The organism is Amycolatopsis echigonensis, from assembly GCF_014174495.1.
Lineage (GTDB): Bacteria > Actinomycetota > Actinomycetes > Mycobacteriales > Pseudonocardiaceae > Amycolatopsis > Amycolatopsis echigonensis.
In genome coordinates, this window is sequence record NZ_JACJHR010000020.1 from 1 (window position 1) to 114,329 (window position 114,329).

Genomic DNA, 114,329 nt, shown 5'->3' on the forward strand with positions numbered 1-114,329 from the left:
GAGAACTAGCTGGAACTGGGCGGGATAGCGGACGACGCCTTTGGCCCGGGCGATGCGGACTTCGCCTTCTTCTAGGACGGTGCGGAGCGAGTCGAGGCGTTGGTTGCCGAATTCGCAGGCCTCGTCTAGGAAAAGGACGCCTCGGTGGGCTCGGCTGATGGCACCGGGAGCGGCCAGACCCGTGCCGCCGCCGATGAGGGCTGGCGGGCTGATCGAGTGGTGCGGCGCGACGAATGGCGGGACCGTCACCAGGGGAGACGACTTCGACAGGGAGCCGTCTACGGAGTGGATGGCGGTTACCTCCAGGGATTCGTCCGGGGAGAGGTCCGGCAACAGACCGGGGAGACGTCTGGCGAGCATGCTTTTGCCGACGCCGGGCGGGCCGGTGAGCAGGAGATGGTGGCCTCCTGCCGCGGCGACTTCCAGGGCCCAGCGGGCTTCCGGTTGACCTACTACGTCGGCTAGGTCGGGGACTGCCGCAGGCGCGACAGCTGTGGGAGCGGCGGGAGGTTCCAGGTCGCCTTCGTCTTTCAGCCAGGCGATGAGTTCGGCCAGGCGCGTGACGCCGGAGACTTCCAGGCCGTCTACGAGGGCGGCCTCAACTAAGGATTCAGTCGGTACTACGGCGCGTTCGTGACCGGCGGCTTTGGCGGCCAGCAGGCCGGGGAGGACACCGCGCACGGGGCGGATTCGGCCGTCCAGCGCGAGTTCGCCTAGCAGGATGGTGTGCAGGAGTTTCCGGCCTGGGACGGCGCCGATGGCGGCTAGGACCGCGGCCGCGATGCCCAGGTCGTAGCCGGAGCCCATTTTGGGCAGGTTGGCGGGCGACAGGGCTAGCGTGATTTTGCCGTCCGGCCAGGACTGGCCGGAATTGCGGACTGCGGAGCGGACTCGGTCTTTCGCCTCGCGGAGGCCGGCGTCAGGCAGGCCGACCAGGGTCACTCGGCTGAGGCCGCCGCCTAGGTCAGCTTCGATTTCCACTACGCGGCCTTCGATGCCGAGCAACGCGACGGACCAGGTTTTGGCGTGCGGCATCAGAAAGCCCCCACCAGATGCCGCACGACGGGCTCTTCGCCGTTTGGCGCGTAGACGGTCACGACGTCGTAGCGGATGCGGCACCAGCCGACTCGATGTTCCTTGAGCCAGCGCATGGCGGCTCGGTGGACGCGGTCGATCTTTTCCGGAGTGACCGACTCGGCCGGGGTGCCGTATTCGGTGCTGGAGCGGGTTTTGACCTCGCAGAAGATCACCCGGTCGCCTTCGGACAGGACCAGGTCGAGTTCACCCTCGCGGCAGTGCCAGTTCCGGCTGAGCAGGACCATGCCGGCGGCCTGCAGATGCCGGGCGGCGAGGTCCTCGCCCCAGCGGCCGAACGTCCGGCGCCAGTGCGTGCCGGGGTGCGGGCCGTCGTTCATGGTGGTCCCCCTCGAACAGCGTGAGCACCGCCGATCACGGTGCGTGTACTTTCACGATCGCAACGTGATCAGCGCCCGCGCCAGGGGGATTCCGCGCAGCTGTGGATAACCCGGGGGTTGTGGATCGCGGCTGGTCTCAAAGGACAGGAAGCGACGGAATTGTCGGTGCGGTGTGCGGGCCGGCCGGAGAACGACGAAGGCCACCGGGCAGTGCCGGGTGGCCTTCGTGGCGAAAGAGCGGGTCAGCCCGAGAACGGACCGTCTTCCGGGAGCCGCAGATCGGGTTTGTCCAGTTCTTCGACGTTGACGTCCTTGAAGGTGATGACCCGGACGTGCTTGACGAACCGGGCGGGGCGGTACATGTCCCACACCCAGGCGTCCGACATGCGCACCTCGAAGTACACCTCGCCACCGCCGTCGCGGACCTGCACGTCCACCGCGTTGGCCAGGTAGAACCGCCGCTCGGTCTCCACCACGTACGAGAACTGGCCCACTATGTCGCGATACTCGCGGTACAGCGAGAGCTCCATCTCGGTCTCGTACTTCTCGAGATCCTCTGCGCTCATGAAATCCGCGCCCCTCCTCGCGTTCGTCCTGCTCCGGCGGCGGAGCGTTCATTCTTACCCACCGAGCGGTCCGGGGCACGGACCGGCCCGCCCGCATTTTCCAGGGCATTCTCCAGTGCAGCGTAGGTGAGCACGACCGGATGCGGGGCAGTGACTCCGTGTGCGAGGGCGATAGTGGCGACATTCGTGTAGGACCAGCGGTGCGCCGGGCTCGGGCCGTGCTCACTCAGCGCAGCCAAATGGTCCGCGGTGCTGTAGCCCTTGTGCACGTCGAACCCATAGGCCGGCAACTCTTCGTGCAGGCCGGCCATGATCCGGTCCCTCGTCACCTTCGCCAGGACGGACGCCGCCGCGATGCTCGCGACACTGCGGTCCCCCTTGATCACCGCGACGTTCGGCGCGGGAATGCCGGGAATCGGGAAACCGTCGGTGAGGACGTACCCGGGATGGGTGCGCAGACCGGCGACGGCGCGGCGCATGCCTTCCAGGTTCATCACCCGGATGCCGAGCAAGTCCACCTGCTCGGAGGGGATGACGATCACCGAGTAGTCGAGGGCGCGTTGCAGCACCCGGTCGTAAACCCGTTCCCGGGCCTTCGCGGTGAGCATCTTCGAATCGGTCAGCTCGGGCAGTCGCGCGCCGTCGCCGGGACGGAGCACGCACGAAGCCACCACGAGCGGACCCGCACAGGCTCCGGCACCGGCCTCGTCCACACCGGCGACCGGGCCGAGGCCGCGGCGTTCGAGTGCGCCTTGCAGACCCCAGAACAGCTCGCCGCGCACCACAGCGCGCGGCGGGCGGAGCGGTTCTGCCGGAATACGGGGAGGAGGGAGAGTCACCGAAACACCACCCGGGAGTCGCGGACGACGGAACGCACTGCTTACCGTGTCCGGCCGGCCGCCTTGCGGAGGCCAGCCTTCACGCGGCGTCCGACGAAGAGCGTGGGCACCGCGGTGGCGAAGCCGATGCCGAGCGGCAGCCCTTCCTGCCAGGCGGGCGCGCCGAGCGCGACCGGCTGGGCGTTCTGCTGCGGATTGTGGTCCGAGATCCCGCCCCAGCGGCTCGGCGGCAGCACGATGATGCGGGCCTTGCCGATGACGTGGTCCACGGGCACCGCACCGTTGGGACCGCCGCCGCCCTGATACCGCGAATCGGCGGAGTTGTTGCGGTTGTCGCCCATCACCCAGACGGTGCCCTGCGGGACCTTCACCGGGGCGAACGACTCCTGAACGGGGTGGTTCGGGTCTTCCCAGTGGATGTAGGGCTCGTCGAGGGATTTGCCGTCGACGATCACCCGGTTGCGGTTGTCGCAGCACTGGACGGTCTGGCCGCCGGTGGCGATGACGCGTTTGACGAAGTCCCGCTCGTCCGGCGGCGCGAAGCCGACCAGCGAGCCGATGCCGCGCAGCGCTCGGACGACGATGTTGCTCGACTCCTGCGGCGCGATCTCGTTCTCGGTCCACGCGGGCGGACCCTTGAACACGATCACATCCCCCGGGGAGGGGTCGGTGAAGTCGTAAGTGACGCGGTCGACCAGGATCCGGTCGCCGGTGCAGCCGGGGCAGCCGTGCAGCGTGGACTCCATGGATCCCGAAGGGATCATGTAGACCTTGGCGAGGAACGCCTGGATCAGGATCGTGAGCACCAGCGCGATCACGATCAGGATCGGCAGTTCCTTCCAGAACGACCGCTTTTTCGAGGACTTGCCTCGCCGGTGCGACCCCCGACGCCCGCCGGACCGTTCCTGGTCCTCCTCCGGGCGTTCGGGGCCGTCCTCATCGGCGTTCCGCGACACAGGTTCGACCACGTCGCCAGGCTACCGGTAGCCGACTCGTCACTCAGGAGGCGGAGGTGGTCTCGCGGTTCTCGCGGCGCTCCTTGATCTTGGCCTTCTTGCCGCGCAGCTCGCGCAGGTAGTACAGCTTCGCCCGGCGGACGTCGCCGCGCTTGAAGACCTCGACCTGCGACAGGTTCGGCGAGTGCACCGGGAAGGTGCGCTCGACGCCGACGCCGAACGAAACCTTGCGCACGGTGAAGGTCTCCCGGATGCCGCCGCCCTGACGGCGGATCACGACGCCCTGGAAGACCTGGTTGCGCTCGCGGTTGCCCTCGATGACGCGGACGTGCACCTTGAGCGTGTCGCCGGGGCGGAAGTCCGGGATGTCGGAACGCAGTGACTGCGCGTCCAGCGCGTCCAGGGTGTTCATCGGTGGTCCGTCCTCGTATTCGTGTGGCTTACGTACAGCTTGAGCGCGCAGTGGAGTTCACTGCGACTAGCCCGGGGCTGATGGCATTCACGGTTGGCCTCGCGGTCCTTTACTCCGGCCACTGGCCCTAGTAAAAACTCGCACGTCACGCCAACTGATTCATTATGGCAGAGGCCCCCGGAGACCTCGCACGGGGCCTATCCGGGCTGGTCGTCCAGCCCTTCGAGCACCTCGCGGTCCCGTTTGTCCAGGCTGCCCTCCGGCAGCTGGGCCAGCAGGTCCGGCCGCCGCCGCGCGGTGCGCTCGAGCGCCTGGTCGCGCCGCCAGCGGTCGATCAGCGCGTGGTTGCCCGAGCGCAGCACGTCCGGCACCGCCAGGTCGCGCCACACCTCCGGGCGGGTGTAGCTGGGGCCTTCGAGCAGGCCGTCGGAGAACGAGTCCTCGGCCGCCGACCGCGCGTTGCCGAGCACGCCCGGCAGCAGCCGGACCACGGCCTCGACGATCACCAGCACCGCTGCCTCGCCGCCGACCAGCACGTAGTCGCCGATCGAGACCTCGTCGACCGGCATCCGGCGGGCGGCGTCGTCGACGACCCGCTGGTCGATGCCCTCGTAGCGGCCGCAGGCGAACACCAGGTGCTTTTCCTCCGCGTACGCGTGTGCCAACTCCTGGGTGAACGGCTTTCCCGCGGGGGTCGGGACCACGAGCCGGGTCTCCTCGCCGCACACGTCGTCCAGGGCCGGGCCCCAGATCTGCGGCTTCATGACCATGCCGGGACCGCCGCCGTACGGCGCGTCGTCGACCGCGCGGTGCACGTCGTGGGTCCAGTCGCGCAGGTCGTGCACACCGACCTCGATCAGGCCGCGGTCGATCGCCCGGCCCAGCAGCGCGGCGCGCAGCGGGTCGAGGTACTCGGGGAAAATGGTGACGACGTCGATGCGCAAGCGGTTACCAGTTCCAGTACTCGGTGGCCTCGGCGTGCCACGGGCTCGGGACGTCCTGGTCGATCGCGAAGGCCATGCCGAGCCCCTTCGCGATCTTGATGCTGCGGTGCAGGGTCTCCCGCATCGGCGACCCGGCGGGCAGCCCGTTGTCGTCCGACCACGTCTCGGTCTGCGTAATGCAGGTTCGCGCACCGAAACGGGCGTTCGAGCACGGAGCGGGCGCGCCCCACGTCTGCAGGTGTTCGAAGTGGACGACCTTGCCCGAGCTCTGCCTGGTGATCGTGCCGCGCGCGACGAGCCGGTAGTCGGTGGACGGCACGGTCCAGCGCACGTAGTGCTGGCGGCCGCCGTCGGACGGGATCGCCGTGCATTGGGCCCCGTCGCATGCGGACTCTTCGGTGACCCGCTGCGAGTAGTAGGTGCCGTTGCCGTCCCAGCCGTCGAGCAGCACCCAGTCGCCCGAGCGGACGAAGTGCTCAGCGGTCGCCGGCGGCCACGTGACCGGGTCACCCCAGGTGATCTGCGATTCGGTGGCCGACTGCGGCGACCACGCCCACTGGAACGCCTTCTCCCCCGGCGGGGCGTACTGGCCAGCGCTGCGCTGGAACATCAGCGAAAAATCGCCGTACACCGGCGAAGCGGCCTGCGCGGGCGGCGCGGCGAAAGCGGTGGCCAGAACAGCCGCGAAGCCGGCCTTCATCCAGAACTTCACGAGCTCCCCCTCACTCGGCGTCGAGGAGGCCCTCGGGCGGATCGAGCACGACCCGGCCCCCCGCGACGTCCACCACCGGGACGATGGCGCGGACGAACGGTACCAACACCGAGCGCCCGTCGTGATCGAGTTCGAGCAGTTCCCCGGCCGGCGAGTGGACCACCTCGACGACCTTGCCCACGACGGTCCCGTCGAGCAGTTCGGCGCGCAGGCCGGCCAGCTCGTGGTCGTAGAACTCGTCCGGGTCGCCGGTGGGCGGCAGCGCGTCGGTGTCCGCCAGCAGCAGGGCGCCGCGCAGGGTTTCCGCGACGTCGCGCGTGAGCACTTCCTCGAAACGCACCAGCAGCCGCCCGCTATGTTCGCGGGCGGCTGCGATGGTGAGTTCTCTCGTGCTGCCGTCGCGCAGCTTCGTCGTGACGACCGCACCGATCGCGAACCGCTCCTGCGGCGAATCCGTGCGCACGTCGACCGCGAGCTCGCCGCGGATGCCGTGCGCCTTCGCGATACGGCCGACTACGACGTCCATACCTGACCGTTTCCGAGAATCCGGATCAGCGATCGGTGTCGACGACGTCCACCCGGACGCCGCGGCCGCCGATGCCGCCCATCACGGTGCGCAGAGCGGTCGCGGTGCGCCCGCCCCGGCCGATCACCTTGCCGAGATCGTCGGGGTGGACGTGCACCTCGAGCGTGCGGCCACGACGCGTGGTCAGCAGCTCGACCCGGACCTCGTCCGGGTTGTCGACGATCCCGCGCACCAGGTGCTCGAGGGAGTCGGCGAGGAAGCTCACTCGGACTTCTCGCCCTCAGCAGCTTCGGCCTTCTCGGCCTCGGCCTTCTTCGGGGCCGACTTCTTCTTCGGCGTGACGGCCTCGGTGGAGGGCTCCTCGCCGGCCGCGGCCAGGGCCGCGTTGAACAGGTCCTGCTTGGACGGCTTCGGCTCGGCCACCTTCAGGGTGCCCTCGGCGCCCGGCAGGCCCTTGAACTTCTGCCAGTCGCCGGTGATCTCGAGGATGCGCTGGACCGGCTCGGTCGGCTGCGCGCCGACGCCCAGCCAGTACTGCGCCCGCTCGGTGTCGACCTCGATGAAGCTCGGCTCTTCCTTCGGGTGGTACTTGCCGATCGTCTCGATGGCCTTGCCGTCCCGGCGGGTGCGCGCGTCGGCGATGATGATGCGGTAGTACGGCGCACGGATCTTGCCGAGGCGCTGCAGCTTGATCTTGACGGCCACGGGTGTGGGTACTCCTCAGTGCTGTGTGGTGCAGGGCGCGCGCGGAGCCCGTGGGGACAGGCTCGCGGTGCCCGGAGGTCAGGAGCTTCCACACGGCGAGAGGGTCCGGCGGAAGCGGGCAAGCAAACATTCTGCCAGATGCGTCGTTGTGCCTGCGCAGGGGCTCCCGCGCAGGCCCCGCCGGGCCTCAGAACGACGCGAGGCCGAGCGCGCCGAGCAGGATCGCGACCGCGGGCAGGAAGTTGTTGACCGCGTGCGCGACGATGCTGCCGGCCAGCCGTCCGGTGGACAGCCGGGCCAGCCCGATCGGGATCGAGATCACCAGCAGCAGCGTGGTGCGCAGCGGTTCCAGGTGGCTGGCCGCGAAGACCGCGGTGGACAGCAGGAACGCGGCGATCCGGCCCCAGCGCTCGCTGCGCCATTGCAGCCGCTCGACCGCTCCCCAGAGCAGGCCGCGGTAGATGATCTCCTCGCAGATCGGCCCGAGCAGCCACAGGTAGCCGAACATCACCGCGGCGGCGGGCACGGACATCTTGCGGTCGTCGACCAGCGCGCTGATCGCCGACGTCGCGTCCGCCGTGCCGACCAGCTGGGTCCACACGTAGGCGCTCAGCGAGGTGAGCACGAGGCCGAGCATGCCGAATTTGAGGCCGGTCCAGACGTCCGCCCAGCGCCATTCGAGCCGCAGGTCGAGCTTCGGCCCGTTGCCGCGGACGACGGTGATCAGCACCGCGACGCCGGCGGCGATCATGGTGGGCAGCATCGTGCCGAGCAGCACCGTGCTGATCGGCAGCGGCCTGCCCGGAGCCGTCGGCCCGGACAGTGCGCCGATGAACGCGGCCGACGCCAGCAGCACCGCCTCGACCAGCAGGAACGCCCCGAATCCCCAGCGATGCGCCGGGAACGCGGTCGGTTCGGCCACGAAGTCCTCCGGGGAGAGCGCGCGAGAGAGGGGTTCACCGGGCTGTGATGTGGTCACGCCCGCCTCCCCGTGCTCGCTCTGCTCACCGGTCGAGCCTAGCGGCCGAAATGATTTCGCACAGTACTCGGCTGGTCACCGGCTTCCGCATCGCCCGCCTGCCCTCAGTGCCCGGTGAAGAGGAGGACGGCGGGCGGCAGGTTGTTGGCCGCGTGCGCGAGCACGCTCGCCGACGTCCGGCCCGAATACTGCCGCGCCAGCCCGAGGACCAGACCCTGGCCGAACAGCGCGATCGTGCGCGTGGTCTCGCCGTGCAGCAGCGCGAACATCAACGAGGTGAGGACGAGCACCACCCACGGCGGGATCTTGTAGTGCAGCAGGGCGTTCCACAGCACCCCGCGCAGAAGCAGTTCCTCGGTGAGCGGGACGGCGATCACCAGCACCAGTGCGGTCGTGACGAGCCAGAGCGTGCTGCCGCCGGACACGTCGGGCAGGTCGGTGAGCGGGCTGTCGGACACCTCGTCGCCGCCGAAGACGGCGATTTCGGCGGCGTTCAGCACGAAGCCGACGACGAGCGCGAGCAACCCGCAGGCGAGACCGATCCGGAGGTCGCGGCCCCGGACGCGGAGCCCGAAGTCGCGTTCGAGGCCGGAGCCGTACCGCAGCGAGGCGATCGCCGGGCCGAGGCCGAGCACCAGGTTCGGCAGGAAAGCCAGCAGCAGCAACGGTCCCGCGTACGCCTCGACCGGGTCGTCGTCGCCGACGTGCCGGTTGAACGCGGCCGAGGTGAGGAGGGTGACGAGGTAGTAGCCGGCTACGCCGAAGAAGAACGCGGCGAAGGCCCAATGGGCACCCAGAATTCGCTTTCCCCCACGGTCTTCGGCCACGGGTTCACGCTATGTGCCTGTGCTGTGGCACATCGAGGCGGGGTCAGTGGAAGACGGTGCCGCCCAAGACGATGTGGGTCGGGTGGTGCAGGGCGGCGAGGTCGGCGCGCGGGTCGTCGGCGTAAACGATCAGGTCCGCCGGGGCACCGTGCTCGATGCCGGGGTGGCCCAGCCATTCGCGCGCTTCCCAGGACGCGCTCGCGAGAGCCTGCGTACGCGACATGCCCGCACGATGAAGCGCTTCGACCTCGTCGGCGATACGGCCGTGCGCGACCATGCCGCCCGCGTCCGTGCCCGCGAAGACGCGTACGCCCGCTTCAACCGCCGAAGAGACCATGTCGGCGACACCGGTGTGCAGCGCGCGCATGTGGGCCGCGTACGTCGGGTACTTGCCTGCCTTGTCCGCGATGCCCGGGAAGTTCTCGATGTTGATGAGCGTCGGCACCAACGCGACGTCGCGGCGCGCGAGTTCGGCGAGCTGGTCTGGCGACAGCGCGGTGCCGTGTTCGAGACAGTCGATGCCCGCGCCGATCAGGCCCGGCAACGCGGCTTCGCCGAACACGTGCGCGGTGACGCGTGCGCCGAGGTCGTGGGCGATGCGGATGGCTTCGGCCAGCACGTCGTCCGGCCACAGCGGTGCGAGGTCGCCTTGGCCGCGGTCGATCCAGTCGCCGACGAGCTTGACCCAGCCGTCGCCGTCGCGGGCCTGTTCGGCGACCGCTTCGGGCAGCAGCGGCGGGTCGTCCAGTTCGATCGCGAAGCCGGGAATGTACCGCTTCGGCAGCGCCAGGTGGCGTCCGCAGCGGATGATCGTCGGCAGGTCGGCGCGCGATTGCAGCGGCCGGACGTCCAGGGGCAGGCCGCAGTCGCGGATCAGCAGGGTGCCCGCGTCGCGGTCGGTCGCCGCCTGGTCCGCCGCCTCCTCGACCGACAGTCCGCCGTGCGGGCCGAGGCCCGGGTGGCAGTGCGCGTCGACGAGTCCCGGGACCACGAATCCGCCGGTGGACAGCGTTTCCGCGCCGGGAATCGGCTCGAACGACAGCTTTCCGTCCTGAATCCAGAGGTCACGCGGTTCGCCGTCAGGCAGGACGGTGCCGTGCAGGTGCAGCGGGCTCAATTGCTCTTCGGGTCCTTCGGCAGCTTGAACTTGGACGGGTCGAAGCCGGGCACGTCGTTCATGCCGCCGAGCTGGGACAGGTCCGGCATCCCGCCGCCGCCCATGCCGCCCGGGGGAAGCATCGGCATGCCACCGGGCATCCCGCCGCGCATCTTCGGCTGCGTGGGGCCGCGCCCCTTGCCCTTCTTCCCCTTCTTGCCCTTGCGGTTCTTGCTCCCGCCGCCTCCGCCGCCGAAGCCGAACCGGCCGGCCATCTGCGCCATCATCTTGCGCGCCTCGAAGAAGCGGTTGACCAGGTCGTTGACCTCGCGGACGGTGACGCCGGAGCCGTTCGCGATGCGCAGCCGGCGCGAGCCGTTGATGATCTTCGGGTCGGCGCGCTCGGCGGGGGTCATGCCGCGGATGATCGCCTGGAGCCGGTCGAGCTGCTTGTCGTCGACCGCGGCGAGCTGGTCTTTCATCTGGCCCGCGCCGGGCAGCATGCCGAGCAGGTTGCCGATCGGGCCCATCTTGCGCACCGCGAGCATCTGCTCGAGGAAGTCCTCCAGCGTGAGCTGGCCGCTGGTGAGCTTTTGCGCGGCCTGTTCGGCCTGCTCCTGGTCGAAGTGCTGTTCGGCCTGCTCGATCAGGGTCAGCACGTCGCCCATGCCCAGGATGCGCGAGGCCATCCGGTCCGGGTGGAACGTGTCGAAGTCCTCGAGCTTTTCGCCGTTGGACGCGAAGAGGATCGGCTGGCCGGTGACCTCGCGGACGGACAGCGCGGCACCACCGCGGGCGTCGCCGTCGAGCTTCGTGAGCACCACGCCGGTGAAGCCGACACCATCGCGGAACGCCTCGGCCGTGGTGACCGCGTCCTGACCGATCATGGCGTCGACCACGAACAGGACTTCGTCCGGCTGCACGGCCTCGCGGATGTCCGCGGCCTGCTTCATCAGCTCTTCGTCGACACCCAGGCGGCCCGCGGTGTCGACGACCACGATGTCGTGCTGCGCGTGCTTGGCCTCTTCGATCGCGCGGCGGGCGACGTCGACCGGGTCGCCGACGCCGTTGCCCGGCTCCGGCGCGAACGTGGTGACGCCCGCCCGCTCGCCGACGACCTGCAGCTGGGTGACCGCGTTCGGCCGCTGGAGGTCACAGGCGACCAGCATCGGCGCGTGGCCCTGTTTCTTCAGCCACATCGCCAGCTTGCCGGCCAGCGTCGTCTTGCCAGCACCCTGGAGACCGGCGAGCATGATCACCGACGGCGGGTTCTTGGCCAGGTTCAGCCGCCGCGTCTCGCCGCCGAGGATGCCGACGAGCTCCTCGTTGACGATCTTGACGACCTGCTGCGCCGGGTTCAGCGCCTGGGAGACCTCGGCGCCCTTCGCCCGGTCCTTGATCTTCGCGATGAACGCCTTGACCACCGGGAGCGCGACGTCCGCTTCCAGCAGCGCGATGCGGATCTCGCGCGCAGTGGCGTCGATGTCGGCGTCGGACAGCCGGCCCTTGCGCGAGAGCGACTGCAGGGCCGAGGTGAGCCGATCGGAGAGGGTGTCGAACACGGGGGTGCACGCTCCAGCTGGGTCGAAAGTTCGCGTGCCGGGCGGTGCTCGGCACCCCCGGCATCTTCCGAGGGTAGCCGCCCCGGCCACCCGGCCTTCACGGGTACGGGAAGGGTACTACGCACCCGCGTATTAATTGGCCGAGCGACAACAGGTCAACTGCGCGAAAATCGTTCGACCGGCTTCGCGGATTAAGTAAACATAGGCGTATGACATCAGCAACTGCCCGGCGTCCGACGCTCGCCGAACCGGCAGGAGACGAGGACGAACAGGTCCCGTTCAGCCGCATCGCTGGCCTGTTCCGGCCGCACCGGGGTGCGCTGGCCGGGCTGTGCGCGCTGCTGGTCGTGCAGGCCGGGCTGGGCGTGACCTCGCCGTTCCTGCTGCGGGAGATGCTGGACGACGCGCTGCCGCACCGCGACGCCCTGCTGGTGAGCCTGCTCGCCGCCGGAATGATCGCCGCCGCGCTCGGGTCCGGAGCGCTGAGCGTGCGGACGACCGGGCTGTCCAACACCATCGGCCAGCGGGTGATGAACGAACTGCGGGTGGCGGTGTACAGCCATCTGCAGCGCATGTCGCTCGGCTTCTACACCCGGACCAAGACCGGCGAGGTGCTGTCGCGGGTGTTCAACGACATCGGCGGTGTGGACAACGTCGTGACCGGGACCGCCGCGTCGATCGTGCAGAACGGCACCACGGCGCTGGCGATCGCGGTGGCGATCCTGGTCATGAACTGGCAGCTGGCGCTGTTGTCGCTGGTCGTCGTGCCGTTGTTCCTGCTGTTCACCCTGCGGCTCGGCGGCAAGCAGCGGAAGCTCGCCCGCGGCCGGACCCGGCGGATGGCGAGGCTGACCACGATCGTCGAGGAATCGCTGTCGGTCACCGGCGTGCTGCTGGCCAAGACGATGGGCAACGCGACGCTGATGCGCGACCGGTTCGCCGAGGAGTCGCGCGAGGTCGCGGCGCTGGAGCGCAGTGCCGCGCTGGCCGGGCGGTGGCAGCGGGCGGCGCGGACGATGAGCCTCACGATCATCCCGGCGCTGGTCTATTGGGCAGCCGGGCTGGAGCTCGCCGGTGGTGCGGCCCCGATTTCGCTGGGCACCGTCGTCGCGTTCACCAGCATGTTGAACCGGCTGCTCACGCCGGCGACGGCGATGCAAACGGTGGGCCAGAACGTCGCGTCGGCGAAGGCGTTGTTCGGGCGGATCTTCGAGGTGCTCGATCTGCCGGTGGAGATCGACGACCGGCCGGGCGCGCGGACGCTGCGGCCCAGCGGCGGGGCGGTTTCGATGCGCGGGGTGTCGTTCCGCTACGACGACGATGGCCCGTGGACATTGCGCGATATCGACCTCGACGTGCCCGCGGGGACCACGACAGCGCTGGTCGGGTCGACGGGTTCGGGGAAGACGACGCTCGCCTACCTGGTCGCTCGGTTGTATGAGGTGACCGAGGGAAAGGTATGCGTGGACGGGACGGACGTCCGGGATGTCACGCTCGCGTCGCTGGCTGCCGGGGTGGGATTGGTGTCGCAGGAGACGTATCTCTTCCACGCGTCAGTGCGGGAGAACCTGCGTTTCGCGAAGCCGGACGCCACCGACGAGGAGCTGGAGAACGCCGCGAAGGCCGCGCACATCCACGACACGCTGGCCGCGCTGCCGGACGGGTACGACACCGTGGTCGGCGAGCGTGGATATCGGTTCTCCGGCGGGGAGAAGCAGCGGATGGCGATCGCGCGGATCCTGCTGCGCAATCCGCCGGTGCTGATCCTGGACGAGGCGACGAGTTCGCTGGACAACCGCACCGAACGGGCGGTGCAGGCGGAACTGGACCGGCTCGCGGCGGGCCGCACGACGATCGCGATCGCGCATCGGCTGTCCACTGTGGAGCATGCGGACCAGATCGCGGTGCTGGACGCCGGGCGGATCGTCGAACGGGGCACGCACGCGGAACTGCTGGCGCTGGACGGGCGGTATGCCGCGTTGGTCCGAGGAGAGGCCGCCTAATCTGGCCTCATGCAGACCGAACCCGCCGACGAGCTGGCGATGCTGGCCCGGGCGGTGCGCGAGGGCGTCGGCCGGCTGAACTGGCGGATGCGCTCCGAGGCGGACACGCCCGCCCCGGGACCGGCGGTGCTGGCGGTGCTGTCGCGGCTGTACCGGGGCGGCACGCATACGCCGAGCGAACTGGCCGAGGCGGAACGGATGCACCCGCAGTCGCTGACGCGGATCCTGGCCTCGCTGGCCGAACGCGGCTGGATCACGCGCACTCCCGATCCGGCGGACGGGCGGCGGTCGCTGATCGACATCACTCCCGCCGGCCTGCGGGAACTGCGCAACTATTCGATCGCGCGGGAGGCCTGGCTGGCCGCTGCTCTCGAACGGACGCTCAGCCCGACCGAGCGGGAGCTGCTCCGGCTCGCGGCGGGGCTGCTGACGCGGATCGCGGATTCCTGAAGCCTGGGAGTCCCGGGGCGGCCGCTCCCCACGGCCGTCCCCGGAACTCTGGCGGAAGAGCTCACCTCCCCGGGAGCCTTCCGCCGCAGGCACGCGGAGCGGTTCCCCCTCGACCACCCGGCGTTGGGGAGAAGTCTGCCGTCCGGGACCGGGCGCGCGGCAGCGTGAAGTCCCTCAATCGGCACTGAGTAGAACTACTCAAACGCGGGTGTCGGGCCCCGCGGAGTCGCTCGTGAACTCGAAGAGCGGTTCCGAATCGGCGAGTTCCTCGGCCGAGCAGCTCACCGCGCAGGCCGCGGCCTGGAGGACTTCGGTGAGAACCTCGACCTCCGACGGCGAGACAGCGGCGAGCGCGGGATTGCGGACGTCCATGCGGCCGGCGAGACCGGCCAGTGCGTGAGACAGCGCGTGCTGGCCCGCGACCAGCTGGGTGACCACCTCGGACAGCTCGCCGAGGGTGGCGGCCGATCCGTCGCCGCGGAGCAGGGCGGAGAGTTCTTCGGCGCAGGTGCGCAGGTGCCCGGCCACGACTGTCGGGGGCAGCGAAAGCTCGGGCAGGTTCTCGTGACCTCGCACCGCGTTCACCTCGCCCCTTGCTCGGACCTGCCATCCTGCCATCGGAACGGGGGTTGTCGCTTCCGACACCCCGAATGGGTGAGCCCGGATGGCGCAATTGCAGGTGGTGTGCCCTGCGCGGCTGCGCCGCGAGAAGACGGTTGCGAGGGGCACCCCGAAGCTGGATTGTGCTGACGGTCTGGGGGTGCTTGTCAAGGCGGGAAAGATGCCTTGACAAACACCCCCCAGACCGCAGGGAGGCTTCGTATCGGGGTGCGGGGGAGGGTCTGGGTGCCTCGATCGTCGGGTGCGCGGGTGCGGTCGGGTGGGCGGGTGGGCGGTCCGTGAAGGGCTCCTTGAGGGAATTAGATTCCCTCAAGGAGCCCTTCACGGACGGTCAGGAGACTGCGGCTAGGACGGCCTCGGTGATCACGGTTCGCCACTGTGGGGTGACGTGGCCGGAGCGGGGTGACAGGGCGAAGGAGTCGACGACGGCGCCGCCTAGGGTCGCGGCTTTTGCCCAGTGGACGTCGGCCTCGGCGCGGCGCAGGGCGCTTGCCACGCGGAACAGCAGGCCGATCCGGTCGGCGGCGCGCAGTTCCAGCACGACGGCGTCCGGGCCGCTCGTTTCGTCGTCGAACCATCGCACGACCGGCTTGACCACGGCTGGCGACGAGGTGGCGTAGTCCCGTTCCTTCGCGGCCAGCCGTTGGGTGAGCGGCATCGTTCCGGCGACCGCGCGGGCGAACTGTTCCCGCAGCAGCGCGGGATCCGGGAGCGAGCCGAACTTCGGCGACGCGGTGAACACGCCTGCCCGGCCTCGGCCGGAGTGTTCGCGCAGAACCGCGGAGTGGACCTCCAGGGAGTTCAGTGCCAGCACCCCGGCCGCGGGGGCGAGCAGTTCGCGGTCCGCGGGCACGGCCAGCAGGACCGTGACGACCTTGCCCTGTGCGGAGATCCGGATCTGCCCGGCGCCGGTCCGGGCGGCCTCGGCGACCAGTTCGCGCTGGTCGTCGTCCAGCGGCTCGGGCGGCGTGAAACCCTTGCCGTGCACCGCTTCCTCGCAGCCGCTGACGAGTTCGGCCAGCAGCCGGTCCTTCCAGTCGGTCCAGACGCCGGGTCCGGTGGCCAGCGAGTCGGCGCGGGTCAGGGCGTGCAGGAGTTCCAGCAGGACGACGTCGCGGTCCAGGGTTTTCACCACCCGCGAGATGGTCGCGGGGTCGCCGATGTCGCGTCTGGTCGCGGTGTGCGGGAGCAGCAGGTGGTGGCGGACCATGGCGGAAACCGTCGCGACGTCCTCGGGCGGCAGGCCCAGCCGTTGCGCTACCGAGGCGGAAATCTTCGCACCCAGTTCGGAGTGGTCGGCCTCGCGGCCCTTGCCGATGTCGTGCAGCAGCGCGCCGATCAGCAGCAGGTCGGGCCGCGACACGGTGGTGGTCAGCTTCGCTGCTTCGACACACGCCTGAACGAGGTGCCGGTCGACAGTCCACTGGTGCACGGGCGACCGCGGCGGCAGGTCGCGCACGGACCCCCATTCCGGGAACAGCCGGGCCCACAGGCCGGTGCGGTCCAACGCCTCGACCGCGTCGACCAGCCCTTCCCCCGCGCCCAGCAGTTCGACGAGGGCGTTGCGGGCGTCGTCCGGCCACGGCTCGCGCAGCTCGGGCGCGGACTCGGCGAGCGTGCGCAAAGTACCTGGTGAGATGGGCTTTTGTGTCCGAGCCGACGCGGCTGCCGCGCGAAGCAGGAGCGCCGGGTCTCGTGCCGGGAGCGCGTCTCGGGCCAGCGCGACTTCGTCGCCGTGCAACACGACGCCCTCAGCCAACGGACGGCGCACGGGACGTCGACCGAAAAGCGGGCGTGGTTGTTCCACAGTGGACCGAAGGGCGACATCGACGGCGTACGCGATGGTCCGGCCCGCACCGGAAAGCTTGCGCGCCAAGGCGAATCTGTCGCCCAGCTCCAGTTCGTGCGCGACGACGTCGGCGTCCGGAGCGCTGAGGATGTCCCGTTCTCGACGGGATTCGCGGCGCAGTTCCGTGCGAACGTCGAGCAGGAGTTGCTTGGCTGCCAGCAGTTCTTCGCCCGGTCGCGCGGTGAGCTGTCCGGCCGCGAGGGCTTCCAGCACGCCGAAGTCGCGGAGGCCGCCGCGGCCGTGTTTGAGGTCCGGCTCGGCGGATTGGGCGATCTCGCCGCTGCGCCGCCATCGGGTGTGGACGGATTCGGCCAGCTCCGGCAAACGTTTGCGGGCCGTCCGCCGCCACTGGTCGCGGGCGGCGGAAGCGAGGCGTTCGGTGAGAGCCGGGTCGCCGGCCAGGTGCCGGGCGTCGAGGAGACCGAGCGCGGTCCGCAGGTCCTCCGCCGCGACTTTCAGCGCCTCGCCGGGGGTGCGGACCGAATGGTCGAGGCCGACCCGCGCGTCCCACAGCGGGTACCACAGCGCGTCGGCGATCTCCCCGATCTGACTGTTTCCGTTGTGCAGCAGCACTAAATCGAGATCGGAGTACGGCACCAGCTCGCGCCGTCCCAACCCCCCTACGGCGACCAGCGCGACACCTGGGTCCGCGGTGTCGACGCCGGCCGCCGTCGCTCCTTTCCCGAGCCAGAACTCGTACAGATCGACCAGGGACGTCCGCAGGGCGGGCGCTCCGTGCCGTCCTTCGAGCAGCAGCGCAGTGGCTCGGGCGAGTTCTCCCCCGTCGGTCATCGGCTACAGCGCGTCCGTGCCGCGTTCGCCGGTGCGGACCCGGATCACCGTCTCCACCGGCGTCACCCAGACCTTCCCGTCGCCGATCTTGCCGGTGTGCGCGGCGGTGGTGACGGCGTCGAGGACCTTCTCGACCACGGCGTCGTCCGCCACGACCTCGATCTTCAGCTTGGCCACGAAGTCCACCGAGTACTCGGCCCCCCGGTAGACCTCGGTGTGCCCCTTCTGCCTGCCGTAGCCCTGGACCTCGCTCACCGTCATCCCGAGCACGCCCAGCTGCTCCAGCGAGGAGCGGACGTCGTCGAGCGTGAACGGCTTGACGATCGCGGTGATGAGCTTCATGCCTTGGTCTCCTCGAGTTTCGTGACGGGCTTGGCCGGGAACGTGCTCGAGTGGCCGAGGCCGCCCATGCCGGTGAAGTCGTAGGCGCTCTCCGCGTGCTGACCCTCGTCGATGCCGCTGACCTCGTGCTCGGTGCTCACGCGGAACCCGCCCGCCTTCTTGATCGCGAAGCCGATGATCAAGGTCATGATGAACGAGTAGCCCAGGACCGCAAGCGCGGCGACCACCTGGATGCCCAGCTGCTTGAAGCCGCCGCCGTAGAACAGGCCGTCCGCGCCCGCCGAGTTCACGCTCTTGGTGGCGAAGAGCCCGATCAGCACGGTGCCGACGAGACCGCCGACGAGGTGCACGCCGACGACGTCGAGGGAGTCGTCGAAGCCGAGGCGGAACTTGAGCGAGATGGCCAGCGCGCACAGCACCCCGGCGATGACGCCGATCGCGATCGAGCCGAGCGGGCTCACGAAACCGCAGGCGGGCGTGATCGCGACCAGCCCGGCGACCGCACCCGACGCCGCGCCGAGCGTGGTCGGCTTGCCGAACTTCAGCTGCTCGACGAGCAGCCAGCCGAGCACCGCGGCCGCGGTCGCGACGGTGGTGTTGGTGAACGCGACGCCCGCGAGGTCGTTCGCACCGAGCGCGGAACCGGCGTTGAAGCCGTACCAGCCGAACCACAGCAGCGACGCGCCGAGCAGGACGAACGGGACGTTGTGCGGACGGCCGGTGTCCTTCGGCCAGCCCTTGCGCTTGCCGAGCACCAGCGCGAGGGCGAGACCCGCGGCACCGGCGTTGATGTGCACCGCCGTGCCGCCGGCGAAGTCGAGCGCCTTGAGCTGGTTGGCGATCCAGCCGCCCACCGCGTCCTTGCCGGTGAATCCGTCGAACGAAAACACCCAGTGCGCGACCGGGAAGTACACGACGATCACCCAGATCGCCACGAAAAGCGTCCAGCCCCAGAACTTGGCGCGATCCGCGATGGCACCGGAAATCAGCGCCGGGGTGATGATCGCGAACATCAACTGGAACATGCAGAACGCGAGCAGCGGCAAGGCGTCCGGACCCGGCCACGGAACCGCGGGCGGGCCGGAGCTCGCGAGCCCGACGAGTTTGCCGAACGCGTCCGACAGGCCCGCGTAGTCGAGGTTCCCGACCAGGCCGCCGAAAGCGTCGTCGCCGAAGGACAGCGAGAACCCGAAAAGCACCCACAGCACCCCGACTATCGCGAGTGCGATGAAGTTCATCATCAACATGTTCAAAACGCTCTTCGCGCGGACCATGCCGCCGTAGAAGAACGCGAGGCCTGGGGTCATGAGCATGACCAGCGCGGCGCTGATCAGCACCCAGGCGGTATCTCCGGCGTTCAGCACAATCGTCCTCCCGTGCCGTGGGCAACTGCAGAGGAAGTGTTGGCCGCCGGTGTTTCACCAGGCTTCGGTTCACGTTTCCCTCGCGTGAACTCCGGTGCGGTGGTTGTTACGGGGACGTTTCCAGAGACCCAGGGCGAAATGTCCGGTCAGGCAACCTCATGGTCGAATAGCGCCCATGTCTTTGCCTGATCGGGTGATCGAAGCGCTGCGCTGTTCGGTGTGCGCCGAGCCGGTCTCGCTGACCGGCCGGACGCTGCGCTGCGAGCGGCGGCATGCGTTCGATCTGGCCCGGCAGGGTTACGTCAACCTGCTGCACGCGCGCATCCCGGCGGGAACGGCCGACACCGCGCCGATGGTGGACGCGCGGGCGGCGTTCTTGTCTTCCGGTGCGTACGCGCCGCTCGCCGAGGCGGTCGCCGCGGCTGGTTCTGCTCCTGGATTGATCATCGACGCCGGAGCCGGGCCTGGCTATTACCTCTCGCGAGTGCTGGACGAAGCGCCGGACGCGGTCGGGCTGGCGCTGGACGTGTCGGCGATCGCGTTGCGACGGGCCGCGCGGGCGCATGCCCGGCTGGGTGCGGCGGTGTGGAACCTGTGGGAGCCGTGGCCGGTGGCCGACGAGGTGGCTTCGGTGGTTTTGGACGTGTTCTCGCCGCGGAACGCCGCGGAGTTCCATCGGGTGCTCGCGCCGGGCGGGAAGCTGGTGGTGGCGTCGCCTTTGCCCGGGCATCTCGCGGAACTGGGCGATCTGGTGCTCGCGGTGGACTCGCGGAAGGAAGAACGGCTCGAGGACGCCCTGGGCGGGCTGTTCGTGCGGGAGTCCGCGGCGGAGGTGGTCCGGACTCAGCCGTTCAGTGCCGCGCAGGTGCGGGACGTGGTCGCGATGGGCCCCGCGGGATTCCACCTGGACCGGGATGGGCGGCGGGAGAGGCTCGAGGCCGCGGCGGGGAGGGACGTGACGCTGGCGGTTTCGGTGAGCACTTGGCGGAAACGGTGAGGGCCAGGCCGGACACCCGAGTACGAACGGCCCAACTGAGCGACGTCGAGGCGATCTGCCGCTTCGGCGAAAGGCACATCCCGCCGCACTACACCCCGCTGATCGGCGAAGCGGCGGCCCAGCGCCAAGTCCGCCAGTGGTGGAACGAATCGCACGTCTCCGCGGCGGTGGCGGACGGGCGAGTTGTCGTCGCCGAAACCGGCGGACGCATCGTCGGCGTCGGGCAGCGCGGACCGGATCACGTCGTCTACAAGCTTTACCTGCACCCGGACCACCGCGGCCACGGGCTGGGCCCACAGCTGCTCGACGCCCTCGCCAGCCAGCTGCCGGAAGACGTCGGCCAGCTGCGCATCGAGCATTTCGCCGCCAACGAGCGGGCCGCGGCGTTCTACGAACGGGAAGGCTTCGCGGTCGAGCGGATCGAACCGGACCCCGCCGGGGATCCGGCGCTCGCGGTGGTCTGGCGAGCCCGCCCGATCACTCTCCGGGAGGAATGGCCGCCGCCCCGGGCGCTGGGTTAGCGTGGCGCTCGATGAGCGAACGTACCTGGGGCTTCCGCACCCGCGCCCTGCACGCCGGCGGCACTCCCGACCCCGCGACCGGGGCTCGTGCGGTGCCGATCTACCAGACGACCAGCTTCGTGTTCGAGGACGCGGCCGACGCGGCCAACCTGTTCGCGCTGCAGAAGTACGGGAACGTCTACAGCCGGATCGGCAACCCGACCGTCGCGGCGTTCGAGGAGCGCGTCGCGAGTCTCGAGGGGGCCATCGGCGGGGTCGCGACGGCCAGCGGGCAGGCGGCGGAGTTCCTGACGTTCTCGGCGCTCGCGGAGGCCGGCGACCACATCGTGTCGGCTGCCGGACTGTACGGCGGGACGGTCACGCAGCTCACCGGAACGCTCGCGCGGTTCGGTGTCGAGACGACGTTCGTGCACGGCGACACCGAGGACTACGCCAAAGCGGTGACCGACCGCACGAAGCTGATCTACACCGAGGTGATCGGCAACCCGAGCGGTGCGATCGCGGACCTCGCCGGGCTGGCCGATCTCGCGCGTTCGCACGACATTCCTCTCGTGGTCGACGCGACGCTCGCCACGCCGTACCTCTGCCGCCCGATCGAGCACGGCGCGGACATCGTCCTGCATTCGGCCACGAAGTTCCTCGGCGGACACGGCACGACGCTCGGCGGGGTCGTCGTCGAGGCAGGAACTTTCAACTGGGGCAACGGAAAGTTCCCCCGGATGACCGAGACCGTCGACAGCTACGGCGGGCTCAAGTACTGGGAGAACTTCGGCGAGTACGCGTTCTGCACGCGGCTGCGCGCGGAGCAGTTGCGCGACATCGGCGCGGTGCTGTCGCCGCATTCGGCGTTTTTGCTGCTGCAGGGCGTGGAAACGCTGCCGCAGCGGATGGACGCACATGTCGTCAACGCGCGGGCGATCGCGGAGTACCTGAACGCCGACCCGCGGGTCGCATGGGTGTCTTACGCCGGGTTGCCGGATCACCCGCATCACGAGCGCGCCGCGCGGTATCTGCCGCAGGGGCCGGGCGCGGTGTTTTCGTTCGGGGTGAAGGGCGGACGCGCGGCGGGCGAGAAATTCGTGGAGTCGGTGGAACTGTTGTCGCACTTGGCAAACGTCGGCGACGCGCGGACGTTGGTGATCCATCCGGCTTCGACGACGCACGCGCAACTGTCCGAGGATCAGCTCGCCGCGGCGGGCGTCGGCCCGGACCTGATCCGGCTGTCGGTCGGGCTGGAGGACGTCGAGGATCTGCTGTGGGATCTCGACCAGGCTCTCGACAAGGCGGTGAACGCGTGAGTTACGACGTCGGAGCGGTCGAACGGCGGCGTCTTCTCGGGCGCACGAAGTCGGTGACGGTCGTGGGCGCGTCGGCGAATCCGGCGCGGCCGAGCTACTTCGTGGCGACGTATCTGCTGTCTTCGACGCGGTACGAGGTCAACTTCGTGAACCCGCGGCTCGACACGTTGCTGGGGCGGCCGGTGTATCCGTCGCTCGCGGACGTGCCGGGCGAGCTGGATCTGGTGAGCGTGTTCCGCAAGCACGATGACCTCCCCGGGGTAGCCGAGGAGGTCATCGAGGCAGGGGCGCGGACTCTGTGGCTCCAGCTCGGCCTGTGGCACGAACCGGTGGCGGACCGCGTCCGCGAAGCGGGGTTGGACGTGGTGATGAACCGCTGTGTGAAAATCGAACACGCGCGTTTCGCGGGCGGTTTGCATCTCGCCGGATTCAACACCGGGGTGATCAGCTCCCGGCGGCAAACGGCACCGTAAACCAGGTGCTGACCTCAGGACGGTCGGCGGGCAGCTCCACGCTTTCCTTACCGCCGAAGGGTTTCCCGTCGAATACCACGAGAGCGTCGTCAGCAGACAGTCGCCACCAGGAACTCCTCCCCCGACGTCTGCAACCCATCCGAGCGGCCCGACAGATACCGCTTGGTCAAATCGGCCGCGCTGACATGCTGGACATCCTGAAAGCCGCACTCCCGCGCGAACTCCAGCATCTCGTCCGGCGCGAAGAAGCTCACGAACGGCGTCCCGGCCGCCTTCGCTCCCTTCATCGCCGCCGCCCGCGCCTCGCGGTCGGGATCGTCCAGGTACTCCTCCGACATCTGGAACGTCATCGCCACCACGGTGCCCGGTGCGAAACCGGCGAGCGCACGCAACGTCGCGGCGTTGGCCTCGCGGGTCAGGTACATGCTGACGCCCGTGGACGCCACCACCGCGGGCTTCGCCATCTCGAAACCGTTGGCAGCCAAGCGTTCCGGCCACTGTTCGCCGGATTCGAAGTCGACCGGCACGAAGCGGTACGGCGCGGGCAGCCCGAGTTCGGCGAGCCGAGCCCGCTTCCATTCCTGCGTGCCCGGCTGGTCGATCTCGAACACCCGCACACCGAGGTCCGGCTCCCGCTGCGCGAACGTGTCCAGTCCGGCGCCGAGGAGAACGTACTGCGCGACCCCGCGTTCGCGCACCAGATCCTCGACGAACCGGCTGCGCAGCACGATTCCCGCCCGGAACCGCCGGGTGAAGCCCAGGTCCATGTCCGGCCGGGACCGCCAGTCCGGACCGGGATCCGCCAGCTGGAGACCGATCTCGTCGACCAGCGCGTGCGGCGGCGGATCCGCGAGCAGGTGCAGCGCGCGCCACAGCGCTACGCGCACCGCGGTGTGGTCCGGCTCGCTCACTTCGGCGCCCGCAGAATCCAGGCCCGGCCGTCCGGATCCCGCACGGTCATCTCGCGCGTGCCGTAGTGGGTGTCCTCGAACGGCGTGACGACGTCGAGTTCCGCGTCGACCGACTCGTCCGGGACCGCCACCACCACGCTCGTCCGCGGCTCCTGGCTTTCGGGAACCTCGGCGACGAACACGGGCACGCCGTCGCCGTTCGACAGCTGCCCGGAGTTGTGGTCAGTCTCGAAATCGAGGCTGAAACCCACACGCTGCAGGAACTTCGCGGTCTTGCCCCAGTTGTGCGTCTCCAGGAAGAGCGTCGTGATGCCCTCGCTCATGTCAGCCGTCCTCTCGTTGGTCCGGCGGGGAGCCGAGATAAGCCCGCAAGGCCTCGGTGACCAGTGCGGACAGTGACTGCTCGGTCTCGATCGCCCGGTACTTCACCTGCTTGATCAGCTCGACCGGCAGGTAGACGTTGAATTGCTTGACCTCTTCACCGGCCATTCTAGGATGCTAGCATCCTAGCCAACGGCGGACAAGGGCCGCCGACCGCCGTCATGAGAAGGTGGAGGCATGGCGAAACCCTCCGGGCTGCAGATCAGGAACATCATCGCCGCCGTCCTGATGGCTGCCGCGTTCGTGTTCAACCTGGTCACCGGCGGCCCGTGGTGGGTCACCGCGATCGTCGGCGTCGCGGCTCTGCTGTCGTCCTTCTCCGCCTACCTGAACCGGCCGAGCGCCCGCGGCTGACCGTCCGGGCAGCCCCGCCCGGACGCTCGGGCAGGAAGCCGCCCCGTTCAGCCTTCGTCCGCACGGACGTCGCCTCCGGTTCAGCCGCCGCTGCTCTACTCGGCGCGGCCCGATCGCGGCAGGCGAAGGAGTGTTGGTGGCAGGGAACGGCTTCACCGTCCACCCGGACGAGTTGCACACATTCAGCGAGTACCTCGACAAGACCACCGTGCCGACGGTGCACGACTCCGCGAAAGCGGTGGACGACGCCAACGGCGGGGACATCGACGCGTTCGGCGTCGTGCTCGCGCAGGTGCTCGCCATTCCCGCGCGGATCGCGCTGAAGGCCGTCTCCGACAATCTGCACGGCGTCGCGAACGACGTGACCCAGAGCGCGGACAAGACGCGCCAGGCCAGCGAGCAGTACAGCAAGGGCGACCAGGACCTCGCGAAGGCGTTCGACAAGTTCAAGCCGGAGCAGGTCAAATGAGCGTCGTCGAGCCCATCACCGACTCGAACAGCACCACCGGCGCGGGCGTCGCGGACAGCTGGCACAGCGTCGTCTCGTCGATCCAGGAGATCCAGCACCTGCACGGCGCGGACGCGGCCGCGGTGGGCGTCGAGATCGGCGTGTCGATCGTCGGCGCGATCGCGGACACCGCGGCGTTCGTCGTCGACCCGTTCGGCAAGCTGATCGCGGCCGGGCTCGGCTGGCTGATCGAGCACATCTCGTTCCTCAAAGAGGGCCTCGACAAACTCGCCGGCGACCCCGCGGCGATCAAGAAGATGGCCGAGGAACTGCACAAGACCGCCCAGAATCTGCGCAACGCGGCGAAGGACCTCGACGCCACGCTGCAGAAGACGGTCGTCAGCTGGGAGGGCGAGGGCGCCGAGGCGTTCAAGAAGAACATCAGCGACCGGCGCGGCCAGATCGACAGCGCCGGGCAGGCGGTCGATGTCGCGGGCTATGTCGTCGAGACGACGATGGCTCTGGTCACCGTGGTGCGCTCGCTGATCCGCGACATGATCACGACGTTTCTCGGCGACGTCATCGCGACCATGCTGATCGCGCTCGCGATGGCGGCGTTCACGTTCGGCGCGTCCATCGTCGTCGGGGTGGGCAACGTGATCCGGTCGGGGATCTCGCTGGCGCTGACGATGGCGTCCAAGATCGCCCGGCTGGTCGGCCTCGGCGGGCGGACCGCGAGCCGGCTGGCCCAACTGGCGGAGAAGGTCAAGCCCGGTCGCGGCAGCGGCGGCAGCACACACAGCGGGAACGACCACGAGATGACCGACCTTCCGCACGGCACCGGCGGGGACCACGGCGGCGGGGGCGGCGGTCAGGGCGGAGAGGGCAGTCACGGCCGAACCAACACTCCGCACGACGACACTCCCGGTGGGAACGACCACCACGAAGACACTCCCGGCGGGACCAGCCAGCACGAGGACCCGCCCGGCAACACCACGAACCACGAAGACACCCCGGGCGGCAACGACCACCACGAAGACACCCCGGGCGGAAACAACCACCACGAAGACGCGCCGCGCGGGAACAATCAGCCGCACGAGGACGACCCGTTCGACACCTGGCTGGCCGCGGACCAGCACTTCAACCCGCCGCCCGACCGCCCGCACGACTCCCCGGGTGGCAACACGCACCACGAGGACGCCCCGGGCGGCGGCAACCACGAGAACTCACCGGGCAACAACAACACCGGCCACGACAACACGCCCGGGAACAACTCGCACGAGGACGCGCCCGGGAACAACAACCACGAGGACCCGCCGGGCAACACCACGAATCACGAAGACGCACCCGGCGGGAACCCCAACCACGAGGACAACCCGGGCGGCACCAACCATCACGAGGACGACCAGGGCGGCGGAAACCACGAGAACGGCGGTGGCGGCGGGAACGAGCCGCAGTCCCCGTTCAAGCCGTACGACTTCGACTGGATGAAGAAGCACGAAGGCTGGCTGGCGAACGTCTGCGACATCCCCGCCATCCAGAAGTACACCGGCGGGAAGAACGTCTGGAAGGACATCGTCAAGGGCCCGGACGAGTACTTCAAGACGCACCCGAGGCTGTACCCGTTCCTCAAGGGCTTGGCCGACGCCAAGAGCAGCAAGAACTTCGCCGGCTGGATCGGCAAGGACGCGATCAACTTCGACAAGTCGATCACCGACATCCAGATGCAGGCCGAGGAAGCCTGGAACGCCTCGGACGAGGAGTGGCGCAAGGAGCATCCGGACCCGGCCGCCGAAGGAAGCACCGCGGAGTAACGGTGCCAGAAGCCGTGAAGGGCTCCTTGAAGGAAACAGATTCCTTCAAGGAGCCCTTCACGGACAAAGAACTCAGTCAGACGTCTCCGCGAAGCGCGCCGTCAGGGCTTCCCGGCCGCGTTTGCTCAGTTCGCCGAAGAGCCGCAGCCGGGCGAGTCCGCCGTCGGGGTAGATGTCCAGCCGGATCTCCGTCACCTCGGGGCCGTCGTCCGCCAGGGCGAAGCGGTGCCGGGTGTCGGGCTGCAACCTGGTGCGCGGCAGCAGTTCCACCCATTCGCCCTCGTCGAGGCGGCCGCTCACCGACGCCCACCCGGGTGCGTTTCCCTTGAGGTTGCTGGTGTCCAGCTCCACGAACCGGATCACGCCCGCGCCCGCCAGCGACACCGTCGCCCAGTCGTTGCCGTCGTCGCGCCGACGGGCGGTTTCCCAGCCTTCCGCCTGGTGCGCGGCGAGGCCCGGCGACAGCATGTTGTTCGGCGACGAATAGAACATGTCGCTGCATCCGGTGACGACCGCGCCGTTCTCCAGCGCTGCCAAGTCCAGCGAGCGGGGGTCGAGCAGGGCTGGGTCAGGCACTGGCGAACCGTGCACCCGCAGCCGTGCGACGCCGCCGTCGGGGTGCTGGGTGAGGCGCACGTGGGTGTAGCGACGCGGGGACGTCACCTTGTAGAAGTTCTCCGAGTCGCCGACCGCCGGTTCGTGGTCGACCAGGACGTCCCAGTCGGCCTCCTGCAGTTCGGCCGCGCTCGGGTAGCCGGGGACGGACGTCGCCGCGACCGACACGAACGGCGGGTAGTTGCCCTTGAAGAACGCCGTGTCCACCACCACGCCGGACACCACGCCGCCGAGGCCGAGGCGGACGAGGGCGTGGTCGTCGCCGGGTTCGCGGTGCCGCCGGGTCTCCCAGCCGTCGTACACCTGGCCCTTCGGGCCGAACGTTTCGGCGCGGTGCGCCGGCCGCCACGGATTGACCAGGTTTTCCTTTTCGGCGAACAGTTCGTCGCTCGCCCACATCACGGTGCCCCCGAACAGGCGCGAGGCCAGATCGGGCTGGGCAGTCCACTCCGGACGGTCGGACACGTGCTCCTCCATCTTGTCAGCAATTGCCCCGGGTCAGCAGAGTCCCCCTCGGTTCGCCGCCGGTCACCGGCTCGCCGCGCAGCCACGTGCCGCGCACGACGCCGGCCAGCGGACGCTGGTCGTACGCGCTCACCGGGTTGCGGTGCGCGAGCTTCGCGACGTCCACGACGAAGGCTTCGTCCGGCGCGAAGACGCAGAAATCGGCGTCATAGCCCGCTTCCAGTTTGCCCTTGCGCGTCATCCCCACCTGCGCCGCCGGGCCCTCAGCCATCCACCGCACCACGTCGGTCAGGCCGAAGCCGCGCTGACGCGCCTGCGTCCAGATCGCGGGCAGACCGAGCTGCAGGCTGGAAATACCGCCCCACGCGAGGCCGAAATCGCCGGTGTCGAAGCGTTTCAGCTCCGGCGTGCACGGCGAATGGTCGCTCACGATCGTTTCGATCACGCCGTCCGCCAAGCCCTGCCACAGCAATTCCCGGTTCGCCGCCTCGCGGATTGGCGGGCAGCATTTGAATTGCGTTGCCCCGTCCCGGATTTCCTCCGCGATGAACGACAGGTAGTGCGGGCAGGTTTCCACCGACAGTGCGACACCTTCGCGGCGGGCGCTGGAAATCAGCGGCAAAGCATCCGAAGAGGACAGGTGCAGGATGTGCGCGCGGGCGCCGGTGCGCCGGGCCGCTTCGATCACGTGCGTGATGGCCAGGTTTTCCGCGCCGCGCGGGCGGGAGCCGAGGAAGTCGTGGTACTTCTCGCCGTGCGGGTCGGGAGCCGCGTCGATCGCCTCGGAATCCTCGGCGTGCACGATCATCTGCGCGTCGAACGACTTCAGCTCGCGCATCGCGGATTCCAGGCCGGCCGCGTCCAGCGGCGGAAACTCGTCGACGCCGGAGTGCAGCAGGAAGCATTTGAAGCCGAAGACGCCCTCGTCGTGCAGACCGCGCAGATCGCCTTCGTTGCCCGGAATCGCGCCGCCCCAGAACCCGACGTCGACGTGCACCCGGCCGCTCGCCGCCTTGCGTTTGACCTCCAGCGCGGCGACGTCGACCGTCGGCGGCAGGCTGTTGAGCGGCATGTCCACGATCGTCGTGACGCCGCCGGCGGCGGCCGCGCGCGTGGCGGTCTCGAAGCCCTCCCATTCGGCCCGGCCGGGGTCGTTGACGTGCACGTGCGTGTCCACGAGACCGGGCAGCAGCACCTCGTCCTCAGCCAGCTCGACGACCCGCGAGCCCGGCATCTCGACGACACCGGGTTCCACCGCGACAATCCGGCCGTCCCGCACGCCGATCGTCGCCGGCCCGAGACCGGCGGGGGTCACCGCACGCGCGGCCCGCACCACGAGGTCCATCGACGGCCTCCTCCACTTCCACTTTACGGAAAGAGTCTTTCGCTCACCGAGATTAGACGCGTGCTTCCCGGCTCGTCAACGCCGTCCCTACCACGTTACGGTCACCGGGTGGAGTTGGAAGCCGAGTTCACCAGCGAGCCGTTCCGCGGCGAGGGCGCACCGCCGGAGCACGCCGTGCGCGCCCGCGACGCCGCCGACGCGGCCGGGCTCGACACCGACTTCGGCCCGCTCGGCACCCTGGCCCGCGGGACCGCCGACGAGCTGTTCGCCGCGTTGCCGTCGATCGCCCGCGCCGCCCTCGAAGGCGGGGCCACCCGGGTGACGCTGCAACTGCGCCGGACCGACGATTCCGACACCGTTCCCCCGATCGAACTCAACAGCGCCCTGGCGCGATTGATCGCCGACGTGGAACGCGAGCTCGGCTCGAAACTGCGCGATCTCGATCGGCCGGAAAAGCAGCGCGCGGTGCGCCTGCTGCGCGAGCGAGGGGCGTTCAACCTGCGGAAATCGGTTTCGGCCGTCGCCGAGGAACTGGGCGTCACGCGGTTCACGGTCTACAACTACCTCAACCGGGAAACCGACTGAAAGAGACACGGGGTCGCGATTCAACAAAGTGTTGACGCACGCTCGGCCCGGCCGTACGGTCAGCGGAACACCACCTCCCCGGAGGAGATTCCGTTGCCGCTCGCACTCGCCGAGTTCAACTCCGCATCCGCCGCCGAACTCCGGCCGACGCTCACCGCCTGCCTGGCCGTGCCGCGCTGGGTCGACACCGTGCTCGCAGGCCGCCCGTACGCCGATTTCGCCGCGCTGAGCAAGCAAGCCGACAGCGCGACTCCGTTGCGCCGCAACGAGATCCGCGAAGCGATCGCCGCGCACCCGAGAATCGGGGAACGCCCGACCAGCAAGGGCAGCGACGCGGACTGGTCCCGCTCAGAACAGTCCGGCGTGGACAACGCGGACGAATTCGCCGCCGCCAACGCCGAATACGAAGCCCGCTTCGGCCACGTGTTCCTCGTGTGCGCGAGCGGGCGCAGCGGCGAGGAACTGCTCGCGAACCTGCGGTCCCGGCTCGGCAACGACCCGGAGACCGAACTCGACGTCGCCGGCGCGGAGCTGGCCAAGATCGCACAACTGCGCCTGGCGAAAGCGGTAATCCCATGAGCGCAGCTTGCGAGCGAATCACGGCTGTTCATGCCGTCGCCTCCCAGGCAACCAGCGTGAAACTCGACAAGGAGGCGACAGCATGAGCCTTGTGACGACCCACGTCCTCGACACCGCGAGCGGGAAGCCCGCCGCCGGAATCGCCGTGCGCTTCGAGCGCCAGGACGGCTCGCTTATCGCCGACGGCACGACCGACGACGACGGCCGCATCCGCGACCTCGGCCCGGACACGCTCGAGCCCGGGGTCTACCGGCTGATCTTCGACACCGGGAGCTACCTCGGCCCGGAGGCGTTCTTCCCCGACGTCACCATCGCCTTCCGGATCGTCGACGGCACGTCGCACCACCACGTGCCGGTGCTGCTGAGCCCGTTCGCCTATTCCACCTATCGCGGGAGCTGACATGGGAATCTCGTTGGGCCCCAACCAGTACGGCAAGGCCGAGGTCCGCCTCGTCACCGTCCGGCGCACCGGCGGCGTGCACCACCTGCGCGACCTCACGGTGTCCTCGGCGCTGCGCGGCGACCTGTCGGCCACGCACCTCACCGGCGACAACTCCGCCGTGCTGGCCACCGACACGCAGAAGAACACGGTGTACGCGTTCGCCAAGCAGCAGGACGTCGGCGAGATCGAGGACTTCGCCCTCCGGCTCGGCCAGCACTTCGTCGGCACCCAGGAAAAGATCACCGGTGCGCGGATCACCATCGAAGAGCAGGAATGGGACCGCATCACCGTCGACGGCGCGCCGCACGACCATTCGTTCAGCCGCTCCGGCGGCGAACGCCGCACCACGACCGTCACCGTGCACGCCGACCGCGCCTGGGTGGTGTCCGGAGTGGACGGCCTGACCGTGCTCAAGTCCACCGGGTCCGAATTCCACGGCTACCCGAAGGACGAATACACCACGCTCGTCGAAACCGACGACCGCATTCTCGCCACCGCCGTGACCGCGCGCTGGCGCTACGAGGGATTCACCGGGATCGACTGGGCCAAGAGCCATCGGGAGATCCGGCGGACGCTCCTGGAGACGTTCGCCACCAAGCACAGTCTTTCGCTGCAGCAAACCCTGTACGCGATGGGCGAAGCCGTGCTTCAGGCACGGCCGGAAGTAGCCGAGATCCGGTTCTCCCTGCCCAACAAGCACCATTTCCTCGTCGATCTAAGCCCCTTCGGCCTCGAGAACCACAACGAGGTGTTCTACGCCGCCGACCGACCGTACGGCCTCATCGAAGGCACGGTGGTCCGCGACGAAGCCGAAGAGCCCGGCCCGGCCTGGACCGACGCCGTGCTCTAGCCCCGAGTCCCCTCCGGGAGAGCGCATGTCAGTAACACCGGAACGACCTTCTCGGCACCCCGTGGACGCGGCGCCTCCGCTGCCGCAGTTGATCCTCGGAGGAATCCAGCACGTAGCGGCCATGTACGCCGGAGTGGTGGCCCCACCGCTCGTCATCGGCGCGGCCGTCGGCCTCTCCCCCGGCCAGCTCGCACTGTTGATCAGTGCGGCGCTGTTCACCGCGGGACTGGCCACCCTGGTGCAAACCCTCGGCTTCTGGCGCTTCGGCGCGAGACTGCCGCTGGTCAACGGCGTCACTTTCGCCGCCGTAGCACCAATCCTGTCCATCGCGGCGCAGCATCGCGACAGCAACGCGTTGGGCGTCGTTTACGGCGCCACGCTCGCCGGCGGCGTGTTCGTAGTGTTCGCCGCGCCGTTTTTCTCCAAGCTGACGCGGTTTTTCCCGCCGGTGGTGACGGGGACGGTCATCACGCTCATCGGGATCTCGCTGCTGCCGGTCGCCGTGCAGTGGATCGCCGCGCAGCACAAATCGGCCAAGCCGACCGGACTCGTGCTGGCCGGGATCACGCTGGTCGCGGTGCTCGTCTTCACCCGGTTCCTGACCGGGTTCTGGAGCCGGATCGCGTTGCTCCTCGGCTTGGTCGCCGGCACCGCCGTGGCGTGGCCGATGGGCCAAGTCGACACGTCGACGCTGCGGCAGGCCCCGGTGTTCGGCATCGTGACGCCGTTCCACTTCGGCACGCCGACGTTCGACATCGCGGCGATCGTCTCGATGCTCATCGTGATGCTCGTGGTGATGGCGGAAAGCACCGCCGACCTGCTGGCACTCGGCGAAATCGTGGACCGGCCGACCACCAGCCGCGTACTGGCCGACGGCCTGCGCGCGGACGGGCTGTCCACCGCGGTCGGCACGATCTTCGGCGGGTTCGCCTGCACGGCGTTCGCGCAGAACATCGGCCTCGTGTCGCTCACCCGCATGGTGAGCCGGTACGTGGTCGCGGCCAGCGGCGTCGTGCTCGTGCTGCTGGGCGTGTTCCCGGTGACCGGCGGGATCGTCGCGCTGGTGCCGCAGCCGGTGCTCGGCGGGGCCGGGCTGGTGCTGTTCGGCAGCGTCGCGGTGAGCGGCGTCCGGACGCTCGCGAAGGCGTCGTTCGAGCATCCGGTGAACGTCGCGATCGTCGCCGCGTCGCTCGGCGTCGGGCTGATCCCGATCGCCATGCCGGACTTCTACTCCGGCTTCCCGGCGGCGCTGCAGGTCGTGCTCAACTCCGGGATCAGCGCGGGCTGCGTGACCGCGGTGGTGCTCAACCTGGTGCTCCGGCCGCGCTTGATAGAACGCTCTACCGTGAAGGAGCTATCCTCGGTGTCGTGACTGGCACCAAGGACCGCATCCTCGCCGCCGGGGCGGAACTGTTCCGCCACGGCGGCTACGCGGGCACCGGCATGAAGCAGATCGTGGAGAAGGCCGGCGCGCCCTTCGGGTCGGTGTACCACTTCTTCCCCGGCGGCAAGGAACAGCTGGGCGAAGAAGTGGTACGCACCTCGGGGATGGAGTACGCGCGGCTGTTCGAAGTCTTCATCACGCCCGCGCCGGACCTGATCACCGGCCTCGAAACGTTCTTCGGGGCCGCGGTCACCACGCTGCTCGAAACGGACTACGTCGAGGGCTGCCCGATCGCGACCGTCGCGCTCGAAGTGGCGACCACGAACGAACCCCTGCGCAAGGCCACCGCGGACGTGTTCGAGGCGTGGACCAAGGCGGGCACCAAGGGGTTCTCCGCCTTCGGGCTTCCCGAGGAGCACGCCCGCACGCTCACGCTCGCCCTGGTGACGAGCCTGGAGGGCGCGTTCGTGCTGTGCCGCTCCATGCGGACGACCGAACCGATGGCGGTCGCGGGCGCGGCGGTGGTCGACGTAGCGCGGCGGCTGCTGACCGAACTGGGAGACGACGGGAAACGACGTCCCGCGGACGGCTAAGCTGGAAGCAACATCCGGGTCCGCGGGAGGTTGCCGGTGTTCGGTCTCAGCATCGACCACATCGTGATTTTGCTGCTCGCCGGGTTGTTCATCCTCGGCCCGGAACGGCTGCCCGAGGCGGCGCAGTGGGTCGCGCAGACCTTGAAACGGGTACGCGGGTTCGCCGCGGGCACGAAGGCACAGCTCGAGGCGGAGCTCGGCCCGGAGTACCAGGAGCTGCGGAAACCGTTGCAAGAACTGCAGTCGCTGCGGCTCGGCAACCCGCGCGCGGCCGTGACGAGGTATCTGCTCGACGACACGCCCCCGGCCGCGACGCCGCCGCCGGCACCAGCACCGGCACCGGTTCCGTTGCGGGCGAACGAGCGGCCCCCGGTCGACCCGGACGCCACCTGATCACTCGGCCGCGCGCCACGCCCATCCGGCGAGCACCAGCAGTTCGACCAGTTCCAGCACCGCCATCAGCCGTTCCACGAGCCCGGTCGCGACGGTCGGCAGATGCTGCCCGAACGCGACATTAGCCGCGAACGGAATGAGAAACGGCAGAAAGAACGGCACCGCCGCCACCGCCAGAATGCGCGACCAGCGCGCATAACCCCGCCATCGCGGCGTATTCCGATGCGCCCAGCCGAGCAGCCATCCAGCTAACGGCAAACTCACACAACTGATCCCGGTCGCGCCGAGATGCACTTTGCCGATCAGCGTCACCGCATTTCCCTGCGGGTCCTTCGTGAACAACGCCACAGTGGCGAGCCCGGTGCACCAGGCGGCCATCGCGACGACCGTCAGCGCTCCGTACAGGACCTCCCGGCGGCGCAGGACCACGGCCACCACGACCGACCCCGCCGACGTCAGCAGCATCGCCGCCGCCCACATCCACCAGCCGGGAGTCCAGGCGTAGTCGCTGAGCATCGCGCTGACCGGGTCGATCGGGCCCCAGTAGCGGTCGACGTGCAGCACCACGAGGAAAGCCGTCGCGACCAGCACCGCGACCACCGCCGCGCCGAGCGCTCGTTTCGTTCCTTTCGCCGACGGGGCTGGCGCCAGCACCGGGACCGGTGCCGGGGTCAGTTCTGTCGCCACTCTGGATTCTCCGCTCGCCCGCTGGTTTCCCGAAAGCATATCCCGGCCGTGGGCCCGTCGCTTTAGGACAGTCTGGCCGAATTGCCGGGCATTCTCAGCGTCCTGCCAGAAATCAGTGGCTACCCTCGCGGCCGTTCACTGATTTCTGACGACGGGAAATCCATGCCTGCCGGGCGCGGTACGGAATTGCGGCTGCTTCTGTTCGCGGTGGGGATCGTCTGGTGTGCGTTCCTGCTCGTGGACGCGAACGCCTTGGCGCGGATCGACTCCGCGGTAGTCGGCTACGGCGCCTCGTTCACCGCGGTGGTGGCGGCAGCACACCTCGCGGTCCGGCGCTGGGCCCCGCACGCCGACCCGCTGATCCTGCCCTGCACCGCGCTGCTGAACGGGCTGGGCCTGGTGGTGATCCACCGGATCGACCTCGGGCTCGCCGAACAGGCGGGGCAGCGGGGCAAGGTGTACTCGGCCGTCGCCGGACAGCAGGTCCTGTGGACGGTCGTGGCGCTGGTGTTGTTCCTCGCGGTGCTCGGGTTCGTGCGCGATCACCGGGTGCTGACCCGGTACGGCTACCTCGCCGGACTGGCCGGGATTGTCGCGGTTCTGCTGCCCGCGCTGCTGCCCGCGTCGCTCTCGGAGGTGAACGGCGCGAAGGTGTGGATCAAGATCGGCCCGATGTCGATCCAGCCGGGCGAGTTCGCGAAGCTGCTGCTGATCGTGTTCACGGCGACCACGCTGGTGGCGAAACGGGAGCTGTTCCGGGTCGCCGGGCGGAAGGTGCTCGGCATCGAACTGCCGCGGGCACGCGACCTCGGGCCGATCATCATCGCCGCGCTCGGCTGCGTCGCGGTGCTGGCGTTCGAGAAGGAACTCGGCGCCTCGCTGCTGTTCTTCGGGATCGTCCTGGTGATGATCTACCTCGCGACCGAGCGGGCGATCTGGATCTACGCCGGGCTGACGGTGTTCGTCGGCGGCTGCGTGCTGGCCTACTTCCTGTTCAACCACGTGCGGCAGCGCGTCGCGAACTGGCTCGACCCGCTCGCGACCTACGACCAGGCAGGCGGCGGATACCAGATCGCCCAGGGCCTGTTCGGCCTCGGCACCGGCGGCATGGGCGGAACCGGCCTCGGCGCGGGCCGGCCGGACATCGTGCCCGAGTCGAACACCGACTTCATCACCGCCAGCATCGGCGAGGAACTGGGCTTCCTCGGACTGGCCGCGGTGCTGATGCTGTACCTGCTGATCGCCCTGCGCGGAATGCGGCACGCGCTCGCCGTCCGGGACAGCTTCGGCAAACTCCTCGGCGGCGGGCTGGCGTTCACCGTGGTGATGCAGATTTTCGTGGTCGTGGGCGGGGTGACGAAGCTGATTCCGGAAACCGGGATCACCGCACCGTTCCTCTCGAAGGGCGGCTCGTCGCTGCTCGCGAACTACATCCTGGTCGCACTGCTGCTGCGTATTTCGGACGCCGCGCGCCAGCCGAGCGCGACAGAACCGGTGCAGGCGGCACGGGCGCCGTTGGCTGATGCGGGAACGGTGCTGGTCAAACGGCCTCGCTGAGCCGTCAGCCGTCCCGAACACACGGCAAGCCATCGACCCGGAGCCGCGGAGGCGAGCAACGGGTCTTCCCGCGAGCACTCGCACCCGACCTCCGGACGCGGCACGCCAGCCAAGTGCGACAGAACCGGTGCAGGCAGCGCGGGCGCCGTTGGCCGACGCGGGAACGGTGCTGGTCAAACGGCCTCGATGAGCTAGATGACGGAATAGGGACGACTTGAGGACGGCGCATGTCAGCGTGTCTCCCGTCCAGTCATCTACTGCGAAAGGACTGACATGCCATCGAGGGGAATGCTGCTGCGGATCGCCGGAGCGGGCGCGGGTGCCGCGATGCTCACTGCCGCCCTGTCCGGCACCGCCTACGCGGGGGAGCAATCCGTCGCCGCCGGCGCGAACTTCAAGATCCATCGCGCGGGAACGAGCTCCTGCTTGGACAGCAACACGGGAGGGGATGTCTACACGCTCACGTGCAACGGCGGGCGAAACCAGGTATGGACCAACTACGCCCCGGGCAAGTTCCGGAACCTGGCGACCAACGCCTGCCTCGCCGCGAGCAGAACGGCCGTTTTCACCACGACCTGCTCGTCCAACACCACTGACTGGACGACTTCGTCCACGACGAACAAGTACGTCAAGAACGTTCAGACCGGGCTCTGCCTGAACAACAGCGGCGGCAGCCCCGAAGCGGTCGGGGTGCGGATCTGCCACGCGCCGACCGCGCTGTGGACCATGGAACGGGTCTGACCCTTGAAGCCGGTGGGCCGTTCGCGAGAGCGGCCCACCGGGCTACCCGTCTTCCCGCAGCCGGGCGCTCGCCTTCGCCAGCTCGCTCGCGATCGCCGACTCGTCCGCCGTCCTCAGCTGGCCTGTCTCCACCACGGTCTTCCCGCCCACGAACAGCCTCCGCAGCGGCGGCGGCGCGGCCAAGACCAACGCCGCGACCGGGTCGTCGATGCCCGCGTAGTTCAGCCCGTTCAGATCCCATACCGCCAGATCCGCGAGCTTTCCCACCTCCACCGAGCCCATGTCCTGCTCGCGGCCGAGACACCGCGCGCCGCCCATCGTGCCGAGCCACAACGCTTCCCGCGTCGTCAACCCGGTCGGCCCGCCGCGTTGCCGGGCCTGCAGCAATGCCTGGTGCAGCTCCTCCGCCAAGCCGCCGGATTCGCTTGAAGCCGCGCCGTCGACGCCCAAGCCGACCGGAGCACCGGCGTCGAGCAAGTCCCGCACCGGGGCGATTCCGCTGCCCAGACGGCCGTTCGACGTCGGGCAATGCGCGGAACCCGTCGCCGTCGCGCCGAAACGGCGGATCGCCTCCGGCGCGAGGTGCACGGTGTGCGCCAGCCAGACGTCCGACGCCAGCCAGCCCAGTTTGTCCGCGTACTCCGCGGGCGTGAGGCCGGTTTCGGCGAGGCATTGCTTTTCCTCGTCCTGGGTTTCGGCCAGGTGAGTGTGCAGCCGGACGCCCTTGCGCCGGGCCAATTCCGCCGACTCGGCCATCAGCCGCTCGGTGACGGTGAACGGCGAGCACGGGCCCGCCGCGATCCGCAGGTGCGCGTCCGGCGAGGCGTCGTGGTAGCGGTCGATCGCGGCTTCGGTGCCGAGCAGAGCGTCCTCGGCGGTCTCGACCAGGCTGTCCGGCGGCAGCCCGCCGTCCGACTCGCCGCGGTCCATCGAGCCTCGCACCAGGTGCAGCCGCAGCCCGATCCGTTCCCGCGCGGCGACGAGCGCGGCCACCTGGTCGCCGCCGTCGCGCGGGAAGACGTAGTGGTGGTCGGCGACCGTGGTGCAGCCGCTCAGGGCGAGCCGCGCCATTCCGGCGGCACCGGCGGCGTGCGTGATCTCCTCGGTCAGCTTGGCCCACACCGGATACAGCGCGACCAGCCACTCGAAGAGGGTGTGGTCGGCGGCGAGGCCGCGCGTGGCCCATTGGTAGAGGTGGTGGTGCGTGTTCACGAGGCCGGGCGTGACGAGGCAGCCAGTGGCATCGACGCGTTCGTCCACCTCGCCGGTGAAGGCGCCGTCGCCGACGGCTGCGATGCGGTCGTCCTCGAGGACGACGTGTCCGTTGCGGTACTCGGGACCGCTGACCGTCGCGATCGCGGCGTTCTCGACGACTGTCCTCATGCGACAACTCACCTCCGGGAGATCTCGTGAGTGGCTACCCCGAACCCGGGGCAGCCACTCACGAAACCCGTCACAACGCCTTGGCCGCGCGATCCGCCACCAGGTTCAGGAACCGGCTGGGGTCGCTCAGCTCGCCGCCCTCGGCGAGCAAAGCCATGCCGTGCAACAGCTCCGCCGTCTCGGCCAGCGAGGCGTCCTCCGGGTGCTCGGCGAACGCCTTGCGCAGGCCGGTCACCAGCGCGTGGTCCGGGTTCAGCTCCAGCACCCGCTTCACCGGCGGCAGTTCCTGCCCCATGGCGCGGTACATCTTCTCCAGCGTCGGCGTCAGATCGCCCGCGTCGCCGACGATGCACGACGGCGACGTCGTCAGCCGCGACGACAGCCGGACCTCCTTGACGGTGTCGGACAGCGTCGCCGACATCCACTTCAGCAGGTCCTCGTACTCGGCCTTCTTCTCCTCGGACGTCTCGTCGCCGAGGTCGACCTCGCCCTTCGCGACCGACTGGAACGTCTTGCCGTCGAAGCCGCTCACCGCGTCGGCCCACATCTCGTCGACCGGGTCGGTGAGGATCAGCACCTCGTATCCCTTGGCGCGGAACGCTTCCAGGTGCGGCGAGTTCTCGATCGTGGTGCGCGAATCGCCGGTCAGGTAGTAGATGTGCTCCTGGCCCTCCTTCATCCGCGACACGTAGTCGCGCAGCGAAGTGGGCTTCTCCGCGTGGTGCGTCGAGGCGAACGACGAGATCTCCAGGATCTGCTCCCGGTTCTCCGGGTCGTCGATCAGGCCTTCCTTCACCGCGCGGCCGAACTCGGACCAGAACGTCGCGTACTTCTCCGGCTCCTCGGTCATCATCGTCTTGACCGTCGAGAGGATCTTCTTCTCCAGCCGCCGCCGGATCGCGCGGATCTGCCGGTCCTGCTGCAGGATCTCGCGCGACACGTTCAGCGACAGGTCCTGCGCGTCGACGACCCCCTTCACGAAGCGCAGGTAGTTCGGCATCAGCGCTTCGCAGTCGTCCATGATGAACACGCGCTTGACGTAAAGCTGCACGCCGCGCTTCGCGTCCCGCATGAACAGGTCCATCGGCGCGCGCGAAGGCAGGAACAGCAGCGCCTGGTACTCGAAGGTGCCCTCGGCCTGCATCCGGACCGTCTCGAGCGGGTCGGTCCAGTCGTGGCTGATGTGCTTGTAGAACTCGTGGTACTCCTCGTCGGAGACCTCGTCCTTCGAACGCGCCCAGAGCGCCTTCATCGAGTTGACCGTCTCGAGACCGGCACTGCCCTCTTCGCCCTCGCCGGTCTTGGCCATCTGCACCGGCCAGGTGATGAAGTCGGAGTAGCGCTTGACGATCTCGCGCACCTTCCACGGCGACGTGTAGTCGTAGAGGTGGTCCTCGTCGTCGGCGGGCTTGAGGTGCAGCGTCACCGAGGTGCCCTGCGGGGCGTCGGAGAGGGACTCGATCGTGTAGGTGCCCTCGCCGGTGGATTCCCAGCGGACGCCCTCGTCGGTGCCCGCGCGCCGGGTCACCAGGGTGACCTTGTCGGCGACCATGAAGCTGGAGTAGAAGCCGACGCCGAACTGCCCGATCAGGTCCTGGCCCGCGGATTCCTTCGACTCCTTCAGCTTGCGCAGGAAGTCGGCGGTGCCGGATTTCGCGATGGTGCCGATCAGGTTGACGACGTCGTCCCGGCTCATCCCGATGCCGTTGTCGCGCACGGTGAGGGTGCGCGCGTCGGAATCGAGGAGGATCTCGATGTGCAGGTTGTCGGTATCCGCCTGCAGATCCTTGTCGCGGTACGTCTCGAGCCGGAGCTTGTCCAGCGCGTCGGAGGCGTTGGAGACCAGCTCGCGCAGGAAGATGTCCTTGTTCGAGTAGATCGAGTGGATCATCAGCTGCAGCAACTGGCGCGCCTCGGACTGGAACTCCAGCGTTTCGACCGTCCCGGTTCCCTCAGCCATGGCTTTCGTGTTTCCTTTCGCCCCTGAAAAGACCGTCGTGAAGTCTACCCAGCAGGGACGACAGAACGTGCGGAGACCGCGAAGTCCGAGTGCGGCCAGCGGTGCCAGCCGGAGCGGGTATCGAGCCGAGGCTGAGCATTTCGCCGCCGGTGGCCCCGGTTCGGCTTCTTTTGCCCCGCTGGCCCCGTATTTCGCCGAGGATGTCGTACTGCGCCAGGCCGCGAGTGCCTGCGCCGGTCAGCGCAGGCACTCGCGGCGTGGTTCAGGCTTGGCGCCGCGCGTACGCGTCGAGCCGCGCCACCTCGAAGGGCAGCTCGGACTCCGCCAGCGCACCGCAGTGGAACCCGCCGAGCAGATACCGCGCCAGCGCTTCCGCGGTGGCGGGTTCGTCCAGCACTCCCCCGGACGTGTTCGACGCGTAGTCCTGCAACCGCTTGGCCGCCGCCGGGGCGCCCTCGCGGTAGAAGGCGTACGTCGCCGCGTACCGGGTCGGCAGCTGGTGCGGATGCAGGTCCCAGCCCTGGTAGAAGCCGTTCTCCAGCGACCGCCGCACCAGGCGCAGGTGTTCCGCCCAGGCGCCCGGCAGGTCGTCGCCCACCGGAAGCCGGTTGGTCGAACCGTCGGACAGCCGCACGCCCGTTCCGGCAGCCGCGACCTGCATCAGCTGCTTCGCGAAGTCGGCGGCGGGGTGCGCCATGCTCTGGTACGCCGCGCTGATGCCGAGACCCGCGCTGTAGTCGTAGGTCCCGTAATGCAGCCCGGAGCACCGGCCGTCCGCGGCCTGGATGATCCGCGCGACCGAGACCGTGCCGTCGGTCGAGAGGATCGACTGCGCGGTCTCGATCTGCACCTCGAACCGCAGCGCGCGGTCCTCCAGTCCGTACGCGGTTTCCAGTCGCCCCAACACTTCCGCGGCGACCTCGACCTGTTCGACCGCGGTGACCTTCGGCAGCGTCACCACGAATCCGTCCGGCAGCGATCCTTCGGACAGCAGGCCCGACAGGAACAGATCGAGCGTCCGGATGCCCCGTCGCCGGGTCGCGGCTTCGAAGCTCTTGAACCGGATCCCGACAAACGGGGTGCCGCCGGTGGTCGCGAGCGTCCGCCCGGCGCTCTCCGCGGCCGCGTCCTCCGCTCCGTCGCCGGGATGGCCGTAGCCGTCCTCGAAGTCGATGCGGAGGTCCTCGATCGGCTCGGTGAGGAGCTTCTCGCGGACCCGCTCGGCCACCGCCGGGTCGAGGTTCAGCAGGTCGCCGTGCTCGACGAAGACCCGCATCGCCTGCTTGCCCCAGTCGGCGACCAAGCGCGTGCGGTACTGCGACGCCGGCACGTACACCGTGTGCACCGGACGACGGCCCGGAGACTCGCCGGGGTACTTCGCCGCCACGCGCGCGTCGGCCTCGGCCAACCGCGCGTCGGCGGCGCTGTAGACGTCCTCGGCGAGTCGTCCGCCGCCCATTACTGGATGTGCTCGTAAGCCGGCAGGGTCAGGAAGTCCGGGAAGTCGTCGGCCAGCGCGACCTGCTCGAACAGCTCGACCGCGGGCTTCAGGAGATCGTCCGGAACCTCCGCCGCGAGCTCGCCGCGGACGTCGGCGACGACGCCGCGCACCAGCTCCGCGGTGACCTTCTCGCCGTTGTCCAGCTGCGTGCCGTTCTTGACCCACTGCCACACCTGCGACCGCGAAATCTCGGCCGTGGCGGCGTCTTCCATCAGGTTGTGGATCGCCGCCGCGCCGTTGCCGCCCAGCCACGAGGCCAGGTAGCGGATGCCGACGTCGACCGCCGCGCGCAGGCCGGCCGCGGTGGCGCTGCCCGGCGTCGAGGCGACGTCCAGCAGCTGGTCGGCGGTGACGCTCACGTCGTCGCGGGTGCGCTCGAGCTGGTTCGGCTTGTCACCGAGGACCTTGTCGAACTCTTCCTTGCAGAGTGCGACCATGCCCGGGTGCGCGACCCACGAACCGTCGAAGCCGTCGCCGGCCTCCCGCGACTTGTCGGCGTGCACCTTCTCGAAGGCGCCCTTGTTGACTTCCGGGTCCTTGCTCGGGATGAACGCGGCCATGCCGCCGATCGCGAACGCGCCGCGCTTGTGGCAGGTGCGCACGAGCAGTTCGGTGTAGGCGCGCATGAACGGCGCGGTCATGGTGACCGAGTTGCGGTCCGGCAGCACGAACTTCTCGCCCGCGTCACGGAAGTACTTGATGACGCTGAACAGGTAGTCCCAGCGGCCCGCGTTGAGGCCGGAGGCGTGCTCGCGCAGTTCGTAGAGGATCTCTTCCATCTCGAACGCGGCCGGGATGGTCTCGATCAGCACGGTGGCGCGGACGGTGCCGTGCGGGATGCCGAGCGCCTTCTCCGCGTGCGTGAACACGTCGTTCCACAGCCGCGCTTCGAGGTGGCTTTCCATCTTCGGCAGGTAGAAGTACGGGCCCTTGCCGCGGTTGAGCAGCTCCTGGGCGTTGTGGAAGAAGAACAGGCCGAAGTCGACCAGCGCGCCGACGCCCTTGCGCCCGCCGAAGGTCAGGTTCCGCTCGTCGAGGTGCCAGCCGCGCGGGCGGACCACGATCGTCGCGTGCTCGACGTCGGGCTTCAGCTCGTAGTGCTTGCCGTTCTGGTCGAGCGTGATCGTGCCGCGGATCGCGTCGGACAGGTTGACCTGGCCGCCCACGACGTTCGCCCAGTGCGGCGTGTTGGCGTCCTCGAAGTCGGCGAGCCACACCTTGGCGCCGGAGTTGAGGGCGTTGATGGTCATCTTGCGGTCGGTCGGGCCGGTGATCTCCACGCGGCGGTCGCGCAGTGCCGCCGGAGCCTCGGCGACCCGCCAGTCGCCCTCGCGGATCTCCTTCGTCTCCGGGAGGAAATCGAGCCGGCCGGTGGTGCGGGCCTCCTCGCGCCGCTTGCCGCGCGCGACGAGCAGTTCGTCGCGCCGCGCGGCGTACTCGTCGTGCAAGCCCGCTACGAAAGCGAGGGCTTCCGGCGTCAGAATCTCGTCCCCACGCTCGACGGACCCGCCGAGTACCTGGACCTCAGACATGCGCAACACCCCGAGTAGTGCTTTGGATAACGTCCCTACGGTTTTTACCTGACGGACTATAGTTTCTGCATAGCGGAACATCAATCGGGTCTGTGAGGAGGACCACTGGTGGCGGCTGAGAAGAGCGGACGAGACGGCGGCGTCCAGTCCCTGCAGCGCGCGTTCGAGCTGCTGGAGCACCTGGCGGACACCGGCGGCGAGGCCAGCCTGTCGGAGCTGGCGACCCTGTCCGGGCTGCCGATGCCGACGATCCACCGGCTGATCCGCACGCTGGTGTCGCTGGGCTACGTCCGGCAGAACACCAACCGGCACTACGCGCTGGGCGCCCGGCTGATCCGGCTCGGCGAGAACGCCAGCATGCAGTTCGGCGCGTGGGCGCGGCCGCTGCTGGTGGAGCTGGTCGAGGAGGTCGGCGAAACGGCGAACCTGGCGGTGCTGGAACGCGACGAGGTGGTGTACGTCGCGCAGGTGCCGTCGAAGCACTCGATGCGGATGTTCACCGAGGTGGGGCGGCGCCTGCTGCCGCACGGCACCGGCGTGGGCAAGGCGATGCTGGCGGAACTGCCCGCCGACGAGGTCTCGGCGCTGCTGGAACGCACCGGCATGCCGGCGTACACCGAGCACACCTTCACCGACCCGGACGCGCTGGCGCTGGAGCTGAAAAAGATCGCCGGACAGGGTTACGCGCTGGACGAGGCGGAGCAGGAACTCGGGGTGCGCTGCATCGCCGTCGCGATCCCCGGCGCACCGGTGCCCGCCGCGGTGTCGGTGTCCGGTCCGTCCGGCCGGCTGACGGCGGACGCGGTCAGCCACATCGCGCCGGTGGTGCAGAAGGTGGCGGACCGGCTTTCACAGCAGCTGCCGGTTACCTGAGTTCGTTGGGCTGGCCCTTGAGTTCGCCTTTGAGGAGGTCCATCAGCAGGCCGTCGTGCCAGGTGCCGTCGAGCCCCTGCTCGTAGTCGCGCAGGATGCCGACACGGCGGAACCCGAGCTTTTCGTACACGTGGATCGCGCGGACGTTGGCCGCCGCCGGATCGATGGTGATCCGGTGGTGCCCCTGGTCGAACAGGCGCTGGGCAAGGATCCGGATCGCCTCCGCGCCGAGCCCGAGCCCGTAGTAGTCCGGGTGGACGGCGAGGTCGATCCCCGCGTGCCGGTAGCGGCGAGTGAGTTCCTCCCAGCTTTGGATGACGCCGACGGTGTGGCCTTCGTACTCGATGGCGTAGGTCTGGTCTTCCCCTTCGGCGAGGAGGCCGTCGGTTTCCTCGTCGGGATCGCCCCACCACTGCGCGACCTCCGGAGCGGACAGGATCTCGTGCACTCGCGCCCGATCGGCTTCGGTGAGAGTCCGGAGGATTACGCGGTTCACTGCATCGGCTTCTCGTCGACCTTCACGTCGTAAGTGGCCTTAGACCCGTTGACCCCGGAAAGAGTCACGGTGAGGCCGTATTTCTCACCGCCGCCGGTCAGGAAACAGCGAGCGGTCTGCCCGTTCTCCGCCTTGATCGGCCCGGGGCATGTGACCGAATCCGGCCGTCGCCCGTTGTTCGACTGCTCGAGGACGGTGGAGATGTTCTTCTCGAGATCAGCCTTGGAGATCTCGTTGCCAGCCGACACCGAGACGCTGCAAGCCGTGAGCACCAGCCCGCAGAGGACGGGCAGGCCAAGACGAATCGAACGATGCACAGCAGGTCTCCTACCTGGTCCAGACGGATGGGGGAATACGGTCTAGCAAATCGCAGCGCGCGTCGAGCGCAGCCAGCTCGAGCGGTCTCGGGGCTGCTGCCCGGACTCCGGATCGCCGACCTTGATGCCACCTTGGCCGATCCCGGCCCTTGCCACAGCAGACCCGCGGATCTGCCGAGCACATCCCCGATCGACTTCGCCGTCCGGAGCAGTTCTTCCGGGACCGCGCCGAAACCGCCCGCCATGCCCACCCCTCGTAGTCGTAGCTGCGCCGCTACCTACCGTGGCAGGCCACACTACAAGGAATGTCCGGTTTGGCCGCTATCCACCCGTCTGGGGGAATCAGCCCAGCAAAGCGTCCACGAACGCGCCCGGCTCGAACGGGGCCAGGTCGTCCGGCCCTTCGCCCAGCCCCACGAGCTTCACCGGCACTCCCAGCTCCTTCTGGACCTGGAACACGATCCCGCCCTTGGCGGTGCCGTCGAGTTTCGTCAGGACGATGCCCGTCACGTCGATGACCTCGGCGAACACCCGGGCCTGCGCGAGTCCGTTCTGTCCGGTCGTGGCGTCCAGCACGAGCAGCACCTCGTCCACCCGCGCCTGCTTTTCCACGACTCGCTTCACCTTGCCGAGTTCGTCCATCAGGCCGGTCTTCGTGTGCAGGCGGCCCGCGGTGTCGACCAGGACCGTGTCCACGCCTTCGCTGATGCCCTGCTTGACCGCGTCGAACGCGACCGCCGCCGGGTCCGCGCCTTCCTTGCCTCGCACGACTGACGCGCCCACTCGCTCGCCCCAGGTCTGCAGCTGGTCCGCGGCTGCGGCGCGGAAGGTGTCGGCCGCGCCGAGGACGACGGTTCCGCCCTGCGCGACGAGGACTCGCGCCAGTTTGCCGGTCGTCGTGGTCTTGCCGGTGCCGTTCACGCCCGCCACGAGCACGACCGCGGGCTGCTTCTTGCCGTCCACCTCGTGCGGCAGGGCTCGAACCGAGCGTTCGGCGTCCGTGGACAGCGACGCGGTCAGCACCTCGTGCAGCAGTTCGCGCGCTTCCGCCGACGTGCGCACCGCGCGCCGGTTCAGTTCGTCGCGCAGGCGGTCCACGATCTGGGTCGTCGTGGCGGCGCCGAGGTCCGCCATGAGCAGCGTGTCTTCGACGTCCTGCCAGGAATCCTCGTCCAGGTCACCGCCGCCGAGCAGGCCAAGGAGGCTCTGCCCGAACACCGAGCGGGACTTCGACAGCCGGCCGCGCAGCCGCTCAAGACGGCCAGCGGGGGACTCGATCTCCTCGATCGGCTCCACGGTCCCCGGCACGACTGCCTCCGGGGCCGCTTCTTCGACCGGCTCGGGGAGCTTGACGTCGCGCACCGTGCGCTGGTCGGAGTCGCGCGGGACCGCGGCGTCGTCGCCGACCGCGGGCTGGCCGTCGACTTCCGGCCGGTCCTCGACGGGATGTTCGACCACCGGCTCCGGCGCGGGCTCAGCAGCAGGCGAAGGTTCCGGCGAAGGCTCCGGCGGGGCCTCCGCGGTCTTCCCTCCGGGAGCCAGCGAGATACCGCCGCTCGCGGCGTACCCGCCGCCCTTCGGCTTCTCCTCGACCTCGCGCTGTTCGGCGATGCTGATTCGCCGCTTGCGCGCGATGAGCAGCCCGGACACCAGAACGGCGACCAGGACGACGACGGCGACGACAACGATCCAGAACCAGGTGCTCGACACGCCACCATCCTGTCATCCGCGTACCCGGGCCACGGGACACCCCACCTCGAAGCCAACGAGTAACGCGAACGGTTCCGATTCGGCCAAGACTCCACGACGCGTCTTGCGCCACCCCTTCCGTGTTGACTAGACCACATCGGATGACCACCCCCGCCGGCCACTGTTTCCGCGTCCTCGGGCTGCTGTCGGGCACGTCCGTGGACGGGATCGACGTCGCGGTCGCCGAAATCCGCGTCGAGGACAACACCGAAGGGACCGTCGTCCTCACCCCGCTCGGCGAACTCGACGTGCCCTACCCCGCCGGCCTCCGCGCGGATCTCCTCGACGCCCTCCCGCCGCGGCCGAGCAGCGCACGGCAGCTGACCGTCCTCGACACCCGGGTCGGCCAGGCGTTCGCCGACGCGGCCGCGCGCGGGATCGCCGCGTACGGGCCGGTGGACGTGATCGCCTCGCTCGGCCAGACCGTCTACCACTGGGTCGAAAACGGCGTCGCGCTCGGCACGCTCCAGCTCGGGCAGCCGGCGTGGATCGCGGAGCGCACCGGAGTGCCGGTGATCGCCGACCTCCGCATCCGCGACATCACCGCGGGCGGCCAGGGCGCCCCGCTGGCGAGCACGCTCGACGCGATGTGGCTGCGCGGCCTCGCCGAGCAGACCGGACGTCCGGTGGCCGCGCTCAACCTCGGCGGCATCGCCAACATCACCGTGGTCACGCACTCCGACGAGGTGCTCGCGTACGACACCGGCCCGGCCAACGCGCTGCTCGATCTCGCCGCCGCCCGCGTCAGCGACGGCGAGCTGTCCGCCGACGTCGACGGACGGCTCGCGCTCGCCGGTTCAGTCCGCGACGACCTGCTCGACCGGCTGCTCGCCGATCCCTATTTCGCCGCCGCTCCCCCGAAATCCACGGGCAAAGAGCACTTCCACGGCGGATACCTGGACGCGGCCTTGTCCGGACTGCCGCCGTTGTCGCCGGAGGACCTGCTGGCCACGCTCACCGAACTGACCGCCGCGACGGTCGCCGCGGAATGCCGGCGGCACCGCGTCGCGACCGTCGTCGTGTCCGGCGGCGGCGTCGCGAACCCCGCCACGATGGCCGCGTTGGCCCGGCATCTTCCCGGCGGCGCGCTCCGCACCAGCGACGACCTCGGCCTCCCCGGCTCCGGCAAAGAGGCCTATCTGACCGCGCTGCTCGGCTGGCTGAGCTGGTGCGGCGTCCCGGCGACGCTGCCGTCGGCCACCGGAGCGAGCGGTCCCCGCCTGCTCGGCGCGCTGACGCCGGGTGCGGCGCCCTTGAATCTCCCCGCCCCGCTGGGGGGCGCCGCGACCCGGCTCCGGGTCGCGCAATCCGGGCAACCACGGTAGGAGAACCCCATGAATCCAGTCGATCTGGTGATCGTCATCGTGTACCTCGCGGCGATGCCGGTCATCGGCGTGCTGGTCGGACGCAGACAGAAGTCCGCGAACGACTACTTCGTCGGCGAGCGCAGCATGCCGTGGTGGGCGGTGACGCTCTCGGTGGTGGCCACCGAGACGTCCACGCTCACCGTGATCTCCACGCCCGGGCTCGTGTTCGGCAGCGCCTTCCTGTTCCTGGAGGTCGCGTTCGGCTACATCGTCGGCCGGGTGATCGCCGCGTTCGTGCTGCTGCCGCGCTATTTCCGCGGCAATTACGTGAGCGCGTACGAATTCCTCGGCCGCCGCTTCGGCCGCGGGCTGCAAGGTACCGCGTCGGTCACCTTCGTGGTGACGCGGCTGCTCGCCGAGGGGCTGCGGCTGTTCGCCGGGGCGATCCCGATCAAGGCGATCCTCGGCCACTACGGCATCCACACCGAGTACTGGCACATCGTCGTGCTGCTGACCGCGCTCACCGTGGTCTACGCGTTCGTCGGCGGCATCAAGTCGGTGATCTGGGTGGACGTCATCCAGTGGTCGCTCTACATCCTCGGCGCGATCGGCGCGGTGATCTTCCTGTCCACGAAGCTGCCGTCCGGCTGGACGCAGATCGCTTCGAGCCAGGGCCGGTTCCAGCTCACCGACTTCACGGCGAACCTGCTCACCAACCCGTACGCGTTCCTCTGCGCCGTGGTCGGCGGCGCGTTCCTGTCGATGGCTTCGCACGGCGCGGACCAGCTGATCGTCGGCCGGCTGCTGTCCTGCCGGAATCTGCGGGACGGCCAGCGCGCGCTGATCGGCTCGTCCATCGTCGTGTTCATTCAGTTCGCGCTGTTCCTGCTCGTCGGCGCGATGCTGTGGGTCTACGCCGGCGGCAAGACCGGCGCGACAGCCACCGCGGTCGCGGCCGGGAAGATGTCCGGCGACGACGTGTTCTCCAATTTCATCGTCAACGACCTCCCGGTCGGGCTGGCCGGGCTGCTGATCGCCGGCATCCTCGCTTCGACCATGGGCGCGCTCGCCTCGGCGCTCAACGCGCTGTCCACCTCCACCATCGCCGACCTCTACCAGCGGTTCACGCACAAGTCGATCGAGGACGCCAAGCTGCTCCGGCATGGTCGCATGTGGACACTCATCTGGGCGGCGGTGTTCGCGGTGTTCGCGTCGATGTTCACCAACTCGAAGGACCCGGTGATCCAGCAGGGCCTCGGGATCGTCGGCTACACCTACGGTGCCTTGCTCGGCTCGTTCTTCCTCGGCCTGCTCGTGCGCAAGGCCCGCCAGTCCGACGCGGTGATCGCGTTCGCCTGTTCGGTGGTCGGGATGGCGTTCCTGATCCTCTTCGTGAAATTCGACAAGGCGACGACCGACGTGCACATCCGGTTCGGCGCGGCGACGAAGACACTCGTGCCGCTGGCGACGTACTGGTACACCTTCGCCGGCGTACTGATCACGCTGATCGTGGGCGGCCTGCTGTCGCTGCGCCGGCGCGGCGTCGACCCGAACGTCGAGCAGGTCGAGGAACCCGCGGAAACCACCGCGTAGCAAGGTCTTTTCTCTCGCCGGGTTCCCGCGGGAACCCGGCGAGAACGCGGGTTACGGCTGCGTGTAGAAGACCCGTCCGTCCTTGTCGCAGCCGACCCGGCCGCTGCCCTGCGCGCCGGTGTCGGCCATGCACCGCCAGCCGCTCACCATCAGCACGTGCGCGGTGCCCTCGGCCTTCTTCGGCGCGTCCTGGAAATACTCGGTGATCACGTCGATCGCCTCGGTGCAGCCAGGACGGCCCGCCTTGGTTTCGGTCGCGACCACGCCGACCTTGCCGTTGGGCGCGTCGACCGGGCCGCAGTCGACCGGCGGGCCAGCCGTCGCGCCGGTGTCCGCGCCGCTGCCCTGGGATGTGCTCGGGCCGGGTGTCTTGCTCGCTGGCGCCGACTCAGTGCCGTACGCCGGGCTCTCCGGCGCGGAGGTGACGGTCGGCGCGGCCAACGCCGCCGACTGGGCTGCCGGGTCGCTGCTACCGCCGCCGCAGGCCGCGGCGAGACCGCCGAAAGCGAGCATCGACGCCGTGACAACGGCTTTGGTCACCATCGTGCGCATGAAGGCTTTCCTCCCCGGGGTTGCGGCCGCCGATCAGCGGAAATCACCCTAGGCGGCCCGCGCCGGGTCGGCAGCGTGGCGGAGGAAACCCGGCGAGCGGCCTGGTTTCCCGAGAGGAAGCCGGGCCGTCACCGCACGGGAGTGGCAGAAGGACCGCGCTCACACCGCCTTGCCGTGGAACGAAAGCCCCTTGCTGCCGCAGAAGATCTGCTTGGTGCCGCCGTTTCCGCCGTCGTATCCGCAGTTCCAGCCGTCGACGTCGAGGAAATGCCCGGTGCCCTCGGCTTTGGTCGGCGCCTGGGCCAGGTAGTCGGACATCACGTTGATCGCCTCGGTGCACCCGACGGTGCCGGCCGGCATCGCCTCGGTCACCACGTCGACCTTGCCGTCGGGGCCGTCGATCGGTCCGCAGTCGGCTCCGTTGCCGAGTTTGCCCTTGCCCGGCAACCGGTCGCTGGGCTGTTGCTGGGCCGACGTCGGGTGTGGCTTGGGCTTGCTCGGGTGCGTCGGAGCCTGCGCCGGGGTGGGCGTCGCGGAAGAACTCGGCGCGGCCACCGACGACGCGGTCGGCGCGGCCGAGAGCGAACTCTGCACTGCCGCGGCCTGCCCGGCCTGGGAGCCGTCGTTGCACGCGGCGACCGCGAGCGCCACGCCGAGCATCGAACCGGAAATCAGGGTGCGGGCCACCATGCTGCGCATTGTCGAATCCCCTCCAGGATGTGTTTCTCGTGAACACCCCTGAAGACGCGCGGGCTCCGCGGCAGTTGGCCGATCGGACGAGGCCTGCCCGTTCGGGCAGGATCTCCGGAACGGCGCAACCCGCTCAGGAAGCCGGTACCGGTTCCTCTTCCGCGGTGCGCAGCCGCTGGGAGATCACCTTGGTGATGCCGTCGCCCTGCATGCTCACGCCGTACAGCGCGTCGGCGATCTCCATCGTCGGCTTCTGGTGCGTGATGATGATCAGCTGCGACGAATCGCGCAGCTGCTCCAGCAGGCCGATCAGCCGGCGCATGTTGGTGTCGTCCAGCGCCGCCTCGACCTCGTCCATCACGTAGAAGGGCGAAGGGCGGGCGCGGAAGATCGCCACCAGCATGCCGACCGCCACCAGCGACTTCTCGCCGCCGGACAGCAGCGACAGCCGCTTGACCTTCTTGCCCGGCGGGCGCGCCTCGACGTCCACGCCGGTGGCGAGCAGGTCGTTCGGCTCGGTGAGCACCATCCGGCCCTCGCCGCCGGGGAACAGCACGCTGAACACGGTCTCGAACTCGCGCGCCACGTCGGCGTAGGCCGAGGCGAAGACCTCGAGGATCTTCTCGTCGACCTGCTTGATGACGGCCTCGAGGTCCTTGCGGGTGTCCTTGAGGTCTTCCAGCTGGGTGGAGAGGAACTTGTACCGCTCCTCCAGCGCCGCGAATTCCTCCAGCGCCAGCGGGTTCACCTTGCCCAGGAGGGCCAGGTCCTTCTCCGCGCGCTTGGCGCGGCGGGCCTGGGTTTCGCGGTCGTACGGCATCGGCGGCGGCGGGGTGACGTCCTCGCCGCGCTCCTTGGCCGCCTCGTACTCGGCCATCTCGCCCGCGCTCGGCGGCACCGGCACGTTCGGGCCATACTCCTCGACCAGGTCCGTCAGCCCGATGCCGAAGTCCTCGGCGATCTTGGCTTCCAGCGTTTCCAGCCGCAGCTTCTGCTCGGCGCGCAGCACCTCGTCGCGGTGCACGGCGTCGGTCAGCTTCTCCAGCTCGCCGGACAGCTCGCGCACCTTCGCGCGCACCGCGGTGAGCGCGGTTTCGCGGGATTGGCGCTGCGCCTGGGCTTCGTCGCGCTCGGCGGCGGCGCGCTGCACGGACACCTCGATCCGCTCCAGCGCGAACTCGCCGGCGTTGACGACCGCGTTCGCGATTTCCGCGCCACGCTCCCGCGCTTCCCGCGCCTTGGCCGCGCGCTCGCGCGCCTGCTGCTCGGCGTATGCCGCACGGCGCAACGATTCCGCTCGTCCGGCGATGCTGCGCGCGCGTTCCTCGGCGGTGCGCTGCGCGAGCCGCGCTTCGACTTCTTCCTGCCGTACCACGGCAAGCTGCTCGGCGGCCTCGTCGCGCTCGGCGGTGTCCGGGTCGTCCTCGACCGGCTGTTCGGCGACCGCGGCGAGGCGTTCTTCCAGCTCCGCCAACTGTTCCAGCGCCTGCTCGCGGCTCTGCTCGACCTTCGCGCGCTGCTGGGTCAGCCGTTCGACCTCGGCCTGCGCGGAGCGCGCCGCCTGCTCCAACCGGTTGAGCCGCTCGGACGAACGCGCCTTGCGCACCTTGGCTTCGCCGAGCGCGTCCTTGGCCTGCCCGACCTCTTCGCGCCGGGCCTGCTGCTCGGCACGGGCGCCTTCCAGCTCGGCGGAGTACTGCTCCAGCGCGCGTTCGGCCGCACGCAAGCGTTCCTGCGCCTCGTCGACCGCCGCCTGGACCTCGATCACGCTCTCGCGGGCAGCGGAACCGCCGGCGATCCAGTCGGCTCCGAAAACATCGCCCTCGGCGGTGACCGCGCGCACCTCCGGATGCTGGGCCACGAGCTGACGCGCGGCGTCCAGGTCCGGCACCAGCGCGAGCCGGTCCAGCGCCTTCTCGACCGCGGGCCGCAGCTGCTCCGGCGCGCTGACGACCTCGCGGGCCCAGCGCGCGCCCTCGGGCAGCGCCGGCCACGAGCTGGTGTCCACAGTGGACCTGGCACCGGCCGGCACGATCCCGGCGCGGCCGGAATCGGTCTCCTTCAAGTACTTCAGCGCGGACAGCGCGTTCTCGCCGCCGGACACCGCGACCGCGTCGGCCACCGGCCCGAGCGCGGCGGCCAGCGCGACCTCGTGCCCCGGCTGCACGGTGAGCAACGCGGCGACCGAACCGAGCAGGCCCGGCAATTCCGCGGACGCGCCGAGCAGCGCGCCCGCGCCGTCCTTGCGCTTGAGGCCCATCGACAGCGCCTCAACCCGGGCCCGCTCCGACGCGATCTCCCGCTCGGAACCGCGCTCGGCCTTCACCAGCTCCTCGACGCGGGCCTTGGCGGCGTTGTTCGCCTCGACCGCACGGTCGTGGCGCTGCTGCAGCTCAGCGTCGTCGGAGTCTTCCGTGCCGCCGGCGGCTTTGGCTTCTTCCAGCTCCTCGACCGCGATTTCCGCGCGCTCGGCCGCTTCCTGCAGCCCGACGGTGAGCCGGTCGACTTCTTCCGCGGTCGCGCCGTTCTTGCTGCGCAACGCTTCGACCTGGCCGGTCAGCTTCGCCATGCCTTCCCGACGGTCGGCGATCGCCCGGACCGCGGCCCAGTGCGCGCGCTCCGCGGCCTGCACCCGCTGTTCGAGATCTTCCCGGCGCAGCACGGTTTCCGCGAGAAGTTCGCGGGCCTCCATGACGGCTTCGGTCAGTTCCTGCTCGCGCTCCGCGGCCTGTTCGGCCTCGGCGAGCAGTTCCTCCGGGTCGCGGCCGCCGGTGGGCGCGGAAACGTCCGAAGAAAGGTGCCGCTGCCGTTCCACGGCCAGCCGCACGGTGCCGCGCAGCCGTTCGGTGAGCGCGGACAGCTTGTACCAAGTCTCCTGCGCGGTCTGCAGCCGCGGCGCGTCCTCGGCGAGCGAGGCCTCCAGCTCGGCCTCTTCGGCGGACACGATTTCCAGCGCCTGCTCGACCTCGGCGCGGCGCTGGCGAGCGGTGCGCTCGTCCGCCTCGTCGCGGGCGATGGACTCGCGCTGGGTGACCAGGTCGTCGGCCAGCAGCCGGAGCCGGGCGTCGCGCAGGTCGGACTGCACCGACTGGGCCTTGCGGGCGATCTCGGCCTGTTTGCCCAGCGGTTTGAGCTGCCGGCGCAGTTCCGTGGTGAGGTCGGTGAGCCGGTCGAGGTTGCCCTGCATGTTGTTGAGCTTGCGCAGGGTCTGCTCTTTGCGCTTGCGGTGCTTGAGGACGCCCGCGGCCTCCTCGATGAACGCGCGCCGCTCCTCGGGCTTCGACTCCAGGATCGCCGACAGCTGCCCCTGCCCGACGATGACGTGCATCTCCCGGCCGATGCCGGAGTCCGACAGCAGTTCCTGGACGTCCATCAGCCGGCAGCGGTCGCCGTTGATCTCGTACTCGCTCGCGCCGTCGCGGAACATCCGGCGGGTGATGGACACCTCGGCGTACTCGATCGGCAGCGCGCCGTCGGCGTTGTCGATGGTGAGCGTGACCTCGGCGCGGCCGAGCGGGGCGCGGCCCGCGGTGCCGGCGAAGATGACGTCTTCCATCTTGCCGCCGCGCAGGTCCTTCGCGCCCTGGGTGCCCATGACCCAGCGCAGCGCGTCGAGGACGTTCGACTTTCCGGAGCCGTTCGGGCCGACCACGCAGGTGATGCCGGGTTCGAAGCGCAGCGTGGTCGCCGAGGCGAAGGACTTGAAGCCCTTGAGCGTCAGGCTTTTCAGGTGCACGTGCTGCCGACCCCTCTTGGCCACGGGTACTGGATGGCTACCGGTTCCCCCGGTTCGGGACAGGCTACCCGGGGGTTCCGGAGCACCGTGGGAGGCCGGGCCGCCCGGGCGCGCCTAGCACAGGATCGGCCGCCCCGGCAACCCCAGACACCCCATCAGCCGCAGCCGCCACACCGGCCTCAGCGTTCGGCGAATCCGTCCAGCCCGCCCTTGGCGGCGCTCCAGCGTTCAACGACCTGATCCACTCGTCCGGGTGAGGTTCCGGAGCGCAGCGCGGCCAGCAACTGCGCACAGTGGTCACGGCTACCCTCCGCGACGACTTCAACACGGCCGTCCGGGAGATTCCTGGCGAATCCGGTCAAGCCGAGTTCCAGTGCCCGGCTCCGGGTCCACCAGCGAAAACCGACTCCTTGCACCTGCCCGTGCACCCAGGCGGCCAGCCGGACGGGCGATTCCTGCTCGTTCACCGGTCCCATCCTGCCGCACGCGCCCGGCTGCGGACCGTGACGGCCCTGTCCCTCGGTCGCGGGTAGGGGTGCTGAGCAGTGATAATCTCCGGCCTGGCATCCGGGGTCCGGAGCCCGCTTCCCCGTGCCGCCCCTCGACTTGAGCGTTGACCCTTCTAAGGAGCCTGCATGTCCCGTCCCGACGGGCCTGAACCAAGCTCAGCGTCGCCCGAGAACGCGATCGCGGTGAGCGCTGCCCCCACCGCTCCGCCGAAGGGCGCGAGCGGGAGGCTGAGCCGCTCCGGCTACGCGATCCTGGGCGTCAGCGGCCTCGTGGTCGCCACGGCCTTCGCCGCGGTCGCCGAACTGGCCGGCCCCGGCTCGGTCACCGACACCGCGACGAACACCACGAGCGGCGGCGGCCCGGGCGGGCTGCAGGGCAGCTCGCAGGTCGTCGTGCCGGGCAACGCCGTCCCCGGCGGCCCGATGACGGTCCCCGGTTCGCCGACGCCCGGCCAGACCGCCCCGCCGACCCCGACCACGGTGGTCGCCGTCGGCCCGGACGGAAAGCCGACGACGAGCGTCATCACTCCCCCGCCGAACGCGGGCCAGCCCGCCGGTCAGCCGGGAGGTCAGCCCGGCGGCGGACAGCCGGTGCCAGGCGGCACCACGTCGCAACGCAGCGACCCGCCGCCGCCCACCAAGTCTTCTGGCGGAACCACTACGCCGCCCTCGACCCCGGTGACCACCCCGCCGGAAACCTCGACTCCGACGAACCCGCCATCGTCGGACAGTTCGGCGCCGAAGCCCCCGACGGGCAGCAGCTCGACCGGCGGCCAGCCGTCGTCCACGTCGAGCGCGTCCACTTCGGACACCAACCCGACGAGCTCCACCAGCCGCTGAAGTCCGTGAAGGGCTCCTTGAAGGAATCTGATTCCTTCAAGGAGCCCTTCACGGCGTTCCGGCCAGGGGTGTCAGGCTTCGAAGCGGTAGCCCATGCCGGGTTCAGTGAGAAGGTGGCGCGGCCGCGAAGGTTCCGGCTCCAGCTTCCGCCGCAACTGTGCCAAATACACGCGCAGGTAATGGGATTCCGTCTCGTACGACGGCCCCCACACCTCGTGCAGCAGCTGCTTCTGCGCCACCAACCGGCCGCGATTGCGCACCAGCAGTTCGAGCACGCCCCATTCGGTCTTCGTCAGGTGCACCTCGCGGCCCTCGCGCAGGACCTTCTTCGCCGCCAGGTCGATCGTGAACGAGCCGGTGTCCACTACGGCTTCCGCGCCGTCCGCGCCTGCCACCGACGAACGCCGCACCGCAGCACGCAAGCGGGCGAGCAGTTCGTCCATTCCGAAGGGTTTGGTGACGTAGTCGTCGGCGCCCGCGTCGAGCGCTTGCACCTTGTCCGCCGAATCGCCCCGCGCGGACAGGACGATGATCGGCACCGTGGTCCAGCCGCGCAGGCCCGCGATCACTTCGGTGCCGTCGAGGTCGGGCAGGCCGAGGTCGAGCACCACCACGTCGGGTTTCGTCTCGGCGACCGCTTTCAGAGCGGCGGTGCCGTCGTGTGCGGTGATCACCTTGTATCCGCGCGCGTTGAGGTTGATCCGCAGCGCCCGCACGATCTGCGGTTCGTCGTCGACGACCAGCACCGTCGCCGTTTGGTCGGCAGTCATCGCGCCGCGCCCTCCTCCGCCGATTCAGCTTCCACGAGTTCCCGGCCGGTACAGGCCGGCAGGGAGATCACCACGGTCAAGCCTCCACCAGGAGTGTCCTCGGCGCGAACCGTACCGCCCATCGCCTCGGTGAACCCCTTCGCGACGGACAAGCCGAGCCCGACGCCCGGCGTCGAGTCCCGATCGCCGCCCAGCCGCTGGAACGGCGCGAACGCGGACTCCGCGGCGCCCTTCCGCAGCCCCTTGCCGTGGTCGACGATCCGCAGCTCCACGAATTCCGAATGCGCGCTCGCCCGCGCCGAAACGTCCCCGCCGCCATGCCGGAGAGCGTTGTCCAGCACGTTCGCGATCACCCGTTCCAGCAAGCCGGGATCCGCCAGCACAGAAGGCAATCGCGGGTCCACGGACACCTGCACCTCCTGCGAGTTGTCCACAGTGGACAGGGCATGCGCGACCACCTCGTCGTAGCCGACCGGCCGCAGATGCGGGGTGACCGCACCGGTCGCCAGGCGCGACGAGTCGAGGAGGTTGTCGATCAGCCCGGCGAGCCGGTCCGCCGAAAGCTCGACCGCTTCCATCAGTTCCTCAGTGTCCTCATCGGACAGAGACAGGTCCGGCGCGCGGAGGCTGCCGATCGCGGCCTTGATGGACGTGAGCGGCGTCCGCAGGTCATGTCCGACCGCGGACAGCAGCGTCGTCCGCAGCTCGGTCGCCTCGGCCTTGCGTTCGGCGGCCGCCGCGGCCGCTGCCATCCGCTGCTGGCGCAAGGCGAGCAACGCTTGTCCCGCAACGGCTTCCAACACACGACGGTCCGCAGCGGGCAACGCACGTCCGCGCAGCGTCAGATGCACGTCCGCGGTCACCGCGATGTCCACATCGGCCTCATCCGGATCCGCGCACGGCTCGCCGCCGGACAGCGCGACCTTGTCCCATTTGCCGTTGCGTTTCTCCAGCAGCGTCACGGAAGTGAGGCCGAAATTCTCCCGCACCTTCTCCAGCAACCGCTCAATCGGATTCGGGTTGGTCAGCACCGTGCGCGCGTACGACGCCAGCAGCGACGCCTCCGTCCGGGCCCGCGCCGCCGCCACGCCGCGTCGAGCAGCGGAAGCGACGACCAGCGCCACCATCACCGCCACCACGATCATCGCGATCAGCGTCACGACATTCTGCGGGCTGTGCACATCCAGCGTGTACAGCGGCGGCGTGAAGAAGAAGTTCAACAGCCCCGCGCCGAAGATCGCGGCCAGCAAAGCCGGGCCCAGCCCGCCCACCAACGCGACGACGACGGTGGCCAGCACGTAGAGGATCACGTCGGTGGAGAACTCGACCGCGTCGCGCAGCAGCACCCCGAGACCGGTCGCGGCGACCGGCAGCAGGATGCTCAGCACCCAGCCCATCACGAGCCGCGACGGAGCCAAGGGGTTCGTGCCCAGCCGCGCCCGCAGCCGTCCGCCGGCGTAGGAGTGCGTGACCATGTGCACGTCGATCGGCCCGGACTGCTGCACCACGGTCGCGCCGATGCCCTGGTCGAAAAGCCGCGCGATCCGGGAGCGCCGCGAAGTGCCGACCACCAGCTGAGTCGCGTTGACCCCGCGCGCGAAGTCGAGCAACGCTGTCGGCACGTCGTCGCCGACCACGGCGTGGAAGGTCGCGCCGACCTCCTCGGCCAGCGTGCGGCAGCGGGCCATCGCGGTCGGCCCGAGACCGGCCAGGCCGTCGCCGCGCAGGATGTGCACGACCTGCAGTTCCGCGCCCGCCCGGGTGGCGATCCGGCTGGCGCGCCGGATCAGCGTCTCGCTTTCCGGCCCGCCGGTGATCGACACGACCACCCGTTCGCGCGTCTCCCACGTATCGGTGATCTTCTGCTCGGCGCGATAACGCTGCAGCGCGACGTCGACCTGGTCGGCCACCCACAGCAGCGCCAGTTCGCGCAGCGCGGTGAGGTTGCCGGGCCGGAAGTAGTTGCCCAGCGCGGCGTCGATGCGCTCGGCCGGGTAGACGTTGCCGTGCGCGAGCCGCCGCCGCAGCGCCTCCGGCGTGATGTCCACCAGTTCCAGCTGCTCCGCGCGGCGCACGACCTCGTCCGGCACGGTTTCCTGCTGGGTGACGCCGGTGATCCGCTCGACCACGTCGTTGAGGCTCTGCAGGTGCTGAACGTTGACCGTGGACAGCACGTCGATGCCCGCGTCGAGCAGTTCGTCGATGTCCTGCCAGCGTTTCTCGTGCCGTCCGCCGGGCACGTTCGTGTGCGCCAGCTCGTCCACGACGACGACCTCCGGCGCGCGGGCGAGCACCGCGTCGAGGTCCATCTCGGCGAACTCGTGCCCGCGATGGCTGACCGTGCGCCGCGGCACGACCTCCAGCCCGTCCAGCAGGTCCGCGGTCTTCTTGCGGCCGTGCGTTTCGACCAGGCCGACGACCACGTCGGTGCCGCGGTCGAGCCGACGGCGTGCTTCGCCGAGCATGGCGAAGGTTTTGCCGACCCCCGGAGCCGCACCGAGGTAGATCCGCAGTTCGCCTCGGCGCGGCTTCGGGGAGGTGTCAGAGGTGCTCACCGTGTCAGTGTGCTCCAGGAGCGGCCGAATGCACGGCAAGGTTGAGCCGGAGCACATTCACGCCCGGCACACCGATCCCGCTGCCGGTCGTGTTGTCCACGACCAGCTGCCGTACCTTCTCCTCGCTCAATCCGGTGTTGCGCGCCACGCGAAGCACTTGCAGCTCGGCGTAGGAGACGCTGATCGCGGGGTCGAGGCCCGAGCCCGACGCGGTCACCGCGTCCGCGGGCACCTCCGCCGGGGTGACGCCCTCGCGCTGGGCGATCAGCTGTCGCCGCTGCGCGATGGCCTTGGTGAGATCCTCGTTGTACGGGCCCTTGTTGGACGGCCCCGACGTCGACGGGTCACCCGGCCCGAGGAGGTCCTTGGAACCGGCGGAGGGCCGGTTGTGGAACCACGGGTCGTGGGCGGCGTCGGCGGGCACCGGGTCGATCCCGATCAGCGACGAGCCGACGGCTTGGCCGTTGACCGTCACCACCGAGCCCTCGGCGTTCCCCTGAAGGCCGGGGACCCGGGACACCGCCCACACGCCCAGCGGGTAGCCGATGCCGAGCAGCACGGTCATCGCGATGAGCAGGCGCAAGCCCGCCCAGGTCTGCTTGAGCAAGACGTTCATGTCAGCCAATCCCTGGAATGTGGCGCACGATCAGGTCGATCACCCAGATCCCGAGGAACGGGCTGACGATCCCGCCGAGGCCGTAGACGAGCAGGTTGCGGCGCAGCAGCGCGGAGGCCGACGAAGGCCGGTACCGCACGCCGCGCAGGGCGAGCGGGATCAGCGCGACGATGATCAGCGCGTTGAAGATGACCGCGGAGAGGATCGCCGACTTCGGCGTCGCCAGGTGCATGATGTTGAGCGCGCCGAGCTGGGCGAAAATGCTGGTGAACATCGCCGGCAGGATGGCGAAGTACTTCGCGAGGTCGTTCGCCACGCTGAACGTGGTGAGCGCGCCGCGGGTGATCAGCAGCTGTTTGCCGATCCCGACGATCTCGATCAGCTTCGTCGGGTTCGAGTCGAGGTCGACCATGTTGCCGGCCTCTTTCGCCGCCATGGTCCCGGTGTTCATCGCCACGCCGACGTCGGACTGCGCGAGCGCGGGCGCGTCGTTCGTGCCGTCGCCGGTCATCGCGACGAGCCGCCCGCCCTCCTGCTCCTTCTTGATGAGCGCCATCTTGTCCTCGGGCATGGCCTCGGCGAGATAGTCGTCGACGCCCGCATCCTGCGCGATGGCCTTCGCGGTGAGCGGGTTGTCGCCGGTGATCATCACCGTTTTGATGCCCATCGAGCGCAGTTCCTCGAAGCGCTCCTTCATGCCCGGCTTCACCACGTCCGACAGCCGGATCACGCCGCGCACGAAGGCCGTCCCGCCCGCCGATTCCGCGACCACCAGCGGGGTTCCGCCCTGCTGGCTGATCTCGTCCACGACGCGTTCGGTCTCGTCCGGCACGTCGCCGCCGCGCTCGCGGACCCATTCGCGCACCGCCGAGGCCGCGCCCTTGCGGACCTCGCGCCCGCCGACGTCGATCCCGCTCATCCGGGTCTGCGCGGTGAACGGCACGAACTCGGCGAGCTTCTCGGTGTCGTCCGCCGCGGCCGGAAGCCCGTGCCGCTCGGCGATCAGCTCGACGATGCTGCGGCCTTCCGGCGTTCCGTCGGCGAGGCTGGACAGCCGGGCCGCGCGCGCCAGATCATCCACAGTGGACTGGCCGACCGGGATCAGTTCGGTCGCGCGCCGGTTGCCGAAGGTGATCGTTCCGGTCTTGTCGAGCAACAGCGTCGACACGTCGCCCGCGGCTTCGACCGCCCGGCCGGAGGTGGCGAGGACGTTGCGCTGCACCAACCGGTCCATTCCGGCGATGCCGATCGCGCTCAGCAGCGCTCCGATCGTCGTCGGGATCAGGCAGACCAGCAGTGCGGTCAGCACGATCACCGACTGCTCGCTGCCGGAGTAGGCCGCCATCGGCTGCAGAGCCACGACGGCGAGCAGGAAGATGATGGTCAGCGTCGACAGCAGGATGGTCAGCGCGATCTCGTTCGGCGTCTTCTGCCGGGAAGCGCCTTCCACCAACGCGATCATCCGGTCCACAAAGGACTCGCCCGGCTTGGTGCTGATCCGGACCACGATCCGGTCGCTCAGCACCGTGGTGCCGCCGGTGACCGCGCTGCGGTCGCCGCCGGACTCCCGGATCACCGGGGCCGATTCGCCGGTGATGGCCGATTCGTCGACCGTGGCGATGCCTTCGACGACGTCGCCGTCACCGGGGATCACCTGCCCGGCCTCGACCACCACGCGGTCGCCTACGCGCAGGTCCACGCCGGGCACCCGCTCCTCGGAACCGTCCTCGGTGAGCCGCCGCGCGACGGTCTCCTTTTTGGTCCGCCGCAACGATTCCGCCTGCGCCTTGCCGCGTCCTTCGGCGACGGCTTCGGCCAGGTTCGCGAACACGACGGTGAACCACAGCCACACCGCGATGAGGATCGAGAACACGCTCGGATCGGTGATCGCGAAGACGGTGGTCAGGACCGAACCGGCCCACACCACGAACATCACCGGGTTTTTGAGCTGGTGACGCGGGTTCAGTTTGCGCAGCGCGTCCGGCAGCGACGACCAGAGCTGCTTCGGGCTGAAGACACCGGCTCCGACGCGTCCAGCATTCTCGACATGGTGCTGCGTCTCCTCTTCCGGAGTCCGCTCCTGAGTGATGGTCATGCCAACGCCTCCGCGATGGGACCCAGCGCGAGCGCCGGGATGAACGTGAGAGCCGCGACGAGGACGACCGTGCCGGTCAGCAACGTCCCGAACAGCGGTCCGGTGGTGGGCAGCGTGCCCGCGGTTTCGGGGACTTTCTTCTGCGACGCGAGCGAACCCGCCAGGCAGAGCACCGCGACGATCGGCACGAACCGGCCGACCAGCATGGCCACCGAAAGCGACGCCTGGAACCAGTCGCTGGTCGCGGTGAGACCGCCGAACGCGCTGCCGTTGTTGTTGCCCGCGGACGTGTAGCCGTAAAGGACTTCGGACAGCCCGTGCGGGCCCGCGTTGCCGAGCGCGTCCCGGGTGCCCGGCAGCAGCAGGGCGATGCCGGAACCGAGCAACACCACCGTGGGCATGGCCAGCATCGAAATCGCCGCGCAGGTGACCTCGCGCTTGCCGAGCTTCTTGCCCAGGTACTCCGGCGTCCGGCCGACCATGAGCCCGGCCAGGAACATCGCGATCACGGCCATGACGAGAATCCCGTACAGCCCGGTGCCGACGCCGCCCGGCGAAACCTCGCCGAAGAGCATGTTCAGCAGCGTGCCTCCGCCGCCCAGTCCGGACAGGCTGTCGTGCGCGCCGTTGACCGCGCCGGTCGACGTGCCGGTGGTGGTGTCGGCGAACAACGACGTGCCGCCGATCCCGAACCGCTGTTCCTTGCCTTCGAGATTCGCTCCCGCGGCGAGTGCCGCCGGGCTGTTCGTGCGCGCCTCGGACGTCCAGATCACCGCGAGCATCGCCGCCCACAGACCGGTCATCACCGACAGCAGGACGTAGCCCTGCTTGCGGTTGCCTACCAGCTGCCCGAAGGCGCGGGTCAGGCAGACCGGGATGACGAGGATCAGGAACATTTCGACGACATTGGTCCAGACATTCGGATTCTCGAACGGGTGCGCGGAGTTAGCGTTGAAGATGCCGCCTCCGTTCGTGCCAAGTTCCTTGATCGCTTCCTGGCCAGCAGCCGGCGCGAGCGCGATCGTGCTGTGCGAGCCGTCCGGGTTCGTCACCGCGACGCCGGACCGCAGGCTCTGCACCACGCCGAGCGCCACGAGGACGAGCGCGAACACGAACGCCATCGGCAGCAGCACGCGGATCGTGCCGCGGGTCAGGTCGACCCAGAAGTTGCCGAGCCGGTCGGTGCGCGAGCGGACGAACCCGCGCGTCACCGCGATCGCCACGGCGAGCCCGACGCCCGCGGACAGGAAGTTCTGCACGGTGAGCCCGGCCATCTGGACGAAGTGGCCCATCGTCGTCTCGGGCGTGTAGGACTGCCAGTTCGTGTTGGTCACGAAGGAAACCGCGGTGTTGAACGCGACGGCGGGCGACACCGGCCCGCGGCCGAAGTTCCACGGCAGGATCGACTGCAAGCGCTGCAGCAGGTACAGCAGGAGCACCGAGACGAACGAGAAGCCGAGCACCCCGGAGGCGTAGGTCTTCCAGTGCTGTTCGGTGTCCGGGTCGACGCGGACGATCTTGTACAGGGCCTTCTCGACCCGCAGGTGCTTCTCGGTGGAGAAGACGCGGGCGAGGTAGTCGCCGAGGGGTCGGTAGACCACCGCGAGGGCGACCAGGAGCACGCCGGCTTGCGCGAAGCCGGCCGCGACGTCACTCATCTCAGAATTTCTCCGGCCTCACGAGGGCGACGAACAGGTAGCCGAGGAGGCCAAGCGCCAGCAGCCCGCCGACGATGTTGGCCACGGTGCCCGCGCCGCTCACAGCTTCTCCAGCCCGCGCAGGACACCGGCAAGCACCGCGAAAACGCCGATGAGCAACAGGGCGTACAGCAAATCTGCCACGAGGCACCTCTCAGGAAGGGTCACCCGGCACGGGTGACCGTCGGTCGAGAGCCACTGTGCGGTGGGCGCGACGGTGCGCATCCCGCGTCTGACGGGTCCTTGACGCGGCGACCTGGGGGCGTTTACGCGATCTTGACGGCCGGTGACCCGGGCCACGACGTCAAGCGCCATCCGGGTTAGCGAGGGCGCATGACTGTCCGTAGTTGGTGGGTGACTTGCGGCACAGCAAGTAGTGGATCAAGGACAGAGAGTGCAATTCGGGCAGACATGAATTCGAGTTCGTGTTACACCTGGGTTACCGATACTTGTATCAGCTAACTAACTGGCTCAGGGAGGTCTCGTATGTGCGGAATCGCGGGCTGGGTGTCCTACGACACCGATCTCACGCAGCAGCAGGAGATCGCGGACGCGATGACCGAGACCATGGCCTGCCGGGGACCCGACGACCGCGGAACCTGGGTCCGCCGCTCGGTCGCGCTGGGCCATCGCAGGCTCGCCATCATCGATCTGCCGGGCGGACGCCAGCCGATGAGCGTGAAGACGCCGAACGGCGAAGTCGCGATGGTCTACAGCGGCGAGACGTACAACTTCGCCGAACTTCGTGAAGAACTCACCAAACTGGGCCACCGCTGGGAGACCGACAGCGACACCGAGGTCGTGCTGCACGGCTACCTGCAGTGGGGCACGGAGGTCGTGGACCACCTCAACGGCATGTACGCGTTCGCGATCTGGGACGAGCGCGACCAGAAGCTCGTGATGATCCGCGACCGGATGGGCATCAAGCCGTTCTACTACTACCCCACCCGCGACGGCGTCCTGTTCGGCTCCGAGCCGAAGGCGATCCTGGCGAACCCGTTGGCGCGCAAGGTGGTCGACAGCGACGGCCTGCGCGAGCTGATGGGCTTCACGAAGCGGCCGGGCTGGTCGCTGTGGAAGGGCATGTACGAGGTCGACCCGGCCACCGTCGTGACCGTGACCCGCGAGGGGATCAACACCCGCACCTACTGGAAGCTCGACGCGAAGCAGCACACCGACGACCAGGAGACGACGGTCGCGCGCGTGCGCGAGCTGATGACCGACATCGTCCACCGGCAGCTGATCGCCGACGTCCCGCGCTGCGTGCTGCTGTCCGGCGGCCTCGACTCGAGCGCGGTCACCGGCCTCGCCGCCGCGCGGCTGGCCGAGGAAGGCGAGCAGCTGCGCACCTTCTCGGTCGACTTTTTCGGGCAGGAGGAGAACTTCAAGCCCGACGAAATGCGCGACACCCCCGACTCGCCCTACATCCGCGATGTCGCCAAGCTCGTCGGTTCCGCGCACCAGGACGTGATGCTGAACCCGGCCGACCTGAGCAACCCCGAGGTCCGCCGCGCGGTCCTGCGCGCCCGCGACATCCCGTCCGGGCTCGGCGACATGGACACGTCGTTGTACTTGCTGTTCAAGGCGATCCGCGCGGAATCGACGGTGGCGCTGTCCGGCGAATCGGCCGACGAGGTGTTCGGCGGGTACCGCTGGTTCCACGACGAGGCCGCGGTCAACGCGGACACCTTCCCGTGGCTGGCGTTCCGCAACAGCCTGATGGAGGACCGGGGCTCGCTGCTCGACCCCGGACTCTCCGCGAAGCTGGACCTCGATTCCTACATCGCCGACCAGTACCGGACCGCGGTGTCCCAAGTGGACCTGCTGGACGGCGAGTCCGAGCGGGAGTCTCGGATGCGGGTCATCTCGAACCTGCACCTGACCCGGTTCGTGCGGCAGCTGCTCGACCGCAAGGACCGGATGTCGATGGCGGTCGGCCTGGAAGTGCGCGTGCCGTTCTGCGACCACCGGCTCGTCGAGTACGTCTACAACGCGCCGTGGTCGCTGAAGACCTTTGACGGCCGGGAAAAGAGCCTGCTGCGGCACGCGACGAAGCACGTGCTGCCCGCCTCGGTGCGGGACCGGGTGAAGAGCCCGTATCCGTCCACTCAGGACCCGGGGTACGCGGTCGCGTTGCAGCAGCAGATCAAGGAAGCCTTGGCGCAGAAGGACAACCCGGTGTTCCAGATGGTCAGCCGGGAATGGCTGCGGCAGTCGGCGGAGACGGACCCGTCGGCGATCAGCCAGGCGCAGCGGGTCGGCATGGACCGGGCGCTGGACCTGCACCACTGGTTCGACATGTACTCGCCGGAGCTGGAACTCAACTGACCCGCTGCCTCTCGGCGCTCACCGCGACGCCGCATTGGGTGCGTCTGACGCACTCAATGCGGCGTCCAACGCCGTTTTCGGGGCGCGTGCGGGCAATCGGTCAGAAGTCCAGGTGCGCGTCGATCTCCGTGCCGCGGACGTCCAGTTCCGCGCCGGTTCCGCTGAGCAGCCGCCGGGCCGCCGCATTGTCCACAGTGGTCGTCGCGACGAATTTCGCCGCGCCGCCGTCGCGGGCCGCGTCCAGCAGCACCGCGGCCACCTTGCGTCCGATCCCCCGGCCGCGGGCCGAACGGCACAGCCACACCCCGGCTTCGACCTCCAGCGCGGCCCGTCCGGACACCGGCCGCAGCCGGGCCGCCCCGCGGACCCGGCCGTCGACCTCGATGACCCAGGTCGTTTCGATGGCGGTGTCCGGATTGAGCGATCGTCGGCGGTGAAAGGCGAGAAACGCTTCGCGGCGGGCTTCGGTCCAGCCGGCGGGACCTTCCACCGGCGGCATGACCTCGGCCGGTTCGGCGTCGGCCACCGCGGCTTCCAGCAGCCGCTCAAGCCCCTGCTCGTCGAGCGGGATCAGCACGATCTCGGATTCTCCGGATCCAGGCACGCCCCGCAGCTTGGCACGCGAAGCCGCCCGGCGCTACCCGATCGGCCCAGTCGTTACCAGGGAACGGCTTGCCGAAGCGGTCGAGGAACCGCAGCCCCGGCTCGCCTGCCTGCGCTTCCAGCACCTCGACGACCGCGGGCACGCTTTCCCCGGGCAGCAACGGCCGTTTTGTAGAGCTCGTATCCAGGCTCGACGTTCATCGAGATGCTGCCCTGCTCGGACGACATCACCGCGACCGTGCCGCCCGGCGCGACCAGATCATGCAGTCCTTCGAGAACTCTCAACGGGCCCAACGCGTTAGTGATCATCACTTCGGAGAACACCTCGGCAGAAACTTCGCTGATCGGCAGATTCCCTCAGTCGATCGCCGCGTTCACGAAGAGCAGATCGAGCGGATCGTCCATTCTGCCGCGCAACGCGGCGATCTGTGCGTCGTCGGTCATCTCGAGTCGCTCGATCCGCAGCCCTTCTCGAGGCACCGCACCATCACGAGTCGTCGCGACGACCTCCCACCCGCGCCGGTCCAGTTCGGTGACCAGCGCCCGCGAAGCTCCGACCACCAGTGCCCGGCGGCAGCCATGACCTCTCTTGTTTAGACGCAACGTCACGTCTAGCCGTTAGCACGGGTAAAGTGCCCGGTATGCCCGCCGTCAATTCCCAGCCCCGCAGGGCACGCTCCGGCAACCGGCGCGACGAGGCCGCGCGCCTGGCCGTCCTCCACGCTGCCGACGACCTGCTGGTCGAACACGGCTTCAGCGCACTGACCGTCGAGGCGATCGCGCGTCGTGCCGGCGTCGCCAAGCAGACGATCTACCGCTGGTGGCCGTCCAAGGTCGAAATCCTGCTGGACACGCTGATCGAGGACAGCGAGAAACGCCTGCCGGTGCCGACGGAACTGCCGACGGCCGACAGCATCCGCACGTATCTGCGCGACTTCGCGCACTTCCTCGCCGAAGACCCGGCGGGCAAATGCCTGCTCACCCTGCTGGCCGAGGCACAGCACGACGTCGCGACCGCGGCTCGCTTCCACGAGCGTTACCTGGAACCGCGGCAGATCGCCGAACGCGAGATGCTGACGCGGGCCGCCGAGGAAGGCGAGGTTTCTCCGGCGCTGGGACCAGAAGCCACAATGGACGCTCTGGTCGGGCCGATTGTCTACTGTGCACTGACCGGGGCGGCAGTGCCGGAGGAATTGGTGGATACGTTGGTGGAGAAGCTGCTTCGCCCGCGAGCTTGACCTACCGTCGCACCTCCGCGACCCGCACCGGACGATTCTCCTTACGGGAGACCTCGCACGCCTCCGCGATGTAGAACGCCTCCAACGCATCCCCCGCCCCCGCTGGCGACGGGATCCGTCCGGCGGCCACGTCCAGGAACGCCCGCAGCTCAGCGGCATAAGCCGTCCGGAAGCGTTCCATGAAGCCTGGGTACGCCGGTCCCGGCAATGGCTCGACGCCGGGCTCCACCGACCGCAGCGGAGCCTGGTCGTCCAAGCCCACCACGGCATTCCCCGATGAACCGAGGGCCTCGAAACGCACGTCGTAGCCCGCGCCGTTGTAGCGCGTCAGCGAGACCGTCGCGAGAGTTCCGTCGTCGAGCGTCATCGCGACCGCTGCGGTGTCGACGTCTCCAGAATCGGCGAAGAACTGCTCGCCTTTGTTGCGTCCCAAGGCGAATACCTCCTCGACCTCCCGGCCGGTCACCCAGCGGATGATGTCGAAGTCGTGCACCCCGCAGTCCCGGAACAAGCCGCCGGAGTGCGCGATATAGGCGGCAGGCGGCGGGGCCGGGTCCAAAGTGGTCGCCCGCACGGTGTGCAGCCAGCCCAGTTCCCCGCTTTCCACCGCGACCCGCGCGGCCTGGTAGCCCGCGTCGAACCGGCGCTGGAAGCCGATCTGCACCGGGACGTCCGCGTCCGCGATCCGGTCGATCACCGCGAGCGTGCCGGGGATGTCCGCGGCGACCGGCTTCTCGCAGAACACCGGGACCCGCGCGTCGACCGCCTGGATGATCAATTCCGGATGCGCGTCCGTGGCCGCCGCGATGACCAGGCCGTCGAGGCCAGCGCGGAACAGCGCGTCGATTCCCTCGGCCGCCTCGACCCCGAGCCGAACGGCCACCGCTTGCGCTCGCGCGGGATCCACGTCCGCGACGACCACGGACGTGACCTCTTCGAAGCCCGCCAGCGTTTCCGCGTGCGAAGCACCGATCCGCCCGGCCCCTGCCAGTCCCAACCTCACCGCTGTGCCTCCCCTGAGTTCGGCCCCGTGGTCTGCCGCACGACCAGGGACGGATGGAGCAGATGCCGCACCGGTTCAGTGCGTTCACCGCGGACGCGCTCCAGTAACGCGTCGAAAGCCAGCCGCGCCATTTCCGCGCGCGGCTGGTCCACTGTGGTCAGTGAAATGTGCCGCAGGGCGGCCAAGGACGTGTTGTCGTAGCCGACCACCGAAACGTCCTCCGGTACCCGCAAACCGTGTTCCTCAAGCGCTGAGATCGCGCCGACCGCGTTGAAGTCGTTGCCCGCCAGCAGCGCGGTCGGCCGCGGGGAGTGCGAGGACAGCAACTCCTGCACGGCTTTCTCGCCCGCGGTGTCGGTATGTTCGCTGCGCACCACGATCGGTTCGAGCCCGTGCGCCCGCATCGCCTGCCGAAACCCTCGGCGCCGCGCCGCGGCACCGGCCGCTCCCCCGCCGTCGAGGTGCGCGATCCGGCGATGCCCCAGCTGCACCAAGTGCTCGACGGCCAACGCAGCGCCAGCTTCGCCGTCGTCGTTCACCGTATCCACAGTGGACAGCCGGGAAGTACGCGACACCAACACTACTGGACACTGCCGTGCCGCGGCTTCGATCGCCGCGGCCGGAACCACCGGCGACAACAGCACCACGCCAGCCGGACGGAACGACAGAAGACTGCGCAATGCCGCGCCTTCCCGAGAAGGCATCCGGCCGCCGGTGTTGAGGATCAAGTCGAACCCGGCCGCTTGGGCCGCCGCGTCCAGCCCTTCCACGACGTCGGCGAAGAAGGCGTTGCGCAGGTCGTTCACCATCACGCCCAGCACCGTCGACGTCCGGCTCGCGAGAGACCGCGCCATCACATGCGGCGAATAACCCAGTTCCTCGGCCGCTTTCAGCACCGCCGCGCGCCGCTGCGCCGAGACGTTCGGCGCGTTGCGCATGACGAGCGAGACCAGCGCCCGGGAGACTCCGGCTCGCTCCGCGACGTCCTCCATGGTGGGCTTCCCCATGCGGAAACCTCCCCGGAGAAACGCTTGACTCGACGGGTCGGACGCTACAAGCTTAGAGCGCTCTAATCAAGGGCACGCGCACCGCATCCATCGGAAGGCACTGTCCCCGACCGGAGAGGGATCCATGACCGCGAAGATCCGTGTCGCCGCCGCCCCGATCTCGTGGGGAGTCTGCGAGGTGCCCGGCTGGGGCCGAGTGCTCGAGGCCCCGGCAGTACTCGGCGAGATGGCCGAATTAGGCGTCACCGCAACGGAATTGGGTCCGCCCGGCTACCTGCCGCGCGAACCGGCCGCGCTGAAGAAGCTGCTGGGCAGTCACCGGCTCGAACTCGTCGGCGGCTTCCTTGCGGTGCCGCTGCACGTGAACCCGGACGCGGCGGTCGGCGAGGCGGAAGACTCAGCGGCGCTCTTTGCGGCGTGTGGCGGCGGAACACTCGTCCTCGCCGCGGCGACCGGCCTCGACGGTTACGACGAACGGCCCACCCTGACCGACGCCGAATGGTCCACTTTGGTCAACACGGCGGGCAGGATCCGCGACACAGCGGCAAAACACGGCCTTCAGACGGTCCTGCATCCGCACGTCGGCACGCACGTGGAGACCGAGGCCGAGGTCGAACGCTTTCTCGCCGACTCGGATCTCCAGCTCTGCCTGGACACCGGCCACCTGCTGATCGGCGGCACGGACCCGGTCGCGCTCGCGCAGCGGCACCCGCGGCGGATCGGGCACCTGCACCTCAAGGACGTCCGCGGCGAGCTGGCCGAGGCTGTCCGAGCAGGCCAGCTGCCGTACGCCGAAGCCGTCGGCAAGGGGCTCTACGTGCCGCTCGGCGAGGGCGACGTGGACATCGAAGCCATGGTCCGCTCCGTCGCCGAAGCGGGCTACGACGGCTGGTACGTCCTGGAGCAGGACACCGCGCTGAGCGACGACAGCCCGGTGGACCGCCCCGGCCAGGACGTCGCGACCAGCCTCTCGTATCTGCGCACAATCACCGGTTGACGTAGGAAGACAAGCGAGGAGAGACAACGATGTCCCATCGCTGGGAGCGCGTACGACGCTCCAGCCGCGCGGTGGCGGGCCTGCTGGCCGCGGGCTTGCTGCTGACGGCGTGCACCGGTCCGGCCGCCGAGCCGAAAACGACCGCGCCCGCCGCCGCGCCGACGCCGTCCGGACCGTTGAAGGTTTCGGTGATCACCCACGGCACCGCGGGCGACGCGTTCTGGAACGTGGTGAAGAACGGCGCCGAACAAGCGGGCAAGGACCTGGGCGTCCAAGTCGAATACACGTCCGACGGAGATCCGGGCGCGCAGGCGAAGCTGATCGACAACGCAGTCGCGCAGCAGACCGGCGGGCTCGTGGTGTCGATGGCCAACCCGGAGGCGCTGCGTCCGTCCATCGAAGCCGCGGTGCGCGCCGGGATCCCGGTGATCACCATCAACTCCGGCGAGGACAAGAGCGCGGAGTACGGCGCGCTCACGCACGTCGGGCAGAACGAGTCGATCGCCGGACAGGAAGCCGGGAAGAAGTTCAAAGACCTCGGCAAGCACAAGCTGTTGTGTGTGATCCACGAGGCCGGAAACGTCGGACAGGCGCAGCGCTGTGACGGTGCCAAGGCCGGGTTCGCGGGCACGGTGCAGACGCTGCAGGTGGACATCTCCAACCCGACCGACGCCGAGTCGCGCATCCGCGGCGCGGTGCAGACCGACTCGTCGATCGACGCGGTCCTGACGCTCAACTCGCAGGTCGCCGCCCGTGCGGTGAGCGCGATCAAGTCGGTGAACTCGAAGGCGCAGGTCGCCACGTTCGACCTCAACTCCGACGTGGTCGCCGCGATCAAGGCCGGGGACGTGCTGTTCGCGGTCGACCAGCAGCAGTACGAACAGGGTTATCTCCCGGTGGAGTTCCTGAAGCTGTACCGGGACAACGCGAACGTCGTCGGCGGCGGCAAACCGGTGCTCACCGGACCCGACCTGGTCGACAAATCCACAGTGGACAAGGTCGGCCAGTACGTGCAAAGGGGCACCCGATGACGACCCTCGACGAACGCCTGGCGAAGCCGCGGCTGACCGACCGGCTGGTGGTGCGCCCGGAGATCGGCGCGCTGCTCGGCGCGGTAGTGGTCTTCCTGTTCTTCACCTTCGCGTCCGACAAATTCTTCAGCGCCAGCGGAGCCGCGACCTGGCTGGACGACGCGGCGACGCTCGGCATCATGGCGGTGGCCGTCTCGCTCCTGATGGTCGGCGGCGAGTTCGACCTGTCCGCGGGCGTGATGACCGCCTCGACGTCGCTGGTCACCGCTATCCTCGCCACCCAGGCGGGCTGGAACGTGTGGCTCGCGCTGCTCGTCTCGCTGGTCTTCGCGCTGACGGTCGGCGCGTTCAACGGCTGGCTGGTGATGAAGACCGGACTGCCGAGCTTCATCGTCACCCTCGGCACTTTCCTTGCCCTGCAAGGATTGAACCTCGGCGTGACCCGGCTGGTGACCGGCACCGTCCAGGTGTCCGGCATGCGCTCGACCGACGGCTACGCGTCCGCCGGGTTCGTCTTCGCCTCCACGGTGGACATCGGCGGCACCCCGTTCCAGATCTCCATCGTCTGGTGGCTCGGCGCGATCGCGGTGGCCGCGTGGCTGCTGGTCCGGACGCGGTTCGGCAACTGGATCTTCGCGGTCGGCGGTTCGGCGGCGAGCGCACGCGCGGTCGGCGTTCCGGTGGTGCGCACGAAAATCCTGCTGTTCATGGGCACCGCGCTGGCCGGATGGCTGGTCGGCTCGATCAACATCCTGCGGTTCGCGAGCGTCCAGGCGAACCAGGGCATCGGGCTCGAATTCCAGTACATCATCGCCGCGGTGATCGGCGGCTGCCTGCTGACCGGCGGGTTCGGCTCGGCCGTCGGCGCGGCGATCGGCGCGCTGATCTTCGGCATGGCGCGCCAGGGCATCGTGTTCGCCGGCTGGGACAACGACTGGTTCATGCTGTTCCTCGGGATCATGCTGCTCGCGGCGGTCCTGGTCAACAACGCTCTGCGGCGGCGCGCGGAAAGGGTCCGGCGATGAACGCTCTCCTCGAAGTCAAGGACGTCGGCAAGCGGTACGGCACCGTGGTCGCGCTGCGCGACGTGTCCACAGTGGTCAACGCGGGCGAAGTCACCTGCGTGCTCGGCGACAACGGCGCCGGAAAGTCCACTTTGATCAAGATCCTCGCCGGGGTGCACCAGCACGACGAAGGCGAGTTCCTGGTCGAAGGCGCGCCGGTACGGTTCGCTTCGCCCCGGGAAGCGCTGGATCGCGGAATCGCCACGGTGTATCAGGATCTCGCGGTGGTGCCGTTGATGAGCGTGTGGCGCAACTTCTTCCTCGGCTCCGAGCCGACCGTCGGGTTCGGCCCGTTCCGGGCCCTGGACCGGCGGAAAGGCCGTGAGCTGACGAAGAAAGCTCTTGCCGAGATGGGCATCGACCTGCGAGACGTCGAACAGCCGGTCGGCACGCTGTCCGGCGGCGAACGGCAGTGCGTCGCGATCGCTCGAGCCATCCACTTCGGCGCGAAGGTACTGATCCTGGACGAGCCGACCGCCGCGTTGGGCGTGAAGCAGGCCGGCGTGGTGCTGAAGTACGTGGCCCAGGCCCGCGACCGGGGCCTGGGCGTCGTCCTGATCACGCACAACCCGCACCACGCGTACCCGGTGGCCGACCGCTTCCTGCTCCTCAAACGCGGCGCGGCGCTCGGGTCCTACGAGAAGACCGAAATCGACCTGCCGGAGCTGACCCGGCAGATGGCCGGCGGCGCGGAACTGGAGGCATTGGAGCACGAGCTACGGCAGGCGGAGGCGTCGTGAGTGTTCATCGCGGCTAGAACCGCGATTGCCACTCACGAGGTCACCTTCTCCAGCCACGGCCGCACCACCGGAACCACCGCGGCCGCCTGCATGGCGCTCAGGTGGTCCAGCCCGTCGAGCACCTCGACGGTCCATCCGCGCGCCTCCAGCTCGGCGCGCTCCCGCAGCAACGGACCGGCGATGTCGACGGTCACTCCGCCCCACCGTTCCCCATATTCGATCCGGTCCTCCGAACCCGCGAAACACAGCCGGGGGCACGACAGCTCGACCGCCCGGTCGTCGAAGTCCCGCAACGCCTCATACAACGTCACGAACTGCTTCGTCTGCCCGGCGGACAACGTGACGTCCACCGAATCCCAGTCCCCCGGCTCAGCCGCTGACCCCGAAAGAACAGGCCCGGCCGACGCCATCTCGTGCGTCGCCCGGGTCACCGCGAGCATCGCCGCATACGGCCCGTCCAGCGGCGGATACCCGCCCATCGCCAGCGCGTCCAGCCGATCCGTCCGCAACGCCAGCTGCAACCCGGAAAGCGCCAGCCACGAGTACCCGTAGTACGAGAACCGGTCGACCCCGACCGCGTCCGCCACCGCCAGGAAATCCGCCGCGACCGCGTCCGGCGTCAAGTCGGCCGGATGCGCCATCCGGTGTCCCTGGTAGTCGAAGGCCACCACTCGGAACCCGGCGAATCCCTCGATCAGCGAACGGCCCAGCTCCGGGTCCGCACCCCACTGCCGGGCCGCTTCGGCCTCCGGTCCTTCCGCGGGCCGGGGGTCGACCGGGAGCAGCAGCACCGGCCCGTCCCCGTGGACCTGCGCTTCGATCCGCGTTCCATCGTGCAGAGCAGCCTCAGCCATCTCATCTCTTTACGTCGTAAAGTGTCGTCGGACCCGACCGTACTATACGACGTAAAGAGATGTCGAATCAGCTGGTGACGGCGGGCGACGCCGCGTCGGAGACGAGCTTGCGCGGGGTCCCGGACCCGTCCGCGGGCACCGACCACACGGCGTTCTCGAGGCCATACAGGATCGTGTGGTCGTCCTGCCAGAGCGCCTGGTCGTCGACGCTGCGGGTCTCGGCGAGCGCGGTCTCCCGCATCGTCTTGAGGTCGAGCACGGACAGCCGCCAGACGCCCTCGCCGACCTTCTTCTTGAACGCGATCCGCGTCTCGTCCGGCGACAGCGACGGGCATTCCACGTTCTCCCGCAGCGCTTTGCCGCGGTAGGTGTCGTAATTGCCTTCGATCAGATACGTCTTGCCCTTGGTGCCCAGCGTCGAGTAGAAGCGCTTGCCGTCCTTGCTGAACGTGATGCCCCAGTAGTTGACGTCGGAGGAGAAATACCGCTTCCCGTCGACCAGGACCGGCAGTTCCTCGATCGTCTTTTCCAGCTCGCCGTTGTCCAGCTGGTACACCCCGGCCCGCGTCGAAAACCCGGTGGCCGCGTAGGAATCGCCGGTGACGAACACCGTCCAGTACACCCGTTTGCCGTCCGGCGACACCCGCGCCCGGCTCGGCGTCCCCGGCAGATAGTCCTTGTGCACCGTGGTGAAATTCCGGTCGAGGACGCTGAAATCGCTGACCGCGGGCAATGTGCCGGGCCGCACCGCGAGACACATCCCCGTCGACGCGGAGACCGCGAACCGATCGCACTTCAGATCGCTGAACTTCGGCGCGGCGCCGGGATTCGCGAGCGGAACGACGCCGACGTTGCCCGTCTTGGTGCTGCGAAAGAACAACTGCCCAGGCGCGAGCGAAAGATGTTCGACCTTCGCGGGTTCAGCCGGACTCGGCCGCGCGGCAACTGTGTAAACCACCGCGGCGGCTGCGAGCACCACCGTTCCGGCAACCGCGAGAAGTACTTTTTTCATGTGCGCACCGGCCTTGCGAAAGCAGCGCCGAGCGCCACGACAGCGAGCGCTCCGGCAGCGACGAGAACCGCGGGCTGGAGATCCCACAAGGTCCAGGCGAGTCCGAAGAGGACAGACGAGAGCATCCGCGCGGCAGCCTGTCCGGTTTGGACCACGGCCAGACCGGTCGCGCGGAGATCGGCGGGCACCAGTGGTCCGGCAGCAGCCATCAGCACCCCGTCGGTGGCCGCGTAGAACACGCCGTGCAGCCCCAAAGCGAGAGCCGCGAGCCAGAACCCGGACACCGGCCCGCACAACGCGATCAGCGCGGCGACGAGCGCGACGTGCCCGCCGAGGAACACCGGCCAGCGCCCGATCCGGTCGGCCAGTTTGCCCAGGGGCACCGCCAGCACCAGATACACCGCGGCAGTGCCGAGCGGCAGCAACGGGAAGAACGTCGCCGCGACGTCCCAGCGTCGCTGAAGCACCAGGTACACAAAGGAATCGCCGAGGGTCACGAACCCGAGCAGCGCCGCCCACACCGCCACACGGCGGAAACCCCGCTCGCGCAACAGCCCGAGCGCGGCCCGCACGGACACCGCTGCCCGGTCGACCGCAGCCGGCCGGTCGCGGACGAACAACACGAGCAGCAACACCGCGATCGCCGCGATGCAGAAGCTGGTGAAGAACACCGACGGGTAGCTGCCGAGGCTCAGCGCGAGCACCGCCATCGCGACGAGCGGACCGAGGAACGCGCCGACGGTGTCCATCGCGCGGTGCACGCCGAAAGACCGGCCGAGCGTCGCGGGCTCGCTGCTGAGCGAGATCAACGCGTCGCGCGGGGCGGTGCGCAGCCCCTTGCCGGTGCGGTCGGCGGCGAGCACCACGCCGATCGCCGCGACCGACGAACCGGCCGCGACCAGGCCGAGCTTGCACACCGCGGACAAGCCGTAGCCGAACCCGGCGACCGCCTTGAGCCGGCGCCACCGGTCGGCCAGATGCCCGCCGAGCACGCGGACCACGGCGGTGGCTCCCGCGTAAAGCCCGTCGAGCAGGCCGAACTGCAGCGGGTTCAGCCCGAGGCCGAGCACCAGATACAGCGGGAGCACCGCGGTCACCATCTCCGAGGAGATGTCGGTGACCAGGCTGACCGCGCCGAGTGCGACGACGTTCGCCGACACCCGGCGCAGGCCGGCCTTGCGCTCGGTGCCCGCCGCGACGTCCGAACTACGGCTTGCCGCGATGTACATGACCGGCCCCTAGTTGTGGCAGGTGTAGGTCGGGCTGCTGTCCAGCACCGTGCCGTCGAGACCGATCAGCTGCTCGGAGAACGTCGTGTCGGTCATCGTCAGTTTCAGCACGCCGAAGGTGTCCTTGAGCAGCTTCGCCGTGGTCGGGTGCGCGGCGTGGACCGGGTACGGGTTCGCGCCGCCCATGCCGCCGACGATCTCGACCGGGCCCGCCGGGTCCGCCTTGCCGTTCGCGTCCTGCGGGACGAACCGCTCGTAGTGGTGGTCGTGGCCGTTGAGGATCAGGTCGACCTTGTTCTGCGCGAACAGGTCCCACAGCTGCTTGGACCCGCGCTGGTCGCCGTGGTCGCCGGAGCTCCACCGCGGGTGGTGGTAGTACGCCGCGACGCAGCCCTTGGTGTTCTTGGCCAGATCCTGCTTGATCCAGTTCATCTGGTCGGTGTCCTTCAGCTCGCCGCCGTCCTTGTCGTCGACGAAGCCGTTGGAGTCGAGGGCGATGAAGTGCCAGTTGCCCATTTCCCAGCTGTAGTACCGCTTCCCGTTCGGCGTGGCGATCTTGCCGAAGTACTGCTCGTAGGCCTGGAACGGGGTGTCGTCGTAGGTCTCGTGGTTGCCCGGGACCGGATGCGTGATGCTCTTGAACTTGCCCCAGGTCTTGTCGTAGTAGTCCTTGAAGTTCTGCAGCGTCAGCGAGTCGTTCTCGGCGTCGTACTGGTTGTCGCCCATGGTGATCACCGCGGCGGGGTTGATCTGCTGGACGAGCTTCGCGGTCTTCGGGTGCATGCAGCTGGAGCTGCTGGCGGTGCACTGTTCGGCGATGTCGCCCGCCGCGGCGAGGACGAAGGTGTTGCCCGCCGTCCCCGGCTTCGTGTGCACCTTGACCGCGGCGCTGACCGGCGAAGCGTTGCCGGCGGCGTCCTTCGCCCGGACGGTGTAGGTGTAGTCGGTGTCCGGCGAAAGGCCGTTGTCGGTGTAGGACGTGGACGTGCTCGTGGCGATGGACTTGCCGTCCCGCAGCACCTCATACCCGCTGACGCCGACGTTGTCCGTCGCGGCGGCCCAGGTCAACGCGACGCTGTTCGCACCGATCTCGCCCGCGGCGAGGTTCGACGGAGCAGTGGGCGGCTGGGTGTCACCGGACGAGTCCGGCGTGCCGTACGCCTGGAGCTCCCACAGCGAGTAGCCGTACTTCGTGGCGCGCTCGGTGCCGACGAAGCGCAGGAACCGGCCGTGCCCGGACAACCCGGTGAGGTCGTCGGTGCCGCCGTCGCCGTTGGTGATCGTCGCGATCGGCTTGAAGTTCTCGCCGTCGTCGGAGATCTCGATGCGATACTTCTTGGCGTAGGCCGCTTCCCAGTTCAGCTTCACCCGGTGGACCGTGGCGGCCTGCCCGAGATCGACGCGCAGCCACTGGGCGTCGGCGCTGACCGCGCTGGCCCAGCGGGTTTTGAGATTCCCGTCGACGGCGTTCTCGCCGCTCAACGTGGACGCCTCGAGCGTGGACGTGCTGACGGGTTTCCCTTGGGACAGCAGCACATCGGCGGCAGCGGCACTGGCGTCGCGCGCGGGCGAGACCGCGGCGGGCAACAGCACCACCGCGGCCGCCGGCAACGCGAACCGGGCGAGACTTCGGACACGGGACGAGGACACGTCGCACTCCTTCGGGCCGGACGGGAACAGGGCGGCGGCGTTACGGTTCTGCGGCGTCTCGTTGCGTTAAGAAAGTTTCCTAACTAAACGGCAGAGTAGCGGGGCCGGTTTCTCCCGACAAGCCCGGAACGGACGTGAAACGATCAAGACCACCCGCTCAGCGGAACCTCGCCTCCGGCTGAAGATCCGTGAAGGGCTCCTTCAGGGAATCTGATTCCGCCAAGGAGTCCTTCACGGAGCGCTCAAGGCCGCAGCAGCCGCCGAACCTCCTGCACGGCGGCGCGACCGGCCCGGTTCGCCCCCACCGTGCTCGCCGAAGGCCCGTACCCGACCAAATGCAGCCGCGGCTCCGCGACGACCCGAGTCCCGTCCATCCGGATCCCGCCGCCCGGCGTCCGCAAATGCAGCGGAGCCAGGTGATCGATCGAGGCCCGGAACCCGGTCGCCCACAGGATGACGTCCGCGGGCTCGAAACTGCCGTCCTCCCAGACGACCCCGTCGGCGACCAGGCGCGAGAACATCGGCCGCCGGTCCAGATATCCCGCCGCCCGACCGGCGAGCACCTGCGGCGTCACCGGCAGGTCTGTCACGCTCACGACGCTCTCCGGCGGCAGCCCGGCCCGCACCCGCTGCTCCACCTTCGCCACCGCCATGCGGCCCCAGTCCTCGCTGAACTCTTCCTCGCGCCACACCGGCGGACGCCGCGTCACCCACACTGTCGAACGGGCGACCGGGCCGATCTCCATCAGCAACTGCACCGCCGACGTTCCGCCGCCCACGACCACCACGCGCTGGTCGCGAAATTCGTCAGCACCGCGGTAATCCGCCGTGTGCAGCTGCCGTCCGGCGAAATTGCCGGGATAACGCGGCCAGAACGGCCGATCCCACGTCCCGGTCGCGCTGATCACCGCACGCGCCGCCCACGTTTCCGCGGGCGATTCGACCAGCAGCCGCTCCCCCGCGCGCCGCACCGCGGTCACGTCGACCGGACGATGCACGGGCAAGTCGTACGTCTTCTCGAAGCGCCCGAAGTACTCCGACACGGCCTCGCTCGCCGGGCGCGCAGGGTCCGGAGTCCCGAACGCCATCCCCGGCAGGTCGTGGATCCCGTGCACCCTGCCGACCACCAGCGACGGCCACCGGTATTGCCACGCGCCGCCCGCGCGCTTGCCGTGGTCGAGCACGACGAACCCGCGTTCGTTGGCGAACCCGGCCCGGCGCAGGTGATACGCCGCCGACAGCCCGGCCTGCCCGGCCCCGATCACCACGACGTCGGTCTCGTGATCCGCACTGCTCATACAACGTTCAACAATTGCCCGCGCCCGGTATTTCCGGCTCAGACCGCGACCCGGTTGCGGCCGGCGTCTTTCGCCCGGTACAGCGCGGCGTCGGCCGACCGCAGCACCTCGTCGAGGGTGGTGCCCGCCTGCGGATAGCACGCGACCCCGACGGACACGGAGAGTCCGCTGATCCGCAGCGGACCTCCCACCGAGACGGTCAGCTCCCCCACCGCGACCCGCACCCGTTCGGCGATCCCGAGCACGTCCGTGCCGCCGGTCGCGGGCAGCAGGACCACGAATTCCTCGCCGCCGAACCGGCCGACGGTGTCGCTTTGCCGCACCGAGGACTCAATCGTCACGGCAACCGCGGCGAGCACCTCGTCGCCGGTGAGGTGCCCGTACGTGTCGTTGATGCGCTTGAAGTGGTCGAGATCGATCATCAGCACGGCGAACCCGCTGCCGGTCCCGCGCCGCCGGGCCCGGGTGAATTCGCGGGTCGCCAGCTCGTGCCAGCCCGCGGTGTTGAGCAACCCGGTCTTCTCGTCGGTCACGACCGCCACCTGCAACTGCTGCTTCAGCAGGAGATAGCGGTGCAGCAACAGCAACGGCGGCAGCACGAACACCACGAGCACTGGCTGATGGACGAACGCCAGCGCGACGAGCCCGCCCAGACAGAGCGTCGCCAGCTCGAAGGCGTTGTCCTCCCACGTGCCGATGAGGTCCGCGGGCGAGCGGCTGTTCGTGTACAGGTAAATGCCTGTCGCCACGAGCACGACGTTCACAAGTTCAAAGGCAGCTGCCGCCAGTACGAGCGCGAGGACGCCGTACGCGGTATCGAGCCGCGCTTGATCCAGACCGCCGATGGTCAATACCGCAGACGCCGCGAAGCACGACAGCATCGCCCACGCGGTACTCGCCGCAAAGCGATGCGCGGGCCGCGTACGCACGTGTCGCCACACTCGCAGCCACAGATGCAGGTACAGCACCAACGCCAGCAACGCGACCCACGCCGGCGGAAGCAGGAACGCGCCGGCGAGATACCAGACGGAGGTGACATTGATGTGCGTCTGGCCGCTCATCCACCGCCGCAGCCGCTCGATCCGCCGCGACATTTCGGCCTGCGCGATGCCCAGCCCGGCGAGCACGCCGAACGAACTGAACTGCACTGGCCCGCCGAACCCGGTCGCCAGACCGGTCGCGGTGAGCGCCGTCGCGACCGCTTCGCACGCTAGCGCGTAGCCGATCCACCGCCGCCGCGCGACCGCCCACATCGCCCAGCGCGGAGGCCAGCCGCGCCAGGCCGTCACCGCGCCGCGCACCCCGATGGGGACAGGTGCCTGCGTCACGGGCGCCCCCACGCGAAATTCGGCCTACGGAAGTTGCCCAGGGTAGCGGGTCGGCTCCGCAACTAGCCGAACCGAGCGAAAACTCCTTCGCGAATTGCCCGCTGGGCACGCTCTGGGTAGAGAGCGGGCAGGTGCCGGACCGGTCAGCGGCGCAGCTTCCGCACGATGGCCAGCACGATCAGCAGCACGACCACGCCCGCGGCCACCGGAGCCAGCCGCTTCGCGACGGACTGGCCCGCGTAGTCGAGCAGGTCGATCGCCTCGGTCTCGCCGGTCGAACCGCCGGCCGGAACGCTCCGCAGGTGCGGCTTTTCGTCGGCGGCCGGCTTCTCCTCGGCAGGCTTCTCTTCGGCCTTCTCTTCCGGCTTCTCCGCCGGAGCCGCGGCTTCTTCGGCCGGGGTCTTCAGCGAGGCCGCGAGGTTCCCCGCGAAGGTGTCGAGGATCTTGCCGCCCACCTCGGAGATCAGGCCGCGGCCGAACTGCGCCGGGCGTCCGGTGATCGCCAGGTCGGTGGCGACCGCGCCGTGCGTGCCGCCGTCGCGCTCGGTGAGCGTGAGGGTGACCGTCGCGGCCGCGGTGCCGCCGCCGCGGGCGTCCTTGCCGGACGCCTTGATGACGACCTTGCGCGCCGCCTCGTCCTTCTCCAGGAACTCGCCGGTTCCCTTGTACAGCAGCGAAATCGGCCCCAGCTTGACCTTCACCGTGCCCGCGAAGGTGTCCCCCTCCACCTTGGTGAGCGAGGCGCCCGGCATGCACGGGGCGACCCGCTCCGGGTCGATGACGGCCTGCCAGACCTCCCCGATCGGGGCGGGGACGGTGAATTCGTGGTCGAGCCGCACGGGCCGACCTCCTCTCCTGCACACTGCTTCGAGCCGTTGCCGTCCACCTTACGGCCGTCTCGCGGGGAGCGGCCCGGGAAGGACTCCTTGGGGGACTCAGATTCCCTCAAGGAGTCCTTCCCGGGCGGTCAGCTCAGGCGCCCACCGCCGCCGCGACGGCACGCCCGGTCAGCACCCGCGCGAGATGCTGGCGGTACTCGACGTCGGAATTGCCGTCCGCGACCGGGTTGGTGCCCTCGGCCGCGTGGGCGGCGGCCGCCCGGATCGTCTCCGCGTTGGCCTGCGCGCCGAGCAGCGCCTGCTCCACGGCTGTCGCGCGGACCGGCGTCGCGCCCATGTTCGTGAGCGCCACCCGGGCTTCCTCGATCACGCCGCCCTCGGTGCGCACGGTGGCCGCCACCGCGCACATCGACCAGGCTTGGGCGACCCGGTTGAACTTCTCGTAGTGCGCCCGCCAGCCGGTGTGCTTGGGCAGCCGCACCTCGACGAGCAGTTCGTCCGGGGCCAGCGCGGTGGTGAAGTAGTCCTGGAAGAACTCCGCCGCGGACACCGTGCGCCGCCCGTCCGGACCGGCCAGCACCAGCTCGCCGTCCAGTGCGAGCACCGGAGCCAGCAGGTCGCCCGCCGGGTCCGCGTGCGCGATCGCGCCGCCGAACGTGCCGCGGTGCCGCACCTGCGGGTCCGCGACGGTGTCGGTCGCTTCCTTCACCAGCGCGGCGTGCTCGGCGATCAACGAGTCGCGCTGGACCTCGTAATGCGTCGTCATCGCACCGACCACGAGCGCGTCGCCGTCCTCGCGCACCCCGCGCAGTTCGGCGATTTTCCCGAGGTCGATCAGCGTTGTCGGCGCGGCGAGGCGCATCCGCAGCACCGGCAGCAGGCTTTGCCCGCCCGCCAGTACCTTGGCGTCCTCGCCCGCCGCGGCGAGCGCCTGCACGGCTTCGTCCACCGTGGACGGAGCGACGTAGTCGAACGGAGCCGGGATCACTGGGCACCTCCGGAGGCGTCGATCGAACCGAGGCCGCCGCCGGCCTCGCCGCCGGGTCCGCCGGCGTTGGCGGCGCCGCCCCGCACCGCGTTCCACACGCGCATCGGGGTAAGCGGCATTTCGATGTCGTTCACGCCGAAGTGGCGCACCGCGTCGACCACCGCATTGACCACGGCGGGCGTCGAGGCGATGGTGCCCGCCTCGCCGACTCCCTTGGCCCCCAGCGGGTTCGTGGTCGACGGCGTTTCCGTGCGGTCCGTGGTGAACGACGGCAGGTCGGCCGCCGAGGGCAGCAGGTAGTCGGCGAACGTGCCGGTGGTGAGCGTGCCGCTCTCGTCGTGCACGGCCTCCTCGAACAACGCCTGCGCGATGCCCTGTGCGAGCCCGCCGTGCACCTGGCCTTCCACGATCAGCGGGTTGACCACCTTGCCGACGTCGTCCACGCAGACGTACGACCGCAGTTTCACCCGGCCCGTTTCCGTGTCCACTTCGGCCGCGCACAAGTGGGTGCCGTGCGGGAAGGAGAAGTTCTCCGGGTCGAAGGTGGCGTCGGAATCGAGCGACGGTTCGACGCCGTCCGGCAGGTTGTGCGCGGCGAACACCGCGAGCGCGACGTCCTGGATCGTCGTCGACGAATCCGTGCCCTTCACGGTGAACTTGCCGCCGGAGAACTCGAGATCGTCCTCCGAGCACTCCAGCAGATGCGCGGCGATCGGCTTCGCCTTCGCGACCACCTTCTCCGCGGCCTTGACGATCGCGATGCCGCCGACGACCAGCGAACGCGAGCCGTAAGTGTCGAGGCCCTTGTGCGAGGACTGCGTGTCGCCGTGCAGCACCTCGACGTCCTCGAAGGACACGCCCAGCTGGTCGGCCACGATCTGGCTCCACGCCGTCTCGTGCCCCTGGCCGTGCGCGGACGCACCCGTCGTGACCTCGACCTTGCCGGTCGGCAGCATCCGCAGCGACGCGTATTCCCAGCCGCCGGCGCCGTAGTCGAGCGAACCCAGCACCCGCGACGGCGCGAGCCCGCACATTTCGGTGAACGTCGAGACCCCGATGCCGAGCTGCACCGGATCGTTCGCCTCGCGGCGTTCCTTCTGCTCGCGGCGCAGCGCGTCGTAGCCGAAGAGCTCCTTGGCCTTCGCGGTCGCGGCCTCGTAGTTGCCGGAGTCGTAGGTGAGCCCGCACACCGTGGTGAACGGGAATTCCTCGTGCTTGATCCAGTTCTTTTCGCGCAGCTCCACCGGGTCCATGCCCAGTTCGTCGGCCAGCTCGTCCATGATCCGCTCGATCGCGAACGTCGCTTCCGGACGGCCCGCGCCGCGGTAGGCGTCGGTGAGCGTGGTCGTGGTGAAGACGTTGGTGCAGGCGAAGTGGTAGGCCGGGATCTTGTAGATCGCGTTGAACATGAACGCGCCGAGGATCGGCACGCCCGGTCCGACCAGGCCGTTGTACGCGCCGAGGTTGGCGAGCAGTTCGACCTTGAGCCCGGTGACCGTCCCGTCGGCCTTCGCCGAGATCGTGATGTCCTGGATCTGGTCGCGGCCGTGGTGCGCGGCGAGCATCGTCTCGGACCGGGATTCGTTCCACTTCACCGGCTTGCCGAGCTTGTTCGCGACGAGCACGGTCATCATTTCCTCGGGCAGCACGCCGATCTTGCCGCCGAACCCGCCGCCGACGTCCGGGGCGATCACGCGCAGCTTGTGCTCCGGGATGCCGAGCGTCAGCGCGGACATCACGCGCAGGATGTGCGGCACCTGGGTGGCCGACCACATGGTCAGCTGCGCGCCGGTCGGGTCGACCACGCACGCGCGCGGCTCCATGAACGCGGGCACCAGGCGCTGCTGACGGAACCGTCGCTTCAGCACGATCTCCGAAGAGGACAGTGCTTCCTCGACGTTGCCGCCGGTGCCTGCTTCAGCCGAGTCGAAGGCCCAGAAGGCGTTCTTGTTGCTGCCGAGTTCTTCGTGCACGAGCGGCGCGTCTTCGGCGAGCGCGGCTTCCAGGTCGAGAACCGGCGGCAGTTCGTCGTACTCCACCTCGATCGCCTCAAGCGCGTCGTGCGCCTCCGCAGCGGACCGTGCGACCACGACGGCCACGCCCTCGCCAGCGAAATTCACCCGATCCGACGCCAGCACCGGACGTCGTGGGGCAGCCATGTCCGGCGTGATCGGCCACGCGCACGGCATGCCGATCGCCCCCTCGGGATCGAGGTCAGCCGCGGTGTAAACAGCGACGACACCGGCGGATTCTTTCGCCGCCGACGTGTCGATCGAAACGATCTTCGCGTGCGCCAGCGGACTCCGGAGCACCGCGAGGTGCAGCATGCCGGGCAACGCGATGTTGTCCGTCCACCGGGTACGCCCGGTGATGAGCCGCTCGTCTTCCTTGCGGCGACGGGACTTTCCGACTTCAGGCTCGATCGTGGCAGTCATCATTCACCACCCACGCCGACGTGGTTGGGCTGATCGATCTTCTCGGCATCCGGCCCGGCACCAGGACTCATGTGCTTCGCGGCGTCGCGAACCGCCTTCACGATGTTCTGGTAACCGGTGCAGCGGCAGAGGTTGCCCTCGAGCCCCTCGCGGACCGCTTGTTCGTCCGGATCCGGGTTGTCGGCCAGCAGGTCGATGGACTGCATGATCATGCCCGGTGTGCAGAACCCGCACTGCAGCGCGTGGTTGTCGTGGAACGCCTGCTGGACCGGGTGCAGCTGGCCGTCGCGGGCCAGCCCCTCGATGGTGGTGACCTCGCATCCGTCGGCCTGCACGGCGAGGACGGAACAGGATTTCACGCTGTGTCCGTCGAGATGGACGGTGCACGCGCCGCAGTTGCTGGTGTCGCACCCGACGACGGTGCCCACCTTCCCGACGCGTTCCCGTAAGTAGTGGACGAGCAGGGTGCGCGGCTCGACGTCATCGGTGTATTTCGTGCCGTCGACAGTGACGGTGATGCGCATCAAAGGCCTCCAAGTGCAAATGCCCGCCAGCCCCGGCGGAGGCGGCGGGCCGGTTCGGGAACGGCCAAGGCGCGATCGTGATCGGCCTCACAGGGGAGCGTGCTACGCCTTTCGCGCGCGGACAAGTCCTGATGTCGCACGTCGGCTGGGTCGTTCCGCAGATGCGGTGTTTTTGGGGTCTTTGATGCGCAGATGCGTGAAGCCGGACGGGTGATTTTTCCTCCGTCGGAGCTGGCGGGCGGATCTTCCCGAGGGTGCCGGGTTTCGGGTCGGGGGTTCACCGGGTTTCGTTGCGGGGAAGGGGGTTTCCCGGCGAATCGCGCCGACTCGCCGCATCGTTCGCATGAGGCTCTGCCGGGCCTGGCGCTCCTTGGCAGGTGATGCCCTCCGCACCAGCAGCCACACCCCGACGCTCTGGCCACCTCGTACGGCTGTCTGATCTCCGCCTGTCCGTCGAACTGGTGGCATTTCCGGACGGTTGGCGCGCCACCAGCCGGAATGCACCCTCGCGGCCACCCGCACGACCGTTCGAGCTCCGCCTCCCCTCGACCTAGCAGCGCTTCCACACAGTTCGCGCACCACCAGCCGAAATGCACCATCCCGGCCACCCGCACGGCTGCCGCGCTTCCCGGCAGCGGCCGCTCGATCCTCGCAACGCCTACTGCGCTGCCCGGGGCAGCCGCCCTCAGGTGGCGGATTCCTGGCCGGAGTTGCGAGGTCTTCAGCTCCGTGTCCGCCCAGCCCGCACCTGGCCACCAGCCGCCGCATCCGCTCCGCGAAGCCGATCAGCCGCTCGGCCCAGCGCCGTCAGGCACCGAATCCCGGGCCGGGCCTCAGCTCTCCCTGCAGATCAGCTGTGGATCCGCCCGCTCAACGCCGCCAGCCGCTGCCCGGTCCCGCTCCAGCGCAGGGCGATGATCTCCGCGGCGATCGACACGGCCGTCTCTTCCGGCGTGCGCGCGCCGAGGTCGAGGCCGATCGGCGACGACAGGCGTTCCAGCTCGCTCTCGGTGATCCCCGCCTCGCGCAGCCGCGCGAACCGGTCGTCGTGTGTCTTGCGGGAACCCATCGCGCCGACGTACCCGACGTCGAGCCGCAGCGCGACCTCCAGCAGCGGCACGTCGAACTTCGGATCGTGCGTGAGGACCGCGATCGCCGTCCGCCCGTCGATCCGGCCCGCCTCAGCCTCGGCCTTCAGGTAACGGTGCGGCCAGTCGACCACCACGTCGTGCGCCTCCGGGAATCGGCTGCTGGTCGCGAACACCGGACGCGCGTCGCACACCGTCACCTGATATCCGAGATAAGCACCCATCCGTGCCATCGCGGCGGCGAAGTCGATCGCTCCGAACACAAGCAGTCGCGGCGGCGGCTCGAAGGAGTTCACGAAGACGGCCATACCCTCGCCGCGACGTTGCCCGTCCGGTCCGTAGTGGAGGGTCCCGGTGCGTCCGGCGGCAAGAAGCCCGCGCGCGTCGTCCGCGACGGCATCGTTCATCCGGGACGAGCCAAGGGACCCCTCGACCCGGTCCGGCCACACGATCATGTGCTCGCCGACCAAACCCGGTGTCTCGTGCTCCACGATCGTGACGACCGCGACCGGCTCGCCGCCGCGCACCGACTCGACGACGCGCTCCAGTTCCGGCATCGATTCGCGGTCCACCGGCTCGACGTAGATGTCGATGATCCCGCCGCAGGTCAGCCCGACCGCGAAGGCGTCGTCGTCGCTGACGCCGTACCGCTGCAAAACCGGCTTCCGCTCGGCGACGACCTCGTTGGCCAGTTCGTACACCGCGCCCTCGACGCAGCCGCCGGACACACTCCCTACGACCGTGCCGTCCGGCGCGACCATCATCGACGCGCCCGGTGCCCGCGGCGCCGACGAAAACGTGGCCACCACCGTGCCGAGCCCGACCGTTTCGCCCGCCTGCCAGCGGCGGTACACGTCGTCCAGTACGTCACGCATCGGCAATCTCCCCGAGGAGTCGTTCCAACGTCGCCAGGCTGTGCCCGGCCAGCAACCGGTCGATGTGCGGCAGGGCGGCCACGATGCCGGATTGGACCGGAGCATAACCCTCGCGCCCTGCGTGCGGATTCACCCAGAATACGGCGTGCGCGAGGCGGCGCAGCCTGCCAAGCTGCTCGGCCAGCAGGCTGACGTCGCCGCGCTCCCACCCGTCGGAGAACACGGTGACTACCGCCCGTCGCGCGAACCCGCGCTGGCCCCACCGGTCGAGAAAGACCCGGAGCGTCTCGCCAAGCCGCGTCCCACCAGCGAAATCGGGCACCGCGGTGCCGGCGGCGAGCATCGCTTGCTCCGGATCGCGTTGCCGGAGCTGACGGGACACTCGCGTCATCCGAGTACCCAGCGTAAATACCTCGACCGACATCGGTGCCGCCCGCGCGACGACATGCGCGAACCGCAGCAACGCGTCGGCATACGGGCTCATCGAACCGGAAACGTCGATCAGCAACACGACTTTCCGCGCCCTTGTCCCCCGGCGAAGATGGGCCAGCCGAACAGGCTCGCCGCCGGACGCGAGCATCGCCCGCAAAGTCCGCGCCGGGTCAAGCGCACCCCGATGCGCAGGTGCCCGCCGCGCCGCTCGCCGCCGCGGCAAGACCGGATGCAGTGTCGCGAGCAACTCCCGCAAGTGCTCCCGCTCAGCTTTGGTGAGCTCGGCGAGATCCCGATGCCGGAGAACCTCATGGTCGCTCGCCGCGACCCGGAGCGAGTCGTGGGATTCCTGGGTGCTGTCCCCCTCGCCACCAGCCGCGACCAGCGGCGCGATCCGGGCCTGCTTCCGCACCGGAGTCCCCGACGTCGCCTTCGGACTGTCGTCCCCCTCGAACCACCGCGCGAAGGCTTCCTCGTACCGGGGCAGGTCGTCGGGATCGGAACAGAGCGTCAACCGCCCGACCCAGTACAACTGCGTCGGCCGAGCGACGTCGACCTTCGCCACCGCGGACAGGTAAGCCTGCACCCGCCGCGCGTCACAGGCGACGCCCGCCTCCCGCAACGCCGCCGCGAACCCAGCGTAGCCAGCAAGCGGGTCAGCGACTTCGGTGCTCATGTCCCCCATTGTGACCCCAACACCGAAAACCGCGCCCCGACAGCCGATCCGGCCTGGTTCAGGCGTCCTTCACTAGCTCCGACGGACGGTTCAGCTGTCTTGGGCGACTGTTCGACCACGTGCCGGGGGTTGCCAGCAACGATCTTGGCGCGCGGCGGTTTTTGGTCTCGCGGAACTTCGCGGCCGTGTGGGACGTCGTGGTCGCGACCTTCGTGGTCATGCGAAGCTTCGTGGTCGTGCGGGCCTTCGTGGTCGCGCCGAGGTCCTTGGCCGGACCGAGGTTCTCGCGCACGCCAAGGATCCGGCTTGAGCTGCTCCAGCTCGCCAGCGTTCCTCCGCACCGCCATTCCAGTCTGAACCGCAGCGGCCCCGCAGATGTTCCGGCGCGCGCCATCTCATTTCCAGTTCGCCGCGCCTTGCGATCACAACCGGCCCTGCCCGTACCGCGCTGTCCAGCCCGTGTCTGCCCGCCCGGCCGACACCTAACCTCCCGCTTCCGACGCCCGGCCCGAGCTGCTCAAGATCGGCAAAAACTCCCGCGCCGCATCCGAACCATCCGGCAACTTCGGCCCGTGCACTCAACCGGAACTCCTAGCCGGTAGCGCTCGCAAGCACCCGTGCCGTACCGATGATTCCGCGCACTACTGCTTCCTTCGAGAAGCACCGCCACAGTTCCCCGGGCTCCAACCTCCCAGGCACTGCCCCGCTTGCCCACCCGACGCCCCATCGCGTCGAGCCGCCGAGGCACCCGCCTGGCCCCAACAACCCGCGCGCCGCATCAAGCCGCCCAGCCGCTCCGCCCCGCTCGGCCCACCAGCCGCACGCCGCGCCGAACTCCCCAGGCCCCACTCCACGCAACCCCATCGCGTCTGCGAAGGGCGGCCGCGCACGCCGTCCCGCCTCCGGGACAGCGTGCGCGGACCGTGGTTGCGCGCAGCGGCCAGCCTCGGTAGCGCAAGGCGGGCGCGCGGAACCTTCAGGAAAGAACGGAACTCAGCGGACAGCCAGGAGGGCAGTCCGGTCGAAGTCGGTCACGAGCCCTCCTTCCGGCACAGTCACAGTCACAAAAACAAAATCAGTGAAGTCGGCGAAGTCGTTCCAGCGATGGTTCAAGCATGCCCGATCCCGCACACCGCCGCAACGGAATTATCCGATCGTCCACAATAGACGGAAAGTCAAGAGAACAGCGTGTCCAGTTTCGCCCGCACCCGGTCGAGATCCTCGCTGTACTTCAGCACCGCACCCAGGGTGCGCGCGGCCGTCGCGGCGTCCAGTTCGTCACGCTTGAGCGCGAGCAAAGCCCGTGCCCAGTCAAGAGATTCGGCGACGCCCGGCGGCTTGAGCAGGTCCATCGCTCGCAGCCGGTGCACCGCGTCGGCGATCTGCCGGGCGAGCGTCTCGCCGATCCCGGGCAGCCGACGGCGCAGGATGCTGATTTCCCGAGCCAGGTCCGGATGCTCGAGCCAGTGGTAAAGGCACCGGCGCTTGAGCGCGTCGTGCACCTCGCGGGTCCGGTTGGACGTCAGCACCACCAGCGGCGGCTGCTCCGCACGCACCTCGCCGTACTCCGGGATCGTGACGGTGTACTCGTCCAGCAACTGCAGAAGGAACGCCTCGAACTCGTCGTCCGCGCGATCGATCTCGTCCACCAACAGCACGCACGGCGTCGTGGTGAGCGCCTGCAGCAGCGGACGCGCGAGCAGGAAGCGCTCCGTGTACAGCGAACGCTCGGCAGTGTCCGCGTCGAGCCGTCCGCCGTCGGCCGCTTCGAGGGCCCGCAGGTGCAGCAGCTGACGGGGGAAGTCCCATTCGTAAAGCGCCTGCGCGGCGTCGATGCCCTCGTGACACTGGAGCCGCACCAACGGCCACTTCAGCGCCTCGGACAAGGCAAGCGCCAGCGAGGTCTTCCCGGTGCCCGGCTCGCCTTCGCAGAAGAGCGGACGCTGCATCTGCGTCGCGAGAAAACCCGCGGTGGCCAGCCCCTCGTCGGCGAGGTAACCGGTGGTGTCGAGGGCGGCCGCGAGCGCGTCGGGCGAGGCGAGGGACTCTGTCACGCCCCCGATCGTAGATCCGAGACAGCCAAGTTCGCCGTTCGCCGCCTCCCGGCCACGGGATGCCGCACGCTCAGCGCCACGATTCACCACGAGTTCGTCGCGGGCTCCAGCCGTCGCTCGGCGGAACCTCGCCCGGATTCAGTGACCGCAATCCTGACGACCGGCAAGCCCGCAGCCAGATTTCACTCGCCGCCCGAGCCGCGCACCACCGCACCGCTCATCGCCGCTCCGAACCAGGCCCGGCCAGGTCCCCAGGCCGATCGACATCGCTGCCGCTCCCGAGGTCACCGCACTCGACCAGTCGCACGTCCGCCCGTCCGCGCAACCAGTCCCGCGCCCCGTGGTCGCCGCGCGCCGAAGCCGCGATCTCGCCCCACCAACGCCGCCCGAACAACACCGGATGCCCCGGAACCCCCTGGTAAGCGGCCCGCACGACGGCGTCCTCGGAGGCCTCCCCGACGATCCGCGCGAGCGCCTCGGCCGGCACCCACGGCAGATCCACCAGGTGCACGAGCGCCGCCACCGCCGGCTCCTCCGCGAGCGATTCGAGCCCGGCCTTCAGCGACTCCCCCATCCCGGCCTGCCACCGCACCGCGGGCACCGCGGTCACGTCCGGCGGCAGCAGCTCCCGGACCTGCTCAGCCGACGCTCCGACCACCACCCGCACCGAGGCGCATCCGGCCTCGGCCAGGTTCCGGACCGCCCGCCGGACCAGCGGTTCCCCGTCGTACTCGACCAGTGCTTTCGGACCGCCGAACCGCCGTCCCGCGCCGGCGGCGAGCAGCAGTCCGGCAACCGGTTCCGGCATCGGCCCTCCTCAGCCCTGGATCGCTCGTCCGGGGGCGACCGCGGCGAGCTCGGCCGAAATGGCAGCCGCGGTGTCGAGCAATGGCGGAACGAACTGGGTCCGGACGGTCTCGACCGACGTCCGGCTCGCGTGCGTCGAGATGTTCACCGCGGCGACCGCGCGCCCCGCCTTGTTGCGGATCGGCGCGGCGACCGAACGCAGACCTTCCTCTAGTTCCTGGTCGACCATCGCCCAGCCCTGCTCCCGGACCTTGGCCAGCTCGGCCTCGAGAGCGGCGCGTTCAGTGAGCGTGTGCGAGGTCAACCGGTTGAGGTTGGCGACGATGAAGTAGGCGTTGAGTTCAGTCTGATTCATGTCGGCGAGCAGCACGTGTCCCATCGACGTGGCGTGCGCCGGGAACCGCGTGCCGACGTTGATGCTCACCGTCATGATCCGCGACACCGCGACGCGCGCGACGTACACGATGTCGGTGATCTCCAGCACCGACACCGAACTCGACTCGTGCACCTCCGCCGACAGCCGCTCCAGGTGCGGTTGCGCGATCTCGGCCAGGCTGAGGCTGGACAAATAGGCGTAGCCGAGTTCCAGCACGCGCGCGGTGAGCGAGAAGTACTTGCCGTCGGTGCGGACGTAACCGAGATCCACGAGAGTCAGCAGGAACCGGCGCGCGGCCGCACGGGTCAGCCCGGTGGCGCGCGCGACGTCGCTGAGCGTCGGATGCGGGGCCTCGGCGCTGAACGCCTTGATCACCGCCAGCCCGCGCTCCAGCGACTGCACGTGGTGCGCCCCGCGTTCGGCCTGGTCGTCGGAGTCCATGCGGCGAACCTTATCCGCCCGGCGGCTGGGCGGTGGATTCTCCCAGCTCCGCGAGGACGCGCTGGGCGATCCCGATCGCCGTGTTCGCCGCGGGGACGCCCGCGTACACGCCGGTGTGCAGCAGGACCTCGCGGATCTCGTCCGCGGTGAGCCCGTTGCGCACGGCCGCGCGGACGTGCATCGCCAGCTCGTCGTGGCAGTGCAGCGCGGTGAGCGCGGCCAGCGTGATGCAGCTGCGGGTGCGCCGGTCGAGGCCGTCGCGCGTCCACACCGAACCCCACGCCGCTTCGGTGATGTACTCCTGGAACGGCTTGCTGAACTCGGTGGTCCGCGCGACCGCCCGGTCGACATGCTCGTCGCCGAGCACCTCGCGGCGCACCCGCATGCCCGCCTCGTACCGGTCTCCGGTCACTGCTCCTCCGTGATCCGCTCGAGGATCAGCCGGGTGAATTCGCCCGGCTGTTCGTAGCTGCCCAGGTGCGCGGCGGAGGCGACAACCTCGAGCCGGGCGCCGGGGATCCCTTCCGCGATGACCCTCGCGTGCGGCTCGGCGGGCGTCGACGGATCGTCGGCACCGGCGATCACCAGCGTCGGAACGGAGATCTTCGGCAGGTCGCCGGTGAGATCCATCCGCTCGATCACCTCGCAGCATCCGGCGTACCCCTCGTCGGGCTGGGACGCGACCATCTCGCGCAGGTACGCGACCTGGTCGGGATGCGCCTGCGCGTAGCCCGGAGTGACCCAGCGTCCGACGGTGGCTTCCGCGACCGCACCGGTGCCTTCGGCCCGTACGAGGCGTGCGCGATCGGCCCACATCTCGGGCGGTCCGAGCAGCGCGGACGTGCAGCACAGCGTGAGGCTCGACAACCGCTCCGCGGCGTTCGCGCCGAGCCACATCCCGGTCATCCCGCCGAGCGACAGGCCGACGAAGTGCGCGCGCTCAACACCGAGGTCATCGAGCAGGCCCAGCACGTCGCCGCCCAGATCGGCCAGGTCGTACGGCCCCGGCGGCACCGGCGACGACCCGTGGCCGCGCGGGTCGTAGCGGACCACGCGGAATCCGCGTTCGGTCAACGGCGCGACTTGCGGCTCCCACATCCGGTGATCGCTGCCGATCGAGTTGGAGAACACCACCACCGGACCCGCTGCCGGACCTTCGACGACCCGGTGCACCCGGACACTGCTCACGCTTGAACCTCCACAATGGACACGGCCGGTCAGACCGCGAAGAACACCGTCTCGCCTTCGCCTTGCAAACGTACGTCGAACCGGTAGCCGGCACCGTCCTTCTTGGCCAGCAACGTATCCCGCCGTTCCTCGGGAACGCTCGCCAGCACGGCGTCGCCGGCGTTGTCCTGATCCTCGAAGTACATGCGCGTGACGACCCGGTTCAGCAGCCCGCGCGCGAACACCGACACGTCGATGTGGCGCGCCTGGGCGGCCCCGGACGCGTCCGGCACGATTCCGGGCAGCAGCGTGAGAATCCGGTACTGGCCTTGCTCGTCGGTGGGACACCGGCCGAATCCCCGGAACGGACCGGCGGGCTTGCCGCGCGGGTCGTCGGGGTGGTCGAACCTGCCGTCCGGATCCGCCTGCCACGTCTCGATCATCGCGTCGGGAACCGGATTGCCCGATCCGTCGTAGACCCCGCCGCGGATCCACACCGCGCCTTCAGTGCCTTCCGGGACCACGAACGGCCCGTCGTCCCAGGGCAGCCCGATGGACAGGTACGGCCCGACGGTCTGCGAGGGCGTGCTTTCCAGCCTCACTCGTCCTCCTCCTCGTCCTCGAACACCGACTGTTCGCGCCCGCGCACCACGATGTCGAACTGGAACGCCAGGGCCCATTCCTCTTCTGTGCGGTCGAGGTCGAACCGGGAGATCATCCGCTGCCGCGCCTTCTCGTCCGGAATGGAGTTGAAGATCGGGTCCTGGGAGAACAGCGGGTCGTCCGGGAAGTACATCTGGGTGACGAGCCGCTGGGTGAACGCCGAACCGAACACCGAGAAGTGGATGTGCGCCGGACGCCAGGCGTTGTCGTGGTTCTTCCAGGGGTACGCACCGGGCTTGATGGTGGTGAACTCGTAGCGTCCGGCGTCGTCGGTCAGCGTGCGGCCGAGCCCGTCGAAGTTCGGGTCGAGCGGGGACGGCCAGCGGTCGCCGGTGTGCCGGTAGCGGCCGCCCGCGTTGGCCTGCCAGATCTCGACGAGCGAGTTGCGGATCGGCCGCCCGTCCCCGTCGAGAAGCCGTCCGGTGACGATGATCCGCTGGCCCTGCGGCTCGCCCGCGTGCTGGCGGGTGAGGTCGTTGTCGAGTTCGCCGAGCCGCCCCGGGCCGAGCAGCGGGCCGGTGACCTCGGTGAGCATCTGCGGCAGCAGGACCAGCGGCTGCTTCGGATGCCGCAACGCCGTTGAGCGGTACGGCGCGTAGTCGAGCGGCGGATGGGTGCCGTCCGGATCGGGCCGGTACTGCGGCAGGCGCCGGTCGGTTGGTGTGGCCACGATGCCTCCCCTTTCTCAGCGATTCTCGAGCACGACAGCGAGCCCCTGGCCGACGCCGATGCAGATCGCCGCGAGGCCCCAGCGACCGCCGGTGCGGCGGAGGTGATGCGCCAGCGTGCCGATGATCCGGCCGCCGGACGCGCCCAGCGGGTGCCCGATCGCGATGGCCCCGCCGTTGACGTTGACGATTTCGGGGTCGAGCTTCGACCACTCTTTCAGGCAGGCCAGCGATTGCGCCGCGAACGCCTCGTTGAGTTCCACCGCGGCGAGGTCGTTCCAGTCGATGCCCGCCCGTTCCAGCGCGATCTCCGCCGCGCGCACCGGGCCGATGCCGAACACGTCCGGATCGACCCCCGCGGCGCCGCGGCCGGCGATCCGGGCCAGCGGCGTCTTGCCGAGCCGTTCGGCCGCGGCCTCGTCGCCGAGCAGCAACGCCGACGCACCGTCGTTCAGCGGCGACGCGTTCCCCGCCGTGACGGTGCCATTTTCCTTGCTGAACACTGTTTTCAGCTTCGCGAGCTTCTCAGGCGAGGAGTCCGGCCGGATGCCCTCGTCCCGGGCCAGTTCGACGCCTTCGACCGGAACCACGTGATCGTCGTAGAAGCCCTCGTCCCACGCCCGCGCGGCGTTCACGTGACTGCGCGCGGCGAACGCGTCCTGCTCGTCGCGACCGATGCCGTAACGCTCGGCGAGCAGCTCGGTGGACTCGCCGAGGGAGACGGTCCACTGCGACGGCATCGCCGGGTTGACCATCCGCCAGCCGAGCGCGGTGTTGTACAGCGTCTGGTTGCCGGCCGGGAAAGCCTTGTCCGGCTTCGGCATCACCAGCGGCGAGCGGCTCATCGATTCGACGCCGCCCGCGACCACCAGCGAAGCGTCGCCGACCTGAATCGCCCGGCTCGCCTGCATGGTCGCCTCGACGCCGGACCCGCACAACCGGTTCACCGTCGCGCCGGGCACCGAGGTCGGCCAGCCGGCGAGGAGCGCGGCCATCCGCGCCACGTTGCGGTTGTCCTCGCCCGCCCCGTTGGCGTCACCGAGCACCACCTCGTCCACAGTGGACGGATCGAGCCCGTTGCGCTCGGCCAGCGCGCGCAGGACGCCCGCGGCCAGGTCGTCAGGACGCACTCCGGAGAGAGCGCCGCCGTAGCGCCCGAAGGGAGTGCGGATCGCGTCGAGTACATAAGCGTCGCTCATTCGCCGGCCTTCTTCAGTTCACGGAGCAGGGTCAATTCGCGTTCGGTGGGCGCGGGTGTGGTTTTGAGGTCCGCGGCCGCCTTCAGTGTCCACCCCGTCGCTTCCACGACCTGGTCCAGCTCGACGCCGGGGTGCAGTTCGGTGAGAGTGAGCTCCGCGGTGTCCGGGTCGGGCCGTATCAGCCCGAGGTCGGTGACCACGAGCGTCGGCCCGGCGCCGCGCAGGCCAAGCCGTTCGCGGTCGCCGCGCCCGGTGCCGTGGCCGAACGACGTCACGAAGTCGACCTTGTCCACGAACGTCCGCTTGCTCTGCCGCAGCACGACGAACACTTCCTTGCAGGACGCGGCGATCTCCGGCGCCCCGCCCGCGCCGGGCAGGCGCACCTTCGGATCGTGGTAGTCGGAACCAATGACGGTGGTGTTGATGTTGCCGAACTTGTCGAGTTGCGCCGCGCCGAGGAACCCGACGTCGATCCGGCCGGGCTGCAGCCAGTAATTGAACACCTCGGGCACACTGACGACGGCGTCGGCGGTGTCGGCCAGCTCGCCGTCGCCGATCGACAGCGGCAGCCTGCTGGGTTTCGCGCCGAGACAGCCCGATTCGTAGATCAGTGTGAGGTTCGGGGCGTGCGTGCGACGAGCCAGGTTGGCCGCCGTGCTGGGCAACCCGATCCCGACGAAACACGACATGCCCTCGCCGAGCGCACGGGCCGCGGCGATGCTCATCATCTCGTCGGCGGTGTACGCGCTCATGCCTTCACCCCGGTCAGCTCGTTCAGCCACTTGCCGAATTCCTCGCGGTCCCGTCCGATCTCGTCCCACGCCTGGTACGCCGCGTTGTCCCGCTCGTAGTACCCGGCGGCATACGACGGCGCCGCGCCGTGCGGCACCTCGGCCACCGCGGTGACCGCCCAGGACGGAAGGACCAGCGCGCCCGGCCGGGGCTCCAGCTCGTCGACGATCTCTTCGACGGTGACCAGCGACCGCTTGGCCGCGAGCACCGCTTCCTTCTGCACGCCCGCGATGCCCCACAGCTGGACGTTGCCCGCCCGGTCGGCGCGCTGCGCGTGCACGATCGTGACGTCCGGGTTCAGCGCGGGCACCGCGGTGAGCTGCTCGCCGGTGAACGGGCAGGTGATCGGCTTGATCGTGTCCGTCTGCGCGGGCAGGTCGGTGCCGGTGTACCCGCGCAGCACCGCGAACGGCAACCCGGAAGCACCTGCGACATAACGGTTCGCCATGCCCGCATGGCTGTGTTCCTCGATCTCCAGCGGCGACGGCCACGCGTGCTGCACGGCGTCGCGGAACCGGTGCAGCGAGCCGACCCCGGGGTTGCCGCCCCACGAGAAGATCAGCTTGCTCGCACAGCCCGCTCCGATGAGCTGGTCGTAAACGATGTCCGGCGTCATCCGCACGAGCGTGAGGTTCCGCCTGCCCTGACGGATGATCTCGTGCCCGGCCGCCACGGGAATGAGGTGCGTGAAGCCCTCGAGAGCGACGGTGTCTCCGTCGTGCACCAGCTCGGCGACCGCCTCGCCGAGCGACAGCACCCTTGCCATCACGAGCCCTTCCGTCTGGATCTTCCTGCTTCCGGCGTTCCGTGCTAGCGTGTTCGCATCGCGCACAGAAGTTCTACATATGAACATAACACGATCCGGCCGCCCGCGGGAGTGCCAAAAGGTGAAGCGGACGTCCGGACAGACGGCACAAGACACCGCGAGGTTCGCGGCTTCGAGAGGAATGAGGTGAGGCGATAAGACAACACGGTGCGCGAGGAGTCGGCGAACGGGTATAGCGGCAGGCACAGAGCGGCGCGGTCGGCGGGAGACCGGATTTCGTTGCGTGGTACCGCAATGCGGAATTCGGGCACTGCCCTCCGTCGGCGGCGTTCTGTCGCGGTCGGACGCTCCGTCGCAGCTCAGGCGGGTGTCCGGCGGTGAGCGCGCCGCGAACCTCGCCCGGGCGGCACGGTCGGCATTAGGCTGCTCGCCATGCCGAAGATCGCTGTCACCCGCTGGATCCCGGACGAGGCCGTGCAGGTGCTCGGCGAGGCAGGCGAAGTCGAAATCTCGCCGGAGGACCGGCCGCTCACGCCCGAGGAACTGCGGAAGTTCGTCGCCGGATCGGCCGCGGTGGTGTCGATGCTGCACGACCGGATCGACGGCTCAGTCGCGGACGCGGCGGGTCCCGGTCTGAAGATCGTCGCGAACGTCGCGGTGGGCTACGACAACGTGGAGGTCAGTGCACTGGCCGAGCGCGGGGTCGTGGTCGCCAACACGCCAGGCGTGCTCACCGACGCCACCGCGGATCTCACGTTCGGATTGCTGCTGGCCGTTTCGCGGCGGCTCGGCGAAGGCGAACGTTTGCTGCGCGCACGGCAGCCGTGGTCGTTCCACCTCGGCTTCCTGCTCGGGTCCGGACTGCAGGGCAAGACGCTCGGCATCGTCGGGCTCGGGCAGATCGGCCGCGCGGTGGCGACGCGGGCGGCGGCGTTCGGGATGCGGGTCGTCTACTCCGGACGGTCGGCGAAACCGGACTTCGACGGCGAGTTCGTGTCGTTCGACGAGCTGCTGCGGCGTTCCGACTTCGTGTCGCTGCACTGTCCGCTGACTCCCGAGACCCGACACCTCATCGACGCGGACGCATTGCGGACGATGAAGCCGAGCGCGTACCTGGTCAACACCACGCGCGGTCCGGTGGTCGACGAGTCGGCTCTGGCCGACGCGCTCGAAGCCGGCGAGATCGCGGGCGCGGCGCTGGACGTGTTCGAGAAGGAGCCGGACGTCGAGCCACGGCTGCTGAACCGCGACGACGTGGTGCTGACGCCGCACCTCGGATCGGCGACGGTGGAAACGCGTACGGCGATGGCGGTGCTGGCCGCGCGCAACGTCGTCTCGGTGCTCGCCGGCTCCGAGCCGCTGACGGAGGTGGGCCGATGACCCGGGTCGTGATCGCACCGGACAAGTTCAAGGGAAGCCTGACCGCGGTCGAGGTGACGGAGGCGATCGCGCACGGCGTGCGCGATGCGTTGCCGGATGCCGAGATCTCCGCGTGCCCCGTCGCCGACGGCGGCGAAGGGACGCTGGAGGTGCTCGAGAACGCGGGCGGCTCCATGGTGCGGTTGTCGGTGCGCGGGCCGCTCGCCGAACAGGTCGAGGCTCGGTACGTCCTGCTCGACGGCACGGCCTACGTCGAATCGGCGCGGGCCTGCGGGATCGAGTTCGTGACGCCGAGCCGGGAAGTCGCGCTGGCCGCGCACACGTGGGGCGTCGGCGAGCTGCTGAACGACGCCCTCGCTCGCGGAGCGCGGCGGCTCGTGTTGACCGTCGGCGGCACCGCGAGCACCGACGGCGGTGCCGGGATGCTGGCCGCGCTCGGTGCGGAGGTCGTCGACGCGTCCGGTGCACCGGTCGGTCTGGGCGGCGGGTCGCTGGCGCAGGTCGCGCGCGTAAATCTGGGTCCCGTGCGGGAACGGCTGGGCGCCGTGCCGGTCGCGGTCGCGACAGACGTGACGAATCCGCTGCTCGGCGAGAACGGGGCGGCGGCCGTGTTCGGTCCGCAAAAGGGGGCTGGTCCGGAGGACGTGCACGCGCTCGACGAAGCGCTGTCGCACTGGGCTAAGGCGCTTGTACAGGCTGGCGCGCCCGACGTCTCCGACCTTCCCGGAGCCGGGGCGGGCGGAGGTGTCGCGGCGGGAGCGATCGCGGGACTCGGCGCGACGGTCGAGTCCGGCTTCGACCTGATTGCCGCCTTGACCGGCGTCGATACCGCGCTGACCGGCGCGGACCTGGTGATCACCGGTGAGGGTTCGCTGGACGAGCAGTCGCTGTCCGGCAAGGCCCCGGCAGGCATCGCGGCCCGCGCCGGGCGGACGGGTGTCCCGCTGCTGGTGCTCGCCGGACGGATCCAGCTGGACGCGGACGCGCTGGCCGGGCTGGGAGTCGTGGGCAGCAGCGCGCTGATCGACCACGCGCCGTCGCTGGACTATGCCCGCAGCCACGCCGCGGAACTGCTGCGCGAACGGGCCTGCGTGCTGGTGCGGGACTGGCTGCGCACTCAGTAACAGAGCGCTCCCGCGATCGACCGCGGGAGCGCTCTGCACAACAACGCAGCCACCCCGTCATCTGGACAACCCGCGTCTTGGGCGGCAGCGCCGCCCCGGGATCGGCCCTGAATCAACTCGCCGGGCCAGGACGCCCCGAGACGTCCGACGGCACCGGCGAACGGCACACGGGATCAGCGGACGGATGCCGCCGCGCGGACCCCGTGGCCGGGCGCTTGCTTGCGCCGCCCGTCAGGCGGACTGCTGCTGGGGCAGGACGGCGAAGGCGACGTCGCCGGTGTCGTCCTGCTGAACGTCGAGGACCTTGTCGTCGAGCAGCGCCGCTGCTTGCGGCTCGAGGAAGACCTTCGCCCCGCCGTCGGCGCCGACGATGCGGTCGCCGTCCTCCGGGGCCGGGGCTACCGACAGCGCCAGCTGGGCACCGTCGCCTTCCATGCTCTGCAGCGCGAAGCGCAGGCCGCTCTGGTCGGAGTCACTGCCTTGATCAGCGGTCAACGCGGTGATCGCCTCGGCGGCGGCTTCGGTAACGGTCAGCATCTTTCGGCCTTCCCTTCGTCGCAGTCGGATGCGCGCGGTCGGTTGCAGGGTGGTTTTTCACGCTAAAGGCGGCACGACGGTCGCGCAGTGTGAGCGCGAGGCCATTGCCGCGACGGTGGAACCTGTCACAAATACGTTTGAGATCACGATCTTCGGGCCATGGCCGACCGGATCGCGTCGGCGACCGTGCAGCCGCCGTGGTCGACCCGTTCGCCCTGTGGCGACACCGGGGGCCAGCCGGCCCCAGTCGAGTCGAGTGACCCCGGTTCGGCTTCGCCTCCGTTGCCAGACTCGGCGACGGCATCGACCGATCCCTGCTCGCCGGCCACCGGCGGCCGCACCTCGGGCTCGTCCCCCGCCCGCTGACTCTCCCGGACCTCGCCGGAAGCAGCCGCGCCTCTCGAGCCGGACGCGCGAAACGGGGCGACCGGAGAGCCGTCAGCACCGGGTGCTTGACTCTCGCGAAGAGTGTCGTCACCGGGATCGCTCACGGGCACCTCCCGAAAGTCCGGTTGTTCGTGGTGAGCTACCCGAGGCGGCATCGAGTGAAACGGGCCGAACGGCTGTCGTCGGAATCACAGGGTTTCCGACGGCCGGCTAGGGCATCAGCGGGCGAAGCGGAGCTAGCGTCGGAACTATGACCACCACCCGGTGGAAGCCGCGCGGCCGGATCGGAATCCGTCCCCGGCGCAAAGCCAGCAGCGCCCCAGTCGGTGATGACGCGCTGCCGGATTTCCGCACGCTCGACGAGCCTTCAAGCGATCGTTCCCCGGGCTTCGATGCGACTGTGGGCCAGCATCGCGCAGCCGACAACGAGCTGGCCGCGCTCCCCGACGAGATCGACACTCGCCACGACCTCTCCGACGCCGCCGACCGCCGTGGAGAGAATGCCCGTCGCCGCTCAGCGGCAAATCCGAGCGCTGACAGCCGGGGAACGACCGATCTGGACGCTGACCAGTTGCCGTCGAAGCCCGAAGGCGGCAGCTCCCGCCGCCCCCTGCCAGCCGACGCAAGCGTCGATCGCCACGGAACGGCAACTGCCTCTGCACCCTCGCTGCCGCCAGTCCCCCGGGACGGGGCCGTCAGTCACGACCAGCTAAGCGACGCGGACGCGAATCGCCACGAATCGGCAACCAGCGACGGCCAGTTGGCACCATCCGAAATCGCCCGTCATCGCTTGAATGCCCCCGCGAACACCCTTCGCCCGCTGCCAGCAACCGGTGACGCTGAGCTGTCACGACCGGACGCCACCAGTGGACGCGCCAGTCGCCACTCAACGGCGAATCCGAACGAAGCTCGCCATGAAGCGGCGACCGACCCTGAGCTGCTGCCGTCGAAGCCCGCCAACAGCACGGCCGCTGTAGCCGCCCACCAGCCACGAGCCGCGACGGATCTGGAAGCCGGACCCGCCCACGACGAGCCCCACGCGAACCCAGCACCCGTGGACGTCGCCGACAATCAGCCAAACCACTCCGGCGACCGCATTGCCCGCCGCCGCGAAATGGGTGGTCATGCTGCCTGGTACCTGGCCGCCGGGGTCGTCACCACCGGGCTGCAGGCCGTCCTCTTCCTCGCCTTCCGTCCGGAAATCGGCGCGCAATGGGCGAATCTCGTCGCGCTCGCGATCACGACGGTCGGCAACACCGAGTTCCACCGGCGCATCACGTTCGCCGACCGGACCAGCCGCGCGGGCAAGCGGCATCTGCAGGACCTCGTGACCTTCGCCTTCTACGCCGGCTACGGATCGCTGGTCCTCGCGGCCCTCGACGCCGTGGTCACGCATCCGTCGGCCGGGCAGCAAACCGCCGCACTGCTCGCGGCGAGCTTCGTCGGCGGGGTCGTCCGGTTCGCCGTTCTGCGATGGTGGGTTTTCGCCCGGGCGCGGCGAACGGACGCGTTACAAGATCACGAACGGTAGTGAAACCCGTTCTACCCGCAGTGCGACCACTCTCTGTTGCGCTACCCGTCTATCACTCTTCGTGATGCACGAATTCGGACATCCGCACATGCTGCGAGGCCGGATTCGTACTGTGCGTCGGCTGGTCTCGTTTGTGTCAAGACCGCTGCTGCTAACGGGGTATTCGTAGTTGAAATGTGGACGGTCGACCTCCGGCCGCTTAAGGTTACGGAGCGTCGCAACGATCGCAGTGCTCCTCCCGTTCTATCGGAGTACTTGCGACCGCAACATCACAGAGTGTTGACCCCAAGACAGCGACGGTCGCAGGGTTGCCGGGGAGACGACCATGACAGCACCGTCGAAGACGTCCAGTACTGCGGTGTCCGGCGTCGCGGGCTACGTGAGCCCTGCGACGCTGCCCCGGTCCGGTGGACGCCTGACCAAAGAAGACCTCGACCCGCTCGTACGCGCCGCGGGAAAGGGCGATCAAGCCGCGATCGCCGACCTGTTACACGTGCTCCGCCCCGTTGTCGCCCGTTACTGCCGGGCCCGGATGGGCGGCCGCGACCTTTCCTATCTCGCCGCCGACGACGTCGCGCAGGACGTCTGCATGGCCGTTCTCAAGGCCCTTCCCGACTACCAGGACCGCGGCGGTTCGTTCCTCTACCTGGTGCACGCGATCGCGGCCAACAAGGTCGCCGACGCCTATCGCGCCGTCGCGCGCGACCGGTCCGAGCCGGTGCCCGAGCTTCCGGAACACCCGCTTTCCGGCGGCAACGAGCCGGAATCGCACGCGCTGCGCCTCGACCTCGGCAGCCGTCTGCAGGAGCTGCTCACCCGTCTCGCGCCGCTGCAGCAGGAGATCCTGGCGCTGCGCATCGTCGTCGGCCTCAGCGCGAACGAGACGGCGGAAACGCTGGGCATTTCGGCTGGCAACGTCCGCGTCACGCAGCACCGCGCGCTGTCCAAGCTCCGCGAGATGGTGCGGGGCCAGGACTTCTGAGCCGTTTGGTCACTCGAACGGCTGGAACGCCGCCGCGGAGCGCCGAATAGGTCGACAGGCTCTGTTTCGCACGGCACTCTGGATTCAGCCCGCCGCATCTCTCAGCTCAGTTCATACACGCGTGCCGCCGTGCGCTCGAAGACCTCCAGCCGTTCCGGGTCGCTCAGCACACCGGTCAGCGACACCGCCGCGTCCAGTACGACTTCGTACGCTGCCGCCAGTTCGCACACTGGCCAGTCGGAGCCGAACATGACCCGGTTCGCGCCGAACGACTCGAAAACGTGGTCTGCGTAGCGGCGCAGATGGTCCACCTGCCATTCGCGCCAGTCGGCTTCCGTCACCAAGCCGGACAGCTTGCAGTGCACGTTGTCGTGCGCGGCCAGCGAGGCCACGCCATCCGCCCACGGCTGCCATTCGCCGGCTGCGATGCCAGGTTTCGCGGCGTGGTCCAGCACCAGCCGAAGGTCTGGCAAGCGTTCGGCGACGTGCCGGGCGGCGGCGAGCTGTGCCGGTGCCACGAGCAGGTCGTAGACGAGGCCCGCCGCGCCGACCGCGGTCAGGCCGCGCAGGATTTCCGGACGCAGCAGCCAATCCGGGTCCGGTTCGTCCTCGACCTGGTGCCGGATGCCGACCAGCGGACCCAGTTCGCGCAGCCGGGCGAGCTGGTCCGCCACATCCGGTGCGGCGAGGTCGACCCAGCCGACGACACCGGCCACCAGCGGTTCGGACGCGGCCGTGGCGAGGAACTCCTCGGTTTCCGCCTGGTCCGAGACGGTCTGCACCAGCACGGTGGCATGGACGCCCGCCGCGGTGGTCACCGCGCGCAGATGGTCGACGGTGTACGGCTTGCGGATCGGGGCCAGCGCGTCGCCGGACATCCACGGGTACTCGCGGCGCGCCGGATCCCACAGGTGATGGTGCGAGTCGATCACTGGGCTCCTCCGGACACGACGGGGCGGGCGGCCGGCCGCAGCAGGCCGGCGTCGGCGAGGTCGTCCCACAGGACGGCCGGGATATTCGCCGCTGCCCGGCGAACGTTCAGCGACACCTGCTCGGCGTCGTGCGCGCCGACGACCACCGACACCACGGCCGGATGCGTGCGCGGCAACGCGAGCGCGGCCTCTGGCAGCGAAACACCGTGTCGCGCACAGATTTCCGCGATCTGCTGCGCTTTTTCCACGAGATCCGCGGGTGCGGTCGCGTAATCGTAAATAGTGCCGGGTTGTTCTGTGGCGAGGATTCCGCCGTTGAACACCCCACCGGCCACGACGCCGACACCGCGTTCGGCGCACAGCGGCAACAACTCGTCCAACGCCGGCTGGTTCAGCAAGGTGTAGCGACCGGCCATCAGGACGTGGTCGAGGTCGAACCGGCGCACGAATTCGGCCAGCATCGGCGCCTGGTTCATCCCGGCTCCGATGGCCCCCACGACGCCCTGCTCCCGCAACTCCAGCAACGCCGGAAACGCGCCCGAAACAGCTTCCTCGAAATGCTCGTCCGGGTCGTGCACGTACACGAGATCGATGCGGTCGAGCCCCAGCCGGTTCAGGCTTGATTCCAGCGAACGCACCACCCCGTCGCGACTGAAATCCCAGCGGCGGCGGTAGGTCGCAGGAACGTCGAAGCCCTGGTCGTCGCGTTCCCCGGGGGCCGCCGCGCGCGGTTCCAGCACTCGTCCGACTTTCGTGGACAGGACGTATTCGGCGCGCGGATACGCCGCCAGCGCGGCTCCGAGCCTGCGTTCGGACAGTCCCAGCCCATAGTGCGGCGCGGTGTCGAAATAGCGGATTCCCTCGTCCCACGCCCGCCGCACGCTCGCCGCGGCGATTTCGTCCGGCACCGCGTGGTAGAGGTTGCCCAGTTGCGCGCCGCCGAGTCCCAGCGGAGGAAGGTCCACGGTCATGCCTCCGCCGGGAGTTGCCAGACCAGTCCGAGGCCGTGGGCGACGTCGGAACGGTCGAGGTCGAGCAGTTCGTTGATCCGCTTCTGCCATGCGATGTCGGCCGGGTCGTCGGCGAGTTTCGCACGCATGTCCTCGAAATCGTCCACCTCGACGAAGTGGAACAGGTCGAGCCCGTCGCGCCAGATCCGCCACGACCGCACGCCGGCTCGGCGCAGGGCGGCGTCCAGGTCCTGCGGGATGACCGCGTGCACCTCCTCGTAGATTTTCTCCATTCCGGGCTTGAGCCGGGTGCGCAAGGCGACCGTTTGCGGCGCCGGGCCGTGGGTCATCGTTCCTCCTGACAGGAGTCGTGGCACGCTGTAGGGGGTAAACATCCGAGGTCTCTGCAGGGAGGGCGGTCCCGATGCCCGTCACCGATGTCGCGATCGACAAGATCAAGGACATGATCATCTCGGGCGAGCTCGCCCCGGGCGACCGGCTCCCCAAGGAGGCCGAGCTCGCGCAGCGGCTGGGGCTTTCCCGCAGTTCGCTGCGGGAAGCGGTGAAGGCGCTGTGCCTGATCCGGGTGCTGGACGTGCGCCAGGGCGACGGCACGTACGTCACCAGCCTGGAACCGAACCTGCTGCTCGACGCGATGACCTTCGTCGTCGACTTTCACCGCGACGACACCGTGCTCGATTTCCTTGCCGTGCGGCGGATCCTGGAGCCCGCGGCCACCGCACTGGCGGCGCTGCACATGCGCGACGAGGACGTCGCCGAACTCGGCGCGCTGCTCGGTGAGCTGGACGAATCGCCGACCGTCGAGGCGCTCGTCGCCAACGATCTGCAGTTCCACCGCAAAATCGCGGACGGCTCGGGCAATCCGGTGCTGTGCTCGCTGCTCGACAGCCTCTCCGGTCCGACCGCGCGAGCCCGGATTTGGCGCGGCCTCACCCAGGAAGGCGCGGTAGCCCGAACCCGGGAACAACACGCGGCGATCTACGACGCGATCGCCGCGCGGGAACCAGAACTGGCCCGCTCGTGGGCGACGGTGCACGTCGCCGGAGTGGAACAGTGGCTGCGAAGCACCCTGGTGGAAGACGACACGTCTGGCGATGAGGCCGAGCCCGCTGCTTCCTGATTGGACCGCGGCGTCGGTTCCTGAGCCGCTCCTTGCAGTGAAGGGTCCCTTCATTCCTTGCGGGTAGGAGTGAAGGGCCCCTTCGCTGCTATCCGGTTGGCGCGAGGGGGACTTTCGCGCCTCCACGGCAAGAGTGAGGGGACCCCTCACACCATGGTGGCCGAAGCGAAGGGACCCATCGCGCACCTTTGGCCGGAGCGAGGAGGACTTTCGCGCAGGCGGCAGGCCGGGCACCGTCAATCTCCGAACCGGAAAAGGTGAACGGACCCGTCGCGCGCGCTCGGACGACGCGGCGGGAACTCGTTCGCCGACCTGCGGGATGAAGGGACCGTTCAGTAACTCCGGCTCTGGTGCGGTGAAGGTTTCCCTCACCGCACCGGAAGCAGCGGAGACAGAGGACGCGGCGGAAGTCAATGCGGTGCAACTGGGAGTGACGGCACAGGTAAAGGTGGCGGCACGGCCGACTGCAACAACGCGGGCGACGACGGCGGCGCGCCCGGCGCGGGAAGAGCCGAGAGACTCGAAGTCCATGAGGGGCCCCTTCACGTACTTCCCCGCCGAACCATGCACCGCACCTGCCATCGAGCCGCCCGGACCAACGGCACGAGACAACCGGCCAGGCAACCGGCCAACCACCGAGCCAGCCGGCCAACTACACACCAAGCTCACCGTGCCAACCCCGCCAGCCAGCGAACCAACCGACGGGGCAGGCACCGAACCAACCGACCAGCCAGCTACCAAGCCGCCCGGACCGATCCTGCGAGGCCAATGGCCAGCCAACGAACCAGCCGACCGGCCACCCACCAAGCCAACCGAGGCAACCGCGCCGGACGACCGGCCAACCAGCGAACCAGCCGAGGGGTCAGGCACCGAGCCTGCTGACCGGCCATCCACCAAATCCACCGGACCGGCCCCGCGAGCCCAACGACCAGCCAGCGAACCAGCCGACCGGCCACTCACCGAGCCCCCGCACCGAGAAGGTCGGATGACCACCGAACCTCCACCGGTCAGGTCTGGGGCTTTCCACCGGCGTACCGGCTGATGATCAACGCGATCAAGATGATCCCCCCGTAAATCGCCTTCAGCCATTCCGCGGGGACCTGGGCGATGCGCAGCAGACTGTCTACCGACTGCAGCAACAGCACCCCGGTCAGTGCACCGACCAACGTGCCCCGGCCGCCGTCCAGTGAAACGCCGCCGATGACCGCTGCGGCGAAGACCTGCAGGATCAAGCCGTCGCCTTGGTCGGCGCCGAGGGCGCCAACGTAGCCGGTGTATGCGAGGCCGCCGATGGCTGCCAGGACTCCGGCCACCACGAACACCGCCCACGAGATCCGGTCCACCCGGATGCCTGCGGCCCGCGCGGCTTCGCGGTTGCCGCCGATTGCGTAGAGCGAGCGGCCGACTCGGTGGTAGCGCAAGCCCAGCCCGAAGACCACGAACAGCACCGCCGCGAGCCATACCGACATCGGGAGACCGGCGAACGTCGTCGTCGCCAGAGCGGTGAACGCGTCGAGCTGGTCGAACAGCGTCTTGCCGTTCGTCGTACCGATCTGGGTGCCGCGCAGGACCGTCAGCATCGCCAGCGTCACGATGAACGCGTTCAGCTTCAGCTTCACGATCAGGAAACCGTTCACGAAGCCGATCAGGGCGCCCACCAGCGGGATCGCCACCAGGCCGAGCACCGAGGGCCATTGCGTGCCGAAGCCGGAGGACGCCGCCGGAATGACCAGCATCGCGCCGATCGCGGGGGCGATGCCCATCGTCGATTCCAGCGACAGGTCGAACTTGCCGGTCAGCAGCACGAGCGATTCGCCGAGCACGACCAGAGACAGCGCGGCCGCCGCGGAGAGGATGCTGATGATGTTGTCGAAGGTGAAGAACGTGTCGCTGATCAGCCCGCCGATCACGAACACCACCACGAGTGCGGGCAGCAGCGCCAGTTCGCGCAGCCACGCCGACTTCCGGCGCTTCGCCCGCACCGCGGGCAGCGCCGTCTGCGGGTCGCTCATCAGGTCAGTCATGGAGCCCGACTCCTTCGATATCCGCCACCAGATCCCCGTCGGACCAGCCGGCCCGGTGAACAGCGGCCACCTCGCCGGCGCGCAGCACGAGCACCCGGTCGGCCAGGCGCAGATCGTCCAGCTCGTCGCTCACGAGCAGCACCGCCTTCCCCTCGGCCCGCACCCGGTCCACGACCGCGAGCAGGGCCTCCTTCGACTTCACGTCCACGCCCGCGGTCGGATTGATCAGCACCACCACGCGCGGATCGCTCTCCAGAGCTCTCGCGAGCACGACTTTCTGCTGGTTCCCGCCGGACAGATCGGAAACAGGCTGGTCCGGTCCGGCCGCCACGATGTCGTAGGCGGTCAGGGCACGTGACCCGCGTTCGCGGCGAACCTTCGGAGACGCCAGGCCGCCGCGGCCCATGCGATCGAGCACGGAGAGGGTCGCGTTGTCCATAATGGAGTGTTCCAGCACGAGACCTTCGTGGTGGCGGTCCCGGGGGACACAGCCGATGCCTGCGCGCAGGGCGGCGGGAATGTCACCGGGTGGCAGGCGTTTTCCGTTCACCGAAACGGTTCCGTAGGTGGGCGCGCGCAGACCGTAGACCGTCTCGGCCACCTGGTGCTTGCCGCTCGCGTTGCTGCCGGCGAGCCCCACCACCTCGCCGCGGTGGACCCGCAGGGAGACGTCGTGGAAGCCGTCGCCGGACAGGCCGTCCACGGCGAGCACCTCTTCGGCGTCTACCGCGAGCGGGTCACGGGTCGCTGCGTCGCGGACGGCGAGCCCGCCCTGCTCCCCCGTCATCGCGTCGACCAGCGCCGCGCGGCTGACCTCCTCGACGGGGGCGGTGAGCACGTGCCGAGCGTCGCGCAGGACGGTAACCGCTTGGCACACCTCGTAAACCTCGTGCAGGTGGTGCGAGATGAACAGGAAGGTGACGCCGTTCTCCTGCATCTGCCGCATGCGCTCGAAAAGCCGCTCGATGGCCTGGCTGTCCAGCTGCGCGGTCGGCTCGTCCAGCACGATGAACCGCGCACCGTAACTCAACGCGCGGGCGATCTCGACGAACTGACGGTCCTCAACGGACAGTTCGCCCGCCGGAGTGTCCACATCGACGCGGACGTCCCACGAGTCCAGCAGCTCCCGCGCCTGCCGGCGAAGCTTCTTCCAGCCGATCGCGAATCCGCCCCCGGCCTGCCGGTTCAGGAACAGGTTCTCCGCGACGGTCAGCTGCGGCACCACCATCGCGTGCTGGTACACGCACGCCACGCGCGCCTTCCAGTCGTCCTGTTTGGACAAGGAAGGCGCCGGTTCGCCGCCGAAGGAAACGCTGCCGGTGTCCGTTTCGGACAGTCCAGTGAGGATGGACACCAGCGTGGACTTGCCCGCCCCGTTGCGGCCGACGAGTGCGTGTGACTCGCCGGGCCGCACGGTGAGGCTGACGTCCTGGAGCGCCACGGTGGGCCCGTACCGCTTCCCGACGCCGTCCGCCTGCACTACCGGCGCGCTCACAGGTTGTTACCCCACAAAGCTTTGTCGTCCACGTTGTCCTTCGTCACGACCGGCGCGGGCAGCTGGTCTTCCAGGATGCCGGGGCTGATCTCGACGATCGTGGAGTCGTGGTCGGTCGGGCCCGGTTTGAACGTCTCGCCCGCCATCGCCTTCTTGAGCCAGTACATGCCGTACTTGGCGTAGGCGTCGGCGGGCTGCGAAACCGTTGCGTCCAGTTCGCCGTTGCGGATCGCGGCGAGCTCCTGCGGAATGCCGTCGTTGCTCACCAGCACCACGTGCTTCGGGTCGCCGACCGGGAAGAACAGGTTCTTGCGCTTGAGCGCCTGCTCGGTCGGCGCGAGGTAGACGCCGCCCGCCTGCATGTACACGCCCTTGATGTCCGGGTTCGCGGTCAGCAGACTGTCCAAACCGGACGACGCCTTGTCCGCCTTCCATTCCGCGGCGACCTCGAGCACCTTGACGTCCGGGTACTTCTGCTTCATGCACTCGCGGAACGCCGCCGAGCGGTCGCGGCCGTTGACCGACGCGAGGTCGCCCATCACCTGCACGACCTTGCCGCTCTTCACGCGCTTGCCGATTTCGTCGCACGCCTTGGTTCCGTACGCCTTGTTGTCCGCGCGGACCACCATCGCGACCTTGCCGCTCTCCGGTGCGACGTCCACCGCGACCACCGGGACGCCCTTGTTTTCGGCCTGCTTCAGCCCGGCGACGACCGCGGCCGAGTCGAGCGGCGTGACGACGAGCCCCTTCACGCCCTGGCTGAGCAGCGTGCCGATGTCCGTGATGAGCTTCGCCGGGTCGCTGTCGGCGTTCACCGTCGGCAGCGCGTCGAGCCCCTGCTGCTTCGCCATCTGCGGCACGTATTTGTTGTAGGCCTGCCAGAACGGCGAGGTCAGCAGGGGCAGCGTCGCCCCGACCTTGCCGGTGCCGCCCGCGCCGGCCGCTGCCGCCGGTTTGTCCTTAGTGGACCCGCACGCGCCGAGCACCAAACCGCAGGCGGCCACCGCGGCGGCCAGCCGGATCACCTTCGTACGCACCGCATCCTCCTTGATGACAGGCCTTGTTGGCTGAGCAGATCAGTTCTGCACGGGTCCGCGCGGGCGCAGGCCGTACATGCCGCCGTCCACCGCGAGCGCGGTGCCGGTAGTCGATGCCGAAAGCGGGCTGGCCAGGTACGCGATCGCGTTCGCGACCTCGTCCGCGGTCACCAGCCTTCCCATCGGCTGGCGGGCGGCGAGCGCCTTCCGCTCGGCCGACGGGTCCGCGGCGGTGTCGAGCAGCCTGCCGACCCACGGCGTGTCCGCGGTGCCGGGGCACACGCAGTTGACGCGGATCCGGTCCGGCAAGTGGTCGGTGGCCATCGCGAGGGTCAGCGACAGCACCGCGCCCTTCGTCGCCGAGTACAGAGCCCGCGCGGGCAACCCGGCCCAAGCGGCGATCGAGCAGGTGTTCACGACCGCTGCCGCGGGCGAGTTTTTCAAGTGCGGCAAGGCAGCCCGGGCCGTGCGCACCATGCCGACCACGTTCACGTCGTACGCGCGGTGCCATTCGTCGTCGTCATTCGCGGTGACGTCGCCCTGCGCGCCGATCCCCGCGTTGTTGACCAGGATGTCGAGGCGGCCGAAGCGTTCGGCCACCGCGTCGACGGCGGCGCGGACCTCGGCGTCGGACGTCACGTCACAGCGGAATCCGGCCAGCGGCTCGGGCACCTCGTCGGTCTTGAGGTCGAGCACGGCCACCCGCGCGCCGCGCTGGGCCAGCAAGTTCGCCGTGGCCAGGCCGATGCCCGAAGCGCCGCCGGTGACCGCGGCGACCAGGCCGTCGAATTCGCTCACTGCGCGTTCTCCGTCCATTCAGGACCGTCCGGGAAGCTGAACCGGCGCAGCGTAGCGTCGTGCATGCGCGCGGAAAAGCCCGGTGCGGTCGGGGCGAGGTAGCGGCCGTCGCGCACGACGGCCGGGTCGGTGAAGTGGTCGTGCAGGTGGTCGACCCATTCGATGGAGCGGTCCTCGTCCAAACCGGACACGGCCACGAAGTCGAACATGGACAGGTGACGCACCAGCTCGCACAACCCGACCCCACCGGCGTGCGGACACACCGGGACACCGAATTTGGCTGCCAGCAACAGGATAGCGAGGTTCTCGTTCACGCCGCCGACGCGCGCGGCGTCCAGTTGCAGCACGTCGATCGAACCGGCCTGCAGCAATTGCTTGAACACCACCCGGTTCTGCACGTGTTCGCCGGTGGCAACCTTGATCGGCGCGAGCGCCTTCGCGATGGCCGCGTGGCCAAGAACGTCGTCCGGCGAGGTCGGCTCTTCGATCCAATATGGATCGAACGGGGCCAGCGCGGTCATCCACGACACCGCCGTCGCGACATCCCAGCGCTGATTCGCGTCGACCGCGATCCGGATATCTGCGCCGACAGTCTCGCGGGCGAGCTTCATCCGCCGGACATCGTCCTCGAGATTCCCGCCGACCTTCAGTTTGATCATCTCGAACCCGTCGGCTACAGCCTGTTCGGCCAGCCGCACCAGTTTCGCGTCGGAGTAGCCAAGCCAGCCTGCTGACGTGCTGTAAGCGCGGTAACCCTCGGCCTCGAGCTTCGCGATCCGCTCGGCCTTTCCAGGTTCGGCGGCGCGGAGGATGTCGAGCGCTTCCTCTTCGGTCAGCGCGTCGGAGAGATAACGGAAGTCCACAAGGGACACCAGCTCCTCCGGCGTCATCCGGGACGCGAACTTCCACAGCGGCAGCCCGGCACGCCGCGCGGCGAGGTCCCACGCGGCGTTGACGATCGCGCCGATCGCCATGTGCGACACACCCTTTTCCGGGCCCAGCCACCGAAACTGCGAGTCGCCGACCAATGCCCGCGAGAGCGCGCCGAGCGCTTCCGCATCCTCCGGCACATCGCGGCCGACGACATGCGGTGCCAGCGCGCGGATCGCGGCGGCCTGGACGTCGTTGCCGCGGCCGATGGTGAACGCGAGGCCGTAACCGTCCGGTCCGGCGTCGGTGTGCAGTTCGACGTAGGCCGCCGAATAGTCCGGATCCGGGTTCATCGCGTCCGAACCGTCGAGGTCGCGCGACGTCGGGAAGCGGACGTCCCGGACCTCCATGGCCACGATTTTCGCCATGTCAGGCCTGCCCGAGGGTCTGGCGCTGCTTGCCGAGGCCGTCGATCTCCAACTCGACGACGTCGCCCGCGCGCAGGTACGGCTTGGGCTCGGGCTGCCCGAGCGCGACTCCCTCCGGGGTGCCGGTGTTGATCAGGTCGCCGGGGCGCAGCACCATGAACTGGCTCAGGTAGTGGATGATCTCGGCGACGGTGAACACCATGTCCTTTGTGGACGAGTCCTGCACCTTCGCGCCGTTGACCCACGTGCGCAGGCCGAGCGCCTGCGGGTCCGGGATCTCGTCGGCGGTCACCAGTTCCGGGCCGAGCGGGTTGAAGGTCTCGCAGTTCTTGCCCTTGTCCCACTGGCCGCCGCGGTTCAGCTGGAAATCGCGCTCGGAAACGTCGTTGGACACGACATACCCGGCGACGTGCGCCAGCGCCTCGTCCGCGCTTTCCAGGTAGCGGGCGGTTTTCCCGATGACGACACCGAGTTCGACCTCCCAGTCCGTGGCCGTGGAGCCGCGCGGGACGAGCACCTCGTCGAACGGTCCGACCATCACGTCGGGTGCCTTCATGAACAGCACGGGTTCGGTCGGCACCGGCGCGCCGGTTTCCTCGGCGTGGCGGCGGTAGTTCATGCCGATGCAGACGATCTTGCCCGGCGCGGCGATCGGCGCGCCGACCCGCAGCCCAGCCCCGTCGGCGACCGGCAGTTCGCCTGCTTCGAGCGCCTGCGCGGCCTTCGCCGACCCGTCGCCGGCGAAGAACGCGCCGTCGATGTCCGGCGTGACCCTGGAGAGGTCGTGGAGGGTGCCGTCACCGGCACGGACGAACGGACGCTCAGCCCCCGCTGCCCCGAGACGCACAAACCGCACGGACGAACCCCTCTCTCGACACCGTCTTCGCGATACATCCGATGTATAGCGCACCGGAGGGCGGCAGATCTAGAGGGCGAGCGGTTTTGGTGCGGAAATTGATCCGATCACCGGGTTGGCGGGCGGATAACGGACACTCGTCCTGGCGGGGAAATCCCGCCACGACGGAGGGGACGGTGCGGCGCGGATGAGCCCAGGAGAGGCGACGGGACCAGACGGGCGGGCGACGACTGGCGGTTCGCCCGGCGGCGAAGAGCACGCGGGAAGGCCGAGTTCGGACAGCACTGGAGGCGCGGAGGACGAGCGGGTTCCCGGCGACGCGGACAGAGCGACCATCGATTCGTGTGCCGCTGACCGGGAAGACCCATTGGCGGACAACGCGCCTCCGGTTGCCGTCGAGCATGCCGCGGCGGACCACCCCACCTCGGATCGGTCGACGGCCGAGCACTCCGCCGCCCAGTCCAGCACGGAACACCCCGCCACCCTCCCTGAGCACCTCGGCCGGGGCAAGATCCGACGTC

Annotated in this window: 114 protein-coding genes (1 of these 114 running past the window's edge); 34 read left to right on the forward strand and 80 right to left on the reverse strand. The window is 69.3% G+C overall.

The window, feature by feature from the left end:
• The 15 genes from H5411_RS15900 to ffh form a co-directional block, all read right to left on the reverse strand.
• Positions 1-1,035, reverse strand: a 1,035-nt coding sequence (locus H5411_RS15900) for a YifB family Mg chelatase-like AAA ATPase (RefSeq protein WP_183124269.1), incomplete at its 3' end; no start/stop codon positions are given.
• Positions 1,035-1,415, reverse strand: coding sequence for a YraN family protein (locus H5411_RS15905; RefSeq protein WP_101435136.1), 381 nt, complete (start codon positions 1,413-1,415; stop codon positions 1,035-1,037). The genes H5411_RS15905 and H5411_RS15900, both read right to left, overlap by 1 nt.
• Before the next feature lie 242 nt (positions 1,416-1,657).
• Positions 1,658-1,981 (reverse strand): DUF2469 domain-containing protein, encoded by a 324-nt coding sequence (locus H5411_RS15910; RefSeq protein ID WP_003096226.1) that lies wholly within the window; start codon positions 1,979-1,981, stop codon positions 1,658-1,660.
• Positions 1,978-2,766 carry a ribonuclease HII gene (locus H5411_RS15915; RefSeq protein WP_101435137.1) on the reverse strand — a complete coding sequence of 263 codons (789 nt, stop codon included), beginning with the start codon at positions 2,764-2,766 and terminating at the stop codon, positions 1,978-1,980. Before H5411_RS15915 ends, H5411_RS15910 begins: the two co-directional genes overlap by 4 nt.
• 95 nt (positions 2,767-2,861) lie before the next feature.
• Positions 2,862-3,788 (reverse strand): signal peptidase I, encoded by a 927-nt coding sequence (gene lepB, locus H5411_RS15920; RefSeq protein ID WP_101435138.1) that lies wholly within the window; start codon positions 3,786-3,788, stop codon positions 2,862-2,864.
• A gap of 31 nt (positions 3,789-3,819) precedes the next feature.
• Complete coding sequence (gene rplS / locus H5411_RS15925) at positions 3,820-4,188, reverse strand: 50S ribosomal protein L19 (protein ID WP_037366629.1); 369 nt, start codon at positions 4,186-4,188, stop codon at positions 3,820-3,822.
• 197 nt (positions 4,189-4,385) lie between these two features.
• Entirely contained in the window at positions 4,386-5,132 is a 747-nt protein-coding gene (gene trmD, locus H5411_RS15930; RefSeq protein ID WP_101435139.1) for a tRNA (guanosine(37)-N1)-methyltransferase TrmD, read from the reverse strand.
• A gap of 4 nt (positions 5,133-5,136) precedes the next feature.
• Positions 5,137-5,844, reverse strand: coding sequence for a hypothetical protein (locus tag H5411_RS15935; RefSeq protein ID WP_244194561.1), 708 nt, complete (start codon positions 5,842-5,844; stop codon positions 5,137-5,139).
• A 10-nt stretch (positions 5,845-5,854) separates the two neighbouring features.
• Positions 5,855-6,370 carry a ribosome maturation factor RimM gene (rimM, locus tag H5411_RS15940; protein ID WP_101435140.1) on the reverse strand — a complete coding sequence of 172 codons (516 nt, stop codon included), beginning with the start codon at positions 6,368-6,370 and terminating at the stop codon, positions 5,855-5,857.
• 25 nt (positions 6,371-6,395) lie between these two features.
• Positions 6,396-6,635: an RNA-binding protein gene (locus tag H5411_RS15945; protein WP_003103110.1), complete on the reverse strand. Its 240-nt coding sequence runs from the start codon at positions 6,633-6,635 to the stop codon at positions 6,396-6,398.
• Positions 6,632-7,075 (reverse strand): 30S ribosomal protein S16, encoded by a 444-nt coding sequence (rpsP, locus tag H5411_RS15950; protein WP_009074451.1) that lies wholly within the window; start codon positions 7,073-7,075, stop codon positions 6,632-6,634. Before rpsP ends, H5411_RS15945 begins: the two co-directional genes overlap by 4 nt.
• 187 nt (positions 7,076-7,262) lie before the next feature.
• Entirely contained in the window at positions 7,263-8,054 is a 792-nt protein-coding gene (locus H5411_RS15955; RefSeq protein ID WP_167441863.1) for a CPBP family intramembrane glutamic endopeptidase, read from the reverse strand.
• A gap of 104 nt (positions 8,055-8,158) precedes the next feature.
• Positions 8,159-8,881: a CPBP family intramembrane glutamic endopeptidase gene (locus H5411_RS15960; RefSeq protein WP_101435142.1), complete on the reverse strand. Its 723-nt coding sequence runs from the start codon at positions 8,879-8,881 to the stop codon at positions 8,159-8,161.
• A gap of 43 nt (positions 8,882-8,924) precedes the next feature.
• Positions 8,925-9,998, reverse strand: coding sequence for an amidohydrolase family protein (locus H5411_RS15965; RefSeq protein ID WP_101435143.1), 1,074 nt, complete (start codon positions 9,996-9,998; stop codon positions 8,925-8,927).
• Positions 9,995-11,539, reverse strand: coding sequence for a signal recognition particle protein (ffh, locus tag H5411_RS15970; protein ID WP_101435144.1), 1,545 nt, complete (start codon positions 11,537-11,539; stop codon positions 9,995-9,997). Before ffh ends, H5411_RS15965 begins: the two co-directional genes overlap by 4 nt.
• 209 nt (positions 11,540-11,748) lie before the next feature.
• Between ffh and H5411_RS15975 the strand changes: the two genes are divergently transcribed.
• Entirely contained in the window at positions 11,749-13,542 is a 1,794-nt protein-coding gene (locus H5411_RS15975; RefSeq protein ID WP_101435145.1) for an ABC transporter ATP-binding protein, read from the forward strand.
• A gap of 9 nt (positions 13,543-13,551) precedes the next feature.
• Positions 13,552-13,992 (forward strand): MarR family winged helix-turn-helix transcriptional regulator, encoded by a 441-nt coding sequence (locus tag H5411_RS15980; RefSeq protein ID WP_101435146.1) that lies wholly within the window; start codon positions 13,552-13,554, stop codon positions 13,990-13,992.
• Positions 13,993-14,190: 198 nt separating this feature from the next.
• Here the strand turns inward: H5411_RS15980 and H5411_RS15985 are convergent, their stop codons facing one another.
• From H5411_RS15985 to H5411_RS16000, 4 genes are all read right to left on the reverse strand, one after another.
• Positions 14,191-14,568 (reverse strand): hypothetical protein, encoded by a 378-nt coding sequence (locus tag H5411_RS15985; RefSeq protein WP_208637304.1) that lies wholly within the window; start codon positions 14,566-14,568, stop codon positions 14,191-14,193.
• Between the two features lie 376 nt (positions 14,569-14,944).
• Entirely contained in the window at positions 14,945-17,254 is a 2,310-nt protein-coding gene (locus tag H5411_RS15990; protein ID WP_183124270.1) for a [protein-PII] uridylyltransferase, read from the reverse strand.
• A gap of 3 nt (positions 17,255-17,257) precedes the next feature.
• On the reverse strand, positions 17,258-17,596 hold the full coding sequence (locus tag H5411_RS15995; RefSeq protein WP_101435149.1) for a P-II family nitrogen regulator: 339 nt from the start codon (positions 17,594-17,596) through the stop codon (positions 17,258-17,260).
• Complete coding sequence (locus H5411_RS16000; RefSeq protein ID WP_167441864.1) at positions 17,593-18,960, reverse strand: ammonium transporter; 1,368 nt, start codon at positions 18,958-18,960, stop codon at positions 17,593-17,595. The genes H5411_RS15995 and H5411_RS16000 overlap by 4 nt, the downstream gene beginning before the upstream one ends.
• Positions 18,961-19,135: 175 nt before the next feature.
• Between H5411_RS16000 and H5411_RS16005 the strand changes: the two genes are divergently transcribed.
• Genes H5411_RS16005 through H5411_RS16020 form a run of 4 tightly spaced genes read left to right on the forward strand, consistent with a single transcriptional unit; the run spans position 19,136 to position 22,249 of the window.
• Positions 19,136-19,957, forward strand: coding sequence for a putative RNA methyltransferase (locus tag H5411_RS16005; RefSeq protein WP_183124271.1), 822 nt, complete (start codon positions 19,136-19,138; stop codon positions 19,955-19,957).
• On the forward strand, positions 19,954-20,478 hold the full coding sequence (locus H5411_RS16010) for a GNAT family N-acetyltransferase (RefSeq protein ID WP_101435151.1): 525 nt from the start codon (positions 19,954-19,956) through the stop codon (positions 20,476-20,478). The genes H5411_RS16005 and H5411_RS16010 overlap by 4 nt, the downstream gene beginning before the upstream one ends.
• Before the next feature lie 11 nt (positions 20,479-20,489).
• Complete coding sequence (locus H5411_RS16015) at positions 20,490-21,776, forward strand: O-acetylhomoserine aminocarboxypropyltransferase/cysteine synthase family protein (RefSeq protein WP_101440713.1); 1,287 nt, start codon at positions 20,490-20,492, stop codon at positions 21,774-21,776.
• Positions 21,773-22,249 carry a CoA-binding protein gene (locus tag H5411_RS16020; RefSeq protein WP_101435152.1) on the forward strand — a complete coding sequence of 159 codons (477 nt, stop codon included), beginning with the start codon at positions 21,773-21,775 and terminating at the stop codon, positions 22,247-22,249. Before H5411_RS16015 ends, H5411_RS16020 begins: the two co-directional genes overlap by 4 nt.
• Positions 22,250-22,338: 89 nt before the next feature.
• On the opposite strand, the gene H5411_RS16025 is transcribed toward H5411_RS16020, so the two are convergent.
• Genes H5411_RS16025 through H5411_RS16035 form a run of 3 tightly spaced genes read right to left on the reverse strand, consistent with a single transcriptional unit; the run spans position 22,339 to position 23,649 of the window.
• The gene (locus H5411_RS16025; RefSeq protein ID WP_167441865.1) at positions 22,339-23,160 is read right to left on the reverse strand and encodes a class I SAM-dependent methyltransferase; all 822 of its coding nucleotides are present in this window, start codon (positions 23,158-23,160) and stop codon (positions 22,339-22,341) included.
• Entirely contained in the window at positions 23,157-23,483 is a 327-nt protein-coding gene (locus H5411_RS16030; RefSeq protein WP_101435154.1) for a VOC family protein, read from the reverse strand. The genes H5411_RS16025 and H5411_RS16030 overlap by 4 nt, the downstream gene beginning before the upstream one ends.
• Before the next feature lies 1 nt (position 23,484).
• On the reverse strand, positions 23,485-23,649 hold the full coding sequence (locus tag H5411_RS16035) for a ribbon-helix-helix domain-containing protein (protein WP_101435155.1): 165 nt from the start codon (positions 23,647-23,649) through the stop codon (positions 23,485-23,487).
• Between the two features lie 69 nt (positions 23,650-23,718).
• Between H5411_RS16035 and H5411_RS16040 the strand changes: the two genes are divergently transcribed.
• From H5411_RS16040 to H5411_RS16050, 3 genes are all read left to right on the forward strand, one after another.
• On the forward strand, positions 23,719-23,895 hold the full coding sequence (locus H5411_RS16040) for a hypothetical protein (RefSeq protein WP_167441866.1): 177 nt from the start codon (positions 23,719-23,721) through the stop codon (positions 23,893-23,895).
• 136 nt (positions 23,896-24,031) lie between these two features.
• Complete coding sequence (locus H5411_RS16045) at positions 24,032-24,364, forward strand: type VII secretion target (RefSeq protein WP_101435156.1); 333 nt, start codon at positions 24,032-24,034, stop codon at positions 24,362-24,364.
• A complete protein-coding gene (locus H5411_RS16050; protein ID WP_183124272.1) occupies positions 24,361-26,157 on the forward strand; it encodes a WXG100 family type VII secretion target in 1,797 nt (598 codons plus the stop codon). Before H5411_RS16045 ends, H5411_RS16050 begins: the two co-directional genes overlap by 4 nt.
• Before the next feature lie 72 nt (positions 26,158-26,229).
• Here the strand turns inward: H5411_RS16050 and alc are convergent, their stop codons facing one another.
• Positions 26,230-27,249: an allantoicase gene (gene alc, locus H5411_RS16055; protein ID WP_101435158.1), complete on the reverse strand. Its 1,020-nt coding sequence runs from the start codon at positions 27,247-27,249 to the stop codon at positions 26,230-26,232.
• Positions 27,250-27,253: 4 nt separating this feature from the next.
• Complete coding sequence (allB, locus tag H5411_RS16060) at positions 27,254-28,582, reverse strand: allantoinase AllB (protein ID WP_101435159.1); 1,329 nt, start codon at positions 28,580-28,582, stop codon at positions 27,254-27,256.
• Between the two features lie 108 nt (positions 28,583-28,690).
• Here allB and H5411_RS16065 point away from each other — a divergent pair, with 108 nt between their 5' ends.
• The 7 genes from H5411_RS16065 (at position 28,691) to H5411_RS16095 (ending at position 33,408) form a co-directional block, all read left to right on the forward strand.
• On the forward strand, positions 28,691-29,167 hold the full coding sequence (locus H5411_RS16065; protein WP_101435160.1) for a helix-turn-helix domain-containing protein: 477 nt from the start codon (positions 28,691-28,693) through the stop codon (positions 29,165-29,167).
• A gap of 93 nt (positions 29,168-29,260) precedes the next feature.
• Positions 29,261-29,746 carry a 2-oxo-4-hydroxy-4-carboxy-5-ureidoimidazoline decarboxylase gene (gene uraD / locus H5411_RS16070; RefSeq protein WP_101435161.1) on the forward strand — a complete coding sequence of 162 codons (486 nt, stop codon included), beginning with the start codon at positions 29,261-29,263 and terminating at the stop codon, positions 29,744-29,746.
• Positions 29,747-29,828: 82 nt separating this feature from the next.
• Positions 29,829-30,146 carry a hydroxyisourate hydrolase gene (gene uraH / locus H5411_RS16075; protein ID WP_101435162.1) on the forward strand — a complete coding sequence of 106 codons (318 nt, stop codon included), beginning with the start codon at positions 29,829-29,831 and terminating at the stop codon, positions 30,144-30,146.
• 1 nt (position 30,147) lies between these two features.
• Positions 30,148-31,038: a factor-independent urate hydroxylase gene (gene pucL / locus H5411_RS16080; protein ID WP_101435163.1), complete on the forward strand. Its 891-nt coding sequence runs from the start codon at positions 30,148-30,150 to the stop codon at positions 31,036-31,038.
• Between the two features lie 25 nt (positions 31,039-31,063).
• Positions 31,064-32,410: a nucleobase:cation symporter-2 family protein gene (locus H5411_RS16085; RefSeq protein WP_101435164.1), complete on the forward strand. Its 1,347-nt coding sequence runs from the start codon at positions 31,064-31,066 to the stop codon at positions 32,408-32,410.
• The gene (locus H5411_RS16090; protein ID WP_101435165.1) at positions 32,407-33,015 is read left to right on the forward strand and encodes a TetR/AcrR family transcriptional regulator; all 609 of its coding nucleotides are present in this window, start codon (positions 32,407-32,409) and stop codon (positions 33,013-33,015) included. The genes H5411_RS16085 and H5411_RS16090 overlap by 4 nt, the downstream gene beginning before the upstream one ends.
• Positions 33,016-33,051: 36 nt before the next feature.
• Positions 33,052-33,408 (forward strand): twin-arginine translocase TatA/TatE family subunit, encoded by a 357-nt coding sequence (locus H5411_RS16095; protein WP_101435166.1) that lies wholly within the window; start codon positions 33,052-33,054, stop codon positions 33,406-33,408.
• Here the strand turns inward: H5411_RS16095 and H5411_RS16100 are convergent, their stop codons facing one another.
• The gene (locus H5411_RS16100) at positions 33,409-34,095 is read right to left on the reverse strand and encodes a DUF998 domain-containing protein (protein WP_101435167.1); all 687 of its coding nucleotides are present in this window, start codon (positions 34,093-34,095) and stop codon (positions 33,409-33,411) included.
• A 162-nt stretch (positions 34,096-34,257) separates the two neighbouring features.
• Here H5411_RS16100 and H5411_RS16105 point away from each other — a divergent pair, with 162 nt between their 5' ends.
• The gene (locus H5411_RS16105; RefSeq protein WP_101435168.1) at positions 34,258-35,652 is read left to right on the forward strand and encodes an FtsW/RodA/SpoVE family cell cycle protein; all 1,395 of its coding nucleotides are present in this window, start codon (positions 34,258-34,260) and stop codon (positions 35,650-35,652) included.
• A 273-nt stretch (positions 35,653-35,925) separates the two neighbouring features.
• The gene (locus H5411_RS16110) at positions 35,926-36,393 is read left to right on the forward strand and encodes an RICIN domain-containing protein (RefSeq protein ID WP_101435169.1); all 468 of its coding nucleotides are present in this window, start codon (positions 35,926-35,928) and stop codon (positions 36,391-36,393) included.
• 42 nt (positions 36,394-36,435) lie between these two features.
• Here the strand turns inward: H5411_RS16110 and H5411_RS16115 are convergent, their stop codons facing one another.
• The 4 genes from H5411_RS16115 to aceB form a co-directional block, all read right to left on the reverse strand.
• The gene (locus tag H5411_RS16115) at positions 36,436-37,776 is read right to left on the reverse strand and encodes an 8-oxoguanine deaminase (RefSeq protein WP_101435170.1); all 1,341 of its coding nucleotides are present in this window, start codon (positions 37,774-37,776) and stop codon (positions 36,436-36,438) included.
• Between the two features lie 70 nt (positions 37,777-37,846).
• On the reverse strand, positions 37,847-39,736 hold the full coding sequence (gene htpG, locus H5411_RS16120; protein WP_101435171.1) for a molecular chaperone HtpG: 1,890 nt from the start codon (positions 39,734-39,736) through the stop codon (positions 37,847-37,849).
• Between the two features lie 262 nt (positions 39,737-39,998).
• Complete coding sequence (locus H5411_RS16125) at positions 39,999-41,195, reverse strand: DUF6986 family protein (protein ID WP_101435172.1); 1,197 nt, start codon at positions 41,193-41,195, stop codon at positions 39,999-40,001.
• Positions 41,195-42,769: a malate synthase A gene (gene aceB / locus H5411_RS16130; RefSeq protein WP_101435173.1), complete on the reverse strand. Its 1,575-nt coding sequence runs from the start codon at positions 42,767-42,769 to the stop codon at positions 41,195-41,197. The genes H5411_RS16125 and aceB overlap by 1 nt, the downstream gene beginning before the upstream one ends.
• A gap of 108 nt (positions 42,770-42,877) precedes the next feature.
• On the opposite strand from aceB, the gene H5411_RS16135 reads away from it, so the two are divergent.
• On the forward strand, positions 42,878-43,642 hold the full coding sequence (locus H5411_RS16135) for an IclR family transcriptional regulator (RefSeq protein WP_101435174.1): 765 nt from the start codon (positions 42,878-42,880) through the stop codon (positions 43,640-43,642).
• Here the strand turns inward: H5411_RS16135 and H5411_RS16140 are convergent.
• From H5411_RS16140 to ftsY, 3 genes are all read right to left on the reverse strand, one after another.
• Positions 43,635-44,138, reverse strand: coding sequence for a GNAT family N-acetyltransferase (locus tag H5411_RS16140; RefSeq protein WP_183124273.1), 504 nt, complete (start codon positions 44,136-44,138; stop codon positions 43,635-43,637). The genes H5411_RS16135 and H5411_RS16140 overlap by 8 nt on opposite strands.
• Entirely contained in the window at positions 44,135-44,455 is a 321-nt protein-coding gene (locus tag H5411_RS16145; RefSeq protein WP_208637305.1) for a DUF4333 domain-containing protein, read from the reverse strand. The genes H5411_RS16140 and H5411_RS16145 overlap by 4 nt, the downstream gene beginning before the upstream one ends.
• Positions 44,456-44,797: 342 nt before the next feature.
• Complete coding sequence (gene ftsY / locus H5411_RS16150; RefSeq protein ID WP_101435176.1) at positions 44,798-46,165, reverse strand: signal recognition particle-docking protein FtsY; 1,368 nt, start codon at positions 46,163-46,165, stop codon at positions 44,798-44,800.
• Between the two features lie 140 nt (positions 46,166-46,305).
• On the opposite strand from ftsY, the gene H5411_RS16155 reads away from it, so the two are divergent.
• Positions 46,306-47,529, forward strand: a complete 1,224-nt coding sequence (locus H5411_RS16155) for an anhydro-N-acetylmuramic acid kinase (RefSeq protein ID WP_101435177.1) — start codon at positions 46,306-46,308, stop codon at positions 47,527-47,529.
• Positions 47,530-47,538: 9 nt separating this feature from the next.
• Positions 47,539-49,104 carry a sodium:solute symporter gene (locus tag H5411_RS16160; RefSeq protein ID WP_101435178.1) on the forward strand — a complete coding sequence of 522 codons (1,566 nt, stop codon included), beginning with the start codon at positions 47,539-47,541 and terminating at the stop codon, positions 49,102-49,104.
• Positions 49,105-49,155: 51 nt separating this feature from the next.
• On the opposite strand, the gene H5411_RS16165 is transcribed toward H5411_RS16160, so the two are convergent.
• The 4 genes from H5411_RS16165 to H5411_RS16180 all read right to left on the reverse strand — a co-directional run bounded on the left by H5411_RS16165 (position 49,156) and on the right by H5411_RS16180 (position 54,558).
• The gene (locus tag H5411_RS16165) at positions 49,156-49,656 is read right to left on the reverse strand and encodes a hypothetical protein (RefSeq protein WP_101435179.1); all 501 of its coding nucleotides are present in this window, start codon (positions 49,654-49,656) and stop codon (positions 49,156-49,158) included.
• 159 nt (positions 49,657-49,815) lie between these two features.
• Positions 49,816-50,355, reverse strand: a complete 540-nt coding sequence (locus tag H5411_RS16170; RefSeq protein WP_101435180.1) for a hypothetical protein — start codon at positions 50,353-50,355, stop codon at positions 49,816-49,818.
• A 124-nt stretch (positions 50,356-50,479) separates the two neighbouring features.
• On the reverse strand, positions 50,480-54,082 hold the full coding sequence (gene smc, locus H5411_RS16175; RefSeq protein ID WP_101440715.1) for a chromosome segregation protein SMC: 3,603 nt from the start codon (positions 54,080-54,082) through the stop codon (positions 50,480-50,482).
• 179 nt (positions 54,083-54,261) lie between these two features.
• The gene (locus tag H5411_RS16180; protein WP_101435181.1) at positions 54,262-54,558 is read right to left on the reverse strand and encodes an acylphosphatase; all 297 of its coding nucleotides are present in this window, start codon (positions 54,556-54,558) and stop codon (positions 54,262-54,264) included.
• Positions 54,559-54,717: 159 nt separating this feature from the next.
• Between H5411_RS16180 and H5411_RS16185 the strand changes: the two genes are divergently transcribed.
• On the forward strand, positions 54,718-55,431 hold the full coding sequence (locus tag H5411_RS16185; protein WP_158242458.1) for a hypothetical protein: 714 nt from the start codon (positions 54,718-54,720) through the stop codon (positions 55,429-55,431).
• A gap of 71 nt (positions 55,432-55,502) precedes the next feature.
• On the opposite strand, the gene H5411_RS16190 is transcribed toward H5411_RS16185, so the two are convergent.
• From H5411_RS16190 to H5411_RS47040, 7 genes are read right to left on the reverse strand one after another with little or no spacing between them, the layout of a single operon-like run.
• The gene (locus H5411_RS16190; RefSeq protein WP_101435182.1) at positions 55,503-56,201 is read right to left on the reverse strand and encodes a response regulator; all 699 of its coding nucleotides are present in this window, start codon (positions 56,199-56,201) and stop codon (positions 55,503-55,505) included.
• Entirely contained in the window at positions 56,198-58,756 is a 2,559-nt protein-coding gene (locus H5411_RS16195) for a sensor histidine kinase (RefSeq protein ID WP_183124274.1), read from the reverse strand. Before H5411_RS16195 ends, H5411_RS16190 begins: the two co-directional genes overlap by 4 nt.
• Before the next feature lie 4 nt (positions 58,757-58,760).
• Positions 58,761-59,372 (reverse strand): potassium-transporting ATPase subunit C, encoded by a 612-nt coding sequence (locus H5411_RS16200; RefSeq protein WP_183124275.1) that lies wholly within the window; start codon positions 59,370-59,372, stop codon positions 58,761-58,763.
• A 1-nt stretch (position 59,373) separates the two neighbouring features.
• Entirely contained in the window at positions 59,374-61,467 is a 2,094-nt protein-coding gene (gene kdpB / locus H5411_RS16205; RefSeq protein WP_183124276.1) for a potassium-transporting ATPase subunit KdpB, read from the reverse strand.
• On the reverse strand, positions 61,464-63,125 hold the full coding sequence (gene kdpA / locus H5411_RS16210; RefSeq protein ID WP_101435186.1) for a potassium-transporting ATPase subunit KdpA: 1,662 nt from the start codon (positions 63,123-63,125) through the stop codon (positions 61,464-61,466). The genes kdpB and kdpA overlap by 4 nt, the downstream gene beginning before the upstream one ends.
• A gap of 1 nt (position 63,126) precedes the next feature.
• Positions 63,127-63,228 (reverse strand): K(+)-transporting ATPase subunit F, encoded by a 102-nt coding sequence (gene kdpF / locus H5411_RS47585; protein ID WP_037358287.1) that lies wholly within the window; start codon positions 63,226-63,228, stop codon positions 63,127-63,129.
• Positions 63,225-63,389, reverse strand: coding sequence for a hypothetical protein (locus H5411_RS47040; protein ID WP_220817003.1), 165 nt, complete (start codon positions 63,387-63,389; stop codon positions 63,225-63,227). Before H5411_RS47040 ends, kdpF begins: the two co-directional genes overlap by 4 nt.
• Before the next feature lie 261 nt (positions 63,390-63,650).
• On the opposite strand from H5411_RS47040, the gene asnB reads away from it, so the two are divergent.
• Positions 63,651-65,492: an asparagine synthase (glutamine-hydrolyzing) gene (gene asnB, locus H5411_RS16220; RefSeq protein WP_101435187.1), complete on the forward strand. Its 1,842-nt coding sequence runs from the start codon at positions 63,651-63,653 to the stop codon at positions 65,490-65,492.
• Between the two features lie 100 nt (positions 65,493-65,592).
• Here asnB and H5411_RS16225 read toward each other — a convergent pair whose 3' ends face one another.
• The gene (locus H5411_RS16225; protein ID WP_244194563.1) at positions 65,593-66,096 is read right to left on the reverse strand and encodes a GNAT family N-acetyltransferase; all 504 of its coding nucleotides are present in this window, start codon (positions 66,094-66,096) and stop codon (positions 65,593-65,595) included.
• A gap of 356 nt (positions 66,097-66,452) precedes the next feature.
• Positions 66,453-66,704 carry a Rossmann-fold NAD(P)-binding domain-containing protein gene (locus H5411_RS48950; RefSeq protein WP_312878334.1) on the reverse strand — a complete coding sequence of 84 codons (252 nt, stop codon included), beginning with the start codon at positions 66,702-66,704 and terminating at the stop codon, positions 66,453-66,455.
• Positions 66,705-66,736: 32 nt separating this feature from the next.
• On the opposite strand from H5411_RS48950, the gene H5411_RS16235 reads away from it, so the two are divergent.
• Complete coding sequence (locus H5411_RS16235) at positions 66,737-67,333, forward strand: TetR/AcrR family transcriptional regulator (RefSeq protein WP_101435189.1); 597 nt, start codon at positions 66,737-66,739, stop codon at positions 67,331-67,333.
• 1 nt (position 67,334) lies between these two features.
• Here the strand turns inward: H5411_RS16235 and H5411_RS16240 are convergent, their stop codons facing one another.
• Positions 67,335-68,336, reverse strand: coding sequence for a Gfo/Idh/MocA family protein (locus tag H5411_RS16240; RefSeq protein WP_183124277.1), 1,002 nt, complete (start codon positions 68,334-68,336; stop codon positions 67,335-67,337).
• Positions 68,333-69,343 carry a LacI family DNA-binding transcriptional regulator gene (locus tag H5411_RS16245; protein WP_101435190.1) on the reverse strand — a complete coding sequence of 337 codons (1,011 nt, stop codon included), beginning with the start codon at positions 69,341-69,343 and terminating at the stop codon, positions 68,333-68,335. Before H5411_RS16245 ends, H5411_RS16240 begins: the two co-directional genes overlap by 4 nt.
• Positions 69,344-69,467: 124 nt before the next feature.
• On the opposite strand from H5411_RS16245, the gene H5411_RS16250 reads away from it, so the two are divergent.
• From H5411_RS16250 to H5411_RS16265, 4 genes are read left to right on the forward strand one after another with little or no spacing between them, the layout of a single operon-like run.
• The gene (locus tag H5411_RS16250; RefSeq protein WP_101435191.1) at positions 69,468-70,340 is read left to right on the forward strand and encodes a sugar phosphate isomerase/epimerase family protein; all 873 of its coding nucleotides are present in this window, start codon (positions 69,468-69,470) and stop codon (positions 70,338-70,340) included.
• 29 nt (positions 70,341-70,369) lie between these two features.
• Entirely contained in the window at positions 70,370-71,371 is a 1,002-nt protein-coding gene (locus H5411_RS16255) for a sugar ABC transporter substrate-binding protein (RefSeq protein ID WP_101435192.1), read from the forward strand.
• The gene (locus H5411_RS16260; RefSeq protein ID WP_101435193.1) at positions 71,368-72,396 is read left to right on the forward strand and encodes an ABC transporter permease; all 1,029 of its coding nucleotides are present in this window, start codon (positions 71,368-71,370) and stop codon (positions 72,394-72,396) included. The genes H5411_RS16255 and H5411_RS16260 overlap by 4 nt, the downstream gene beginning before the upstream one ends.
• The gene (locus tag H5411_RS16265; protein ID WP_101435194.1) at positions 72,393-73,175 is read left to right on the forward strand and encodes an ATP-binding cassette domain-containing protein; all 783 of its coding nucleotides are present in this window, start codon (positions 72,393-72,395) and stop codon (positions 73,173-73,175) included. The genes H5411_RS16260 and H5411_RS16265 overlap by 4 nt, the downstream gene beginning before the upstream one ends.
• A gap of 32 nt (positions 73,176-73,207) precedes the next feature.
• Here the strand turns inward: H5411_RS16265 and H5411_RS16270 are convergent, their stop codons facing one another.
• The 23 genes from H5411_RS16270 to H5411_RS16380 form a co-directional block, all read right to left on the reverse strand.
• Positions 73,208-74,029, reverse strand: a complete 822-nt coding sequence (locus tag H5411_RS16270; RefSeq protein WP_101435195.1) for an alpha/beta fold hydrolase — start codon at positions 74,027-74,029, stop codon at positions 73,208-73,210.
• Between the two features lie 67 nt (positions 74,030-74,096).
• The gene (locus tag H5411_RS16275) at positions 74,097-75,041 is read right to left on the reverse strand and encodes a TolB-like translocation protein (RefSeq protein ID WP_101435196.1); all 945 of its coding nucleotides are present in this window, start codon (positions 75,039-75,041) and stop codon (positions 74,097-74,099) included.
• On the reverse strand, positions 75,038-76,270 hold the full coding sequence (locus tag H5411_RS16280; RefSeq protein ID WP_101435197.1) for an MFS transporter: 1,233 nt from the start codon (positions 76,268-76,270) through the stop codon (positions 75,038-75,040). The genes H5411_RS16275 and H5411_RS16280 overlap by 4 nt, the downstream gene beginning before the upstream one ends.
• Positions 76,271-76,279: 9 nt before the next feature.
• Positions 76,280-77,920: a discoidin domain-containing protein gene (locus H5411_RS16285; RefSeq protein WP_312878336.1), complete on the reverse strand. Its 1,641-nt coding sequence runs from the start codon at positions 77,918-77,920 to the stop codon at positions 76,280-76,282.
• A 242-nt stretch (positions 77,921-78,162) separates the two neighbouring features.
• Positions 78,163-79,218, reverse strand: coding sequence for an NAD(P)-binding domain-containing protein (locus H5411_RS16290; RefSeq protein ID WP_183124278.1), 1,056 nt, complete (start codon positions 79,216-79,218; stop codon positions 78,163-78,165).
• 38 nt (positions 79,219-79,256) lie between these two features.
• Complete coding sequence (locus tag H5411_RS16295) at positions 79,257-80,471, reverse strand: GGDEF domain-containing protein (protein WP_183124300.1); 1,215 nt, start codon at positions 80,469-80,471, stop codon at positions 79,257-79,259.
• Positions 80,472-80,689: 218 nt separating this feature from the next.
• Positions 80,690-81,385 carry an SRPBCC family protein gene (locus H5411_RS16300; protein WP_101435201.1) on the reverse strand — a complete coding sequence of 232 codons (696 nt, stop codon included), beginning with the start codon at positions 81,383-81,385 and terminating at the stop codon, positions 80,690-80,692.
• Positions 81,386-81,518: 133 nt separating this feature from the next.
• On the reverse strand, positions 81,519-82,373 hold the full coding sequence (locus H5411_RS16305) for an FAD binding domain-containing protein (RefSeq protein ID WP_183124279.1): 855 nt from the start codon (positions 82,371-82,373) through the stop codon (positions 81,519-81,521).
• Entirely contained in the window at positions 82,370-84,808 is a 2,439-nt protein-coding gene (locus tag H5411_RS16310; protein WP_101435203.1) for a xanthine dehydrogenase family protein molybdopterin-binding subunit, read from the reverse strand. The genes H5411_RS16305 and H5411_RS16310 overlap by 4 nt, the downstream gene beginning before the upstream one ends.
• Entirely contained in the window at positions 84,808-85,332 is a 525-nt protein-coding gene (locus H5411_RS16315; protein ID WP_101435204.1) for a (2Fe-2S)-binding protein, read from the reverse strand. Before H5411_RS16315 ends, H5411_RS16310 begins: the two co-directional genes overlap by 1 nt.
• An 850-nt stretch (positions 85,333-86,182) precedes the next feature.
• Positions 86,183-87,295, reverse strand: coding sequence for an XdhC family protein (locus tag H5411_RS16320; RefSeq protein ID WP_101435205.1), 1,113 nt, complete (start codon positions 87,293-87,295; stop codon positions 86,183-86,185).
• Entirely contained in the window at positions 87,288-88,403 is a 1,116-nt protein-coding gene (locus H5411_RS16325) for a vWA domain-containing protein (protein ID WP_183124280.1), read from the reverse strand. The genes H5411_RS16320 and H5411_RS16325 overlap by 8 nt, the downstream gene beginning before the upstream one ends.
• 58 nt (positions 88,404-88,461) lie before the next feature.
• Entirely contained in the window at positions 88,462-88,695 is a 234-nt protein-coding gene (locus H5411_RS16330; protein WP_183124281.1) for a hypothetical protein, read from the reverse strand.
• Between the two features lie 883 nt (positions 88,696-89,578).
• Positions 89,579-90,457: an AAA family ATPase gene (locus H5411_RS16335; RefSeq protein WP_101435207.1), complete on the reverse strand. Its 879-nt coding sequence runs from the start codon at positions 90,455-90,457 to the stop codon at positions 89,579-89,581.
• A gap of 217 nt (positions 90,458-90,674) precedes the next feature.
• Positions 90,675-91,265 carry a nucleotidyltransferase family protein gene (locus H5411_RS16340; RefSeq protein ID WP_183124282.1) on the reverse strand — a complete coding sequence of 197 codons (591 nt, stop codon included), beginning with the start codon at positions 91,263-91,265 and terminating at the stop codon, positions 90,675-90,677.
• A 9-nt stretch (positions 91,266-91,274) separates the two neighbouring features.
• Positions 91,275-92,081: an IclR family transcriptional regulator domain-containing protein gene (locus H5411_RS16345; protein ID WP_101435209.1), complete on the reverse strand. Its 807-nt coding sequence runs from the start codon at positions 92,079-92,081 to the stop codon at positions 91,275-91,277.
• A 10-nt stretch (positions 92,082-92,091) separates the two neighbouring features.
• A complete protein-coding gene (pcaC, locus tag H5411_RS16350; RefSeq protein WP_183124283.1) occupies positions 92,092-92,493 on the reverse strand; it encodes a 4-carboxymuconolactone decarboxylase in 402 nt (133 codons plus the stop codon).
• Positions 92,490-93,269 (reverse strand): 3-oxoadipate enol-lactonase, encoded by a 780-nt coding sequence (pcaD, locus tag H5411_RS16355; RefSeq protein ID WP_183124284.1) that lies wholly within the window; start codon positions 93,267-93,269, stop codon positions 92,490-92,492. Before pcaD ends, pcaC begins: the two co-directional genes overlap by 4 nt.
• A gap of 29 nt (positions 93,270-93,298) precedes the next feature.
• Positions 93,299-93,850 carry a protocatechuate 3,4-dioxygenase subunit alpha gene (gene pcaG / locus H5411_RS16360; RefSeq protein ID WP_183124285.1) on the reverse strand — a complete coding sequence of 184 codons (552 nt, stop codon included), beginning with the start codon at positions 93,848-93,850 and terminating at the stop codon, positions 93,299-93,301.
• The gene (gene pcaH / locus H5411_RS16365; RefSeq protein WP_183124286.1) at positions 93,847-94,581 is read right to left on the reverse strand and encodes a protocatechuate 3,4-dioxygenase subunit beta; all 735 of its coding nucleotides are present in this window, start codon (positions 94,579-94,581) and stop codon (positions 93,847-93,849) included. The genes pcaG and pcaH overlap by 4 nt, the downstream gene beginning before the upstream one ends.
• A 15-nt stretch (positions 94,582-94,596) precedes the next feature.
• Positions 94,597-95,778, reverse strand: a complete 1,182-nt coding sequence (locus tag H5411_RS16370) for a thiolase family protein (protein ID WP_183124287.1) — start codon at positions 95,776-95,778, stop codon at positions 94,597-94,599.
• Entirely contained in the window at positions 95,775-96,530 is a 756-nt protein-coding gene (locus H5411_RS16375) for a CoA-transferase subunit beta (RefSeq protein ID WP_183124288.1), read from the reverse strand. Before H5411_RS16375 ends, H5411_RS16370 begins: the two co-directional genes overlap by 4 nt.
• Entirely contained in the window at positions 96,527-97,336 is an 810-nt protein-coding gene (locus H5411_RS16380; RefSeq protein WP_101435215.1) for a CoA transferase subunit A, read from the reverse strand. Before H5411_RS16380 ends, H5411_RS16375 begins: the two co-directional genes overlap by 4 nt.
• 432 nt (positions 97,337-97,768) lie before the next feature.
• Here H5411_RS16380 and H5411_RS16385 point away from each other — a divergent pair, with 432 nt between their 5' ends.
• A complete protein-coding gene (locus tag H5411_RS16385; protein WP_101435216.1) occupies positions 97,769-98,716 on the forward strand; it encodes a 2-hydroxyacid dehydrogenase in 948 nt (315 codons plus the stop codon).
• Positions 98,713-99,840: a glycerate kinase gene (locus tag H5411_RS16390; protein WP_101435217.1), complete on the forward strand. Its 1,128-nt coding sequence runs from the start codon at positions 98,713-98,715 to the stop codon at positions 99,838-99,840. Before H5411_RS16385 ends, H5411_RS16390 begins: the two co-directional genes overlap by 4 nt.
• Positions 99,841-100,071: 231 nt before the next feature.
• Here H5411_RS16390 and H5411_RS16395 read toward each other — a convergent pair whose 3' ends face one another.
• Positions 100,072-100,377 carry an iron-sulfur cluster biosynthesis protein gene (locus H5411_RS16395; RefSeq protein ID WP_101435218.1) on the reverse strand — a complete coding sequence of 102 codons (306 nt, stop codon included), beginning with the start codon at positions 100,375-100,377 and terminating at the stop codon, positions 100,072-100,074.
• A gap of 1,501 nt (positions 100,378-101,878) precedes the next feature.
• Between H5411_RS16395 and H5411_RS49775 the strand changes: the two genes are divergently transcribed.
• Positions 101,879-102,295, forward strand: coding sequence for a GtrA family protein (locus H5411_RS49775; RefSeq protein WP_183124301.1), 417 nt, complete (start codon positions 101,879-101,881; stop codon positions 102,293-102,295).
• Positions 102,296-102,620: 325 nt separating this feature from the next.
• On the forward strand, positions 102,621-103,277 hold the full coding sequence (shbA, locus tag H5411_RS16405; RefSeq protein ID WP_183124289.1) for an RNA polymerase sigma factor ShbA: 657 nt from the start codon (positions 102,621-102,623) through the stop codon (positions 103,275-103,277).
• Between the two features lie 101 nt (positions 103,278-103,378).
• Here the strand turns inward: shbA and H5411_RS16410 are convergent, their stop codons facing one another.
• Genes H5411_RS16410 through H5411_RS16420 form a run of 3 tightly spaced genes read right to left on the reverse strand, consistent with a single transcriptional unit; the run spans position 103,379 to position 105,509 of the window.
• A complete protein-coding gene (locus tag H5411_RS16410; RefSeq protein ID WP_101435221.1) occupies positions 103,379-104,209 on the reverse strand; it encodes an amidohydrolase family protein in 831 nt (276 codons plus the stop codon).
• Positions 104,206-105,180 carry an aldo/keto reductase gene (locus H5411_RS16415; protein WP_101435222.1) on the reverse strand — a complete coding sequence of 325 codons (975 nt, stop codon included), beginning with the start codon at positions 105,178-105,180 and terminating at the stop codon, positions 104,206-104,208. Before H5411_RS16415 ends, H5411_RS16410 begins: the two co-directional genes overlap by 4 nt.
• Complete coding sequence (locus tag H5411_RS16420; RefSeq protein ID WP_101435223.1) at positions 105,177-105,509, reverse strand: L-rhamnose mutarotase; 333 nt, start codon at positions 105,507-105,509, stop codon at positions 105,177-105,179. The genes H5411_RS16415 and H5411_RS16420 overlap by 4 nt, the downstream gene beginning before the upstream one ends.
• Positions 105,510-105,583: 74 nt before the next feature.
• Here H5411_RS16420 and H5411_RS16425 point away from each other — a divergent pair, with 74 nt between their 5' ends.
• On the forward strand, positions 105,584-106,300 hold the full coding sequence (locus H5411_RS16425; protein WP_101435224.1) for a FadR/GntR family transcriptional regulator: 717 nt from the start codon (positions 105,584-105,586) through the stop codon (positions 106,298-106,300).
• Positions 106,301-107,307: 1,007 nt separating this feature from the next.
• On the opposite strand, the gene H5411_RS16430 is transcribed toward H5411_RS16425, so the two are convergent.
• The 6 genes from H5411_RS16430 to H5411_RS16455 are packed head-to-tail and all read right to left on the reverse strand — an operon-like array spanning position 107,308 to position 113,808.
• Entirely contained in the window at positions 107,308-108,324 is a 1,017-nt protein-coding gene (locus H5411_RS16430; protein WP_101435225.1) for an ABC transporter permease, read from the reverse strand.
• Positions 108,317-109,819, reverse strand: coding sequence for a sugar ABC transporter ATP-binding protein (locus tag H5411_RS16435; protein WP_183124290.1), 1,503 nt, complete (start codon positions 109,817-109,819; stop codon positions 108,317-108,319). Before H5411_RS16435 ends, H5411_RS16430 begins: the two co-directional genes overlap by 8 nt.
• On the reverse strand, positions 109,816-110,856 hold the full coding sequence (locus H5411_RS16440) for a sugar ABC transporter substrate-binding protein (RefSeq protein ID WP_376772162.1): 1,041 nt from the start codon (positions 110,854-110,856) through the stop codon (positions 109,816-109,818). Before H5411_RS16440 ends, H5411_RS16435 begins: the two co-directional genes overlap by 4 nt.
• Before the next feature lie 39 nt (positions 110,857-110,895).
• Complete coding sequence (locus H5411_RS16445) at positions 110,896-111,654, reverse strand: SDR family NAD(P)-dependent oxidoreductase (RefSeq protein WP_101435226.1); 759 nt, start codon at positions 111,652-111,654, stop codon at positions 110,896-110,898.
• Positions 111,651-112,952, reverse strand: a complete 1,302-nt coding sequence (locus H5411_RS16450) for an enolase C-terminal domain-like protein (RefSeq protein WP_183124291.1) — start codon at positions 112,950-112,952, stop codon at positions 111,651-111,653. The genes H5411_RS16445 and H5411_RS16450 overlap by 4 nt, the downstream gene beginning before the upstream one ends.
• A 1-nt stretch (position 112,953) precedes the next feature.
• Positions 112,954-113,808 (reverse strand): fumarylacetoacetate hydrolase family protein, encoded by an 855-nt coding sequence (locus H5411_RS16455; RefSeq protein ID WP_183124292.1) that lies wholly within the window; start codon positions 113,806-113,808, stop codon positions 112,954-112,956.
• Positions 113,809-113,995: 187 nt separating this feature from the next.
• Between H5411_RS16455 and H5411_RS16460 the strand changes: the two genes are divergently transcribed.
• Positions 113,996-114,329 carry the 5' end (the start) of a multidrug effflux MFS transporter gene (locus H5411_RS16460; RefSeq protein ID WP_246369011.1) on the forward strand. The gene runs 1,187 nt beyond the window's last position, so 334 of the gene's 1,521 nt are visible here — the first part of the coding sequence; it begins with the start codon at positions 113,996-113,998; its stop codon lies beyond the right edge, outside the window.

Coding starts and splice junctions, on each gene's coding strand:
- H5411_RS15905 (WP_101435136.1), bottom strand. CDS start 1,415: ATGAACGACGGCCCGCACCCCGGCACGCACTGGCGCCGGACGTTCGGC.
- H5411_RS15910 (WP_003096226.1), bottom strand. CDS start 1,981: ATGAGCGCAGAGGATCTCGAGAAGTACGAGACCGAGATGGAGCTCTCG.
- rplS (WP_037366629.1), bottom strand. CDS start 4,188: ATGAACACCCTGGACGCGCTGGACGCGCAGTCACTGCGTTCCGACATC.
- rimM (WP_101435140.1), bottom strand. CDS start 6,370: ATGGACGTCGTAGTCGGCCGTATCGCGAAGGCGCACGGCATCCGCGGC.
- H5411_RS15975 (WP_101435145.1), top strand. CDS start 11,749: ATGACATCAGCAACTGCCCGGCGTCCGACGCTCGCCGAACCGGCAGGA.
- H5411_RS15980 (WP_101435146.1), top strand. CDS start 13,552: ATGCAGACCGAACCCGCCGACGAGCTGGCGATGCTGGCCCGGGCGGTG.
- H5411_RS15990 (WP_183124270.1), bottom strand. CDS start 17,254: ATGACCGACGGGGGAGAACTCGCCCGAGCCACTGCGCTGCTGCTCGAA.
- H5411_RS15995 (WP_101435149.1), bottom strand. CDS start 17,596: ATGAAGCTCATCACCGCGATCGTCAAGCCGTTCACGCTCGACGACGTC.
- H5411_RS16005 (WP_183124271.1), top strand. CDS start 19,136: ATGTCTTTGCCTGATCGGGTGATCGAAGCGCTGCGCTGTTCGGTGTGC.
- H5411_RS16015 (WP_101440713.1), top strand. CDS start 20,490: ATGAGCGAACGTACCTGGGGCTTCCGCACCCGCGCCCTGCACGCCGGC.
- H5411_RS16030 (WP_101435154.1), bottom strand. CDS start 23,483: ATGAGCGAGGGCATCACGACGCTCTTCCTGGAGACGCACAACTGGGGC.
- H5411_RS16035 (WP_101435155.1), bottom strand. CDS start 23,649: ATGGCCGGTGAAGAGGTCAAGCAATTCAACGTCTACCTGCCGGTCGAG.
- H5411_RS16040 (WP_167441866.1), top strand. CDS start 23,719: ATGGCGAAACCCTCCGGGCTGCAGATCAGGAACATCATCGCCGCCGTC.
- H5411_RS16050 (WP_183124272.1), top strand. CDS start 24,361: ATGAGCGTCGTCGAGCCCATCACCGACTCGAACAGCACCACCGGCGCG.
- alc (WP_101435158.1), bottom strand. CDS start 27,249: ATGGAGGAGCACGTGTCCGACCGTCCGGAGTGGACTGCCCAGCCCGAT.
- allB (WP_101435159.1), bottom strand. CDS start 28,582: ATGGACCTCGTGGTGCGGGCCGCGCGTGCGGTGACCCCCGCCGGTCTC.
- uraH (WP_101435162.1), top strand. CDS start 29,829: ATGAGCCTTGTGACGACCCACGTCCTCGACACCGCGAGCGGGAAGCCC.
- pucL (WP_101435163.1), top strand. CDS start 30,148: ATGGGAATCTCGTTGGGCCCCAACCAGTACGGCAAGGCCGAGGTCCGC.
- H5411_RS16085 (WP_101435164.1), top strand. CDS start 31,064: ATGTCAGTAACACCGGAACGACCTTCTCGGCACCCCGTGGACGCGGCG.
- H5411_RS16105 (WP_101435168.1), top strand. CDS start 34,258: ATGCCTGCCGGGCGCGGTACGGAATTGCGGCTGCTTCTGTTCGCGGTG.
- H5411_RS16110 (WP_101435169.1), top strand. CDS start 35,926: ATGCCATCGAGGGGAATGCTGCTGCGGATCGCCGGAGCGGGCGCGGGT.
- H5411_RS16115 (WP_101435170.1), bottom strand. CDS start 37,776: ATGAGGACAGTCGTCGAGAACGCCGCGATCGCGACGGTCAGCGGTCCC.
- htpG (WP_101435171.1), bottom strand. CDS start 39,736: ATGGCTGAGGGAACCGGGACGGTCGAAACGCTGGAGTTCCAGTCCGAG.
- H5411_RS16125 (WP_101435172.1), bottom strand. CDS start 41,195: ATGGGCGGCGGACGACTCGCCGAGGACGTCTACAGCGCCGCCGACGCG.
- aceB (WP_101435173.1), bottom strand. CDS start 42,769: ATGTCTGAGGTCCAGGTACTCGGCGGGTCCGTCGAGCGTGGGGACGAG.
- H5411_RS16155 (WP_101435177.1), top strand. CDS start 46,306: ATGACCACCCCCGCCGGCCACTGTTTCCGCGTCCTCGGGCTGCTGTCG.
- H5411_RS16160 (WP_101435178.1), top strand. CDS start 47,539: ATGAATCCAGTCGATCTGGTGATCGTCATCGTGTACCTCGCGGCGATG.
- H5411_RS16165 (WP_101435179.1), bottom strand. CDS start 49,656: ATGCGCACGATGGTGACCAAAGCCGTTGTCACGGCGTCGATGCTCGCT.
- H5411_RS16170 (WP_101435180.1), bottom strand. CDS start 50,355: ATGCGCAGCATGGTGGCCCGCACCCTGATTTCCGGTTCGATGCTCGGC.
- H5411_RS16180 (WP_101435181.1), bottom strand. CDS start 54,558: ATGGGACCGGTGAACGAGCAGGAATCGCCCGTCCGGCTGGCCGCCTGG.
- H5411_RS16185 (WP_158242458.1), top strand. CDS start 54,718: ATGTCCCGTCCCGACGGGCCTGAACCAAGCTCAGCGTCGCCCGAGAAC.
- H5411_RS16190 (WP_101435182.1), bottom strand. CDS start 56,201: ATGACTGCCGACCAAACGGCGACGGTGCTGGTCGTCGACGACGAACCG.
- H5411_RS16200 (WP_183124275.1), bottom strand. CDS start 59,372: ATGAACGTCTTGCTCAAGCAGACCTGGGCGGGCTTGCGCCTGCTCATC.
- kdpB (WP_183124276.1), bottom strand. CDS start 61,467: ATGACCATCACTCAGGAGCGGACTCCGGAAGAGGAGACGCAGCACCAT.
- kdpA (WP_101435186.1), bottom strand. CDS start 63,125: ATGAGTGACGTCGCGGCCGGCTTCGCGCAAGCCGGCGTGCTCCTGGTC.
- H5411_RS47040 (WP_220817003.1), bottom strand. CDS start 63,389: ATGCGCACCGTCGCGCCCACCGCACAGTGGCTCTCGACCGACGGTCAC.
- asnB (WP_101435187.1), top strand. CDS start 63,651: ATGTGCGGAATCGCGGGCTGGGTGTCCTACGACACCGATCTCACGCAG.
- H5411_RS16235 (WP_101435189.1), top strand. CDS start 66,737: ATGCCCGCCGTCAATTCCCAGCCCCGCAGGGCACGCTCCGGCAACCGG.
- H5411_RS16245 (WP_101435190.1), bottom strand. CDS start 69,343: ATGGGGAAGCCCACCATGGAGGACGTCGCGGAGCGAGCCGGAGTCTCC.
- H5411_RS16250 (WP_101435191.1), top strand. CDS start 69,468: ATGACCGCGAAGATCCGTGTCGCCGCCGCCCCGATCTCGTGGGGAGTC.
- H5411_RS16255 (WP_101435192.1), top strand. CDS start 70,370: ATGTCCCATCGCTGGGAGCGCGTACGACGCTCCAGCCGCGCGGTGGCG.
- H5411_RS16260 (WP_101435193.1), top strand. CDS start 71,368: ATGACGACCCTCGACGAACGCCTGGCGAAGCCGCGGCTGACCGACCGG.
- H5411_RS16265 (WP_101435194.1), top strand. CDS start 72,393: ATGAACGCTCTCCTCGAAGTCAAGGACGTCGGCAAGCGGTACGGCACC.
- H5411_RS16270 (WP_101435195.1), bottom strand. CDS start 74,029: ATGGCTGAGGCTGCTCTGCACGATGGAACGCGGATCGAAGCGCAGGTC.
- H5411_RS16275 (WP_101435196.1), bottom strand. CDS start 75,041: ATGAAAAAAGTACTTCTCGCGGTTGCCGGAACGGTGGTGCTCGCAGCC.
- H5411_RS16280 (WP_101435197.1), bottom strand. CDS start 76,270: ATGTACATCGCGGCAAGCCGTAGTTCGGACGTCGCGGCGGGCACCGAG.
- H5411_RS16290 (WP_183124278.1), bottom strand. CDS start 79,218: ATGAGCAGTGCGGATCACGAGACCGACGTCGTGGTGATCGGGGCCGGG.
- H5411_RS16295 (WP_183124300.1), bottom strand. CDS start 80,471: ATGTGGGCGGTCGCGCGGCGGCGGTGGATCGGCTACGCGCTAGCGTGC.
- H5411_RS16310 (WP_101435203.1), bottom strand. CDS start 84,808: ATGACTGCCACGATCGAGCCTGAAGTCGGAAAGTCCCGTCGCCGCAAG.
- H5411_RS16315 (WP_101435204.1), bottom strand. CDS start 85,332: ATGCGCATCACCGTCACTGTCGACGGCACGAAATACACCGATGACGTC.
- H5411_RS16320 (WP_101435205.1), bottom strand. CDS start 87,295: ATGCGTGACGTACTGGACGACGTGTACCGCCGCTGGCAGGCGGGCGAA.
- H5411_RS16325 (WP_183124280.1), bottom strand. CDS start 88,403: ATGAGCACCGAAGTCGCTGACCCGCTTGCTGGCTACGCTGGGTTCGCG.
- H5411_RS16340 (WP_183124282.1), bottom strand. CDS start 91,265: ATGCCGGAACCGGTTGCCGGACTGCTGCTCGCCGCCGGCGCGGGACGG.
- H5411_RS16345 (WP_101435209.1), bottom strand. CDS start 92,081: ATGGACTCCGACGACCAGGCCGAACGCGGGGCGCACCACGTGCAGTCG.
- H5411_RS16370 (WP_183124287.1), bottom strand. CDS start 95,778: ATGAGCGACGCTTATGTACTCGACGCGATCCGCACTCCCTTCGGGCGC.
- H5411_RS16375 (WP_183124288.1), bottom strand. CDS start 96,530: ATGAGCGCGTACACCGCCGACGAGATGATGAGCATCGCCGCGGCCCGT.
- H5411_RS16380 (WP_101435215.1), bottom strand. CDS start 97,336: ATGGCAAGGGTGCTGTCGCTCGGCGAGGCGGTCGCCGAGCTGGTGCAC.
- H5411_RS16385 (WP_101435216.1), top strand. CDS start 97,769: ATGCCGAAGATCGCTGTCACCCGCTGGATCCCGGACGAGGCCGTGCAG.
- H5411_RS16390 (WP_101435217.1), top strand. CDS start 98,713: ATGACCCGGGTCGTGATCGCACCGGACAAGTTCAAGGGAAGCCTGACC.
- H5411_RS16395 (WP_101435218.1), bottom strand. CDS start 100,377: ATGCTGACCGTTACCGAAGCCGCCGCCGAGGCGATCACCGCGTTGACC.
- H5411_RS49775 (WP_183124301.1), top strand. CDS start 101,879: ATGGGTGGTCATGCTGCCTGGTACCTGGCCGCCGGGGTCGTCACCACC.
- shbA (WP_183124289.1), top strand. CDS start 102,621: ATGACAGCACCGTCGAAGACGTCCAGTACTGCGGTGTCCGGCGTCGCG.
- H5411_RS16415 (WP_101435222.1), bottom strand. CDS start 105,180: ATGACCGTGGACCTTCCTCCGCTGGGACTCGGCGGCGCGCAACTGGGC.
- H5411_RS16420 (WP_101435223.1), bottom strand. CDS start 105,509: ATGACCCACGGCCCGGCGCCGCAAACGGTCGCCTTGCGCACCCGGCTC.
- H5411_RS16425 (WP_101435224.1), top strand. CDS start 105,584: ATGCCCGTCACCGATGTCGCGATCGACAAGATCAAGGACATGATCATC.
- H5411_RS16430 (WP_101435225.1), bottom strand. CDS start 108,324: ATGACTGACCTGATGAGCGACCCGCAGACGGCGCTGCCCGCGGTGCGG.
- H5411_RS16450 (WP_183124291.1), bottom strand. CDS start 112,952: ATGGCGAAAATCGTGGCCATGGAGGTCCGGGACGTCCGCTTCCCGACG.